The organism is Mycobacterium sp. IDUB_37 (assembly GCF_055419245.1).
Genome location: NZ_JBVAXG010000011.1, coordinates 77248 through 192590 on the forward strand (window position 1 = coordinate 77248; position 115343 = coordinate 192590).

The window sequence follows — 115343 nt, forward strand, 5'->3', positions numbered from 1 at the left end:
GATCGCAAGCGCGGCCGTGACGATCGCAAGCGCGGCGAAGCCGGGCGCAGCGGGTCGTCACACTAGGCGGAGCCGGGCGCTGCGGGTCGCGACCATTAGGTAGTCGCGATCGCAAGCGCGGCCGTGACGATCGCAAGCGCGGCGAAGCCGGGCGCAGCGGGTCGTCACACTAGGCGGAGCCGGGCGTAGCGGGTCGCGACCATGGGAATCATCCCAACGCGTTTTAGCTGGCGTCCCGAACGGGTGGCAACAGGTGCAGAGTGGCCGGCCAGCGGGCCGGTGGGGGGCCGAACGCCGACTGCGCATTGCGGACAATTTTCTTGCTGACCATGCGGTTGCCGACGGCGCCGATGATCGCGCCGACACCGACCGGCATCAGCTTGCCGAACATGAGCGCGCCGCGCTTGAGGGCGAACCGCTTCATGACGTACTTGAGCATCCGCGTGTTGAACTTCGACAGGGCCGGCAGCGGCAGTGTTGCCATGCTCTCCGACACCCAGCCACCTTTGGTCCGGCCCGAACCGATGAGTTCGGAGACCGCCCCGTCGCTGTTCTCGCCGGCCAGCACCGCCAGTATCAGGGCACGACGGCGTTCCCGTTCGTCAAGCGGAATGCCGTAGACCGAAGCGAGTGCGAGCACGAACAGCGCCGTGGTCTCGAGGAATACGACGGTTTCGCCGGCCGCCGCGGACAGCGCAGCTACCGTGCCGATCCCGGGAAACGTCGCGGCCCCGCCGACGGCTGCCCCGCTGCCCGTCACGACTGCTACGTAGCGTTTCTCGATCCTGGCGACGATCTCGGCCGGAGCGGCACCCGGCGCCGCGTTGCGCAGGCGGGCCACATATGCCTCGGCGACGGGCCCTTGGACATGCGAGCTACGCTCGATGACCTGCGCCAATGCGCGTGAGGACATCTTCGGTTTGCCGGCGGCCGCGTCGGCCTGCGGCTCTTGTGTCGACTTGCTTCGTCGAAAGCTCATAGTGCCTCTCTTCGGACGGCTCCTTCCCAGGCTAGCGGCGATCGCAAGCGCGGCGCTGAGCCGGGCGCTGCGGGTCGCCGCCAGCGGGGTTAGCGGCGATCGCAAGCGCGGCGCTGAGCCGGGCGCTGCTAGTCGCCGCCATCGGGGTTAGCGGCGATCGCAAGCACGGCGCTGAGCCGGGCGCTGTGGGTCGCCGCCATCGGAGCTAGCTGCCGTCCAGCAATATGCCGCGCGGGCGGGGAAGCTTCACATACTCAACTGGGCAATCAGGTGCCTGATGTCAACGCCACGGGTGCGAACCGGGAATAATGCGGACTTGATTCCTGCGCTACTGACGCACCGTCGGTAGCCGAAACGAGGTAAGTACATGACCGCGGCGACTACTCGGGTGGACGGGCAGAGCTACTCCGGAAACCCCTGGCACGCGCTGTGGGCGATGATGGTCGGCTTCTTCATGATCATGCTCGACTCGACGATCGTCGCCGTCGCAAACCCGACCATCATGGCCAGACTGCACATCGGCTACGCCACGGTGGTGTGGATGACCAGCGCCTACCTGCTCGGTTATGCGGTGGTGCTGCTGGTCGCCGGCCGACTGGGCGATCGGTTCGGCACCAAGTACCTCTATCTGATCGGTCTGGTGGTGTTCACCGCGTCGTCGATGTGGTGCGGGCTGTCCGGCAGCGCAGCCATGCTCATCACAGCCCGGGTCGTACAGGGGTTGGGTGCCGGGCTGCTCACCCCGCAGACGTTGTCGACGATCACCCGGATCTTTCCCGCCCAACGCCGCGGCGTCGCGATGAGTGTGTGGGGTGCCACCGCAGGCGTGGCCAGCCTGGTGGGACCGCTGGCCGGCGGGGTACTGGTCGACACCTTGGGTTGGGAGTGGATCTTCTTCGTCAATATCCCAGTCGGCATCATCGGCATCGCGTTGGCGGTGTGGCTCATTCCCGTTCTGCCGACCCAATTGCACCGCTTCGACTGGGCCGGCGTCGTGTTGTCTGGGGTCGGGATCTTCTTGATCGTCTTCGGGCTGCAGGAGGGCGAGTCCGAGCACTGGCAGCCGTGGATCTGGGCTGTCATTGTCGCCGGTATCGGGTTGATGTCGGTATTCATCTATTGGCAGGCGCTCAACAGGCACGAGCCGCTGGTGCCACTCAGCATCTTTCGCGACCGGAACTTCAGCCTGTGCAACGTCGGAGTCGCGGTGATCTCGTTCACCACGACGGCGGTGATGCTGCCGTTGACGTTCTACGCCCAGTCGGTGTGCGGGTTGTCAGCGACCCGATCGGCGCTGCTGATGGCTCCCATGGCGATCGCCAGCGGACTGCTGGCGCCGGTGGTTGGCATGATCGTGGACCGGGTCCATCCGCTGCATGTGCTCGGGTTCGGCTTCTCGGTGCTGGCGATCTCGTTGACCTGGTTGTCCATGGAGCTGGATCCGAGCACCCCGATCTGGCGCCTGGTGCTTCCGTTCACCACCGCAGGCGTCGGCATGGCGTTCATCTGGTCACCGCTGGCCGCCACCGCGACCCGGAATCTGTCGCCTGACCGAGCCGGTGCGGGCTCGGGCGTCTATAACGCCACCCGGCAAGTCGCGGCGGTGCTGGGCAGCGCGGGCATGGCCGCCTTTATGACCTGGCGCATCTCCGCGGAGATGCCGCCCGGCGTCGATGCCGCCACCGGCACCGCCGGCACAGTCCAGCTACCCGCGTTCGTGCGCGAGGCGTTCTCGGCTGCTATGGCGCAGTCGGCGCTGCTTCCCGCGTTCATCGCCCTGTTCGGCATCGTCGCGTCGCTCTTCTTGATCGGCTTCGTCGGACCAGTGGGCCCCGAGCTACCGATGTACGACGACGACGGCCACGACGATGACGAGTACGTCGAGGTCAACCTGGGCCGGCCCGATATGGCCGCAGGCCACCGATAATTCGCCTCCGACTTGCCTATTCGGACGGATTTTCCTTTAGTGTCATGGCGGCGAAATCCAGCAGCCACAGCGATTCGAACAGCCTGCGGCCGAACTCTTCGAGGTCGCCTACGCCTAGCGGCTCTCCGCTCTTCGCCAACTGATGAGCAATCTGCCGAATGGTGCGGCGGCCATCTATATGCTGTAAGAAGCGAATTTGAGCGGGTGTGACGCTCGTGCGCCAATTCGGCCGAAAGATCTCTTGACTCTCAATGCCGCAGCGCATTCGCAATTGCGGGACGTAATCGAGGCACTCAGGAGTGGAGAAACTGATTTCGTAGCTCTTCTTCGGCCGGTCGGAACGGCATGCCATGAAGAAATGGGAGGCGTTCATCACGTGGAGGCGCTCAACTACGGCCCAAAGCTCAGCCTCGGGCAGCGCGCCCACCGCCTGATGCAGTGAACTCCCGGGGCTGAACCAATCATGCGAGTAGTACGGGGCCTTGATGAACCAGCCCTGAAATACCAATCCGGCTGACGTCACGAGGTCGATGCACTCATCGACGCTGTAATTGCGCTCAGGGCCATGCAGGAAGGTGTCGGCCAGGGCGGCATCGGACTGGGCGGAAACCGGCGCCACCTTGAAGTAATTGTGGACGGGGTGTTCCGTCGGTAGAGCAGTGATCACTTCTTTGACCATTTGGACAGCTGCATCGTCCTGACCAATCCCCAAGGTCTGGAAGGCTGATTGCAGCATTTCGATGCCCATTCGACCGTACTTCGAATGGAGCATCACGCCCAGAACGCCATCTCGCCGAAGGCAACCCTTGAGTGCCTTCATGCCTGCTGCTGGGTCTGCTAAGAGGTGCAGGACGTCGGTTGAGACAATGAGGTCGAAGTTGCGCTCAAGCGTTGATAGCTCCTCTATCGGAAGCCGATGCAATTCCAGGTTCGACAGCCCGTACCTGTCCTTAAGATATTTCAGATGCTCCAGCGACGGTTGACTGATATCGATCGCCACCACCTTTGCGGAACGGTTGGTATACGCGAAAACTGCAGCTTGGTTGGTACCGGATCCTGCGATCAAAATATCGAGATCGGGCTTGTAGTCGCGGTCGGGCCATAAAGTTGAGTGAGCGTGGGCTGGGTCGAACCACTCCCAATTGCTGTCGATCCATGCCTCAAGGTCTTGGATGGGTTCCGGGTACCTGTCGTAACGGCGCGAGACGGTGTCTGTGTTCGGATCCTGATTCATTGCAAAGGAAGGCCCTTTCGTCGACTCTGATCGAGGGTCCCGGATCCGTAGTCAGCTGAGTGCAGCATCGCGGGTAGGGATTACGGGTTACCGCCTCTGCCGCAAGTGAGGCGTGTCACGGTCAGCTTGACCGCATCAGCGCAGCCTATTCGCACATGGAACACCTATGTTGGGATTCGAGCTTTGCGTACGGGTATCAATGAGTTGATGAACGTCGCCTCGTATCAGTTCGGTTATTTGGGCGGTGTTTTCGGCCGACGTGCCTTCTTCGCGACCTGTGTTCGGGCTTTCTGTTGTTGCCTGGGTCGGGCTGGGGCCTTCTTCGCGACCCGTGCCCGGCCTTTGGGTTGCTGGACGGGCTGGGCTGGGGCGATGCAGAGCACCTCGTCGAGGCTGGCGGTCTGTAGTCCGACAGCGGCCGCCCGCCAACCGAGTTCGGCGATGGGATCTGGGTCGCTCCCCCCTATGCCGCCAGCCCGATCTAGGCGCGCGGTGTCGAACATCGCCGGGCCGCTGGCCATCGCATCGGCTAGCACGTAGCGGCCGGCATAGGGTGCCCGGCGCACCGCCGCATCGGACGCGCAAACGCCGGTCAGCTCGACCGCATCGGTGAAGTTGATTCCCACCTGGAGTACCTGTGGTTCGGCTTGGAGCACCGCGATCAGGCGGGTGATCAGGTTCTCCGGCGCAAAAAACCGCCAGCAATGTCCCAGGTGCAGCCAGAACCGTCCCCGGATGTGAGCGCGGAGCCGAGCGAGCTGCGTTGCGGGCGCGTCGCCTGGGCTGCAATCGACAAATCGGAGGAACCGGTAGCGCTCACGCAGCAACGCGCGGTCGGGCGCTGATAGGCCGGCATCGACTACCAGAAAGCGACCGACCCACAGTGACACATCGAGGCAGCAGGTCAGAAACGAGTTGAGCATTTGCTCGGTGCTCTCGCGGTCCGGTCCGGCGACCAGGCTGACGACCACCTGGGCCTCGTCCAGACCGGCGGCCAGGCGCTGCACCAGCGCGTCGGGATACGATGACGCCGCCTCGAGCGCTGCCGGCACGCTGACGTCGCGGTTGGCCGCGATCCGTTGTCTGTCATCGGCGGGGATGTCGGAGAGCGCCAGCAGGCGCCGACACAGCTGAAACGCCTCCGCGTGCAAGCCGAGCTGGGAGGCGCACACCGCCTGTTCGTCTATCGCGCGCCAGGCATAGACGTCTGCGCCGATAAACAAATTGTCGGTTTCGGGAAGCGGGATCTGGGCGGCGCGCTGGGCAAACATGTGACCGGGCAGGAAGCGCTGATCTTCACGGTATCGCCGAGCGATGGCATACAGCGCTTCGGCGCGGGTCGGTCGAAACTCCCAGGCCTTCAGGTAGGTGTCCTGGACAACCTGCCACGGCGAGTCGAGTTTTGCCATCGACTCCGCGAGCCGAACCTTCGAGTAATAGATCTCCTCGTCCAGGCCGCCCATCTCGACCCGCCGCTCATACCACTTGCGCGCGTTATCGAAATCGCCCAAATCGAAGTAGCTTTGGGCTAGATAGAACACCGCCCGCGCATCCTCGGGGTTGCGTTCGACCGCGGCCAACAACAGATCGCGGTCATGCGCATACGTCTGGGGATCCTGGCTGCGGGCACCGAGGCGACGAGATACGACGTAGTAGTCGCCCTTGAGCCGCCCAACGGCGCAGTCGGACTCCCATACGGCCGTCTCGTGAACGACGCCTTCATAACGCACGCGCACACCGTCGCGAAACAACTGCGGGCGCCAATAGGTGAAGGAAGCGTTCCCGAGGCGCATGCGGTAGACGTCGGCGCTCAGTTGGCTGAAGTCGGTTGTGCCCACGACGATGTCGTCGGCGTCGATGACCCAGATGTAGTCGCCGTGACCTTGGGCGAGGTTCAGCGCTTCGGTGCGGTTGTGGCCGAAATTGCGCCATGGTCGTTCGTGCAGCTCACCTGAGATACCCAGGCGGGCCATGTGTTTGGCGATTACGTCCTGGGTCCCGTCGGTGGAGCCGGTGTCGACGATCACCCACGAACTGATGTACGGCGCGACCGAATCGAGCGTCTCCGCAACGACGTCGGCCTCGTTTTTCACGATCATGTTCAGGCAGATCGCAGGGCGTGCGGTTACTCCTTTGGACACCGATCAGAGTCTACATAGCAATCGTGTTTCGGGGATCGGGTTGTATGCGAAGTTTAGGTGGCTGAGGATGATTGGTCGTGCGCACTCAGCGAACCATGCGACCTACGCCGCAGCTGAGCGATCGCTAGGACTTTTCCATCATGTGCATCTCTGAGCGCAGGCCATGTGAGGCTGTCGCCGATGGCGTTGGGTACGAACGTAATTCTGCTCTGGGCCGCAGACTCTTGTTGCGTCCACTGGTGCTGGTGAGCTGTCGCTAGCAACCAGATCTGCTTGCTGTACAGCGGGTTTCGCCAGCTGCACTATCCGACCGCATGCCGCCAAATGAAGGCGGAGGCTGATTGCACATGACACTCAAGTCACGCGGCAATTGGCGAGTAGCTACCCGGTCGCTCCGAAAGCACCCTGCGCGCCTTGTGCCCCGTTGGCCCCCTGGGCACCCAAGAATCCGCCGGGACCTCCGGCGCCGCCTCCACCGCCGGGACCGCCGGTACCCCCGGGTGCGCCGAGGCCGCCCGCACCTCCGGTGCCGCCTTGCCCGCCTTGACCGCCGTCACCGCCTGCGCCGAAGAGGAACCCGCCTCGGCCACCGGCACCACCAACACCACCGGCACTACCGGTGCCGCCCGGAACAGCAGGGATAAGAGAGTTGGCACCTGGGGCGCCCACCCCGCCGGTACCCCCATGACCCCCTTGGCCGAAGAAGAACCCGCCGGCACCACCGGCGCCACCCGCACCACCAACCATGCCAAGGGCGTTGCCTGCTCCACCGTTACCGCCGGCACCACCGCTACCGAACAACCACCCGCCGGAGCCACCGGCGCCGCCGGCACCACCGGCACCACCCAAGCCGCCGCGCCCACCGCTACCGATCAAACCTGCAGCCCCGCCAGCGCCGCCGACCGCGCCTGTCGCTGTGCTGTTACCGCCAGCGCCGCCGCTGCCGAACAACCACCCGCCGGCGCCGCCGTTCGCCCCTTGCGCCCCAGAAATTCCAGCCTCGCCGTCACCGAACAATGGACGTCCCGTGAGAGCAATGAATGCCGCATTGAACGGGTCAGTCGACGCGCCTAGCGCCTGCGCCGCCGCCGCCTCGGTGCCTTGATACGCAGCCCCGGCGCCCAACAAGGTACGCGTGAACTGCTCATGGAACGCCGCTGCCTGCGCGGCAAGTGCTTGATACTCCGCCCCGGACTGGGACATCAGGGCTGCTATTGCCGCCGACACCTCATCGGCGGCCGCCGGCAACATCCCGGTCGTCGGCAGGGCCGCCGCCGCGGTGGCGTCGGCTACCCCGGCACGGATGCTGTCGAGATTCGCAGCCACCCATTGGAAGACGGCCGGAGAGACGTACAAAGGACCGGTCATGTCGTGGTACCCCCATTTTCTCGCAATGTGCCCGAGCAGGCTCGTAATTTGCACATGTACAACTGCATCGAGACGTTACCGCAGGCCACGCGGTTATCAGTACGCTTTTCAACTGACTGGACATGATCGGATTTATAGATTGGACGCCGTCGGGTTAATTGATTGGATCGCGTCCGGTTTGACATTCACAAAATGGAGTCGGTCCGGTTAGTAAATGGACTTTGTCGGTTTAATAAAATGGACTTTGTCCGGTTTTGCGTTCCCGGGGCGTCGGCAAGGTCGCGACGTGCGCCGTTGCGTGAGCCTCGGCTGTTCGTGACACGCCGGGCGTAGTCGAGCGGCGGGCAGGCGGGCAACACGCAACGTGGGCAGTGAATGCACCCCGCCAACATCGGTTGAACGGCTCGCAGGATCCTCTGAAGGGTCACCCACTGACTGGTGCCGCCGCGACCGATCCCGAGATCCAATGTTCGACCGGCCCCGGTTGTCCGAGCGGGTGGCACTCTTGGTCGGGCAGCCAGGAATTCATCCGCCAACAGTTTGCTGACGGCTGCGGGGCAGCGGGCTGCCCCTCCACCCCCACGCCACACCGCCGCCGATGGGGCTGCCGTGTGCATAAGGCCAGCGGTTCCGACTATCAGGGTCTTGGATCGACGCCCGTTGTCCGGTCAGCTCGAGTGTGAGGGCGTCAGCCGAGTGGTTGGCCTGATGGCATCGTCCACGGTGATACATCCCTAGGTCACCAGGGTGCGTGGCAAACTTTCCAGCGCACTAGCTAACTCGCGAAGACGCGCCGCTGCTAATTGAAGGAAGGGCTCGCAACTTCCGGTTCTCGAGGACGTTGTTCGGGTTCGCCCAATCTGGCAAGCGCGGATACTTCCAACGGCTTTCGTCAGCGCCGTGCGCGGTCCAGTATTTCTCTCACTAGCCCCCGACGGTTATATGAATCTCAGTCGCCTCGTCGATCAGTCATCGCAAACTCGTCACGAGGCTCGGGCGGACATTTCGTGGATTTCCCCAGCTATTCCTTACATCCTGACCTGATTAGACGTCAATTGATGCGAAGTTCGGAAAGCTGAGGCCACCTAGGAGTGAGCGCGGCAACTTCCGTGTCCGGTTTATTGCGCGTCATTGCGCAGCCGTCGCGGCCCCGTAAGGGGCTCGCTACGAGGCCTTCGTCGATCCCACGGAAGTGTCCAGAAGTGCCATCCTCAGCGGGAGAAAATAAAAGCTTGATTTTCGAAATTCTCGTTCCACTTGCCGCACCACTTCTTGTAACGGAGCTTGAATCCTAAACGGGCGGCGGTCGACTCGAGATCATCGTCAGTGATGCCCCATTGCCAAATAGAATGCACGTCACGCCACGGCCTGTCGGCATATGGATGCTTCTGATCAAGTTTCTTGAAGAGGCCTTTGTACGGCTCTTGCTTCGGGTCTCCCGGGACGTTCCGGAAATAGTCCTTTTCGCCTAGGTCCAGCAGCCTGACTGTGGTGTCTGAACCTGTCCACTGCTGATTGTAGATTACGAAGACACGCACATTCTTTGCGTACATCTCGAGGATGGCGTCCCAATCGGGCGCCACTTGGTGCAACAACACGTCAAACAGGAATATTGCATCGACGTTGCCGACTTGGTCGACGACGGACTGATCCCCAAAATTTCCATTGATGAGGCGAAACTGTGGATAGTTCTTTGCGCGCTCGATAACAGTTGGGGTCATGTTCGTATCGACCAATGCAGCGTCCTTTACCGCATGCTTGTCCAGTGCGTGGAACGAATACCCGCCTTCAACTCCCCAAACGGCGCCAAGATCCGCGAACGACTGGACACCGAAAGATGAGAAGGCCTGATCGATGATATCAAGTTTATCTCTAACGAGGCTCATGGTGTGGACTTTATCGCCTACAACCGGTCAGTGCAATCTAGACATTGACGTGTTCTCAGTCTTAATTGACTCGTGCTGTCGCCAGTTCGTCGAGTAACCCGTCAAACGCCTCGTCGCAGATTTTCTGCAGCCGTGGTTCAAGGTCCTGTTTCCAGCGGCCGATCGACGACGTGCCGCCAGCCGATGTTCGATGCGAATTTGCATCATCGGTCATTTCACTTCCGGCTCTTGCCATTGAGTCAACAATATTCGCCGACGAGTCCAGCTCCAGCGCGTCAAGCATCTCGCGTATTTGTTTGGTAGGCGACCGTACGAGGTCTTCATAATGGACAAGCGCGGCGTATTGCGATCTGCCTTTCCACAGTTGTGTAAGTGACAATATGCTCTCGCGGACGAGGCCGACGAGTTGTTCATCGGTCCCAACCGAGTGGACACCGAAGCCTTCTGCGACCCTGTGCCGAGCATGGAACGCCATTACGGAAGCTAGGGTGTCCCTGGGTTCCCGAACGAGGAATATTTCCCGCGCCTGCGGGTAGAGCTGCCGCATTATCCAGCGGCAGTGGCCTGCCGGGACGAGCTTTTCCGCGAAAAATGCAGGCGTTGTGCTGTTTCGCGCGCCGGCGTACTCGCGGTAAAACGACTCAACGGCCGCCTGCGCCACGCGGGCGAATTCCTCGACCTGATCGGTGCCGTACCAGCGGTCAATGGTTGCTTGCTCTGCTGGTATCGGCCCGGTGGTCGGGTCGATAAAGAAATAAGGGAACGGAGGGAGCCGGTTGGAATCCATCCAGAACTCGTGCGATTGCGGCGAGTTTTCCATAGGTGTGGCAAGCACTCGTATGAAATGCATCCAATAGCTGCAGACATACGTCTCGTAGGGATATCGCTCCTCGACAATGATGTCCGGATGCTCCGCAAGCATCCTCATCAGCAACGTGCTGCCCGATCGGCCGGGACTGCTGACCATGACTGGCTGCGTAGAGGGGATGAACGCCGAGGTCAGCTGCTGCGTGCCGTGTATCTCCGCTATCGCGTCCCGGCGTCCATCCGGGGAGACGGCCGTGATGAAGATCGTGAAGGTCGGTGCGAGACCTACGGTTCCGATCGCTTTCAGGAACCCCACTTGTGAAGAACCGCCATATACGTTGGCCACATCTGGCCGTGAAATAGTTAGCTCGCAGCGCGCAAATACGCTCCCCTCGTGCATGAACTCCAGCTCGGCTACCGGCGCCTTGCTTACGACCCAGCCGGATACCTCGAATGCATACCCGTCAACCGGACCTGTGTGCGGGTAGTCGAGGTAAGCGGCGGTGACCACGTCATTGCCAGGAAACAGGGTGACCCCGGATATCTCCACCGCCATGCGGCGATCCCATCCCTTCTCGCCGAAGGCGCCGCTTCATCCACGGCGAAACGCTTGTTGACGACCCCATCGGCCGCTATCAGCACACCTTCGCCCGCGTCCCTGCCGCTGCAGCGCGATCTGCAACATCCTTCAGTGTCCAAGGATGCCTGGCATGACACCATGTCAGGAATCCTGATGTCAAGGCAAGAATCCGGCGTGCCCCACCGAATTTGAGCGTGAGGTCGGGGATGTGCCTCAACAATCCTAGGTGGTTTAGCGGGCTTTCCCGATGTGGGAAGCAAGATGACTTGCGCATTAAGTTCGTTCGACTTCGAATACCAAATCTTCGATGGCGCAAGCTGCCCGATCCTTCTGCACTAAACGCATCAAGCGCAGTTCCCCTTGCGGTACTTTGCACGCATGCATTTCGCCGTCGCGGTTGTGTCACCTCCCGACCAGCACGACATCAGTGGCGGAGCTTTCAACGAGGTTGCCGAGGCATTGCACCATGGTCTTCTCGCGCTCGGCCATGACTCGGTGCTGACCAACCGTCTCGACCTCGACGATCGCCGCACCATCGTGCTCGGCGGAAACCTCCTCGTCCAGTACGCGATGGAGCCGCCCAAAAGCCCGATCTTCTACAACCTCGAGCAACTGGGTGACGACCTGCCCTGGATGACGATGCCGGAATTCGTCGACCTTTTCCGGCGATACCCGACGTGGGATTACAGCCAAGCCAACGTCGAGTACCTCGCCGCCCTAGGATTGCGGGCCACTTACGTGCCGATCGGATACGTCCCCGAGCTGACCCGGATCGCCCCTGCCCACGAGGACATCGACGTACTGTTCTACGGCGCGCTCAATGTGCGCCGATACGCAATTCTCCGGGAGCTGCACGACCGAGGCCTTCGCGTCAAATGGTTACCCGGCGCCTACGGCAAGAGCCGCGACGCCTGGATTGCACGCTCGAAGATCGTGCTCAACCTGCACTATTGGGAAGCGAAAATCTTTGCGATCGTGCGCGTTTCGTATCTGCTCGCCAACAGGCGGGCGGTGGTCTCCGAGCACAGCGCCAATCCGACATTGGAGCATGACCTGCAGTCGGGCATCGCGCTCGCGGACTACGACGAATTGGTCGACCGCTGTGTAGAACTCGTCGGCGACGAGCGCGCGCGACGCAAGCTCGCCGAACGCGGTTACCAAACCTTCGCCGCACGCGACCAGGCCGCCATTCTGCAGCGTGCGCTGTCGGAAGGCATCGAAAGTGTCACCGACGAGACCGCTGCACGGGACGATGCTGGCCTCGACATTCGCCTCGAAGGCGAAGACCACAGCGCAGATCTGCGCGACCGTCAACTGTTCACCCGAAACCTGTTCAAGCATAAGTCTTCTCAGGAGCGCGATTGGTTGCTGGCCAAGGTCAAACGCAACCCCAGTGATGCGCGGTCGGTCTTCTTCCTCGCCGAGACATACTTCCGCATGCAGGATTTCGGCAACGCGCGTAAGTGGTTTGCGCGGCGGGTCGAGATGGGCGGCTCCGAAGAGGAGGCCTACTGGGCGATGTACCGGTTCGCGGAGTCGACGCAGCATCTCGGTACAGCATGGCCAGACTGCGAAGACGCGTACTTGCGCGCCTGGCACTTTCGGCCGACCCGCGCCGAGCCGATGTATGCCGTCGCCGCTGCTTATCAGGCCATGCAGCGCAACCGGGTCGGATACCTGATTGCCCAGCGCGCCGCCGAAATCCCATTTCCCGAACACGACCTCTTTGTCCCAGGAGAGATCGAACAGGTTTACGCCTGGCGCGCAACCGATTTGCAAGCGACTTGTGCATCCCGGATCGACATGCACGCCGAAGCGTTCACGCTGTGCCGGGGACTGCTGGCCCGCCCCAACCTTCCCGACCCCGATCGGCAACGGATTGCGGCCAACCGCGACTTTTCGGTGCCGGCCATGCTCGAGGCGGCCGCACCGTACCCCGAAGCCCTGGTGCAGTCCCTCGCCGCCAACCCCACTGATACCGAGGTCACCGTCAGTCTCATCGCCGGGCCGGACCGCCAGACCACCGAGCAGACCATCAACTCGTTCCTGAACTGCTGCCTCGATGTGTCGCGGATCGGGCGCTTCCTGGTACTCGATGCCGACCTGTCCGCCGCGGACCGCGAGAAACTCCAGCAGCGCTACGAGTTCCTCGAGTTTGTTCAACGAGGACGCGGTGGGCGGCGTGGCGTTTCCAAGGACGAGCCTGCCGCCCAGCTGCGCGCGCAAATTGGCGGACGGTTCTGGCTGCACCTAGGGGCGGGCTGGCGGTTTTTCGCCCCCGAGAACTACATCACCCGCCTGACCGCGGTACTCGACGCCGAACCACAGGTGTTTCAGGTAGGCATCAACCTCGCCGACGCGGCCAAACTCACCGGCGCCAGCGCCGCCGAGACGGCGGTGCGCCGGGCACCCGACGCCGGCCGCTACCTGCTGACCGAGGCGATGGCCAGCGGCCCGGCGATGTTTGACACCGCACGCCTGGATCAGGCCCCCGGTAGGCAGAAAAGCGACCCCGATCCACCCGCCCGACGTGGCCGACCGGCTGCCGTCGCCGGGTGGCGCACCGCCAGCCTCGACGAAGTGCTGTGCATCTCAGGTCTGGCCCCCTGATGAAAATTGCCCGAAACCGTTTCGGTCGCTTGAGAGTCTCAGTGGCCGACGACGACGTCTTATTGATACGCGCCAGCGTGAGGGAAGGGGGCTTGCAGTGACACCGAAACGGATATCAAGGAACCCACCCAAGTTGAGCGTGGTGACTACCACCCACAACCAAGAAGCCTACGTCCGTGATGCTTTCGACAGCTTTGTCGCCCAGCAGATCGACTTCCCGATGGAGATCATCGTCGCTGACGACGCGTCGACCGATGCCACGCGGGCGATCATCGAAGAGTATGCCGACCGGTACCCGCACCTGTTCCGTCCGATCTTCAGGCCCAAGAATCTGGGCCTGAACAGAAACCTGGTCGGCGCCCTGTCGAAGGCCCGCGGCACGTACATCGCACTGTGCGAGGGAGACGACTACTGGATCGATCCGCTGAAGTTAAGCAAACAGGTGGCGTTCCTCGACCGCCATCCAAAGACAGCGGTGTGCTTTCACCCCATCCGCACGATCTGGGAAGACGGCCAGGTCGAGGACGAAGACTTCCCGCCGGTCAGCTGGCGTGACGACCTGAGCCTGGATACTTTGATCCGGCGGAACTTCATCCAGACCAACTCGGTCGTGTATCGCCGGCTCCCGCACTACCGCGGTATCCCGGCTGATGTCATGCCTCTGGACCACTACCTCATGGTGCGTCATGCGTTCAGCGGCAACATAGCCATGCTGCCGGAGACGATGGCCGTCTACCGTCGCCACTCGCAAGGTATGTGGAACAACCGGGTCGTAGATCCTCTGAAGTTCTGGCTGTTGCTAGGCGGCGGGCATGTCGCGCTGTACGACGCGATGATCGACCTGGCCACGGGCGACCCCGGGCGTGAGGAAATCATCGGCGGGATGGCTGACTGGGTTTTCAGTGAGATCGCGAATGTTCCTGGCCCTGAGGGCCGCGCGGCGCTGCTGGACTCCATCGCGCAGCACCCCCGATGCGCGATGCTGGCCCTGCAGCACCGATGGGCGAACGCGCCCGATCTGTTGTTGGCCAAGATCCAATCCAATCCCGACGATGCGCGTTCGGTCTTCCAGCTAGCCAAGCGCTATTTCGATATGGGCGATTTTTCTAACGCGCGCAAGTGGTACGCGCGGCGGGTCGAGATGGGCGGCAACGACGAAGAGGTCTACTGCGCGATGTACCGGATCGCGGAGTCTATGTCGAACCTCGGTGAGCCGTGGCCAGACGTTGAGGACGCCTGCCTGCGCGCGTGGCAGATCAGACCGACCCGCGCCGAGCCGCTGTACTCCATCGCCCGCCGATACCGCCTGGATCAGCGCTACAAGTTCGCATACCTGTTCGCCGAGCGCGCCGCCAAAATACCGCTCCCCGAAGGCGACAGATTGCTTGTCGAGGCGGACATCTACGCTTGGCGCGCAATCGATGAGCAGGCGGTGTGCGCATCCTGGATCGGCAGGCACGTTGAGGCGTTCGCGCTGTATCGAGGCCTGCTGGCGCGCACCGATCTCCCCGATCCTGATCGGCAGCGGATCGCGGCCAACCGCGACTTGTTGGTGCCGGCCATGCTCGTGGCGGCCTCGCCGTACCCCGAGGCTCTGGTGCAGTCTCTGGTTGCAGGTCCCGGTGAGGCCGAGGTCACCGTCAGCCTGGTCGCCGGGCCAGACCTGGAAACCACCGAGCAGACCGTTAACTCGTTCCTCAACTGCTGCTTGGATGTGTCGCGGGTCGGACGGTTTCTGGTGCTTGATACCGGCTTGTCCGCCCCCGACCGCGCGAAGCTGCGTAAGCGTTACGGGTTTCTCGAGTTCGTCCGTCGCCGACCCGGCGACAAGGCCGCCGCCCACCTGGCCCTGCTGCGCGCTGCGATCGACGGACGGTTCTGGCTGCATCTGGGCTCAGGCTGGCGGTTTTTCGCCTCCGAGAACTACATCGCCCGACTTACGGCGGTGCTCGACGCCGAACCAGAGGTGTTTCAAGTGGGCGTCAATTCCGGCGATGTGGTCAAGCTGACCGGCGCCGGCGCCGGCGCAGGGGAGCAGGCGGCGCGCTGGGCCCCCGACGCCGGCCGCTACCTCCTCACCGAGGCGCTTGCAACCGGCCCGGCGATGTTCGACACCGCACGCCTGGACCGGACCGGCGTCGAGCGACGCACCGCCAGCCTCGACGAAGTGCTCTGCATTTCCGGCCGGTACCGCTAGATGTAACCGGGGCTTCGCCTTGGCCCATGTGCTACGTGCGCAGAATGTCTGCGGACCGGGCTCGCAGCCAGATCGAACCACCGGGATTCTTCAGAAACATCGGGTTGGTCGCTTGGACCAACTCGCGTTGTCGGTGTGCAAACATGCCGTTCCAGAACACTACTTCGAACGCCGAGTTATACATTAGGAAAGCGCGCAGAGCGTAGCTTTCGTTCCACGATCTATTCTCATCGAACAGCCATTGCCGTGGATACTCGAATGGGTACTGTATGTCGTGAAAATGTATCAGTACGCCTTTGTTGAGGCTGGGCAAGATGGAAAACAGTTCGTAATGCACATCGCTGGCGGTCTTGAGGACGTGGGTTGAGTCGATGAACAGAATATCGTTCTCTTTGAGTGTGGAGAACGTCGAAACCGGCACATCCTGAACAAGTCCCTCGATGATATCGACCCGCGAGTGGTCTTCCTGGCGAAGTGTGCTGCGAAGGCGATTGGCGTCCGGATCGATGCAAGTCATAGCGAAGTCCGTTAGACCGAGGTGATCAACAGAGTCGAGCATGCAGGCCGACGAGAATCCTGATCCGACTTCGATGACGTTCTTTGGCGTGAAATGGGAAATCATCGCGCGCAGTGTAATGGCATCGCCGTACGGAAACATGCCGTTGGAGTAGTAGTAGCGGTTCTTGCCATCGTCATTCTCGCTGAACGGCGTGTTCTTTATGAATTCCGCATGTTCTTTCCACAACCGCACCATGGCGTCTTCGTCGAGATGGATGCCGGTGATGTCGCCAGGTTCTTGGAGGTACTGCTTTTCGACGTATCGGGCGATAGTCGACGGATCCACGACGGGTGAATAGTAATGACCGGCTGGAAAAAGGGTCGGCACCGATTGTTCCTGCTGGCGCTTGTACTCTGTTGATTTGACGAAGGCGAAATAGATTTGCTCGGGTGGCAGTGTGGCGGCAGCGTTCACCCAGTGAGCTAACTCTTCCGGTCCAGGAGCCCGCTTCAGGACAGTCGCGTAGAGGCTGGCGACATATTCCTCGGCGGCGGCGGGGTTCATGCGCTGTGCTGCTTCTGCGAAATGCCTGCAGACCGGGTTCGCAGCCAGATCGAGGCACCGGGATTCTTCAGGAATACCGGGTTGGTCTCGAGAATCAACTCACGTTGTCGGTGCGCGAACATGCCGTTCCAGAACACTACTTCGAACGCCGGGTTATACATTAAGAATGCGCGCAGGGCATAGCTTTCGTTCCATGATAGTTTCATATCGAACAGCCACTGCGGATACTCGAACAAGTAATGTATGTCGTGAAAATGTATCAGCACGCCTTCGTTCAGGCTGGGCAAGATGGAAAACAGCTCGTAGTGGACATCGCTGGCGGTCTTGAGGACGTGGGTGGAGTCGATGAACAGAATGTCGTTCTCGTTGAGTGTGGAAAACGTGGAAGCCGGCACATCCTGGACCATTCCCTCGATGATATTGACCCGGGAATGATCTTTCTCGCGAAGCGTGCCGCGAAGACGGCCCGCGTCTGGATCGATGCAAGTCATGGTGAAGTCGCCGAGGCCGGCGTGGTCAACGGAGTCGAGCATGCAGGCCGAGGAGAATCCTGATCCGACTTCGATGACATTTTTTGGCCTGAAATGGGCGATCATCGCGCGCAGAGTGATGGCGTCTCCATGCGGAAATAGGCCGTTGCGGTAGTAGTAGCGGTTCTTGCCGTCGTCGTGCTCGCTGAACGGCGTGTTCTTTATGAAATCCGCGTTTTCTTTCCACAACCGCACCATGGCGTCTTCGTCGAGATGGATGCCGGTGATGTCGCCAGGTTCTTGGAGGTATTGCTGTTCGACGTATCGGGCGATAGTCGACGGATCCACGACGGGTGAATAGTAGTGACCGGGTGGAAAAATAGTCGGCACCGACTTTTCGTGATGAAGCTTGTACTCTGTGGATTTGGCGAAGGCGAAATAGATTTGCTCCGGTGGCAGTGTGGCGGCAGCGTTCACCCAGTGAGCTAACTCATCTGGTCCCGGAGTTCGCTTCAGGACGGTGGCGTAGAGGCTGGCGACGTATTCCTCGGCGGCGGTGGGGTTCATGCGCGGTGCTGCTTCGGCGAAATGTCTGCAGACCGGGTTCGCAACCAGATCGAACCGCCGGGATTCTGCAGGAATGCCGGGTTGGTCTCGAGAATTAACTCACGCTGTCGGTGTGCGAACATACCGTTCCAGAACACTACCTCGAACGCCGAGTTATACATAAGGAAAGCGCGCAGAGCATAGATTTCGTTCCACGATCTGTTCTCCTCGAACAGCCATTGCTGCGGATACTCGAACGGGTACTGTATGCCCTGAAAACTTACCAACACGCCTTTGTTGAGGCTGGGCAAGATGGAAAACAGCTCGTAATGCACGTCGCTGCCGGTCTTGAGGACGTGGGTGGAGTCGATGAACAGGATGTCGTTCTCGTTGAGTGTAGAGAACGTCGAAACCGGCACATCCTGGACCATTCCCTCAATGATATTGACCCGGGAATGATCTTCCTCGCGCAGCCTGCTGCGGAGCCGGCCGGCGTCTGGATCGATGCAAGTCATGGTGAAGTCGCTGAGACCGGCGTGATCGACGGAGTCGAGCATGCACGCCGAGGAGAATCCTGATCCGACCTCGATGACGTTCTTTGGCTTGAAATGGGCGATCATCGCGCGCAGCGTAATGGCGTCGCCATACGGAAACATGCCGTTGCGGTAGTAGTAGCGGTGCTTGCCGTCATCATCATCGCTGAACGGCGTGCTTTTTATGACTTCTGCGCCTTCTTTCCACAAGCGGACCATGGCGTCTTCGTCGAGCTGGATACCTATGAGGTCGTCAGGCTCTTGACGGTACTGCTTCTCGACGTATCGGGCGATAGTCGATGGATCCACGACGGGTGAATAATAGTGACCACTCGGAAACATGGTCGGCACCGACTTTTCCTGAAGAAGCCTGTACTCATCCGATTTGGCGATGGCGAAATAAATTTCCTCGGGTGGCAAGTCGGCGGCAGCATTCACCCAGTAAGCGAACTCGTCGGGTCTGGGATCTCGCTCCAAGATGATGGCGTACAGGCTGACGATATATTCCTCGGCGGCGGCGCGACTCATTCGCGGTATTCGTTGCGTGTCCGGAGCAGCTCGCAACCGGTTTCTGTATTCCTCCGTCGATACGAAGTGTTCCACCAGGTCCAGCACCGTCAGTCCTTTGCGCGCATAAACAGACCAGGCCTTCAGTTCCTGTTCCGTGGGCGTCCGCCCCAACAGGTGTCGGTAAAGTCCACGAACGGTTGCTTCGGCGTCGACAATCTCAAGGCTCCGCGAGTCTGACGCACGCTTCTGCGGCAGTCGCTCGATCGACTCGGCCAATTGCTCCGCCAGTTTCAGGTACACGACGCGGTGGTAGTGGTTACCACCTTCCTGCACCTGCTCATCATCGTCCACAAAGTCGCTGAAACACACTGCCTGGGCGTATGGGTACTCGCGCACGATGCTTCTGACCAATTCGTTGTAATGCGCCGTCAGTGGCTCGGGCTGAACGACGCCCTGCACGCGCTGGCGATCATGATCGAGCAGCAAGATGAATTTAGCGCCGACCGGAACGTGCTCCAGCAACGCCCGTAGCGACGCCGCCCTCTTCTCGTCTGACATCGGCCCCGCGGTGCGATAGTTTCGCCGCACGTGCCGAGCGACCTCGGTGAGATGGAGGCGTGTTGTCTCGTCACACCCTTCTCGCTCTTCGATGAGGCGCTCGAATGCCCCCGCCGGCAAAGCCGTCACGTCCCAGCAGTTCGCCAGCTCAAATGCTAGTTCCCACCCGTGGTGCGCATGCTGGTAGTACGCGCCCGGATGACCCCGATAACGGCCACTATCCGCCCCGCCGCTGAAGACGATCGCGGTTCCCGGCGGCGCGTCGGCGAAGTAGTTACCGGCAAGGACATCCGCCGGGACGCCCAGGACCTCTGCTTCCTCGGAGAATTCCGATTCCGTTCGATCGAAGGCTGATACAGCGAGCGCACAGCTGTTGAGAAGAATGAATTTGTTGTTGGCGACGAAGCTTCCTCGCACCTTTACTTCCGGGACGTACCGCTTCAGGTAGAGACCGATCGGGTACATCTCGCAACCGCCGTACAACCGCAGTTCGGGAGCGATCGCTGCGACCTCGGCCGCCCGACCGGAAAACGATGAAACCGGGCGAATCCAATCCACCACAACCGGCGCCGACAGATCCGTCAGCACCTCGCCGACCACCGCCAGTTTCGGGCGCTCAAGGTAGTCGTAAACCCACCGCTCGACCAGCATTCCCAGGGTGCGGCACGAGAAGCAGAAATGAAGAAGCTCCCGATGTCGCGACGCGGCCGCCTCGATGTCGATATTGGCTCTCATCATGAAGAAGCCGACGTATCCGTAATCGCCGTACCTGTCGACCACCCGGATCAGGCCCGCCTGGACCGCCATGTGGGCCAAGTCTTGGCGCAGAACCTGGCGCGCCGACTCGAGATCCTCTGGCAGGCGGCGCTTCGTATAGTTCAACTGATTGGTCCGATTGATCAATTCGATCGCACGATCGAGATTGGCAACATCCTCCAGGTCGTGATCAAAGAACACGCGGATGTCCGAATCTCTGAGGAACTGGTAGCCCCCGCCGTCCGCTGACCGCTGAGCCTCGTGTCGCGCCTCCAGCAATTTGTATTGCTTCAACCTCGACAGGTACTTGTCGTCTTTGCCGACGAAACGAGGATCAGCGAGCAGCTTGGGAATGAACTTCTCGTTCTCGAGTTGAAGGTCCGGGATCAACGCCCTGGCTTCAGCGAGATTGCGAGGATTGTCGTCTATGAACATCACGCTGGCGGGCCTGAGCTGGACAGCCTCGATCAGCGCCACTAACCTCGGGCCCTTCGGGTCCCAGGAGATGTCGGGAAACACGAAGTAGTCCAGGATGTTCCGTTCCCTGAGGATTGTGACAACGCTCGGTTCGTCGTTCTTCGAGCAGATCGAGCTCAGGATGCCGCGACGGGCAAGCTCAACGACTATCTCGTGATGAGCCTCCACGTACTCGCGGATGCCCCCTTCGACCAGCGTCCCGCGCCAGAACGTCTCGTCGAGATCCCAAACGACCAGCCGTACCGGTTCCGCCATGTATATCCCCCCAACCTGCTGACTAGGGAACGCTTTCCATTGCGGATTCGCATGCCCCGAGTCGAGATGCTACCTCCCGCGATTTGAGGAGCGCCGGATTCAGACCCAGAGGGAAAGCTGAGATAATCTGCCGTCGCGCAAAGGATTTTTCACTGCGGGTATTTGTTCGGAAGGTGGCTATTTATTCGGACCGTGGCTACATGTCCGGGTGTGCGGTCAGTTTTGCCGCCGCCGCCGCCCACCGCGGCGCTTCGGTAGGCCGGCCCACCAGCGGTGTTCGCCAGTATCGAACGACTCAGTTACTGGCTGCCGACTTCGCCTTCCGAATTAGCGCGACGAGGTCACCGACGTTTTCCAGTTCATCGAGTTCCTTGGACTTCACCTTCAGTCCAAAATGGCTCTCGACCGCCAGAATTATTTCTATCATTTTGTACGAATCCCATCCCTCGACTTCCCCTGCGGTGAGATCGGGTCTTAGCACCAGATCAAAGTTCAGGAGCACGTCACGGATGATCTCCGTTAGCTGCTCGTAAATCTCCTCGTCCGTCATAGTTTGTGTCTTTCGATTGTGATGTGGGTCTTGCTCGGGACAAAGTCATTAAGTAATAGTTCGAATTTGCCATTTCCGGCTACGTCCTCGGCGAGGGAAGCGAAGCCTAATTTCGGGTAGAGATCCTTGACTATACTGTTCTTTGCAGTCGGGTGATACTCACCGACGATGCGCCGGACCCCGAGCCGTCGAGCCTCTTCGCTGACAACATTGAGCGTCGCATGTTCAACTTGGCGACCAAAGACGCGACAGCTCATTAGCCAGGTATCGAGCAGTACCGCCTCGGCAACACGCTTGCCGATCACGACGCTGATAATGCCATTGTCACCAAAGCGATCGAGTAAGCGTAGGTAGATCCCAAATGCATCCGGGTCTTCCATTACTGCGAGTATTTCGTCTTCGGAATACCGTCGGGTGGTGAGGTTGAACTGGTTTGTCTTATTGATCAACTGAACCGTCCGCTGCAGGTTGACTTTGTCGAATTTCCGCCACTGCAAGCGCATCTCGAGGCTCCGTAAATAGCCCTCCATGTCTGTGGCAGCGCTCTGCGCCTGGGCGCGTTCGCGGTTATCGAAGTACTGCTGGGTCCGTTCGCGGTCTTCCGGGGTGATGGCGAGAGATTCGAAATATCCGGCATCCGCAATGCACCGTGATACCAGCGCGGGATCCTCGGGAACCTCCGGGACAGCCACCATCGGCAGTTCCTGCCGGACCAAACTTCGCTCAAATGGGTTGTCGTCGACGAACACCAGTGAATCGAGACCAATGTTGAGGGCCGCGGCAATACGGCGCAGGTTGGTCGCCTTGTCGTCCCAATTGGCGACAAAAGTCGCTACCTGCTTGCGAGTCAAAATCATCTCAGGGTGGCGTTCGAAGGCATCCATTGCAACGTGTTCGTCGTTCTTGGAACACACTGCAAGTATCACTCCGCGGCCGGAGAGGTCCATCGCATAATTTTGCAGGCTGAGAAAGGCTTCCCCCAAGGCGCTTCCTTGGCCCAACACAATCCCTTCCAGTCCGTCGTCACCAACGACGCCACCCCAGATCGTATTGTCGAGATCGAGCACCAAGCACTTTGCGGAGAGTCCCAGCTGGGCGCCGAGGACACGCGCTACCGATTCTCCATATAGAGGAGCCGCGGACAATTTGATTTCCTGTTTGCTTCGGTGCCAAAGCGCCACATCATGCCAGGCATCAAGACCGTCCTGCCGGACGCGGCGGTCGATTGCGACAAGGTGTGCACCGCCGGCGTCCGCAGCGGCCTGCAAGTGGAGGTTCAATTGATCCAGAAACTGCGCTCGTGAACCTGGGAGTCGGTGCTCGTTGCTGCCCATGAGATCCTGCCAGACAGGGAGCGCTGTTTGCTGAAGAACGCCGCAGTTGAAGGCTTCTTTTGCCAAAGACCAGCATTCCCGGATGGACGCAAGGACCTGTTCTAACACGCCTGCGACCTGCGGTTCGTCAAGCCCGGGCCGCAGGCCCTGCGTGAGATGGTAAGCGTCTAGTGCGAAGAGAACGACCTGCGGGCGGAAGCGATGAAGACGCGAGTCGACGTCCAGCAGTTCTTGCCGGTATTGGCCGTACTCCGTCTCGTATGTGAGCACGTGCAGGCCGCGGCGGAGGGCGGCCACGCGAAGACCCGCGTGCAGTTGTGCAACGGTCGAAGAGCCGAGTATGGCCACCCGCAAGCTCTTAACCGTGGGAGGTGCGGCCCCCGCTCCATAATGCTTTGCGAGAATCTGATCCAGCGTATTGGTCTGGACGAAATCCAGATCATGGTTGGCGAGCGCTACCAAATCCCCCCAGGGGGGCGGTACTTCGGCAACTAGCAGTGACCGCGCCCGTGCTCGAAAGTCCGTACATTCAGGCAGCCAGTACAGCGTTGTTTCTCTCATTCAACGAAAAACTCCTGATGCTCTGAAAGTTGCGAGCATTCAGGCGGCGGAAGGGGACCAAGGGCCGTGACCGACGGTACGACATTGTTGTTCGGGTTGCCAGGTGTATGGCATGGCGTGTCGAGCGCTGGGTCGACGGACGCGGGTGGTCCACGCAGTGACCGCGAGCAACGTCGCGGCCGGCGTACCGTCGTGTGGCTGGAGTAGACCTCGGTGAGTGGTTAACGCATTTGGATTCCGGAACCGCGTGAACTCAGCCCGTCGGATACGATTCCACTGCGCCTGCAAATTGCGGGCCGCAACCCAGTTATCAAACTGATTGCCCGCGCCAAAATCGAAGAGCCGCAAACTGCCGACCTCCACTCCGGAAGGAATGAGCGCTGGATGGACGTTCTCTATATTGATCTCCTCAAAAAGGTTCTCACGAACACACTTTTTCAGGAAGAGCCCGACATAAACGAGGAAGAGCACAGGTTCGTCGCGGCCTTCCTTAAGCATTACATTCGTTCGCCAGCGATAACCATGCTGCCCATGGCGAGGTTGCAGAACATTGACGACTGCGTCACGCAGGTTGCCACAGACGGGGTCCCCGGCGACCTGATCGAGACCGGTGTTTGGCGCGGCGGGGCGACGATTCTTATGCGTGCACTCTTGAAAGTATTCGACGACACAGCCCGGAAAGTGTGGGTTGCCGACTCGTTCGAGGGGCTGCCAGAACCGTCCGCTGACGAATTCCCGATCGAGGCGAAGTCCTACGGCGGCGCGGTCATGAAGGCGTACGACCACTTCGCGGCACCGCTTGATCTGGTCAAGCGCAATTTTGAAGCGTTCGGTCTCCTTGACGATCAGGTCCATTTTCTGCCCGGCTGGTTCAACGAGACGTTGAGCACCGCCTCGATCGACCGCCTTGCCGTGATGCGGTTGGACGGGGATTATTATTCGTCGACAATGGATGCGCTGACAGCACTTTATGACAAGCTGTCGATCGGTGGATTCGTCATCATCGATGACTATGGCGAGGACAGATGGACATACTGCCGCAAGGCGGTTGATGAGTTCCGCGAAATTCGGGGCATCGCAGATCCGTTGGTCCAGGTCGATCTACGCTGCTCATTTTGGCGTCGGACAAGCTGAAACTTGGCGCCGGCCTGGTTGAGACGCTTATCGGAAAGTAGTTGAACAAGTCGACTCCGAACTCTTGTCGACGCACTGCTCAGTAGACCAGCTTGTGGGCGTCTAATGTGCTGAGCAATGCGGTCGCTTTCGTCGCCGAATAAACTTTCTGCCGATTCCGGCGAGATCGTCTGACCGGCGCGTGTCCTCGACGCCGCGCTCGACCTCGCTGATTTGCTCGTCAATCCGGCGCGCCGTGGGCGGAGTCCGGTCGTGGCGGAACTGTTCGTGGAAGGCGGAGTCGAGGACGACGCGGCCTTCTCGCTGTTGCTGGCCGGCCGCAGTGGGGCTCTGTGAGCCCGTCGGATATGACCTCGCTCGGCCGTTGGTCGCCGCACCAGCGCACGACTCCCGGCGAATACGGGTCGCGGGTGCCTAAGATGAACGACAGCCTGGTGGCTTGCAAATTGACCCGGTTGGCTTCGGGGATCATCCGACAGCAGCCAAGAAAAACGAAAGAAAGTGACTGAAGGCGGGAAGATGCAGATATTTGAAAATAATTCTGTTCTACCCAGACTTGGAAGGCGGATTTCTTTTGCCGCAACCGGCCACAGCGAGGAAGTAATCGGCCCGGGCTGGTCAGTCCAAGAAGCTGCTGCCCGCTGGATGACGGGCGGATTCAGCGTGCTCGCCTTACCGATGCCGGCGGAGAGCAGCGCTGCCGATTTCATTGTCATATTGCGGGTCACGCCGTACCTGGCAAATGGCGGGATCAGCTCCCAACGCTGCACTGTCGTGTGCGGAGCCGAGGTAGTCGCCGATGTCAAGATCGCACTGCCCAGCTGGATTGGCTTTCGTATCTCCGCGAAGGCGGTGGTCTCCGAGAAGCTAGCGATCTTATTCGTCCATCCGGATGCGGGGAGCCCGCAGGAATATGGGATTTCGCCAGATTCCCGCGAGCTGGCAATCGCGGTTTACGAGGCCGTTCTGTTGCCCGCGACGGAGGCCGACGAATCGATGGGCTGGCGTGGAAGCACTGGTCAGTTCGAGTCGAGCGATTGGCGTGCGCACGTCTCAGTCCCCGACTGGAAGAAGATTGCTTCCAAGTTCCAAAGCATGGGACAGGACTGCGAATTTGGATTGGTGCAAAGGCAGTGCGAGGCCGAGCCTTTAGGACTGTTCAGATTCTGTAACATTTGGTTGCATGATCTGATTCAATGTTTGTGCGGCGATTTCTCGGAACTTACCGATGAAGAAAAATTAATCATTGAACCATTCTGGACCGGGGAATATCACGGTAAGTACCTCGGTCTCGATTTAGCTTTCCATACCTTCGTTTTGACCGATCAGAATCCGGACGTCGACGCTGTACGTCGCAAGGAACTGGCCCGAGTAAAAATGCTGGTGCGACTCTTCAGAGAAGATCTCGAGGATGGAGAAAAAATCTTTGTTCTCCTGAGAAAGGCCGCTCCGCTGGACGAGTTCGAGGTGTTGCCCGTCATCAGCTTGATGCGTCGTTACAATCCAAAGGCGGCGCTGCTCTGGATTGCCGTCGCTGGACCGGATCAGGGACACCTGGTCGGGCAGTGCGAGGTGGTCGGGGAAAATCTGCTGAAGGGTTACATTGACAGATTTTCTGGGCAGAACTCGGATTGGAGCACCCTTTCGGTTGGATGCTGGAAAGATATTATGATTTCCGCTCTGCAGGCGCTCGGCAGGCCCATTCCAACTCGCGCTCAGGGATTGCCGCCCGAGCAGAAGCGGCTTGAGCCCCGAGTTGGCCTCATTTAGTGGTCAAGTTTTGCATCCCTTCAGCGCGGCTACGGCGCTCCTGGGCTCCGGTTCGGTCGGCGTTCACCAGATAATTTAGCTATCTGGTGTCGTTCATGACCTCTTCGCATTCGCGCTCCGCAAGTTGACGCGACAATTGCGCCAACGCACGGCTGCGGTCTTGAGCGCCGCCGCCGCCGGGTGCGGCAGGTTCGCTGCGGCTCAGAATTGCATCCACTACCGTCTTGACAGCGTCAACCGTCACCGTACGGCGGTCGTCGGCAAAGTGGGTCTCTGACCCGGGGCCGGTGACGATTTCATAGGCGGGAAAATAGTGGACATCCGGCCGTGCGACGACCGCCTCCCCGGCGGCGGCACGCAGTACGGACTTGCTGTACACGGTCGCGGTATAGACGTGGTCGCCGGTGGCGGTCGCCACCAGTGGCACAGGCGATACCGTCAGCACAATCCTCAACCTCGGTCGAATGGCCCGCATCCGGTCGACGAAGCCCAGGATGTCGGCCGCGACCTCGCTGACCGTGAAGTTGACGAACTGGTGTCTGTCGGGATCGAAGGTACCGGCGATTGTTCCGGGGCAGGAGGGAAAGACCGCGCCATCGAGGCTCGAGACCCAACTTTCCGTCAGCCCGAGAGTGAAGATGAAGAGGTTGCATTCCACGATCGCGGACAGCACCCGATCGAGGTGGGAGCGGGTCAGGAGATCGAATTCCTCGTCAGATTCGGCCGGAAAAGGCAAACCTGGTCGGAACGGATCGATGACGGCGTCTGCCGTCGTCCAGCGATCTTCGCGCGGTTGGAACCGCCCCTCGGCTCGGTCGAGGAGCTGAAGCCATTGCCTTGGCGTGTAAATGTTTCCGTAGGCTGCCGAATACAGTTCGTAACCGAATCGGTCGTTCGCCTCGGCCCTCTCAGTCCGGACGTAGCGATACCCGGCGGCTTCCAGATGCGGCACGATGTTCGCGGCAAAGCAACTTCCCGCTGACATAACCCGGCTGTCGGCCCTCAGGATCGGTTCTTTCGCCGTGATCAAATCCATCGGCGACCAGTTGCGCGCGACGGAGCGCGACCAGAAAGCCCGGTCTGGTTGGTCGTTGTAGGGGTGCTGCACCATTTGTCGCCTATCTGAAGGCCTGGGCGACGGTCTCGAAAATGATGTCGCCATAGGCTTCGTTTGCATGGGTCACATCGCTAAACCAGAACTCACGCTTCAGGAAGCCGTCGGCATCCTGAACGTCCTTGGGAACAGGGATGAACGTCACCCCCCGACTGCGGGCCTTCTCGGCCTGCATGTCCTGCAGCAGATACCAAAGCTTCAATCGCACATAGGGATCGGTGATAGGGAGGGTCGCCACGGACTGCCCGAAGCGCGCCGCTGCGCTCACGAAGAATTCTTCCCGCTGCGCAAAGTCGCGTAGCGCCTCATTGTCGCCCTTCGGTGGCGGCGTGCCGATAAGTGCAATGCGATTCAACTCAGCGGTCGTCAGCCGATCCAATACCTGGTCGAGGTCATTCAAACTCTGCTGGAAGCGGTGCCGGATGGCGGCCCTCGGCATGATCTGCGCCGATGGGTTCATCTTGCTTACCTGCGCCGAAAGGAAGTCGAACCGCGGTTCTGCCTCGAAGAAATAGCAAACATTGTGTTCGTTACCGCCCCAGATGATGCCGACATCCGCGCCCGTCCCGCGATCCGCGAGGGTATCCCAGTAGGTCATGTCAGGGGACGGGCCCGCCATGATAAATGTGTCTTCGCCGCGCGAGTCAGGTATCAGCTCCAACGGTCTGGCGAAGACGCGTTGTCCGGCTAAGGCCAGCAGATGTGAATGTCCCGCGAGAATGAGCGGGGGAGGATTGCGAATTGTTGCTGACGCGGAGGAAGTAAGCGGTGGCGCGACCTCCACGCGGGTCGTCACAACCGAAGCGCTTGGTCCTTGACAGAGGACGTCATCGAGGCTGGCGGTACGCAGACCTGCCGCGGCCGCCCGGCGTCCGAGTTCGGCGATCGGATCGGGGTCGGTGCCGTCGACACCGCCGGCTTGATCCAGCCGTGTGGCGTCGAACATTGCCGGGCCGGTTGCCACCTCATCGCTCAACACGTAGCGGCCCGCGTCGGGTGCGCGGCGCACTACCTCCGCGACGGCGCAGGTGCGGGTCGGCTCGATCGCATCGGCGAAGTTGATGCCCACCTGAAACACCTGCGGTTCGGCGTCAAGGACCGCACTCAGCCGGGTGAGGTAATCCTCGGGGGCAAAGAATCGCCAGCCTTGGCCCAGATGCAGCCAAAACCGTCCGTTGATGTGCTTGCGGAGCCGCCCAAGCGCCGCGTCGGGCCCGTCGACGGGGTCGCAATCGGCAAACTCGATAAACCCATAAAGCTCAGCCAGCCTCGTGCGGTCGGAGGCGGATAGGCCGGCATCAAGCACCAGGAAGCGCCCGCCGACCCGTGACAGATCGGTGCAGCAGTGCAGAAAGGAGTTGAGTGTCTGCTCGGTGGCTTCTTGATCCGGCCCGGCGAGCAGGGTGATGGTGACCTCGGCGTCGCTGGCACCCGCCACCATGCTGCCCATCAGCGAAGCAGGGTAAGACGACGCCGCCTCGATCATCGCCGGCACCGAGAGATCGCGGTGGCCGGCAACGGCGCGTCGACGTCCATCGGGGATATCAGGGCGCGCCAGCAAACCCTGACACAGCTTGAACGCTTCGGCATGCTTGCCGATCCAGGACGCGCACACCGCCTGCTCTGCGAGGGCGTCCCAAGCGTAGACGTCTGCGTCTACCATCAAATCGTCTACCGGGAAAGGGATTTGGGCGCTTTGCTGGGCGAACAGATAGCCGAGCAGCCATTTCTTCTCGGTTCGGTAGTGAACGGCGATTTGATACAGCGGCTCGGCACGGGTCGGTCGGAATACCCAAGCCCGCAGGAATGCGTCTTGAATATCCGGCCACGGCTCGCCGAGAAACGTCATCGCCAGCGCGACCCGGAACATCGCGATGAAGACTTCCTCGGTCGAGCTCAAGATGCCCATCTCGAGCCGCCGCCCGTACCACTTGCGCGCGTTGGCGAAGTCACCCCGAACGAAGTAGCTCTGGGCTAGCAAGATGACTGATTGGGGATCCTCAGGGTTGCGTTGCACCTCGTCAAGCAGCATCGCGGCGTCGCGCGCATACTTCTGCGAATCCTGGCTGGGGGTACCGAATCGACGGTATTCGATGTGGTATTCGCCTTGCACGCGTGCAGTGACGTACTGGTCATCGCACGTGGGGGTCTCGCATACGACACCCTCATAGCGCCAGCGCAACCCGTCGCGGAACAACTGTGTACGCCAGCTGATTGTGTCGGCCTGTCGGTAGCCGGCTTGTCGGTTGCGCAGCGCGTAGGCGTCGGCGCTCAGTTGGGTGAAGTCGGGTGTGCCGATGAGGACATCGTCGGCGTCGATGGCCAAGATGTAGTCGCCGTGACCGTGGGCGAGATTCAGTGCGTCGCTGCGGTTCTGGCCGAAGTTGCGCCATGGCCGTTCGTAAAGCTTCCCGGGGATGCCAAGACGGGCCATGTAATTTGTGATTAAGTCCTGGGTCCCGTCGTCGGAGCCAGTGTCTACGATCACCCACGAGCTGATATATGTCGCGACCGAGTCGAGTGTCCTCGCAACGATGTGTGCATCGTTGCGCACGATCATGTTTAGGCAGATCGCCGGGGGCGCGGTCTTCGGTCCGGGCACGGTGAATTGTATCTGGCGACAGCTTGTGGGTGGGCGTAATCGGCTCATGATGACGCGCCCGAGGTATCGGCAAAGCATAATTTCGCCTTACCAGCTAACCGTCGCGCGGCCAGACGTGGCGGTCGAGGCAGCACTCAGAGGTGGATTTCTCAAAGGCGATCGAAACGATCGGGCTCGCGCCTGCTCTCACCGATGCGGCGGTGTTGGCGGGTCACCCGACGAACTTCACGCCAGCGAATCTTGACCTAAATTTTCAACCAACTCCGCCGGTGTCCTGGGTTGACATCGCGCCGTGGGCATCGGCGACGCGGGCATATACAGATTTCAGCGCCGCTATATAGCGGGTGACTGAGTCGCGGGCGACCGGGTTGTCCGGGAACCGCACCATCACGTGAGTCGCGTTTTCAAGCCGAAGAACACGAATGTTGAATTCGGCCGCAACCGCGCTGAAGTACATCTTGACATTCAACCCGTCCGATTGACGACCGAAGAGCGCGGAAAGGGGCGGAACGCTGGCATCGAAATAAAACAGCATCGGAAGGTGGTGCCGTCGAGGCCAACTCAGCCAGGGCGCCAACTCCAGTGCGACGCGGAACGGCACATTGGCCAGGTCTTTGCATGAATCAAAAGATGTCTGCGCGGCATTGACGGTATCGGCGAAAGACGACGCGATGACCGGGACGGTGAGCGGAACGTGGCCGGTGAACCAACCAGTCGCCATGAAGTCCGCGGGGGTGCGGCGAGTTTCGGCGGAAGTAAGTCCGTAATAGGTTTCGGCCCCCGTCAATTCATATTCCGCTAGAGCTTCGCAGGCGAAGACGCCACCGCTGAACCTGGCACCCGCTGCGATGCAAGCGGATTCGAACTCGGCCGTCTGTCGCTCGTTCATCAACTGGGCGCTCATCTGATCAGCGGGCGCCAACTCGTCGCCGAGTGGCAGCGGGAAGCCCGGAAGGGTTCCGCTGTTGTTCTCAGCAAACTCGACCCACTGTCGTATCTGCGGGGACTCCATCGTCAATGCAGCGATGGATGCCTGCTGCCGGACGCAGTAGTCGTCGTAGCTGCCAGCCTCCGCCAGTCGGACAGGTCGTTGGCCATCCACCAGGTCGGCATACATCGTGTGAATTTCGGTGAATGCCACGCACAGCGACATCATGTCGCTGTGAAGATGATCGAAACACACGAAGAATGTGAAGTGGTCTGAGCGCTGAATAAGCATGAAGCGGAAACAATCCCACTGCAGCGGATCCGGGGTGGCCAGGATATGGTCGCGCCATTGCGCCGGTGTCATTGTGCCGTGAACTGTCGGGACCAGCTCGATATCGATGGGGTCGGAGATGGTGTGCCGGATAGTCTGGCCGGCATCCGTGTATTCGAACCAGCTGTGATACGTGTCGTGGCGTCGAAGGTGCGCGTTGATGGCGAACGCCATGGCACGGATATCACATTGACCGGCTATGTCCCAGGAGACGATGAGTAGTCGTGGTATCTCGCGGCCTTGGGACGCATTTCCGCGAAAGGCTTGCAGGAGTTCGGCTTGCATGTCGCTGGCCGGCACCGCACTTATTGGCGCTTGCCTAGCTTTAGCGAGCGATGCGGGGGACGGGGCCCACGAGACGACAGAGCCAGGGGAGGCCGCCGGATCGTAGATCGACCCGAATGCCACTGTCCCTACGGCAAACACTTTCGTTCCTATATTTCCGGTCGGATCTGTGCCGTCAGCGCGTCGCACAGGTGCTCAGCCAAACCTCGCACGGTGGTGATGCCCGTGGGGTTGATGCGTATTCCCGTTTCGCTCTCGATGCGGGTGCGCAGTTCGAGATTGCCCAGCGAGTCGAGGCCGTACTCGAAGAGCAGACGATCCAGATCGACCGTGCGACGCAGAATCAGGCCGACTTGCTCGGAAATCAGACGCCGAAGTCGGGGTGGCCACTCGTCCTGCGGGAGCTCATCGAGCTCTCTGCGGAATTCGGTTGTGCCTGAACGGTTTTGCTCTCCGGGCTGGAACCTCTCAGCAAAGCGACTGCGTTGCGCGAGCGCAGTCAACCAGGGGGAACCAATGACCGGCACATAGCCGGTGTACCCGCGGTCGTGGCGCAGCAAGACGTCGAACGCGTAGGCGCCGTCTTCGGGAGTGATCATTGTGGTGTCACCACTTTCCGCCAGTGCTGCGGCACGGCCGATGTCGGCCCACGCGCCCCATGCAATCGCGGTGGCCGGCAGACCTTGAGCACGTCGCCAGTAGGTAAAGGCGTCTAGCCAGCTGTTGGCTGCCGCGTAGGCGCCCTGACCCGGCGAGCCCAGCAGGGCCGCCGACGAGGAGAACAAGCAGAACCAGTCAAGTGCCGGTCCGGCTTCCATCTTCTGCAAGGCCTGGTGCAGGTGCCAGGCACCGTAGACCTTGGGCGCCCAGTCGCGGTCGATCAGCTCGTCGGTGATGTTGCTCAGGATGGCGTCCTCGACTACGGCCGCCGCGTGCAGCACACCGCGCAGCGGAAGCCCGGTGGCAGTGGCCACAGAAACCAACTGATCGGCCAGCCCCGATTGGGCGATGTCGCCGCATTCGACCACGATCTCGGATCCGGTCGCCCGAATGAGCTCGATTGTCGCCAGCGCCTTCTGGTCGGGAGCGGAGCGCGAGGTGAGCACGATCCGCCCGCAGCCGGCTTCAGCCATCTTCTCGGCAAGGTACAGCCCGAGGCCACCCAGGCCGCCGGTGACGATGTAGGAACCGTCGCCACGGAAGACCTCAGCTTGTTCCGGGGTAAGCACCACGCTGCTGGACCCCGTGTGCGGGATGTCGAGGACGAGTTTGCCGGTGTGTTCAGCCGCGCTCATTACCCGAATCGCGTCGGCCGCCTCGGCAAACGGGTAGTGGGTGCTTTGCGGCATCGGCAGCGAGCCGTCGGCGGTCAACAGGTACACGGTTTTCAACAACTCGCGGACTTGAGCGGGGTGGGTGACCGATAGCAATGCCAAGTCGACAGCGTGAAACGACAGGTTGCGACGGAACGGGAAGAGCCCCAGCTTGCTGTCGCCGTAGATGTCACGCTTCCCGATCTCGACGAACTGTCCGCCCATCGCGAGCAGTTTGACCCCGGCAAGCTGCGCTGCGCCGGTCGCGGAATTAAGCACGATATCCACGCCGTAGCCGTCGGTGTCTCGCCGGATCTGCTCGGCAAACTCGACGCTGCGCGAATCGTAGACGTGCTCAATGCCCATGCTGTGCAACACCATTCGTCGTTGTGCGCTGCCGGCTGTGGCGAAGATCGTCGCTCCTGCGGCACGCGCGATAGCGATCGCCGCCTGTCCCACGCCGCCTGTCGCGGAGTGGATCAGCACCTTGTCGCCGGCCCTGATTCTGGCCAAATCCTGCAGGCCGTACCAGGCGGTCGCGTAGGCGGTGGTAACGGCAGCGGCCTGGGCATCGGTTAGGCCCGGCGGCAACGTCGCGGCCAGGCGGGCGTCACAGGTGACGAATGTGCCCCAGCAGCCGTCGGAGGACATGCCCCCGACGCGGTCGCCGACTCGGTGATCGGTGACGTCTGGCCCGACCGCGGTCACGACGCCCGCGAAATCGATGCCCAGCTGAGGCAGGTGTCCCTCGAAGCTGGGGTACCTGCCGAACGCGACCAGCACATCGGCGAAGTTGATGCTGGATGCGCTGACTGCGACCTCGAGCTGGCCCGGCCCTGGCGGGACCCGGTCGAACGCGACAAACTCCATCGTCTGCGGATCACCAGGGGTGCGAATCCGCAGGCGCACACCATCGTGCTCGTGGTCAACGACGGTGGTTCGCCGTTCCTCGGGGCGCAGCGCAGTGGGGAGCAGGCGCGCGGTGAACCACACCCCGTGTCGCCAGGCGGTGTCGTCGTCGTCTGAGCCGGCCAGGAGTTGGCGCGCGACCCGCTCGGCGTCGGTCTGCTCGTCAATGTCGATCTGGGTGGTGCGCAGGTGCGGATGCTCGGCGCCGATCACCCGCAGCAGCCCGCGGAGCCCGCCCTGCTCGAGATCGATGAGATCATCGGCCAGCACGGCATGCGCGTTCGTGGTCACGACACACAGCCGCGGCGATTCCCCCGCGATCTCGGGCAGCTCGCGGGCGATGCGCACCATATGCCGGACGCACTCAGCGCCGCGCAGCGCGCACTTTTCATCCGAGTTGCCGTCACGCGGACCGATGAGCACAACCACGCCGGTGCACCCGCTGGAACCGAGCCGATCACGCAGCCGCTCGGCATTCGCATCCTGGTCGGCATGCTGCGGCCAGCTCATGGCCGTGCATTGCGCACCTTGGAGCTTCAACGCGTCGGCAAGGTCGGCAGCTACCGCATCGGCATTGGCGGAAGCGCTTATCAGCAGCCATGTTCCGGCGTCGGCACGATCCCCCTCGGGCAACTCTTGCTGCTGCCATTCGATGGTCAGCAGCCGCTCGCTAAGCAGACGATCGCGGCTTGTGTGCTCGGTGACCCCGGTTCCCAGTCGCAACCCCCGCACAGCAAGCAGCACAGTGCCGTGCTCATCGAGTACATCCAGATCGGCTTCGACCCCGGCAGCGTCGGCATTGGTGACCGTCGTGTGGCAGTAGCGAGCGTTGCGGGCAGGCGAGTAGGCCCGTAGGCGTCGTACGCCCAACGGCAGCAGCAGATCGCGGCTGCCCTGGACGGCGGGGTGGGCGTACACGGTCTGGATACAGGCATCCAGCAGGGCGGGGTGAATCCCATCGCCGGTCTGTTCTGAGCGAATCGAACCAGACAGCGCGACGTCCGCCAGTATTGTGCTGACCATGCTGTCGGCAGCGTGCGCGGCCGTCGCACCGGTGAAAGCAGGCCCATGGTGCACACCGTGGTCGTCGAACCACTGCCTGAGTTCGGGCCAGTCCAAGTCGAACGAATACGCTGCCAGCAGAGCGGCGATGTCGTACGCCGGTGGTTGGTCCTGACGGTCTACCGCGTGCAGCACCGCCACGGCCCGCCGAACCCGCTCACCTTCTCCGAAGGTCTCCACCACGAAGTCGACGACGCCCGGCGATGTCACCGATGCGAGGGCGAATACCGGGTTCTTGTCTTCGAGCAGCAGCATCTGCTCGAAGCGGATATCGCGGACCTCTGACCCTTCGCCGAGCACCATGCGCGCTGCGGCCCGTGCCATCTCGCAGTAGGCGGCCCCTGGAAGCGCGGCCACATCATGGATCCGGTGATCGTTCAACCAGGGCAGCGCCGCGGTGCCTACATCGGCATGCCAGGCGTGGCGCTGCGGCTCCTCCGGCAGCGGCACATGCGCGCCCAGCAGCGGATGCACCGAAACGGTATTCGCCTCGTGCGCACGGCGATCCGGCGCGAGAAGCAGGCGGCGGTGCGTCCACGCCGGCAGCGGTGCATCTACCAGCAGCCCACCGGGATAGGGCACCGAGAAGTCCACGGCGGCGCCTGCGCTGTGCAAATCCGCCAGCAGGCTACGCAGCCCGTGCGGCAGCGGTTGCTCGCGCCGCATTGCCGCCATGACGGCAACCGTCATGTCGAGGCTTGCGGCGGTCTGCTGGACGGCGTGGGTCAGCAGCGGATGTGGCGCCAGCTCCGCGAATACCCGGTACCCGTCCTCCATCGCAGCCTGCGCCGCAGCGCCGAACCGCACCGTCTGACGCAGATTGTCCACCCAGTAGCCGGCATCACACACCGGCCGATCACATTGGTCGAGCAGGGTTGCGGAGTAGAACGGAACCTGCGGTGCCATCGGGGCTACCTCGGCCAACGCCTCGGAAAGCTCGTCGAGGATCGGATCGACCTGCGGAGAGTGCGACGCCACATCTACGGCGACCTCCCGGGCCATCACCTCCCGCTGCTCCCATGCTGCGACGAGATCGCGAACCGGCTGGGTGGCGCCGCCGATCACCGTGGCCTGCGGAGAGGCCACCACCGAGACCACGACGTCGGTGACGCCGCGAGCCACCAGTTCCGCACGCACCTGCCGAGCCGGCAGTTCCACCGACGCCATCGCGCCGGTGCCGGCGAGTCTGGCGCACAGCCGGGAACGGCGACAAATGACGCGCACCCCGTCCTCCAGCGACAACGCTCCCGTGACGACGGCGGCCGACACCTCCCCCATGGAGTGGCCGATCACGGCGCCCGGGGTGACCCCGTAGGACTTCATCGTGGCCGCTAGCGCCACTTGCATGGCGAACAAGGTCGGCTGCACCTGGTCGATGCCGGTCGCGGTCTGCGGCGCCTTCATCGCATCGGTGACCGAGAACCCGGACTCGACGGCAATCAGCGGTTCGACCGCCGCGACGGTGGCGGCGAACACCGGTTCATTGGCGAGCAGGTCGGCACCCATCGCCGCCCACTGGGAACCATGCCCCGAGAACACCCAAACCGGACCCCGGTCGTCGTGGCCCACCGCGCTCTGATGCGGAAGTTCCCCCTGCGCGACCTGACGCAACCCCTCGATCAGTTCCTCCAGGTCAGCGGCGATGACCCCAGTGCGCACCGGCCGATGGGCCCGGCGGCGCGCCAACGTATAGGCCAGATCCCGCAACACAATTGAGTCTCGGCGTTCATCCACCCAGTCGCCGATCCGGCGCGCGGTTTGCCGCAACCCGTCGGCGGAGGTCGACGACAGCGCAAACATCAGTGGGGAGGCCATACCGGATCTGGCTGTCCCGCTCTCCCGGGCAACGGTCTCCGGAGCTTGCTCGACAATGGCGTGCACATTCGTTCCCGACATTCCGAACGACGACACCGCCGCCCGCCGGGGTGCTTGGTTACCGGTGCTGGGCCACGGCGTAATTTCTTGCGGTACAAAGAGTTTCGTCTCGATTTGGGTAAGTTGATCAGGCAGGTGGGTGAAATGCACCATCGGCGGTACCGCACCGTGCCGCAGCGCGAGGATCGCCTTCATCAACCCCACTGCGCCAGCCGCGGACTCGGTATGTCCCAAATTGCTCTTGACCGATCCGAGCGCACAGGCGTTCCCGCTCATGCCGTAAACCCTTGCCAGGCTGTTGAATTCGACAGGGTCACCGACCGGGGTACCGGTGCCGTGCGCCTCAACCATGCCGACGGTGCCGGCATCCACCCTTGCGGTCGCCAACGCCGCCCGATACACCACCTCGTGCGCGTCCGACGACGGCGTCAAGATGTTGCCGCTGCGACCGTCTTGGTTGGCCGCTGTGCCGCGCAATACCGCGAGGATCCGGTCACCATCGGCCAGCGCGGGCAGCAACCGTTTGAGTACCATCACGGCGCAACCCTCGGAACGTACGAACCCGTCGGCGGCGACGTCGAAGGTCCGGCACCGTCCTGTCGGGGAGAGCATGCCGAGCCCGGAAGCGGACGCGGACGTGCGCGGTTCCAGCATCACCGAGCAACCGCCCGCCAAGGCAAGGTTGCTCTCGCCGTCCTGCAGACTGCGGCAAGCCATGTGTACGGCCAGCAGGCCTGACGAGCACGCGGTGTCCACGGTGACGGCAGGACCATGCAGCCCCATCGCGTAGGCGACCCGCCCAGATGCCATGCTGAACGCGGTGCCGGTGAACGCGTATGCATCGCCCAGCGCCCCCGCGTCGCCAGTGACGGGTACGTAGTCATCGTGGGCCAATCCGACGAACACACCTGTCAGGGAGCCGGCCAACGATTTCGGCGCCAGACCGGCGTGCTCCACCGCCTCCCAGGAGGTTTCGAGCAGCAAGCGGTGCTGTGGGTCGATCGCGGTTGCCTCCCGCTCGCTGATCCCGAAGAACTCGGAATCGAAGCCCGCTATGTCGTCGAGGAACCCGCCCCACCGCGACACCGATCGACCCCGCACACCGGGCTCGGGGTCGTAGTATGCGTCAGCGTCCCAGCGGTCGGCGGGAATCTCGGTGACCAGGTCGTCGCCGCGAAGTAGCGCCTCCCACAACAGCTCCGGCGAATCGATGCCTCCAGGAAGCCGGCACGCCATGCCGATGACAGCGATCGGATTCATACGTGCGTTGCTCACGGCCGCATTCCTGCCACTCCCTTGCAGTGCCCAGGCAGGGAACTCCGCACCGTCGCAGCTAGCAACCGTTGACCTACCAACCGAAGTCCAAGCCAATCACCACTTCTCGTGAAGCGACCTTCTTTATATCTGACTTCCCGGTTCTGGAACCGGTTTTGCTCGCCCCCTGAAAACGCAACACGTGCACTAGCCTTCACCATTGGGGTGAGGGTTGTCTTAAGTATCCTCACCTAACCTCAAGACATGCCGCGACGGGCTGGGACGAAGCCCAGGTAGATCTACAGGTACAGACAAGAGATGCACAGCACTTCGTCGAGACTGGCGGTGCGCCGCCCGGCAACGGCGAGCGCACTGCGGGACCGATCCAGGCGTTCGGTGTCGAACATCGCTGGGCCGGTGGCCATTACGTCGGTGAGCAGGTAGCGGCCGGTGTGGGGTGCGCGGAGCACCTCCGGCTCAGCGGCGCTGGAACCGTTGAGTTTGGCCGCGTCAGCGAAGTTGATGCCCACCTGAAAGACCTGCGGTTCGCCGTCGAGCACCGCGGTCAGGCGGGTGATGTAGTGCTCGGGAGCGAAGAACCGCCAGCCCGCGCCCAGATGCAGCCAGAACCGTGCATCGATCTGCGCGCGTAGTTGGGCCAGCACGGGGGCGGGCTTGTCGCCGGATCTGCGACGCGCGAACTCGAGAAACTTATAGCGTTGGCGCAGCTTGGTGCGGTCGGAGGTGGATAGACCGGTATCGAGCACCAAGAAGCGACCGACCCGCGATACATCGAGGCAGCAGTTCAGAAACGAGTTGAGTGTTTGCTCGGTGGTGTCGCGGTCTGGTCCGGCGACCAGGCTGACGGTGACTTCGGGCTCACCGGTGGACGCCAGCGTTTTCACTACAGTTTGGGGGTACGGTGCGGCCGCCTCGAGCATGGTCGGTACCGAGAAGTCGCGGTTGGCCGCGATCCGTTGTCGATCAGGGCCAGGAAGGTCGGGGCGGGCCAGCAGGCGGCGGCACAGCGTGAACGCCTCGGCGTGCTCACCGATCTGGGATGCGCACACCGCCTGCTCATCGGTTGCGCGCCAAGCGTAGATGTCCGCGTGTCTGGGGACAAAGAGATCCTCGTCGGGAAAGGGGATTTCGGCGGCACGCCGGGCAAACCGGTACGCGATCTTGTAGCGCTGCTCGTTGCGGCACCGAACGGCGACGGCGTGCAAGGCCTCGGCGCGGGTCGGTCGAAACTTCCATGCATCGAGGTAAACCTCTTGAACATCTGGCCACGGCTCACCAAGGTTCGACATCGACTCCGCGAGCCGGTACATCGCCCAGTAGACCTCCTCGTCGCAGCCGCCCATCTCGACCCGCCGTGCACACCAACGGCGTCCATTGACGAAATCCTCCATGCGGCAGTAGGTCTCGGCGAGGAAAAAGACCGATCGCGCATCGTCGGGGTTGCGATTGATGTTGGCCAGCAACCAATCTCGCTCCTGCGCGGCCTTATGCTTGAACAGGTTGTAGGTGAAGAGCTGACGGTCGCTGAGCTCTGCGCTGTGGGTTTTGCTTTCTAGGCGGACATCGAGGCCAAGGTCCTCCCGCGCAACGATCTTGAGGCTTTCCGACAGCGCCCCCTCCAGGATGGCGGCCTGGTCGCGCGCGGCGAAAGCCTGGTAGCCGCGCTCGGCGATCTCGGTTCGCGCGCGCTCGTCGCCGACGAGTTCTACACAGCGATCGACAAGTTCGTCGTAGTCCGCGAACGCGATGCCAGACGTCAGGTCGCGCTCCAATGTCGGATCGGCACTGTCTTCGGAGACCACCGCGCGCCTGTTGGCGAGCAAGTAGGAAACACGCACGATCGCAAAGATCTTCGCTTCCCAGTAGTGCAGGTTGAGTACGATCTTCGAGCGTGCGATCCAGGCATCGCGGCTCGCGCCGTAGGCGCCCGATAGCCATTTGACCCGAAGACCGCGTTCGTGCAGTTCCCTGAGAACGGCGTAGCGGCGCCCGTTGAGCGCGCCGTAGAACAGTACGTCGATGTCCTCTTGGGTTGGGTCGATCCGCGTTAGCTCGGGGACGTATCCGATCGGAACGTAGGTGGGCCGGGGCAAGCCCAGGGCAGCGAGGTACTCGATGTTGGCTTGGCTGTAGTCCCAGGTCGGGTAGCGCCGGAAAAGGTCGACGAATTCGGGCATCGTCATCCACGGCAGGTCATCACCCAGTTGCTCGAGGTTGTAGAAGATCGGGTTCTTCGGCGGCTTCAAGGCGTACTGGACGAGCAGATTTCCACCGAGCACGATGGTGCGGCGATCGTCGAGGTCGAGACGATTCGTCTGCACCGAGTCATGGCCGAGCGCCAGAAGGCCATGATGCAGTGCCTCGGCAACCTCATTAAAAGCTCCGCCGCTGATGTCGTAGTGGGAGGTAGGTGACACGATCGCGACGGCGAAACGCATGGGTGCAAAAGTACAGCAAGAGGCTTCGGCCTGACCCCGTTTGGGTGAGAAGTAGGCGGCTTGGCAACTGGTGCAGACAGTTTCGGCCCGAGACGCCACATTTCGCTGATGAAGGACGGGTCAAAGGCTGTGCGGCATCTTCAGGCGCGGTGAAGGGTTTTGCGCTCGAATCCCATTGTGTTGGAGTGGGATCCGTTGTTGAGTCACCTCAGAGTTCGGGGTGGACAGCTCATCTCATGTCCGTGTTGACCCAGCGCGCGACGGAAAGTTTGTTCTGACCCCTCCACCTCCGAATGTTGCATCAGCAACATCATGGCGGGCCCACCCGGCGCTAGCCCCCAAGCCGCCTGACCCTATTCTCGCTGCCTTCACCACGGTTACTGGTGTGAGTAGCGCCGGGGCAAGCCATTCCTCCGGAGTCGGCGCTGGCGTCGAAACTGGGCGGTCGTTGCTTGGTGACAGGAGGCTGGTCTCACTCGGGCAAAGCATGTCGTCGGAAAGTTCGTCCATGGTGGGGCTGTGATCGCCGTCGATTTGCGACGCGCCTGATGTCGCGCAGTCTGGACATCGGCCCCAGTAGAAGACCTCAGCCTCTTCGAGTTGAAAGCCGTTGACGTCGGAAGCGGTCAAGCAGGGTGTCTGGCCGACGGCACAGTCGACATCGGCAATCGCCCCGCAGGACCGGCAGACCACATGATGGTGGTTGTCGCCCACCCGAGTCTCGTAGCGCCCGACTGAACCCGAGGGCTGAATCCGTCGCAGCAAGCCCACGTCGGTCAGTGCATGCAGTATGTCGTACACGGTCTGTCGGGACCCATACGGTAGGCAGTCGCGTACCGCTCGGATGATCGTTTCGGTGTCGGAATGCGGATTCGTCTGTACGGCGTGGAGGACCGCGATACGCGGGCGGGTCACGCGCAGGCCGACCGCACGGAGCCGCTGGGCGTAATCGGCCATCGACCCATTCCCGATGTGACCAGCCATTGCCGAATTGGTCATGCCTTTGACCCCTTCCCCCGGAGGCACGAATTGCATGGATGGATGGCGCGACCCGACACGCGCCACCTGAACATAATCGGAGCCTAGTGTCCTTGGGCTGAAAAGCGACGCGTTTTCAGCACAAATCGCCCCAGCCCTGTTACGGCAAAATTAAGCGACCAAACCTGGTTCGCCTATTGCGTTCAAAACGAGGCGAAAGGTATGTAAAATCGCTGCTCAGGATGACTCTGGTTAGCTTGGACCGGTCACTGTAGATTTGTCAGCCGCGTCAATTTGACGCTATTGTAGGAAGGTGGCTCCGCCTCTTTCGAGGCTTTTCAGCGAGCTGACGACACCTGATCCGGATCGCAAGACTTGAAGACCCTATCCCCATTGCGCAAATGGTGTCCACAAAACGAATGATTTCGCCTCATAAATGGTGGCAGAATCGCGCCCGATAAGCTGTGCCGTAGCCGGTTAGTTCGGCACGGGGGGAATCGGCGATCGCCGGTTGGGGTCTGGCTATCGCGGGGGACGATCCTGAGAAGTAAGGCTCAGGAACGCGCCCAGGTCCACCAACCCGGTCGGTGTCGCCGGCAGGTACTGGGTCAGTAACTCCGATCGCACGATCACCGCCGCATACTGCGCTCGGCTGATCGCGACGTTGAGCCGGTTCCGGTTGAGCAGGAACGAGATTCCACGCGGGACCTCGTCGACCGAAGACGCCGTCATCGAGATGAAGACGACGGGTGCCTGCCCGCCCTGGAACTTATCGACGGTGCCGACCCGCACCTTGTCGAGGCGGGCCGCCGACAATTCTTGCCGGAGCAGCGCCACCTGCGCGTTGTACGGCGCCAGCACCAACACATCGTTGGCGGTCAGCGCCCTGGTGCCATGCTCGTCGGTCCAGGACCGGCCGATCATCCCCTGGATCTCGGCCACGATCGCCGCGGCCTCCTCGGGGCTCTCAATCGAGTTGCCTTGGTGCCGGACGGAAAGCACCTGTAGGCCCGGCTGATACCCGGCCAGTCGACGGGCGGCGGTGCACTCGGTGACCGAATGCAGGCGGCCCTCGTAGGACAGCGCCGAGACTGCGGCGCACACGTCCGGATGCATGCGGTAGGAGCGGTCCAGAAAGTAGCCCCGCTCGTCGGGCAGCGTGCGCTGACCATCGACGAGCCATTCCAGCGCGGAGATGTCGACGGGTTCGGGGTGGGTGCCCTGACTGACCTGCGGCAACTGCTGCGGGTCCCCGAGCAGCAGCAGGTTGCCGGCCGCCTGCGCCACCGCAATGGTGTTGGCCAGGCAGAACTGGCCGGCCTCATCGATCACCAGCAGATCGAGGCTGCCCGGTGACACCCGATTGCTGTTGGCGAAATCCCAGGCCGTGCCACCGATCACGCATCCCGGGGTGTCGGCGATGAATGCCGGATAGCCGTCCGATTCGATCTCCTGCCAGCGCGGCGAGGCATGATCGTTGCGCTTCTTAGCCACTCGGGCCGGATCCAGTCCGGCATCGATCACACAGTCCAACACGTTCTCCACCGCGGCGTGCGACTGCGCGACAACACCGATGCGCCAGGCGTGGTCGGTGATCAATCGCCCAATCACCCGGGCGGCGGTGTGCGTCTTGCCGGTCCCGGGCGGCCCGTGCACCGCCAGGTAGGACGAGTCCAGGCTCAGCGTCGCCGCCGTGATGTCGGCAACGGCGTCGCCGCTGCGCGGCAGCGTGACCGCGCCTCGAGTGCGGGGTGCATTGCGCAACAGCACATCGATGAGAGCCGTGCGGGGCAGTTCCGGCAACCCTCCAGCCACCGCCTGCGCGGTCGATGCGATCGACTCGCGCAACGCCTTCGTCGCCACCGGTGGTCCCGGTGTCAGCGCAAACGGCAACTGGTGAAAGGTGTTGCCGTCAGCGCCGGTTCGTTCGACGACGACGACCTCGGCGGGCAGGCTGGGATCGTCGACTTCGGCCACGTCGACCTGTGCCGCCGCCCGTCGGTCGGGGTCGTCGGTCATGCCTGCCGGAGCGGGCGGTTCGTAGAGGGCGTACATCCTGCCGTGCAGCTCTCCGCGCGCCAGTTCACCGGTCAGCCGGATGCGCCGCTGCAACTTGCGTGCGCGCGGCGGCCTGTGCCAATCGACGGTGACCTCGGCGCCGCCGATGAAGACATCGGAATTGTCCGACCATTCCTCGACGGGATAATTCAGTCGGTCGAAGTGCGACCACCAGAACGGTTTGTCCTCGCGTTGGTGGTATCCGCGGGCCGAGGCGACCATGGCGACGGCCACCTGTTGCGGGGTGCGATCCCCGGCAGCGGCGTCGCCGGCGAACTTCCCCAGGGTCGCCGCGAGCTGATCGTGGTCTTTGATGGTGTCGCTCTTGGGAACCGGTTGAACGCCAACCGGTGTGACGCCGGATTCCCACGCCAGAATCATCAACCAGTCCCGCAGCTTGCGGGTCGACAGGCAGTCGTAGTGGTTGTAGTCGGCGATCTCCTTCAGCACCGCGTCGGCCTCGTCGTTGCGGCCTTCGGCTAGCAGCTCGCAGTAGCGCGCATACGAGGTGATCGACGCGGTGGCGGTGGTCACGTCGCCGGAGCGCAGCTGGTTACCCATGTACAACGGTTCCAGCGCTTTCAGGCTGAACGACTCCGCGCCCACCCGAAGGCTCTTGCGTACCAACGGATACAGATCGACCAGGACCCCGTTGCGCAGTAGGTCATCGACGTCGTCCTCGCCGACGCCGTAGCGCCCGGCCAGCCGCAGCAACGCGGTCTTCTCGTAGGGCGCGTAGTGATAGATGTGCATATTGGGGTAGCGCCGGCGCCGCTTGGCCACCATCGCCAGGAACTGCTGCAGCGCCTTGCGCTCGCCGAGGCGGTCGTGCGCCCACAACGGACGGAAGGCTCCCGCAGGACCGGTCTCCAACACGCCGAACAGGTATTCCAGGCCCCAGTCTTTGCCGTCCGTAGTCCACAGCGGGTCGCCTTCGAAGTCGAAGAACAAGTCGCCCGCGTCCGGCTCCGGCAGCAGTGCCAGCGGCTGCGGGTCGGCGACCTCGAACTGTGGTGTGCCGGTATCCCGTTGCCGCAGTTGCAGTGTGGCCTGTGCTGTCAGCTTGCTCAGCACGCTGGGGCTCATGTTGGCCACCGGCCCGCTGTGTGCGGCCAGCTCGCCGATAGTGGTGATGCCGGCGGCGACCAGCTTCTCGCGCTGGGTGACACGCAGACCGGCGATCAGCAGCAGGTCGTCGGCCGCCCGCAACTGCTCTGCGCACAGCGGGCAGCGGAAGCAGGCCTGCACGCCTTCGTCCTCCCAGCGCACCGCCACGCCGGCGGCGTGGTGCTCGTCGAGCAGATGCTGCAGGTGAGCACGCTGAGACCGGTAGACCGGGATCAGGTCGGCGACGCGGTAGCGCACGATCTTTCCGTCGCCGAGTTCAAGCTCGGCCTCCGGCGCCACCGGCACTCCCGCGCCCGCCAAGGTGTCGGCGTAGGCGGCCAGTTGCAGCAGCGCGGTGACCTTGGCCGAACGAGCCAGCTTGGTATCGGTGACTCGATAGGACTCGCCGTCGCGGATCAGGAAGTCGGCGAACCCGAGAAACCGGCCGTCGAACATGGCGGCCTGATATACCACCGGAGCCCGGTTGGCGATGGCGCGCCGGGTGGCTTCGGCGGCGGCTGTCAGGCCTGCGTGGGTGTAAGCGGGGCGACCGATGACCGCGACTTGGTCGCCGAACTCGTCGCGTAGTCGGGCGAGCCGGCGAGCTTCATGCTCATCGCCCAGAACCGAAGTCCGAGCGAGCAACTCGTCGTCGACGGTGACGTTGGGACCACGACCCAGCCGGGCGTCGAACCCCCTGAGCAGCGCGTACTCGCACCGGGCCGCTGACGCGAGATCCGAAGCGCTGTAGACGATGCTGCCGTCAATGACAAACACAGCCGCCACTGTAAGTGCGAGGTGCGACATCCGGGCGTTTCGTGCGTGGATGTAGCTCGTCGCAATGAGGCCAAGGGATTCAACCGCGGCGACCATGTGACCCGCGTACAGTCTCCCATCGGCCGGATTTTTGAGGCCGTCAATTCCGATGGGAGCCGCGGATGTCGTCCTACTTGATTGCTATACCCGATGCCTTCGCGGCAGCGTCCGCGGACTTGACTGGGCTCGGCGCGGCCATCAGGCAGGCAAATGCGGCGGCGTCAGCCTCGACCTCACAGTTGTTGCCCGCAGCGGCCGACGAGGTGTCGGCGTCGATCGCGCAGTTGTTCGGTGGCTTCGCACAGGACTATCAACTGATCAGCGCACAGGTGTCGGCATTTCACGAAAACTTCGTGCTGTCCTTGACCGGTGCCGGCGGTGCGTATGCGGCGGCCGAGGCAGCCAGCGCCAACCCGTTGCAGCTCGTGCTCGACGAAGTGCTGGGCGTGATCAATCTCCCCACCGAGTTGCTGCTGAATCGTCCGCTGATCGGCGACGGCTACAACGGGCTGGCCGGCACCGGTCAGGCCGGCGGTGCGGGCGGAATTCTGTTCGGCAACGGGGGTAACGGCGGCTCTGGGGCGGCCGGGCAAGCCGGGGGCGCCGGTGGAGCCGCCGGAATCTTCTTCGGAATCGGTGGCACCGGGGGCACGGGTGGTGCCGGGGCGTCTGGCGGTGATGGCGGTGCATCCGCGCTCCTGTTCGGTGCCGGTGGTACCGGTGGCGTCGGTGGTGCGGGGGCAGTCGGCGGTCGGGGCGGGGCCGGCGCATTCTTCTTCGGCAACGGTGGCACCGGTGGTGTTGGTGGTGCGGGCGGGGCAGGCGGTATTGGCGGGACCGCGGGCTTCTTCGGCGACGGTGGCCATGGCGGCGCCGGCGGGGCTGGCGTGACGGGTGCTGGTGGTGCGGGCGGTGCCGGCGGCAACAGCGGTTTGTTGCTCGGCGGCAGTGGATCGGGCGGCGCGGGTGGCGCTGGGGCGGCCGGCGGTTTCGCGGGTGGGGCCGGTGGAGCCGGCGGTGTGGTTTCTGCAGTGATCGGTGGTAACGCGGGTGACGGCGGAGCCGGCGGAGCGGGCGGAATAGGCGCCACGGGTGCGGCCGGCGCAAACGGAAGTCAGGGCGGTACCGGCGGTGCCGGCGGAGCCGCGGGTGCGGTTCATTCGGTGATCGGCGGTGCCGGCGGCTTCGGTGGTGCCGGCGGCGCGGGTGGCCAAGGCGGAACCGGCGGTGTCGGCGTCGGCACAGGCAATGGTGGAGTGGGTGGCACCGGCGGTGATGGAGGACTGGCCGGCGCTGGTAGCGCCGGTGGACTGTTTGGAGTCGCGGGCTCGAGTGGCGCCAGCGGCCAGGGCGGTCAGGGTGGTACCGGCGGTGTGGGCGGGCAGGGTTTGACGAGCACGACGGCAGGTACTGACGGCGGCCTGGGTGGTGCCGGCGGTGCGGGCGGTCAGGGTGGTGTCGGGGGCGCCTCGGTTGCGGGCGGCGCTGCCGGCGTTGGCGGCGTGGGCGGTACCGGCGGCCAAGGTGGTCAGGGCGGCACGGGGTTTGCTGACACCGGGGCGAACGCCGCGACAAAGGGAGGCGTCGGCGGCGCTGGCGGTGCCGCGGGCGCTGGCGGCGCGTCAGGCAATGGCGTGGTCGCCGGGTACGGGACGGGTGGTCAGGGTGGCGTCGGTGGCACCGGTGGTGCCGGGCTCCTGGGTCAGACCAGCACGACCGCTGGGGTTGACGGCGGGACCGGTGGTGTCGGAGGCGGAGGCGGCCAGGGTGGTGTGGGTGGCGCCTCGGGAACCGGTGGCACGGCCGGCGGTGGTGGAGTGGGCGGTACTGGCGGTGTCGGTGGCCAGGGCGGTACGGGGTTTGCTGACACCGGGGTCAACGCCGCCACCAACGGTGGCAATGGCGGTGCTGGCGGTGCCGCGGGCGCAGGCGGTGCGGCCGGGACCGGTGGTGCGGCGGGGGTTGCCGGCGGATTCGGCATCGGCGGGCAGGGTGGTGCCGGTGGTACCGGCGGTGCGGGTCTGCAGGGTCAGACGAGCACCACCGCTGGGGTGGATGGCGGCATCGGTGGTGCTGGTGGCGGCGGCGGTCAGGGTGGTCTCGGCGGCGGCTCGGGTGCGGGTGGCACGGCAGGCGGTGGTGGTGTCGGCGGTAATGGCGGTGCCGGCGGCAAGGGCGGCACTGGGTTTGCTGACACTGGGGTGAACGCCGCTACCAACGGCGGCAATGGCGGTGCTGGCGGTGCTGCGGGTGCCGGCGGTGCGGCCGGTAACGGTGGTGCGGCGGGCGTTGCCGGCGGGTTCGGCACCGGTGGGCAGGGTGGTGCGGGCGGTACGGGCGGTGCGGGTCTACAGGGTCAGACCAGCACTACTGCTGGTGTTGACGGCGGCACCGGTGGCGCTGGTGGCGGCGGCGGCCAGGGAGGTCTCGGCGGCGGCTCGGGTGCGGGTGGCACGGCTGGCGGTGGTGGTGTCGGCGGCAATGGCGGCGCTGGGGGCCAGGGCGGTACCGGGTTTGCTGATACCGGAGCAAACGCTGCAACGAAGGGCGGCAACGGTGGCGCAGGCGGTACGGCGGGGGCAGGCGGCGCGGCTGGTAACGGCGGTGCGGCCGGGGTCGCCGGCGGATTCGGTACCGGTGGGCAGGGTGGCGCCGGTGGTACCGGCGGTGCGGGCCTGCAAGGTCAGACGAGCACAACCGCCAACGTCAACGGCGGCACCGGTGGTGCCGGTGGCGGTGGCGGCCAAGGTGGTGCGGGTGGTGGCTCGGGTACGGGTGGAACATCCGGCGCCGGCGGTGTGGGCGGCAGCGGCGGTGCCGGCGGCCAGGGTGGCACCGGGTTTGCTGACGACGGGGTGAACGCCGCGACCGCGGGCGGCAACGGCGGTGCTGGTGGCACTGCGGGCGCCGGCGGTGCGGCAGGAAACGGTGGTGCTGCTGGCGTTAACGGCGTATTCGGCACCGGCGGGCAGGGCGGCACCGGTGGCACCGGTGGTGCGGGTCTGCAAGGACAGGCGAGCGTCACGCCGGGAACGGCGGGTGGCACCGGCGGTGTCGGCGCCGCGGGCGGCCAGGGTGGTGCCGGTGGCGGGTCGGGCAGCGGTGGCACGAACGGAATCGGCGGTTCAGGCGGCACCGGCGGGGCGGGTGGCGCCGGTGGTGCCGGGCTTGCTGACGACGGCAGTAACAATGCGAGCGCCGGAGGAATCGGCGGCGTCGGTGGCGTCGGCGGTAACGGCGGCGCAGTGGGCAGCGGTGGCGCCGGAGGCAGTTCCGGTCTAGGTGGCAACGGTGGCGCCGGTGGCCAGGGCGGCATCGGCGGCGCGGCGACTAAAGCAGGCGATACGGCGGGCGCTGGTGGCGCCGGCGGCGTGGGTGGTGCCGGCGGTACCGGTGTCGGTGGCGCGGCCAACAACGCGGCGTCTGGTGGTGGAATCGGCGGTCAGGGCGGCGCCGGCGGTGCTGGTGGCACCGCGATAGCCGGTGCCACTAACGGCACAGGGGGTGCAGGCGCTGTTGGCGGTCAGGGCGGCACGGGTGGTGTTGGATTTGTCGACAGTGGCACCAACAATGCGGGCGCCGGCGGTACCGGTGGCACCGGCGGCGGGGGTGGCACCGGCGGCGTCGTGGGCAGCGGTGGCACCGGCGGTGGTGCGGGTGCGGCAGGTGCCGGCGGTAAGGGTGGCGTTGGTGGCGCAGGTGGGGCCACCGCTACCGCAGGCGACACAGCGGGTGCCGGTGGCGCCGGCGGCGCCGGCGGCCAGGGCGGTACCGGCGCCATTGGCGTGGCCAGTGGCGTGGCGTCCGTCGGGGGTGTCGGCGGCCAGGGTGGTACCGGCGGCGCCGGCGGTGGCGCGGTTGCCGGTGCGACGAACGGCACGGGCGGCGCCGCAGGTGCAGGCGGCCAGGGCGGTACCGGTGGCGCTGGGTTTGCCGACGGCGGCACGAACAATGCGGGCACCGGCGGAACCGGTGGCGCCGGCGGCGTCGGCGGTAACGGAGGCGCGGTGGGTACTGGCGGCACCGGCGGTGGCGCGGGCGCCGCAGGGGCTGGCGGTAAGGGCGGCGTTGGTGGCGTGGGTGGAGCCACCACAACGGTGGGTGACACGGCCGGTGCTGGTGGCGCCGGCGGCGTCGGCGGCCAAGGCGGCACCGGGACCGCGGGCACGGCCAGCGGCGCCGGATCCGTCGGGGGTGTCGGCGGCCAGGGTGGTACCGGCGGCGCCGGCGGCGGCGCGGTAGTCGGTGCCACGAATGGCACTGGCGGCGCCGCAGGTGCTGGCGGCCAAGGCGGCACCGGAGGTGCAGGATTCGCCGACGACGGCACCAACGATGCGGGTGCCGGCGGCATAGGCGGTGCCGGTGGCGTGGGCGGCACCGGCGGCGCGTCCGGCAGCGGTGGTTCCGGCGGCGGCGTCGGTACGACAGGTGCCGGTGGCAAGGGCGGCGTAGGCGGTATAGGCGGGAAAGCGGCCGCAGCCAGCGACACGGCCGGCGCCGGTGGCGCCGGTGGTGCCGGCGGTCAAGGCGGTACGGGAGTCACCGGCACGGCCGGCGTCGTCGGGTCTACAGGTGGCGTCGGCGGCCAGGGTGGCCAGGGCGGTGCCGGCGGCGCGGCGATCAGCGGCGCAGTCAACGGCAGTGGCGGTGCGGGCGGTGTCGGCGGCCAGGGCGGCACCGGCGGCACCGGGTTTGCTGAAGCAGGTGCGAACGCAGCAACCGCGGGAGGCAACGCCGGTAACGGCGGTCTGGGCGGCAGCGGGGGAGCGGTCGGCAGCGGCGGCTCCGGAGGTGCGGCCGGCGCGGCAGGTGCGGGTGGCAAGGGCGGCGTCGGTGGCGTGGGTGGTGCGACTACCAGCGCGGCCAGCACGGCCGGTGCCGGCGGCGCCGGCGGCAATGGTGGACAGGGTGGTACCGGTGCCACCAGTGGGGCCGGAGCCGCTGCACCGGTCGGTGGTGCCGGTGGCGGCGGAGGCGCCGGCGGGGCTGGCGGCAATGCGGCGGCTGGTGCGACGAACGGCAAGGGCGGTGCGGGCGGTAACGGCGGCCAGGGCGGTACCGGTGGAGCAGGAATTGCTGACAGTGGCGCCAACGACGCCGGCGCGGGCGGTGGCGGTGGCGCCGGCGGTGCGGGTGGTGCCGGCGGCGCGATTGGCAGTGGCGGCTCCGGCGGCATTGCGGGCGAGGGCGGCGATGGCGGCAAGGGCGGTGTAGGCGGCGTAGGTGGAGCGACAACCAAGGCGGGTGACGCCGCCGGTGCCGGCGGCGCTGGCGGCATCGGCGGTATCGGGGGCGCCGGGGTCATCAGCGGGGCCGGTGTCGCGGGATCCCTCGGTGGTGACGGAGGCGCCGGCGGAACCGGCGGTGCCGGCGGCAATGCGGTGGCAGGTGCCACTAACGGCAACAGCGGTGCCGGGGGTGCCGGCGGCCAGGGAGGCACTGGCGGTAACGGGGCCGCTGATACCGGCAGCAACAATGCGGGTGCCGGTGGTGGCGGTGGTGCCGGCGGTGCGGGTGGCGCCGCGGGCGCGGTGGGCATTAACGGTACTGGTGGCACTGCAGCCGTCGGCGGCGTCGGCGGCCAGGGCGGCAGCGGTGGCGTCGGCGGAGCGACCGCGGGCAACACCGCCGGTGTCGGTGGTGTCGGTGGCAATGGTGGTGCCGGCGGTGCTGGGGCCAGCGGCACGGCCAGTGCACCTGGCGGAGCCGGCGCCAACGCAGGTCTGGGCGGCAAGGGTGGGACCGGCGGCACCGGCGGAGCCAACTCGGCCGGCACCGGCGGGCTCGGCGGCGCGGGAGGCACCGGCGGCGGCGGCGGAACCGGCGGCAACGGCACAGGTGCAAACAACGGCGGCAGCGGCGGCAATGGCGGCACCGGCGGCACCGGCGGCACGGGCGGCGTCGGTAAGACCGGGAACCCTGGCACCGGCGGTGCGGGCGGCAATCCTGGAAACACCGGCAACGCCTCTACCGGCGCCACAGGGGGCACCGGTGGTGGAGGCGGCACAGGCGGCGCGGGCGGCACCGGCTCTGCCTAAGGCCGCCTAGGTGCGCGTCAGCGCCCTGGCATGTTGCCGATCAACTCGACGCTGCTGCCGTTCCACCGGAACTTCACCACGCTGCCGAGTCCAGTAAGTCCGCTGGCGTACGTCAGCGCCACGGTGTCACCAGTGCACTGTGCCGTGTCGATGCCGTTGAACCCGTAGGTGTCGGGCACTCCTTGCGGAATGAACTTGCCGAGGTGAAACATCACCGCACGCGTGGTCGGATTGTCGCCGTTGGTGTTGGCCTTGATGATCACCGCGGACAACTGAGCGCATTCGTTGTAGTTGCCGGCCACCGGTTCGGGGCTCCAGGGCTGCTGACTGCGCGGGTCGCGGGGCAATTCCGAGACGACCTTCGCGATGGTGGACGATGCGAGGTTCACCGCGCACGGGTCGGCCGGGGCGCTGCTGGTCGCCGGATCTGCGGTATTGGGCGGCTGGGCCGACGCGCCCGGCGTGCCGGCGGTGCCCGTCCCGGAGGGCTTTGTGGCCTGCGGCGTCTTGGCCACCGTCGAGTCCCCGGAACCGCATCCGGTCAGCATTGTCGCCACCGTCAGGGCAACTGTGGCCGTCAGTGGTGCGGCACGACAGGGGAGCGATAACACATCGGGCACCGTACCGTCAGGCGGTGCGGGGTTGAAGCAGGCATGGCCGGATAGGTGCCGAGTTGTCGGGTAGGCGGGGGACCGCCCTAGAATTCTTCTCCTGATGTCAAACCCGGATACTCCCCCTGAGACCTTCGCCGACCTGCAGATTCATCCCGATGTCGTGCGGGCCCTCGCCGACGTCGGTTACGAGTCCCCGACGGCCATCCAAGCTGCAACGATTCCGGCGCTGATGGCGGGGTCCGACGTGGTCGGTCTCGCGCAGACCGGCACCGGCAAGACGGCGGCCTTCGCGCTGCCGATCCTGTCCAAGATCGACACCGCAAGCAAAGCCACCCAGGCGTTGGTGCTGGCGCCTACCAGGGAACTGGCCCTGCAGGTGGCCGAGGCGTTCAGCCGGTACGGCGCCCATCTGCCGATCTCCGTCCTGCCCATCTACGGCGGCGCGTCCTACGGGGTGCAACTGGCCGGCTTGCGGCGCGGTGCACAGGTGGTTGTCGGCACGCCTGGCCGGGTCATCGACCACCTGGAACGCGGGACCTTGGACCTTTCCAGCGTTGATTACCTGGTGCTCGACGAGGCCGACGAGATGCTCGCCATGGGTTTCTCCGACGAAGTCGACCGCATCCTGTCCGACACTCCGGAATACAAACAGGTGGCGCTCTTTTCGGCGACCATGCCGCCGGGGATCCGAAAGATCACCACCAAGTATCTGCACGATCCGTTCGAAGTGGCGTCCAAGGCGAAAACCGCTACCGCCGAGAACATTTCACAGCGCTACATCCAGGTTGCCGGTCCCCGCAAGATGGACGCGCTCACCCGCATCCTCGAGGTCGAGCAGTTCGAGGCGATGATCATTTTCGTCCGAACCAAACAGGCCACCGAGGAGGTTGCCGAAAAGCTGCGTGCCAGAGGGTTTTCCGCGGCGGCCATCAACGGCGACATTCCGCAGGCGGTGCGGGAGCGGACCATCGCAAGTCTCAAGGACGGCCGCATCGACATCCTGGTCGCCACCGATGTGGCCGCCCGCGGTCTTGACGTGGAGCGGATATCACACGTCCTCAACTACGACATCCCGCACGACACGGAGTCCTACGTGCACCGCATCGGGCGAACCGGTCGAGCGGGGCGGTCCGGGATCGCACTGCTATTCGTTTCCCCGCGGGAACGGCACCTGCTCAAAGCGATTGAGAAGGCCACCCGGCAGACTCTGATCGAAGCCGCGCTGCCCACCGTCGAGGACGTTAACGCGCAACGGGTGGCGAAGTTCGGTGACTCGATCACCAGCGCGCTCGGCGGCCAGGGAATCGAGTTGTTCCGCAGGCTGGTCGAGGACTACGAGCGTGAGCACGACGTCCCGATGGCCGACATCGCCGCGGCGCTGGCATTGCAGTCGCGCGACGGTGAGGCGTTTCTGTTGTCGCCCGACCCACCGCCGGAACGGCGGGAGCGCAGGGATCGCGACGAAGGCCGGGAACGCTCTGATAAGCCAAGACAGACAAGGCCTTTCACCACCTACCGAATCGACGTGGGCAAGCGGCACAAGATCGGCCCGGGCGCGATCGTCGGCGCCATCGCCAACGAGGGCGGTTTGCATCGCAGCGATTTCGGTCACATCGCCATCGGCCCGGATTTCTCACTGGTGGAGCTTCCGGTGAAGATGCCCGGTGCGACGCTGAAAAAACTTGAACAGACTCGTATTTCGGGCGTGTTGATCAACCTCCGACCTGAGAGGACATCGGACAAGCCCCGCGCTCGCGGGGCACGGCAGGACGGCGGTAAACCGCGCCGCAAATACGAGAGATGACTCTGTCCGAGGAGCGGGACGCCCAGGGGGGTCTCGAGCAGACCTCCCACGTCGACCGGGTCGCGTCACTGACCGGTGTCCGCGCGGTCGCCGCGCTGCTGGTCATCGGCACCCACGCCGCCTACACCACCGGCAAGTACACCCACGGCTATTGGGGTTTGGTCGGCGCCCGGATGGAGATCGGCGTGCCGATTTTCTTCGTGCTGTCCGGGTTCCTGTTGTTCCGCCCGTGGGTGAAATCCGCTGCCACTGGCGGCCCGCCTCCGTCGGTGAGTCGGTATGCGTGGCACCGGGTTCGGCGAATCATGCCGGCCTACGTCATCACCGTGCTGCTGGCCTACCTGCTGTACCACTTTCGCGAAGCCGGGCCCAACCCCGGGCACAGCTGGCTGGGTCTGGTCCGCAACCTCACTTTGACGCAGATCTACACCGACGGCTACCTCGGCAAGTATCTGCACCAGGGCCTGACCCAGATGTGGAGCCTGGCGGTAGAGGGCTCCTTCTACGTGGTGCTGCCGCTGCTCTCGTATGTGCTGTTGGTGCTGATCTGCCGGCGGAAGTGGCAACCAAGGCTGACTCTGAGCGCAATCGCCGCGCTGATGCTGATCAGCCCAGGTTGGTTGTACCTGGTGCATACCGTCCACGTGATTCCCGACGGTGCCCGACTCTGGCTGCCGACCTATCTCGCCTGGTTCCTGGGCGGCATGTCGCTGTCCGTGCTGCAGGCGATGGGTGCCCGCTGCTATGCGGCGGTGGCCATTCCCCTGGCGGTCATCTGCTACTTCATCGTCTCGACGCCGATCGCGGGTGCCCCCACCACATCCCCGGCCTCGCTGCCCGAAGCGCTCTGGAAGACCGGCTTCTATACGGTCATCGCCACGCTGGCGGTGGCGCCGCTGGCGCTGGGTGATCAGGGCTGGTACTCACGACTGCTGGCCAGTCGGCCGATGGTCTGGCTGGGCGAGATCTCCTACGAGATCTTCCTGATCCATTTAGTGACCATGGAGTTCGCGATGGATTACATCGTTCAGGCGCACGTCTACACCGGGTCGATGCTGAACCTTTTCCTTGCCACCGTGGCGGTGACCGTCCCGCTCGCGTGGCTGTTGCATCGATTCACCAAGGTCAAGACCTAGGCGCCAGGTCTGGCTGTCGATCGGACGGCTGACGCCGGCGGGACGGACCCTATGGTGGTGACCCGCTGCGCCCGGCTGGCGCCGCGCTTGCGATCACCACGACCGGCACCAGGAACTCCTCGATCATCGACCGCTCGTCGTTGTTGTCCCTGCCCGGAAACATCAGCAGCGAGATGATCTGCCGCACCACCCAACGGGCGCGCCTTTCGATGGCGGCAGGGTCGTCAGGTCCGAGCGAGCTCAGGAACCCGGAAGCCAGCGCCGCGATCACCTCCGATTGCCCGGCCAACTCGCCGCCGATCGGCAGGCGTGTCGACCCGAACCACGATGACAGTGCGGGACTCTCGCGAACCATTCGTAACGTGGCAATGACGCTGGCGACCAGTCGTTCCCGCGGATCGGAGATGCTCTCGATCTGCTGCAGCAGCTCGCGTCCCAGTCGATGTGTCTCGCGGTGCACGTAGGCGGTGTGCAGCGCCTCCCGGCTGTCGAAGTATCGATACAGTGTTGCGCGGGAACACCCTGCGAGCCTTGCGATTTCGTTCATTCCGACGGAAGCCGGATCATTCTCGGTGAACAGCCGCTCGGCGGCATCGAGGATCCGGTCCGCCGCGACCTCGGTACGGCGCTCGGCCAGCCAGTCTTTTCCGGTGGGCATCAGGCCTTGACCTGGATCGGAACCGACAGCGGACGTCGGACATAACTGCCGCCGGACCAGACGATGTTGGGCACGTCGACGCCGAAGTCTGGGCAACGGCTCAGCAGTTCGCTCAGCGCGACCCGCGATTGCATCCGCGCCGCGGCAGCGCCGAGGCAGTGGTGTGCGCCGTGGCTGAAGGTCAAGATGTTGCGCGGACGACGCTTCACGTCGAGTTCGCCTGCGTCGTCGCCATATTGGCGTTCGTCGCGGTTGGCCGACCCGTACAGCAGCAGCACACGCCGACCGGCCGGGATGGTGGTGTCTTCGATCGTCACGTCGCTGGTCACGGTGCGGGCCAGGTTCTGCGCCGGCGCGGTGAGCCGCAGCAGTTCGTCGACGGAGTCAGGGATGAGGTCGGGTTCTTCGGCCAGCAGTTGACGCTGGTCGGGCCGCTCGTGCAGCAAAGGCATTGAGCCACCAAGCATTCCGGTGACGGTGTCGTTGCCGCCGGTGACCATTGTGAAGGTGAAGCCCAGTATCGACAGGATGCCGGCGATATCGCCGTCGACACCGACCCCCGCGGCGACCAGGTGCGAGATCGTGTCGTCTTCGGGCTCGGTTCGGCGCCTTTCGATCAGCGCGGTGAAGTAAGCCATCATCGACCCGACGGCATCGCCGACCGATTCGAGTGCGCTGACGATGCCGCCCTCGGCGGTATTGGCCGCGACGATGGCCTGTGTCCAGCCGTCGAACTGGGCCCAATCCTCCTCGGGCACACCGAGATAGTGTGCGACGACCATCGAAGGGAGCGGTTTGAACAGCTCGGTGACAATGTCGCCGCCGCCGTTGGCGCGCAGCCTCTCGATGCGTTCGACGACGAAATCGCGCACCTTGGGTTCCACCGCCTCGACCTGTCGCGGGGTGAAGCCGCGCGACACCAGCTTGCGAAACTGGGTGTGCACGGGTGGATCCTGCATCACCATCGGCGGATTATCCTGCAGCCCAATCATTTCCAGATCGCCGTAGTTGACGGTCAGACCCTGCGCCGAGGAGAACGTGCCATGGTCTCGAGCGGCGGCCCAGACGTCGGCGTGCCGCGAGAGTACGTAGTAGTCGTTCTCGGGATGGCCCGGCGGAATGACGTGGTGCACCGGGTCGTGGTCGCGCAATGCCCGGTACATCGGCCACGGGTTCGGCCAGGTTTCGGGCGTGGCCAGTACGAACTTCGCGGGGACCTCGTGAGACATAACAGCGATCATGTCGTATTCGTACGACAGGAGGCGGAATATGTCAACCACTCCGGGCGCGAAGTGCGCCCGCGAAAGGTTGCAGTAGCCGAGTTTGTCGGTTGCCATTTTCGGTGGCGGTGTGCCAAAACCAAATGGCGGAAGATGGCGCTTCCGCCATAAAGTTGGCATTTCCATACGCGGGGACGAACTCAGTGGCCCTGCCGACTGATGGTTGACGCGGTTCATCTGAGGTTGGTGACCCCCGGTGGCTGCAGCCCCGACGGGATGCGCATGCCAATACGGTCGGAACACCCGCCGAATCGGACTGTCGGTCATGCGTTGGCTGATCCCGTCAGCAACGTAATTGAGGTCGACCTTTTGAACGCAGGTATTGGCGGCAACGCTTAACGGGTGTTGATTCGAGCCCGCACGCATAAAATTCGGAGGTTTTCATGAGGGGTGTCTGCATGCCGGTCGCCGTGCTGCGTTGGTCGGCTTCAAGGTAGTCCGGGCCGCGACACTTTCCGCGATCGTGTGGTGCCCCGCGTTTGTGAAGCCCATTGTTGTCACGCCGCTCGCTGCGCCGCCGGCCCCGCCGCCACCGCCCAGAGTCGCAACCGCTCGACCTGCGGCGAGGTGCTCATCAAAGGGGCGCTAAAGTTTCCGGCTCCGTGTGCGGGCACGTGAGGGTCTAATCCATTGGCGCGCCATTAATTTTCGTCGCGCTTAAGTCGTCGCCGGCTCCCGGCGATCTCATGAACGACGCAGGCGAAATGCCAGCCGAGAACTCAGCCTGATCGGCTCGTCGCGAACGTGATTGTACATTTCCCGATTCATGAGTTCGTCGTCCATGTACGAGTAAGAGCGAGGGGGATAGTGACGTGGACGAACGCGGCCCTGCCCGACTGTCGGCGCTGGGTGCATGCGCTTGGCAGTACCGCGACTGGCGAGCCTGACAACCCGACGCGCACGCCTCCACGTTTGGGTTCTAGTCAGCGAGATCTGCACATTCATAATGGGTTTCACGTTTCCTTCCCGCGCGATCGCCCGCCGAGGGGCCGACGATGGATGATTAGGTGGCGACGCGGCCACCCGGGTTGCCGGCACCGCGGAGTCTCTGAGTGCGTAACCGCTTGACTGGTTGCCTGATCACCACTCCTTCGGCACGCGGCTTTCCATGGCTAAGTGTACTGATGGTATCGCTCCGATACTAGCAGTATCGTTTGTTGTTGAATGTTTTGCTAGGTGCGGTTCGCTGCAGCCAGGTGCTGAGGGGGATTACGGTGATCACGTGCAGCGTGACGCTGAAATCCTGGTAGATGAGGACGACGATGTCGATCCACGACGCCTTCGGTCACGGACGCGGTTGTTGGATGCGGCCACCAAACTCCTCAATGCCGGTGGCATCGAAGCCGTTACTATCGACGCGGTCACCAAAGCCTCTAAGGTGGCGCGCACCACGCTTTATCGGCACTTCAGTAGCTCTACCCAACTGCTGGCCGCGACATTTGAACGGCTGCTACCGCAAGCCACCTCACCGCCCGCGACGGGATCGTTACGCGACCAGCTGATCGAGCTGTTGAGCCGACAGGCGACCCTTTTTCAGGAAGCGCCGCTCCACGTCACCACGCTGGCCTGGGTCGCGCTCGGGCCGACATCGGACGGCACAGAAGAGACCCACGATCGCAACGCACTGCGGATGCGGATCGTCGACCACTACCGCCAGCCGTTCGATAGCCTTCTGGAAGGGCCTGAAGCCCGGGCCGACCTCGACGACTTCGATCTGGACCTGATCCTGTGCCAGCTGGTCGGTCCGGTGGCGTTCGCTCGACTCACTGGACTGCGCGCAGTTGATCGTCAAGACTGTGAACGCATAGTCGATGATTTTCTCGCCGCACACCGTCGCCCCGCAGACGAACCACCGCCGCGGCGCTCAGTCCGAAAAGCCCCAACCGGCGCAAGCGGTTCTCGTAAGAACGCCAGTTAGCCTTTGCAGCCAAAAGACGGCGCGATACCTGCCCCCGGCGAAAATGCCCGGCTTCCTAGACCAACACGTCCGAGGGAACCGATGACCTCGGCCTCCCGTCGAGCACTTACTGGTTTCTGCCCGGCAAGCATTTGAATGGCTTGCGCTGTAGAGGAATTCGGTTCTGCGGTGTAACTGACCATCGACCGGCCTGGGACGGCTGTCACGGACAGAACGTGATAGGTCAGAGTCAGTTCGCCGAATCGAGTGTGATGGAACTGCTTGGTGCCGTGCTTGTGGGCGGTGACGTTGTAAGCGGCCCCATCGGGTGCCGAATGATTCGCTGCGTGTAGCTATCTCCCTGACGACATCCCAACACTGATTCGTCGTGCGCACGGCTGACCTGCCATCGCGACGCTGCTAGGCGAGGCAAGCTGGTGGCCGAAACACCGCCTGTAAGTCGCCGAGCGCGTCGCCTTAGAAGTCTCCGTCGTTCCGCATGGCCGCGCAGTGTCATATCCGTGCATAGAAGTCACGGGGCCGCACAGCAGCGAATTGCCTACGAATGCAGCGTGATCGCGCCTGGGCTCAGCGAAGGGGGTGATCCCGGGGACGCGCGGTTTAGGTGCCGGCCGGGTGCCCAACGTGCCGAATCTGCCGACGATACCGCCAGTCAGACGGCCTTGCACTATCTCGCCTACGTCACGGAACGGAGCTCACTTTCGAGAGTCGGGTAATCCGTGCTTGTCGCCGGCATGTCGTCGGCTCATCCGGCATTGCTGGAAATGGCCCTCGCGACTGGAACACAACATGCACGAAGGTAAACGCCGTGTGGAACGCCCACTGGCAACCCGGGACGTTTGCCGGTCTGAGCTAAGGGTACGCGGCTTGGATGCCCGGCGAGCATTCCGCGATCCTGCTGATCGCCGATCCCGGTGCTCCAGGCGTGATTGCCGATCATCTGTCTGTTTCGCTACCGGATGCTCTATCGGATTGGCCTCGCGCATACGACACGTGGGACGTGACTGTGCGGCGTCAGGCCTACCCCCTCGACGAGTATGCCGATGTGTCAGAGGTAGTCGGCACCATTGACCCGGCTGGCGAGACGGAAGACATCGTCATCTATTTGACGGATCTGCCCCGACGTCAGGGGACCACGCCGGTGATAGCGGACATCAGCGTGTCTGACCGGTTCGGAGTGATTTCCATTCCCGGGTTGGGTGGTGTGTTTGTCGATCGTCGGGTGAGGTATTTGGCGCAGACCGTCGTGGCCGAGGTGGCACACCAGTCAATGAAGCAGAACCAGTCGGTGAAACGGCTGACGCGGATACAGGACGACGACTTTGTCCGCTATGTGGCGCCGTCAGCACTGTCGCGGCTGCGGCTGCTGGCCGGCATGATATACGCCAACAGACCGTGGCGACTGGTCACAGGTATGTCGAAAGTGATGATGGCGGCGTTCGCCACCGGGGCTGTAAGCCTTTCACAGGCGACGATTTGGCAGTTGTCCGACACTATGGGCCCGTGGCGTTTAAGCGTGACAACGATATTGGCGACCGCGGCGATGATTGCGTGGCTGATCGTTGAACACAAGTTGTGGGAACGGCCGGAGTCGGCTGGCGAGCGCGACCGCGCCGTTATGTACAACGCATCAACTTTGGTCACTCTGACGATCGGCGTGGTCATTTTTCACGCAGGGGTCTTTGTCTTGCTGCTGGTGACCGCGTGGTGGACGCTACCGCCGGAATTGGTCGCCAAAGATATCGGTCATCCTTCCGGACTCACATCCTTGGTGACGATGGCCTGGTTGGTGGCGGCAGTTGCCACATTGGGCGGTGCCCTGGGATCGGGTATGGAGGACGACGAGGTCGTGAAGGCGGCGACATATGGGGTTCGACAACGCCAGCGATCGGATTCGGCTGACTGATGTGGGCCCTCAGTTCCCAGGGGTCGAGCGCACTTTCATTTCACCGGTGATGGCGTCCGCCGCCTATTAGGTCCCGAAGTACTCGTGGATCTGCCGGATTGCCATGGATCCCTCGCCGACCGCGGAGGCCACCCGTTTGACCGAGCCGCTGCGCACGTCTCCCACCGCGAACACACCGGGTCGGCTGGTCTCCAGCATCATCGGCCGACGTTGCGTTCGCTCCTGATTGCCGTCGATGTCCGAGTAGAGCGCGGCCGGGCCGGTCGGGACGAAGCCGTGGTCGTCGAGTTGGATGGCGCCGACGAGCCACGAGGTGTGGGGATCCGCGCCGATGAAGACGAACAGCGCGCGGGTCTGGATCGAGCGCCGCTCGCCCGTTCGTTTGTCCTCGGTCACGACCTCGGTGAGTTTGTCGTCTCCATGAACCTCCCGGATCTCCGTGCACGACCGGACGGTCACCCGGGGGTGCCGGTCGATCTGGTCGATGAGGTACCGGGACATGGTCTTGCTCAGGTCCTCGCCACGGATCACCACGTACACCCGGGACGCCTGACCGGCGAGGAAGACCGCCGCTTGCCCGGCAGAGTTACCACCCCCGACAATCACCACCGGCCCGGTGCCGCACAGCAGCGCTTCCTGAACGGTGGCGGCGTAATACACGCCATTACCCTCGAACGATTCGAGACCGGGGACGCCGAGCTTGCGATACCTGGCTCCCGTCGCCAGCACGACGGCCCTGGCCACCATCGTCCCACCGTCGGCAAGTGTCAGCTGGTGCTGGCCGTGGCCGGATTCCAGCCGGGTGATCTCGGCGGACACCGAGATCCTCGCTCCGAATTTCGCGGCCTGCAGGGCGGCACGTTCAGCCAGGTCGCCTCCGGAGATACCGCCGGGAAACCCGAGATAGTTCTCGATCCGCGACGACGTCCCGGCCTGGCCGCCGGTCGCGATCCGCTCCATTGCCGCGGTGGTCAGACCGTCCGACGCGGCATACACCGCGGCGCCCAGTCCCGCAGGACCAGCGCCAACCACGATGACGTCGGTTTCGTCCGACGCCGTGCCTGGCACCGGCAGTCCCACCCGCCGGGCCAACTCCGTGTTGGTTGGGTTGCGCAGCACCGCACCGCCCCAGACCACCACCGGTGTGTCCTGGGCGGTCACCCCGAATCGCTGCAACAGTCGTTCGGCCTGCGGATCGCGTTCGAGGTCGAACCAGCGGTGCGGCAACCGATTTCGTGCGGCGAACTCACGTAGCCGAACAGTGTCCGGCGAGTAGCACGAGCCGATGATCCGGAATCCGGATCCCTCCTGAATGAGCAGGCAGCGCCGCCACAGGTATGCGCGCAGGATCAGATCACTGAGCCCCGGATCGTGGACCACTAGGGCCCGCACCCGTTCGGTCGGAACCACAAGCATTTCACCGGGTTTCACCACCTCCGCGGTGTAGAACGCTGCCTGGCCCTCGAGATCACCCAACTCGCCAAGGAACCGCCCGGGGCCGTGCACCCGGGTCACACGCTGGTCGCCCGCGTCGTCCGCGATGCCGACGGCCACCTTGCCGGACAGGATGACGAAGAAGTAATCGGCGCGCTCACCTTCGCGAACGAGCATCTCGCCCGCGCCGACGGTGCGCCGGGCACCGCCGGACTCAAGGGTGGCAATCTGATCATCGGACAGTCGCGGGTACGCGCCGTGCACGTCGGGGGTCTCGACCAACGGAGACGATTCGCGCTGGTCGACGACGGTCTCAGACATAGTCTTCGTGGACGTAGCACCAGCGCCAATTCTCGCCGGGCTCGAAGGACTGCACGATAGGGTGTCCTATCGAGTGAGCATGTGCGCGGGCATGCCGCATGGGTGATGAATCGCAACAGCCCACGTGTCCGCAAGTCAGGCACAGCCGCAGGTGCAGCCATGGTGTGCCAAGCCGCAGGCATTCCTCGCAGCCCTTCGACCGCGGGCGCACCGGGCGTATCTCCGCCACGTGCGGATCCACATACACAGACGTCATGATCGTGCCTCCTTCGAGCTATCTGTTGACAGAGCGTCATCCAGCCAATTGCGCAGCGCCGCAACGGGAGCGGCGCCTGCTTGCCGCGCCAGTATCTGCCCGTGGTCAAGGAGCAGCAGTGTCGGCACCGCCTGCACCGTGAACCGCTGCGAAATCGCCGGTGCCTTATCCACGTCGACCTTGACCAGTTTGAGTTGTCCGGCGCGTTCGGTGGCGAGCTGCTCCAGCGCCGGACTCACCATGCGGCACGGTCCACACCAGGGCGCCCACAGGTCGACAAGTACTGGAATAGAGGGCTTTTCGGCAATGTCGGTGAAGTCCCCGTCGCCGGCCGCAGCGATCCACGGCAGCCACTGGTGACAGTTGGCGCACCGGGGCTTCCCCTCGGCTGCCGCGGGTACGCGGTTGCGTTTTCCGCAGTGCGGGCATGTCACGATGTCGGTTTCCATTGCGTTTCCTCCCTCAGGCCGCCAAGGCAGGATCCGAATAGTCCACGGCGAGTTCGCCGTTATCAACGGTGACGCGGATCTTGCCACCGCCTGCGATGTCGCCGCGTAACAACGCCCGACCGATCTTCGTTTCCACCTCGTGGGCGATGTAGCGGCGCAGCGGCCGCGCGCCGTACACCGGGTCGTAGCCGTGTTCGGCGATCATCCGGCGAGCGTCCGCGGTGATGTCGAGCTCGATTTGCCTTTCCACCAACCGATCCCGCAGTTCAGCCAGCTGTAGCTCGACGATCCGTTCGAGCTGCGCCATCGACAGCGGAGTGAACAACACGATATCGTCGACGCGGTTGAGGAACTCGGGCCGAAAGTGGCCGCGCAACTCGGCCATCACGCGATCGCGCGCGTCGGGCTTGATCTCGCCGTCCGCGGTAACGCCGTCGAGCAGGAAATGCGATCCGATGTTGGAGGTCATGATGACGACGGTGTTGCGGAAGTCGACCTGACGTCCCTGTGCATCGGTGAGCCGACCGTCGTCGAGCACTTGCAACAAGGTGTTGAACACGTCGGCGTGCGCCTTTTCGATCTCGTCGAGCAGCACCACCGAGTAGGGCTTGCGACGCACCGCTTCGGTGAGCTGACCGCCCTCCTCGTAGCCGACGTATCCCGGTGGCGCGCCGACCAACCGGCTCACTGTGTGCCGCTCCTGGTACTCGCTCATGTCAAGCCGGACCGTGTTGTCCTCGCTGTCGAACAATGCGGCGGCCAGCGTCTTCGCGAGCTCGGTTTTACCGACCCCGGTCGGTCCGAGGAAGATGAACGAGCCGATCGGACGGCGCGGATCCCGGATTCCGGAGCGGGCCCGAATCACCGCGTCGGCGACCAGCTGGACCGCCTCGTCCTGGCCGATCACGCGCTCGTGCAGTATTTCGTCGAGCCGTAGCAGCTTTTCCCGTTCGCCCTCCTGCAGTCGCGCGACCGGTATGCCGGTCCATGCGGCCACGATTTCGGCGATCTCGTCCTCGGTGACGACCTCGCGAAGCAGCCGCTTTTCGCCCTGCTTGGACGTCAGCTGTTCCTCGGCCGCTTGCAGTTTGCGTTCGAGTTCGGTGATCTGGCCGTAGCGCAACTCGGCTGCCCGGTTCAGGTCATAGTTGCGTTCGGCTTCCTCGGCCTCGTGCCGGAGTTGCTCGAGTTGCGCGCGAAGTTCCTGTACCCGCCGGATCGCCTGCCGTTCGGCATCCCATTGCGCGTGCCGGGCGTCGGCGTCGGCTCGCAGATCGGCCAACTCTTTGCGAAGTTCCGCCAGCCGGGACTTGCTGGCCGCGTCGGTCTCCTTGGCCAGCGCCGCGTCCTCGATCTCGAGCCGGGTGACCCGACGGGTGATCTCATCCAACTCCGCTGGCATCGAGTCGATTTCGGTGCGCAACCGCGCACACGCCTCGTCCACCAGGTCGATCGCCTTGTCGGGCAGGAAGCGGTCGGTGATGTAGCGGTGCGACAGGGTTGCCGCCGCCACCAGTGCGGCATCCTGAATCTTCACCCCGTGGAACACCTCGAGGCGTTCGCGCAGACCGCGCAGGATCGAGATGGTGTCCTCCACGTCGGGTTCGTCGACGAGCACGGTCTGGAACCGGCGCTCCAACGCGGCGTCTTTTTCGATGTGCTTGCGGTATTCGTCGAGGGTGGTGGCACCGATCATGTGCAGCTCACCGCGGGCAAGCATCGGCTTGAGCATGTTGCCGGCGTCCAGCGACCCCTCCGCTGCGCCTGCGCCGACCACGGTGTGCAACTCGTCGACGAACAGCAATATTCGACCTTCGGCCGCCTTCACCTCTGACAGCACCGCCTGCAGTCGTTCCTCGAACTCACCCCGATACTTCGCACCTGCCACCAGCGAACCCATGTCGAGGGAGAAAATTGTCTTGTCCCGCAGGCCTTCCGGGACATCGGCGCGAACGATCCGCTGGGCCAGACCCTCCACGATCGCCGTCTTGCCGACTCCGGGGTCGCCGATCAGAACCGGATTGTTCTTCGTCTTGCGGCTGAGGATCTGAATCACCCGGCGGATCTCGGCGTCACGGCCGATCACCGGGTCCAGCTTGCCGGCGCGGCCCTCGGCGACCAGGTCGCGGCCGTACTTCTCCAGCGCCTCGTAAGCCCCCTCCGGCGATGCTGAAGTGACCCGCTGGTTGCCGCGGACCTTGGTCAGCGCGCCCAGGAACGATTCCCGGGTAACGCCATGGGAGGCCAGCGTCCGTCCGGCGGCACTCGCCGAACCCTCTTCGGCGAGTGCGATGACGAGGTGCTCCACCGACACGTAGTCGTCCTTGAGCCGCTTGGCTTCCCGCTCGGCGGCCTCCAGCAGGTTCGCCAGCCGCCTGGTGACAGAGACCTGGCCCGGCGCGTCGTAGGCCAGCATGTCGTGGCCGATCAGCAGACCGGCGCCGCCGTTGCACATGCCGCGACGCCTGCCCGCCCCAGAACGGTCCCATCCCGGCGAACCCGTAGGCGGCACCTGCCATCTTCGGGTCGGGATGCACGGTCTGGCAGTACGCCGTCAGACCCTCTTCACAGTTACGGCAGAAACCGCAACCGATGTTGAAGGGCACACACACCCGATCCCCCGAAGATACCTTGACAACCGCTTTGCCGACCTCGGCAACGATGCCCAGATTCTCGTGCCCGAGCACCATGCCCGGCTCCAGGTCGGTGCGGCCCTCGTACATATGCAGGTCCGATCCACAGATATTGGTGGTGGTGATCTTCACCAGCACGTCGGTCGGGTGCTCGATCTTGGCGTCCTGAACCTCCTTGACGACGACCTCACGCGGTCCGTCGTACACAAGTGCTCTCATGCTTGATCCCCCTAATTAGCTGGTGCCGTTCTGGTCCGTGCCTTCTTCCTCGTAGTGTGCGATGCCGAAGGGGGCGCGGGGACTGGACCAGCAAGCCGAATGTTCGGGGCCGAGTTCGCCCTATCAGTACAAGCCGCGGACAACTTCCGGAGTCTGGTGACACTTGTGGCTGTGCGGACCACCGCTCGCACTGGACAGCAGACTCGAGTCGTGGGCAACCATGATGACGACCCGACCCCCGCGAGGTTGGCGACGTCGATCGACGCCGGAGAGAGCACATTTGTGCAGTGCCGTTCCGCAACGCCATCGTCGATGCGTTCGCCCAGTCCCGGCGGGCGCAACGGGACGGTGACGTTGATGTCCGTCTCGTTGGCTCCCTAAGCCAAATGCGAATCGGTCTACGGCATCGTTCCCTCAGGTCGATTCGAAGAGGAATTTTGGTCCGCCGGGACCGACGCTGTGACTCCGGCCAGTGGGCAGAGTGGTTCCGAGAAGTGGTTTGACCCCTCGCCACTGCGGCTGGGTCTTCTGGTTCTCCAATCATCCACCACCTATTAAGGAAGATCGCCATGGCTACGAAGGCATTGCTCGTACGGCTCGAGGCCAAGCCCGGCAAAGAAAGCGCAGTCGAGGAATTTCTTGTCTCGGCGTTGCCGCTTGTCGAGCAGGAACCCGACACGAAACCATGGTTTGCGGTTCGGTTCGGCCCGTCGACGTTCGGCATCTTCGACGCGTTCCCAGACGACGCGGCACGCGAGACGCATCTTGGCGGTCCAGTCGGAAAAGCCCTCGCGGAGAAAGCCGACGAGCTCTTCGCCTTGCCACCGGACATCAGCAATCTCGACGTCCTCGCCAACAAGCTCTGACGCCGCGGTTGCTAGCGTGCCCGGGCCGGATGACGCCGAGCAGCATGAGCGCGTTGATAGATAGGCGAGCACCGAGTCGGGTGTGCGACCCTGTCGATAGAGTCGGGCACCGCGCGCCCGGATGGCCGTCTTGCTTGTCGTCGGCGCGATTTTGGCGGTCCTGGGATCCGCGGGACGTGCTGTCGGCGGCCGCCGTCACTACTACTGAGCCTGCTGGGGGCGACTAACTCGTCCCCCAGACGCAGAATCGCCCATTTCATCAGTGGCGGGTTCACGCGGTCGTCGCAACACTGTCGATTTGCGAGGTTGCGGCGACCATGTCGTTCTCGGAGGACTGTGTTCGGTTTGGTGATCAGCTAGCAGTTAGTGGATGCGGGTGTGCCGGTGAGGCAGGCCGCTGAAGGGTTAGTTATCTCGCGACAGCGGGGTTAAGCGACCTTGCGGACGACTGGCCGGGCGAGGGGTTTCTCGCTGCCTGATGTCAATGGTGTCGATCCTGCGCCTGCACTGAGCCAGAAAACCGGAACGAGCCGTCTGGTTGCAGGATTCGTCATCAAGTTGGCAAAAACGAGTCCGCCAAGATGCGTGGCAATCCCGGAGAACCGCAGGTAGGAGAGTTGGTTGATGACACAAAGAATGGCAACCGACAGAGTTGTTGTTGTCGGTTGTCATTTTCGATGGCAATTTGTCAAAACCAAATGTCGGATGCGACATGAATATGGCAATTCAGTGGCGTTGCGGAGCTCTGCGGCCGTTGACTGATGATCGACGCGGCTCATCTGAATGGGTGACCGTCATCTGAGATGGGTGACCGCCGTGCCTCACGGACTCGGTCGCCGTGGTGCTTCAACTTCATTTGTCGCGGTTGACGGAACTGAGGATTAGCGGCGGCGACGACGTTGTTGCGGCGCTGCTGCTGCGCCGCGGCGACCGCTTGTTGTGGTGGCTTCTCAAGCTTTCTGTGCTCATCCCTTTTGTCAAATGTCCACTGGATGCCCAAAAGCACACTGAAAAGCGAATTTTCGTGGTGCGGCGTCAACCGGCGCGGCCGGTGGCAGGGATGGGGGCAAATCGTCGGACTGAGCGGCCTAGGTGACGGCGGCGGATCTCCGGTGGGCGCTGGGCGACTCCGCAGATCCCACCGACGATTTCCGCGCGACGTGCCCTCATGACGGCAAGTTCGTCATTGACCGAATGTCTTGGCGGTCGATCGAGCTAGGTGCCATATCGTTGCGTGACGGAGTCGCCGCGGCAGCTAGTGGGTACTGCCGGTTGGAGAGCTCTGACTATTGGGAATCGCGGGTGCTCTGGCTTTGTTGGTGCTGGATGGAGCAATAAAATCGAAACCTCTGGCATTCGAAACATTCCGAAAGTCGCACTGCCGCCCTATAGCCGAGACTCAACGGGTCTGACCGTGGCGTCCGCGCCCACGAACTGTCGCAACCAGTCGAACCAACGCGACATGCCCTGGCCGGTGCGTGCGCTTACTGGCAGGATCGTTGCGCTCGGGTTCACCTGCCGGATGTGTTCGATGTAGCTTTCGAGGTCCACGTCGAGGTGCGGAATTAAGTCGATCTTGTTCAGCAGCACGATGTCGACCGATCGGAACATCACCGGGTATTTCTGGGGCTTGTCCTCGCCTTCGGTGACGGAGTACACCATCGCCTTGGCGTGCTCGCCGACGTCGAACTCAGCGGGGCACACCAGGTTGCCGACGTTCTCGATGATCACCAGGTCCAACGGCGCCAGGTCGAGCCCTTGCATGGCCCGGTTCACCATCGGGGCGTCCAGATGACACTCGCCACCAAATCCGTTGCTGGTGTTCAACAACGACACCTGCGCGCCGCGACCGCCGAGTTTGGCGGCATCCAGGTCGGTGGCAATATCACCTTCGATCACCCCGACCGACAATTCGCCGGCGAGTTCGTCGAGGGTGGCGGCCAGCACGGTGGTCTTACCGGAACCCGGTGAGCTCATCAGGTTCAATGTGCGAACACCGTTGCTCTCGAACGCTTTGCGGTTGATGTCGGCGCGGGTGTCGTTCTCGGCGAAGATCGATTCCAGTACCTCTATCCGTTGCGAAGCGGTTGCGTAGCCGGTGTGATCGCCGTGATCGGCATGCGCATGATCATGGTCACGATGCTCGTGGCTGTGCACGGTGCCGTCGTCGTGCCGGTGAAACCTACCCATTTGCAATCCCTTTCATGACACCAGCACGGACGTGACCAGAAATTCGTTGCCCCGAACGATCTCGACGTCGGCGACTCCGCAAACTGGACAGCACACCGACCATCGAGACTCGATCTGTGAACGTTCATCGCAGGCACGGCATAGCACTTCGGCGGGGACGAACTCGAGCTCCAGTTCGGTGTCGGCCATGCCGGCGTCGAGATGCTGGCAGACCAAGGACCAACAGAACTCCAGCGATTCGCGGACCACCTGGCGCAGCGCGCCGACCTGAACGTGAACGACGTCGACGCGGCGGCCTGCCGCGTGTGGTTTCACCACACCGGCGATTGCATGACATAGCGACAACTCGTGCACTACACCATGCTGCCCCGTGGGAGACATCGCTGTCGCGAAGATCGGGTGCGGAAAAACGCAGACATTGTGTGCGAAATTGTGATTGTCGCCCACATTTGCCGGGTCTAGCCTGGGGCTTGACCGCCCATGCTGACAGCCCATCAGGCATGGTGGCCCATTGCTGCTCAGGAGGGTGTTGTGGGCAGTCTGCGACTCCAACTCGACATAAGCGGCGTGGTCCAAGGAGTTGGATTCCGCCCTGCTGTCGCGCGGATCGCCGCGCGTCACAACCTGGCCGGCCACGTTTTCAACGATTCGCGTTCGGTGCATTGCGAATTGGAGGGCGCACCCGAAGCGGTGGCGGCGGCCATGCGTGCGATCAGTGCCGACCATCCGCCCATGGCCCGCATCGACTCCCTGCGGGCCACAGAGATTCGTCCCACCGGCGAACTCGGGTTCCGAATCGTCGACAGCCGCACTGCCGATGGCGGTCGCACCCTGGTGCCCCCCGACATCGCCATCTGCAACGACTGCCTACGTGAACTGTTCGATCCCACCGACCGCCGCTATCGGCACCCGTTCATCACCTGCACCAACTGCGGTCCGCGCTACACGGTGATCACCGACCTGCCGTATGACCGACCTTCGACCACTATGGCGCAATTTCCGATGTGTCCACAGTGTTCGGCCGAGTACGCAGACCCCGGCGACCGCCGGTTTCACGCGCAGACCGTGGCCTGCCCCGACTGTGGACCGAGGCTTGCCTGGCGCGGTCCCGGCGATAGCAGCGACCCCATTGCCGCCGCTGCCCGCGCACTGGACGACGGACTCATCGTTGCGGTCAAAGGCATCGGCGGTTTCCATCTTGCCTGCCGCGCCGACAATGCGGCGGCAGTAGCCAACCTGAGGCGCCGAAAGGATCGTCCCGCCAAGCCGTTTGCCGTAATGGTGCCTGATGTCTCTGCGGCGCAACGCATTTGCCGTGTCGAGTCGGCTGCCGCGGAACTTCTCACCTCGTCAGCCGCGCCGATCGTTCTGCTTTCTGCCCGCGACGAAATACTGAGTTCGGTGGCACCGGGTCTGTCCGAGATCGGCGTGCTAGTCGCATATTCGCCCCTGCACCACCTGCTGTTCGACCGGTTAGGCCCGGCCCCATTGGTGATGACCTCGGCCAACAACGGCGGATCGCCGATCGTCTTTCGCGATTCCGATCTGGAATGGATCGACGGACTGGCTGACGCGGTGCTCAGCCACGACCGGCCCATCCATGTCCCGTGCGAAGATTCGGTTCTCGCTGTGGCCGGGGATGGTCGAGTGGTGCCGATTCGCCGGTCGCGCGGTTATGCGCCGCTGCCGGTGCTGGTCGGTGCGGGCGGCGACGAGGTGATCCTGGCCGCCGGCGGTGATCTCAAGACGACGTTCTGCCTGATGGATACCGATGGACATGCGCACATGTCATCGCACCTGGGCGACATGGCTGATCCCCGAACGCAGTCCTGCTTCGAGTCTGCACTGGATCACCTGGATTTCATCACCGACCGCCGCCCGGCAGTCATCGCCTGCGACCTGCACCCCTCTTACGCGACCACCGCCTGGGCGCGTCGCCGCGGCCGCCCTGTCGTGCATGTGCAGCATCATCACGCCCACGCCGTATCACTTCTGGCCGAACACGGGCGGCTCGGCACCCCGATGCTCGCGGTGGCCTTCGACGGCACCGGTTACGGAACCGATGCCACGATCTGGGGCGGCGAGCTACTGCTGATCACCGACCCGGATGCCTTCACTCGGGTCGGACATCTGAAACCGTTTGCATTGCCTGGCGGCGACGGCGCCGTGCGTCACCCCGGCCGGATCGCGCTGGATCTGCTGTATCGGGCCGGGGTTGAATGGACACCAGACATCCCGGCCGTCAGCATGCTGGGTGAGCAGGCAAAACGTGTGCTTGCCCAGCAGATACCTCGTGGTATCGGATGCTTCGAGACCACCAGCATGGGCCGATTGTTCGACGGCGTCGCCAGCCTGCTCGGCGTCTGCCACGACGTGACCTACGAGGGCCAGGCCGCCATCGAACTCGAGCATCTCGCCCGCCGGGGTCGCCCGCTGCCGCTGAACATCGAGGTGACTGCGGGCGTTCTGGACCCGGCGCCATTGATCACCGAGCTGGTGCGGCACTTGCTAGCCGGAGCTGCGGAACCAGATCTGGCGGCCGGCTTCCACGCCGCCGTAGTCCGAGCCACCTCAGACGCCGTGTGCACAGCAGCCGCCAGCATGAACGGAGTGGAGGTCGTCGGCCTGACTGGCGGCGTATTCGTCAATCGGCTGTTGCTTGATGGCCTTCGTAACGATCTGAGCAGTAAGGGTTTCGAGGTTCTGACCCATGCGGTGTTGCCCTGCAACGACGGTGGCCTCGCGTTGGGTCAGGCCGTGATCGCTGCGCGACGACAATGCAAATTGGAAGAAAGGGGGTCGAGCGAATGTGTCTCGGAATTCCCGGCAAGGTGATTGCCACCTGGGACGAGGCGGGAACACGCATGTGCACCGTCGACTTCGGCGGCACCACCAAGACGGTCTGCCTGGCGTACCTGCCGGATATGGAGATCGGTGAGTACACCATCGTGCACGCCGGATTCGCCATCACTCGACTTGACGAGGCGTCTGCGCAGGAGACCCTGCGGATGTTCGATGAACTCGGTGTGCTCGACGAGGAACTAGCCGGTGACGACGGTCAGGGCAGGAGGGAACCGGCATGAAATACCTGGACGAATTCCGCGACCCGGTGGCCGCCCACACGTTGGTGGATCACATCAAGAAACGGGCTACCAGATCCTGGACCATCATGGAAGTCTGCGGCGGGCAGACACATTCGATCATCCGCAATGGAATCGACCAGTTACTGGACGGTGCAGTGGAATTCATCCACGGCCCCGGATGCCCGGTCTGCGTGACACCGCTGGAGATGATCGACCGCGCCCTGGAGATCGCCGCACGCGACGACGTCATCTTCTGCTCTTTCGGTGACATGCTGCGGGTGCCCGGAAGTCATCAAGACCTGTTCGGTGTGCGTGCCCGCGGCGGTGACGTCCGAATCGTCTATTCGCCGCTGGACGCCACCCGGATTGCGGCTGACAACCCCGACAAGCAGGTGGTGTTCTTCGGGGTGGGTTTCGAAACGACCGCACCTGCCAACGCAATGGCGGTGGTCCACGCGCAACGGCTCGGGCTCACCAACTTCTCGATGCTGGTCTCACACGTGCTGGTGCCGCCGGCCATGACGGCGATCCTCAGTTCGCCGACCAACCGGGTCGAGGGTTTCCTGGCCGCCGGTCATGTCTGCACCGTGATGGGTACCAGCGAGTACGGCCCGCTGGTGGACAAATACCGGGTCCCCATCGTGGTCACCGGCTTTGAACCGCTCGACCTGCTCGAGGGCGTCCGGCAGGTGGTGGACCTGCTCGAGGCCGGAACGCCGCAGTTGCGCAACGCATATCCGCGGGCGGTCACCGCCGAGGGCAACGCCGTCGCCCAGCAGACGCTCGCGGACGTGTTCGCGGTGACCGACCGGCAATGGCGAGGAATCGGCATGATTCCCAAGTCCGGATGGACCCTGTCGCCGCGCTACGCCCAGTTCGACGCCGAGCTGAAGTTCGGGGTCGGTCACCTGCGGGTGTCCGAGTCGGCGCAATGCCGCAGCGGCGAGGTGCTACAGGGCTTATTGAAACCCAACGAGTGCCCGGCATTCGGAAAGTCCTGCACACCACGCACGCCGCTGGGCGCGACCATGGTCTCCAGTGAAGGTGCCTGCGCGGCCTACTACCAGTTCCGTCGGTTGGCAGCCGCGGCTCATGGCTGAGTCACCGGTCGCTGTCGACCCGGCCGACTGGGTGTGCCCGTTGCCGTTGCGCGAGACGAAGCGAATCCTGCTCGGCCACGGCGGCGGCGGGGTGCTGTCCGAGGAGTTGATCGAGAATCTGTTCCTGCCGGCGTTCGGTGGCAGGGCCGGGCCTGCGCGCGATTCCGCGTTGCTTGAAGTAGACGGCGGACGCATCGCGCTGACCACCGATTCCTATGTCGTGCAACCGTTGTTCTTCCCCGGCGGCAATATCGGCGACCTGGCGGTCAACGGCACGATCAACGATTTGGCTTGCAGCGGGGCGCAACCGATCGCGCTGACGGCAGGGTTCATCCTCGAGGAGGGACTCGAACTCGATGTTCTCGGCGCGGTCGCCGAGACCATGGGCAAGGCCGCCGGCAACGCTGGTGTCGGGATCGTCACCGGCGATACCAAGGTCGTCGCAAAGGGTGGCGCAGACCAGCTTTTCGTCAATACCGCCGGTGTCGGTGTGGTCCCCGCAGGCGTGCATCTCGGACCCGAACGAGCGCGCCCGGGCGACCACATTTTGATTTCGGGCAATCTCGGCGAACACGGCGTCGCGATCATGAGTGTGCGCGAGGGCATCGACTTCGGCACGGTGGTGACCACTGACAGTGCCCCACTTCATCTGCTGGTTGTTGCCATGCTGGATGCCGGAGGCGCTGGCGTGCATGCGCTCCGCGATCCCACCCGGGGCGGGTTGGTGGCCTCGGTCGTTGAGATCGCCCGCGCGGCCTCCGTCGGCATCGAGCTGGACCTAGCGAAAATGCCGGTCCCCGATACGGTTTCGTCAGCATGCTCGTTTCTCGGGCTCGATCCGCTGCAGGTGGCCAACGAGGGAAAAATGGTGGCGTTCGTCGACCCCGAGCGCAGCGATGAGGTGCTGGACGCGATGCGAGCGCGGCCGGAAGGCGCCAATGCCGCGCTCATCGGCCGGGTGGTCGCCGAACATCCGGGCCTAGTGGTAGGCAAGACGCCGTTCGGTACGACTCAAGTCATCGAACGTCAACTAGGGGAACAGCTTCCGCGGATCTGTTGAGCGAAGCATGCTGCGCTGGCACAGTTGCCCGCGATGAGCACCGACGTTGACTCATGCACGCTCATCCGTGTACCAGCGGTTGAAGCCTCTAGGGCCCAGCTGAGGGCGACTGTCAAGGAGTCAACTGAACCGGGGGCAGTCCCAAACCGTGCGGTATGGCACAAAGTCACTTCATTTAGAGACGCCATGCTCTCGATTTCGAGGGTTGATCGCGCCAATCTGAGAGAAGGCTCTAGCGCCGGAGAGGAGCGCAAGTCATGAATACACACTTCCCAGATCGCGGCACCATCCGCACCGCGCTGGCGCTAGCTTCTCGTGCACCATCCGTGCACAACACGCAACCGTGGCGTTGGCAAGTAGGTATGTCGAGCCTTCATCTGTACGCCGATGCTAGCTTGCAACTGCCTCACACCGACCCGGACGGGCGTGATCTCCTCTTGAGTTGCGGCGCTGCGCTGAATCACTGCGTGGTCGCGCTGGCGGCGGTGGGTTGGCGTGCAAAGGTGGTGCGGCTACCCAATCCTGCTGATCTCAGTCACCTGGCCTCAATCGAGGTAACTCCTCAACAACCCGACACCCTTGACATCACACTCGCGGCCGCGATCCCGCGGCGGCGAACTGACCGGCGACCTTACAGTTTCTGGCAGGTCCCAGTGTCTGACATCGCCTTGATGGCCGCGCGCGCGGCTCGAAACGGCGTGATGCTCCATGTAGTGGACGCGCTCGATGATTTGAATGTCATTGTCTCTCAATCAGTTTTGCAGCACGCCGCCGATGCGGAATACCTTGTGGAACTTGCCTCGTGGAGCGGGCGGCACCTTTCCGAAGCCGGCGTACCTGCTCGCAACATCCCAGTCTCAGATCCGGCCTCGCCGATTCCGAGCAGGCTCTATGCGGGTTCCGCGCTGGCTTTGCCACCGGACGTTGCACCCGCCGAGGACAGCGCGGTCGTTTTGGCCCTCGGGACTCGCACTGACGACGAATTGGCCAGACTCCGCGCTGGCGAAGCCACCAGCCTTCTGCTTCTCACCGCAACGGCGACGGGCCTAGCTTCTTGTCCGATTACCGAGCCGCTTGAGGTCTCAGAGACACGAGAGATGCTACGCGCCAGCGTGTTCGGTGACGGCGGCTATCCGCAGATGTTGCTGAGGGTCGGCTGGCCGGCGGCTAATGCGGATCCGCTGCCCGCCACTCCGCGTCGTCCGCAGCGCGACGTCGTTGAATGGCTTTCCGATCGGTGATCCCAAGGCGTTTTCACCTTATTGACCGATGTTGGCGGTGAGCGAACGCAGCGTGTGCCGCGGCCCCCAGCTATTTGGATTGGCTGTGCAGCCTAATTGTGCGCGATTTTCGGCGCCGTTACGACTTGGATTCGGTGCAGATCTGTAGCACTTCTGCCAACGGACGCCGAGGTGTTGGTGCCGGTCGGGCTTCCATCGGCGGTGCCAGTCCGACGCGGATCAGTACCTGGGGTTCGCCCTGCTCTTTAATGAGTCCGCGCACGATGTCACGGCTTTCGTCCACCTCGACCAGATGGGTCAGTGTGCAGGTCGCCATTCCCGCCGTTGTGCACTCCAGTAGCACAGTGGAGAGCGCTTCGCCGCATCTCAATGCGTTCGCCGTTGTGTCTTCGGGCGTCGATAGCACAACGATTTTGGACCAATCCACCTTGATCTCGGGTCGGCGATCCTCGTCCGATCGGATCGGGAATTCACGTCCGACATCAACCCGGCGATGTTCTGTAGCAGAGGCTAGCGTGATCGGCGGCACGCCATCGTGCATCATGAATGGCGAAGTCCACCAGTCTAGTTCGGCGTGATAGTGCCAATCATCGCGACGGACAGTTTCGGTAAGCCGCGAGGCCTCGGCCAGCTGCGGTCGCGCGCTGTCGGCAAGCACGTGCAGCGTAACCAGGCTGTCGTCGAACAAGCTTCGCAGGACCGGTTCGAAGGAATCCCAGTATGAGGGCCATCCCATCGGAAGCCGATCTGTCCTGCGCTGAGGTATTGCTTCTGCGCGGTTGTGCTGGGCTGCGGTCACGCGATCTGCCCTGCTGAATTGGATGGATGCTAGCTGTTCGGGGTGTGTCGAGTCAGGAAGCCGGCTGATTTCGGCATGCCAACCTGCAGCCCGCACCGCAACTCGAAGGTGATCGAGCACCGCCCCACAGCTCACGACCGCGTCACGCCCCGCATCGTCAGTGCCCAAGACTGTGCGGCTCCGATCGAGGAACAGTCGCAAGCCGTAGCCGTCGGCCACCCATCGCCATGGTTGGCTGTTGTGCACGGACGGGGCCCGACAAGCCAGCAGCACAGCGTTCTTGAGGCTTTCAGCGTCGAGCGTCGTTCGCATTTAAAGGCCACCACCTCAGAGTTAAGGTTCCTGGTCCGCTTTCCCTTTCATCGCCAACCGTACGAAGCTAAAAGGTCTGGTGAATAGGGACTTACGTCCTCGATGGGTTCCGGTCAACCGTCCGGCGACACTACGCATTCCCGCCCGATTCTTCCCACGAGGCGTCCTTGCCCGCAGGCTTTCGCAGCCGGCGGCACCTTGATGTGCGATGAGTTTGCGGCACGCCGACGACGATGGCCGACGTCAAAAACGCAAACGGGTGACAGCTTGGTACCGAAACGGGGACATAAGTCCCTAGCCGGCTAGTCGAGTGACTTGCTGCAATAGGAGTACAAGTAATGCGATTTCGGTTCCAGGAGGCAGTAATGATGTCAGTATCCAATGGGCCTGAATGGAGTGGGCGGTGACAGCGCCAACGACTGCGACGACGGTCGTCGCTTTTCAAGCGCATCCATCGTGGGTTGCGGCTCAGAAATATGCCGTTGAGCGTCGGGAAGCAATGCGCCGTCATCCGTCTTCGCGGGCCCGGAAGGTCGTTGCATCTGGCGACAGCGATGTGTCTGCAAAGTTATTGTCATCGACGAAGCCCGAAGGCAACTGATCAACCCATGACCCCTCTTGCATCTTCGCCATTCTTCGCTCTATCCACACTTTTGTCGTCGGCGTCGAACGAAACACTCGCCGTCGATGCGGAATTGGGGGCGCTCCTAGTCGAGTATTGTTGCTATGAAATCGATTTCGACGACTGGTATTCGCGTCAGCCTCCAAGACGTCACGCGGAATTCGGTGGTTGGGTCAGGGAAGGGAGGGCACTGTTCGAAAGGCTTGATGATCTGAAAGAGCTTGCTCACAGCTATTTGCGGTGTGATTAATTTGTCGTCGGCGTTGCCGACTGACGACCCTGCCGCAGGAGGCTTACGGCGGTGAGCAGCAGTCACGAGCCCACAGCCAGAACCCGGCGACAACGGCGGAGTCTTCCCACGGGCCAGAGAGTTAGTTGCTAACCGGTTCCCCATCGCGATGCTGGGGACCATCCTCAGCCAGTTGACCGTCGAGGGTGTGTAGTTCGGGCCCCGCGGCGGCTTGGTTGATGTTCTCCAATTGGCGGAGAGGGTCGGTTCGAGGCGACTTTGCCGCCGAGTGCGGTGGTTAGACAAGATCCGTGGCTTCGTAATCCATTGTTTCGCAGCCGACATGCGTATCTGCGGTCCGGATTGGCTGCCGCGGTCGGAAATACGATCGTGCAGGCGGTGCGAACCGTTAGCGGTTTGGGTGGGAGCCAACGAGAAACCTTTGCTCCGCCATGGCCAAATCGCGCAGCGCGGCGATCAATGCGGTGTGTACGTCCGCGGCTTCGGTGCGCGCCCGGCCTGCTATCTGGTTTGGAATAAAACCAGGTCTTGGTCACCTCCACCAAAACGAGATACGCCATCGTCAGCCCGACCATCGCGGCGAAGAAGGTCCAGGGGAGTGGCATGAACCCAAGACCATGCGCGGCCGGCGAGATCGTCAGGACCACCCCTGTCGCGATGACTGCCAGCGTCGCTGCGGTGAGTAAGGGACTCGCTTTGCTTCGCAGGAACGGTACGTGTCTGGTGCGAATGGCGAATATTATAAGTGTCTGCGTTGCAAGGGATTCCACAAACCAGCCGGTGCGAAATTCAACGGGCCCGGCGCGCAGGACACCAAGCATCAGGCCGAAGGTCAAGAAGTCGAACAGGGAACTGATTGGGCCGAACGACAGCATGAACCGTCGGACGAATTCAATGTCCCAGTGTGCGGGCGCGCGCAGTTGGTCGTCGTCAACTCGGTCAGACGGTATAGCGAGTTGCGAGGTGTCGTATAGCAAGTTGTTCAACAGGATCTGGCTGGGCAGCATCGGCAGGAAGGTGAGCACCGCGGATGCTGCTGCAGCGCTGAACATGTTGCCGAAATTGCTTGACGTTCCCATTAATACGTACTTGATGGTATTGGCAAAAATGCGACGCCCTTCAGCGACTCCCTCAGCCAGGACACCGAGGTCCTTTTTCAGCAGCACCACGTCTGCCGCGTCCTTCGCGACGTCCGTTGCGGTGTCAACGGAAATGCCCACATCGGCGGCATGCATCGCTAGCGTGTCGTTTACGCCATCTCCGAGAAATGCGACACTTCGCCGGGATTGACGAAGCGACGAGATGACACGGGCCTTCTGCTCAGGTGACATACGAGCGAAGATGGTGTGGTTGTCGACCGCTGAGTCGAATTCGCCGTCGCTCATCGCTTCGAGCTCCGTGCCGGTGACGGTACCCCTGGAATCCAAACCAATTTCAGTGCATACCTTCTCCGCCACGACGGGATTGTCGCCGGTGGCCAGCTTGACCTCGATACCTAGTCGCGAGAGCCGTTCCAAAGAGCGACGCACATCGGGTTTCGGGTTGTCCGCGAACACGAGAAACCCCTCGAGATCTAACTCCATTTCATCGGAGGCGGACAGAGTCACTTGGTCGGGAGCGGATTTGCTGGCCACTGCGACGACGCGGCGGCCGTCGGCGAATAGTGCTGCCAGCGTCCCGCGGGCGGTACCAGGAATGTCGACGCAGTGCGCCATGACCTGCTCAGGAGCGCCTTTCACCACGATGCGCCTGCCTTCGGGAAGATCGAGAAGCGCCGAGGTGGTGCGCCGTACGTGATCGAAGGGTAGCGTGCTCAAACGGTTTGCGCCGACGACGACAGTCTGGCCACGCCACAGCGCTGAATCAAGTTCGTTCCCGCTCACTCCACCCTTTGCTGGGTCAACATCGGTGGCGAGCATTCCGCTTCGGACGAGCGAGGCAGACTCCTTACCGTCTGGGCCGATCGCGGCCACGAGATTGATGTGCCCATCGGTGAGGGTGCCTGTCTTGTCCGTTATCAGAATGTCGATGTCGCCCAGATCTTCAATGCACACCAAACGTTTGACGAGTACTTGGAGCCGAGCTAAGCGTCGCGAACCGGAGGCAAGGCTTGTGCTGACGATAGCGGGCAGCAGTTGGGGGGTAATGCCGACCGCGATGGCCAAGCCGAACAGTGCAGAGTCGATGAGCGGTCGTTGGAGCAAGAGATTGATGCAGATGATGGCCGCGGTCAGAACCATCGCGACCTTCAGCAGTAGGTACGAAAAGTGCCGCAGGCCGCGCTGGAAGTCCGTTTCTGGCTGCCGCTCGCCCAAACCAAGTGTGAGGCGGCCGAATTCAGCGTTGCATCCGGTCGCGTAGATTACGCCCGTCGCTTCGCCCGCACTGACGACAGTACCCATGAATGCGAGATTCGAGGAGTCGCAGATGGCGCTGTCGTCTGGAACCGGTTCGGGCGCCTTCTCCGACGGTGTGGACTCGCCGGTGAGGATGCTCTCGTTGCACTCGAACTTCGACGCCGTGATCAGTCGGACATCAGCTGGAACTACGTCACCGAGCTGCATTCGAATCACATCGCCGGGAACCAATGAGGAGACGTCAACGCGAGTTAGCTCCCCGTCGCGGCGGACCGTCGCCAGATGGCGGACTCGATTGTGCAGAGCTGCCGAAGTCCGCTCGGCGCGATACTCGTTGAGAAAGGATAGTCCGATGCTGATGACCAGAATAGTGCCGATGACGACGGCTTGCGTACTGTCGCCGAGGAATAGGGACAACAACGCGGTACCGGCCAGTAGGCCCAAAACCGCGTTGTTGAGCTGCCGCATCAGCACAGATATGGCGCTGAATCGATGACTGCGAACAGAATTGGGGCCCACCGCGGCCAATCTTGCGTCTGCCTCGTCGGTGGACAATCCTTCAGGCGATGTGTCGAACCATCGCATGACGTCCGCAGTCGGTGCGGTAACAACGCGCTCTCGTGAGAGGGAGGAGCAGGTATGTGGACGCCAGCTGACTCTGAAATCAGTTTCCTCGTAGTGGTTTTCGGCGCGGCGTCTATCCATAAATCGACGATCACGCCAGGCCGACGGATCTGGCTAGCGCCAAATGCCCATCGTTTCGTGCCGAATGACACTCGCTGCGAGAGCATTTAGTCCCTGCTCGCCCACCTGGACATCAGATTCCAACTTGTCCACTTAGCGGGGATACGCCAAGGCAGGCCCCACGGTAGCGGACAACGGACCGCAGGAATGCGGTTGACTTACCGATACCTACCAATAATTACTTTCGGCCCTACCTAGAAACTGCGTTAGCAGAGTGTGATAGCCAGCAGATCTCGCATAGGAGGCCATGATGAGTCGCATTGGTTACGGGAAGTCCAATGATGCTCGGGGCGGCCAGCGCGGTTCGATGCCAACGGGGACCGATTGCCAAGGCTATGCTGACAGTGCGGACCGTAGGTTCCTGCCTGATACCGAATTCCTCAGCAGCAGTGATGCTTTCATATGGTCGATCGAGGGCGACCCGCGTCTTCGTTCGACGATTGTGGTGTTGATCCTGTTCGATCGGCTGCCGGACTGGCAGGAGGTCAAGAATCGATTCGAGCTGATATGCCGCACCGTTCCGGTGTTCAGCGAGCGGGTAGTGACTTCTGTCGGGTTGACCCCGCCACGCTGGGAGCGGGATAGCGAGTTTGACCTTACTTTCCACGTGCGAAAAGTTGCGGCGCCTGCACCCGGCGACATGCAAGTCCTGTTGGAGATGGCCCGCATCGCAGCGATGGCTGACTTCGATCGGGCCAGGCCGCTCTGGGAAGCGACTTTGATCGAAGGTTTAGCAGACGGAGCGGCGGCGTTGTTGTGCAAGCTGAATCATGCACTCACCGACGGCGTGGGTGCCGTCGCCATAGCAGCAGCGCTGTACGACCGCACGGAGAAGTACGAACCACGCCTGGCGCCCAACCGTGCCGTGGGGCCCGTGCCGCGGCCCTTGCCGGATCACCCAAAATTCCTCGCAAATGAAATTGCCTACGCGACAGACGCGCTCGTGGCGTCGATGAAGGCTGTGCCGCGACTTGCAAACGGATTGCGGAACCCACTCAAAGCATTGACAAAGGCCTACTCGACAACCGCGTCGCTTTGGCGAACGGTGCGACCTGTGAGTCGGGTCGGCTCCCCACTCATGCTCAAACGTCAGCAGGGTCGGCGGCTCGCAACGTATCAAGTGCCCACCGACCGCCTGCACGAAGCGGGCGCCGTAGCCGGCGGATCGCTGAACGACGCGTTCATTGCCGCGGTCGTTGGCGGAGTGCAGCGGTATCACGAGAAGCACGGGACTGCGGCCGATCGGTTGGTGATCACCATGCCCATCAGCGTCCGGACGCCGGATGATCCGCTTGGTGGCAACCACGCGACCCTGATGCGGTTGGAGGTGCCGGCGCGATCCGCGGATGCCTCGCAGCGCATCCGCTTCGTCCACGGGCTAACCTGCAAAGCCCGTAAGGAAGAGTCATTGGGCTTGACCCAACTGGTTGCCGGTGCTCTTCGTCTCGCGCCGAGTCGGTACGTGAGTTCCGTTCTGCGGAAAGTTGATTTCATCGCGAGCGACGTTCCTGGTTTTGCCGAACAGACCTATCTCGCCGGCGCCGCGGTGCGGATGCAATACGCATTCTCGCCGACACTCGGCGCTGCCTTCAACGTCACACTGCTGACGCACGTAGACATGTGCGCCGTGGGAATAAACATTGACACCGCTGCGATCCCGGATTTCGATGTTTTCAATCGTTGCCTTGTCGCAGGCTTCGACGAAGTGCTCGACATTGCAACCAGATCAGACGCTCACCAGCTCTCTACGAACACGAAGGGGCGTTGCTAACTTGAGGACGACCGATGAACTTGTCTGAACGCTCAACGCCAGCGAAAGCTCTGTAGTACAACATGAGTCCGACTTTTAGTGATGCAAGAGCGGATCGCAGTCATGATGTCCCGATACTCAGTGGCGTTGACCGAACTCCCCGAGATCACCGGGGCGCAGGATCCCATCGACCCAGAAGGAGTAATCGATGATCGAAGTACTGGCGGACATGCCAGAAGGCGTGACCGGTATCCGCGTGTCGGGCCGACTGATTGGTAAGGACCTGCGCGAGTTCAAACCCACCATGGAGGAGCGGTTGAAAACCGGCGAAATCAGGATCGTCGAGATCATCGCATCCGACTACGAGGGCTTCGGTCCAGGCGGGTTGGTCGAGGACCTGAAGGTAGGCTTTGGTGCACTCTTCCAGCATCATTCGGCGTTCAAGCGAATCGCTGTGGTGACGGACAAGGACTGGGTCGCCCACACTCTGCACGCTCTCGCGTGGATGGTCCCCGGCGAGATCGCACTGTTCGGCCTGGACGAGCTTGCGCGCGCGAAGGAGTGGGCCGCGGGCTGAGGGAACTGATGAGGTAGACGTTGCAGTAAAGAGCGCCATGAGGCCCCGAAGGACTGCCATCGCCCTCGTCGCAACGACGGGCGTCATCATGTCGTTCATAGCGGCTGCGCCGCCCGCTGCTTACGACGGCCAGCCGGGGTTCGTCGCGAATCCGGTCGATTACGTCGACACGCTTAACGGCACCGGGACGGGCGGTGAGACGGTCGGGGAGATCAACAATTTCCCGGGCGCCTCGTTGCCGTTCGGCATGGTGCAATACTCGCCGGACACCGTCGGCACCTACGCCGGCTACAACTACCACAACCCGCACTCCAGTGGGTTCAGCTTGACCCACGCCTCGGTGGGCTGCGCGGCTTTCGGCGACGTCTCAATGTTGCCGACCACCAACGCGATCGGTTCCCAGCCCTGGAACGCATGGGAGAGAATCGCGCACGACGACACCGAGGTGGGTGTGCCCGGTTACTACACCGTTCGGTTCCCCGTCACCGGAGTGACCACTGAACTCACCGCCACCACCCGCACGGGCTTCGGTAGGTTCACCTACCCGAACGATTCTCGACCGGCGCTGTTCCACGTTCGCTCAGGGGCGTCGCTCGCTGGAAATTCCCGCTCGGCCATCCGACTCGGTGAGGACAACACCACGATCACCGGATGGGCGACCAGCGGCGGATTCTGCGACAAGAGAAACACTTACACCATCTACTACGCCATGAAGTTCAGCCAGCCGTTCACCCACTACGGCACCTGGGACGGCAAGTGGGTGTACGCAGGAGCACGCAGAGCGAATGCGCAATACAGCGGGGGCTATGTGGCTTTCCCGGCCGGTTCAGTGCTCGAGGTGCGAACCGCGATCTCCTACGTGAGCATCGACGGGGCGATGGCGAACCTCGCCGCCGAAGGCACTGCGAGCTTCGACCAGGTCCGTGCCGCCGCATCGTCGGAATGGAACGCCGCGCTGTCACACATCTCGGTGGCCGGAAGAAACGTCGACCACGTGGAGACGTTTTATACATCGCTGTACCGGACGCTGTTGCACCCCAACACCTTCAACGACGTCGACGGGCGTTACATCGGATTCGATGGGTTCACTCACATGGCGGCCGAGGGGCGCACCCAGTATGCCAACTTCTCCGACTGGGATACCTACCGAGGCGTTGCGGCCCTGCACGGGCTGCTCTTTCCGAAAATCGCCAACGACATGGCGCAGTCCCTCGTCAACGACGCGGAGCAGAGCGGATCGTATCCGCGCTGGGCGCTCGCAAACGCGGCAACAGGAGAGATGACCGGCGACAACGTGGTCCCGCTCATCGTGAACCTCTATGTCTTTGGCGCAAAAGATTTCGACACCAAAACGGCGCTGCGTTACATGGTGAAGGCAGCGACCGACGGCGGGACCGGGCTCAACGGCTACGTGGAACGGCCCGGAATCGCTACCTATCTGCAGTTCGGCTACGCACCGCAGATACGGGAGTTCAGCACCGATGGCAGAGTTGCCGGCGCCTCGATCACTCTTGAGTGGTCGGTCGACGATTTCACCATCTCCCGGTTCGCTCACTCGCTGGGCGACAGCGCGACCGCGGCCGAGTTCCAGAACCGCGCGCAGTATTGGCAGAACCTGTTCAATCCCACGACCGGGTACATCTCGCCGCGCAGCCCAACCGGGTTCTTCCGCGACGGCCCCGGATTCGTGGAATCCCCCTCGGGCTTCGGGCAGGACGGCTACGACGAGGGCAACGCCGAGCAATACGTCTGGTGGGTGCCCCAGAACGTCGCCGGCCTGATCACTGCACTCGGCGGCCGCAAGTCAACGGCCGCCCGGCTCGACCGCTTCGTCAAAGAGCTCAACGCCGGCCCAAACGAGCCCTACCTGTGGGCCGGTAACGAGCCCGGCTTTGGCGTCCCTTGGTTGTACAACTATGTCGGACAACCTTGGAAGACCCAGCGAACGGTCGACCGGGTGCGGGGTCTGTTCCGTCCGACACCCGACGGTGAGCCAGGCAACGATGACCTCGGCGCAATGTCCAGCTGGTACGTCTGGGCCGCCCTCGGCATGTACCCGTGCACCCCGGGCACCCCGATCCTGACACTGAACACACCACTGTTCGATCGCGTTGTGATCGGGCTCCCCGGCGGCAAGTCCATCCGCATCTCGGCCCCGGGCGCGTCCGCGCCGAGCTATCTGAAATACATCAACGGCCTTGTCATCGACGGCAAGTCCAGCGTGCAAACATTTCTTCCAGAGTCGATCATCCAAACCGGCGCAGACCTGGCGTTCACTCTCTCGGCGCACCCGAACAAGGTATGGGGCACGTCCGAATCCTCCGCGCCACCGTCGTTCGGCGCGGGTGGCTCGGCCGTAACCGTCAACATCTCCCGCCCCATCGTCACGATCGCACCGGGAAGCACCGGAACTGTGACAGTCGATGCCCAGCGGATGAGCAACTACGCGAGCGAGTACACGATCACCGGTACATCCGTCAGTGGAATCACAGTGGAACCCGTATCTGGGCGGTTCGCCGACAACGGATCAGCCAAGGCGACCGTCAAGATCACCGTCGCGCAGTCAGTGCGCGAGGAGGACTACCTGGCCTATCTCACGACCGCAGTCGGCGAGCACACCAGAGGCTCGACTGTGCTCGTGGTCGCCCAGCCCGACTCCGACGAGTAAATTGCCAGATCATCTCGTCATTGGTGCCAGCAGGCATGACGGTGCAGGAGATGCCAGTCTGGCGACCGAGCTAGTTGGGCACTTTGGCTTCCTCGCGCGGGACCAACGACTCTCGCAGCTGGGGTAAGCGCCCCAGCAGACTGACACAGTGGCCAAGATCAAGTGGATTGTGCAGGTTTCTGTGCCCATCGCTGCGCTTTATTGCGCGCGTCGGTACTACCGCAACTGGGGCACCACGAAAGCGGAATGTCAGATGCGGCTGCCTGGCGACGCGGTGGTGAAGGAGCCAACTGTCGAGGTGACCGAGGCGGTCTTCGTTGATTCGCCCGCATCTGTGGTCTGGCCGCTGTTGGAGCAATTGGTTGAGCGACAGAAGGATTCATTTGCCTGCGCCGAGATCGGTAGCGATCGGCTCCGAGTGGGTGACGTGTGCACCCCGGCGGCCGCAAGCTCGATGGGACTACCCAATGACGTCGTTTTGACGGTTACTGCAATCGTCCCTGAGGAGTACCTCGTGTTCCATGCCACTCGGCCCGGCAGAGCCTGGGATGCAGCATGGTCACTACACCTTCAGCCGCACTGGGAGGACCGCGTCCGACTCCTCACCCGGACCAGAATCGCGCTGCACCATCCTGGCGACGTCGTCGCTGTGGAAATGCTCAGGCCCATGGTCGCACTTGGCGCACGACGACTACTACTTGCAATCAAACACCGTGCAGAACATTGCGCATCGACAACGATCAGCACGCCAAGTCTGGATCGTCGTAGTCGGTGAATCCGGGTGTGATGCCCTTGATCTGCGAAACAGCCTCAAGAACGAGCACTTTCGTGCTCACGGTTGTCTGGTCGACCGGCGTTCGTAGGTGGGATTCGCGGGTAAAAGGAGACGGGCATGAAACCGGTCGTGGTAGGCATCGATGGCTCGCAAGCAGGCATTGTGCGCAGCGTAGATGTTGCGGGACAACAGCTCTCACTCATCAGTGTATTGGCGCCTCGGCTGGTCTTGGTCCGAAGTCAAATCGTCGACCTGTGACCAATTCCGGTATGACACGCACGTAGTGTGACTTCTCGGACCCCGTCCACGACAGCACTTGGGCGCGTTCGGCGTTCGTGATCTCCTCATCGGTACGCAGGGAGCGGGCCGTGCCCTTGACGATGACGCTCCAGCCTTCCGCGACATTGTGGTCATCGACCTCGAACACCACGTGTCTGTTTATCGCCGTGCTGACCAGCTTGGTGCCCTCCGTGCGAAACAAGATCGTCCGGCGCTGAACAACATAGTTCACGGGAAAGATCTCGGGGCGCCCGTCAACACTGGTCACGAGCCGGCCCAATGACCCACCGGCAAGTAGGTCCCAGCATTCATGCTCCGGCAGTATGGTGACGCCGGCGGTGTTTGATGCTTTCATGCAACTATTTAATCGTTGGGCAACAGGACAGCGCATCGGCCAGAAGTCCTGCAAGTGTGGGACCAAAGTCGTTTCTTGGCAACAAAATTGCGTGACCAGACCTAGTCCAGGGCTCTGGGTATGGGGCGTGCGGAGCACATGCGTCAGCCTCGGCAATTGCTCACTAGTGCAAAGCAGAGGCCAACTTCTCAATGGCGTACTACCAGCACTGAGCAATAGTCAACGATCGAGGCAGCGGATGACGGGGTGAAACGCATCAGCGGCGCGATCTGGCCGGCACCTATCACCGCAAGTTGGACGGGTTCTGTTGTGCCCGCGATGAATTCCGCGACACCGCCCAGCGCCGGCGCGGCTTCTACATAAGCAGATGGGTAGCGTTCCTGCCAAGGATCCAAGCGGCGGCCGATATGTTCGGACATATTGGCGTCCGAACCGATCCCGAGTGCGCACAGGGGTGCGTTGCGCAGACTTGCCTCGGCGAATCCGTGCTTGATGATCAGATCGCTGTCGGACGACGTATCAACGCTGACCACAATCCATGCGCCCTCGGACTTCATGGCGGGTTCGTCGGGACGGATGATGGCAACGGGACAGAATGCTGCGTTACCCAGCGCGGCAGCCGTTGATCCCGGAAGGTGTTGCGTGTGACCGAGTCCGAGAGATCCGACACAAATCATCTGGGCTGCGCGTGACTCGGCTATCAGGCCTGCCCGCGGTCCGGCTCCGACGACTGCTGTCTCGACCTTGGCGACTTTTCCGGTTGCTGCGATCGCCGCCTCGGCAGCTCGGAACAATGGTTCAGCCAAAGACACCTGGAGCCGGAAATCACAGTCAGGTTGTGCCGGTGCGACATTGGCGCCATGCACGAGTAGAAGTGGTGCATCACGGGCGATTGCCTCGTCGACAGCCCACAAGGCAGCGGCGATCGCGGCATCTGAGCCGTCTATGCCGGCTATGACAGTTGGCAGCGTGTTCGACTGATTCATCTCGGCCTCCGAGTTGCAATTGGTGGATGAGCTGACTCTGAATCTAGTTGTGGGAGTGCCTGATTCAGGCATGAACGGTCAACGTCGTCGGCCGCAGCGATCAGCGTGGCAGCTAGCTCGCGCGCCGCTCGCGCGTCCAAGCCGTCTAGCTGGGGACCTGGCAGGGCAATCCATCTTCGCGTGGTCCCGTCGGCAAATTGGCGACCATAAACGCGGACGTGGACTGGTCCGCCGAGGTACGAGCGTGCCACGAAATCACGAAACCACAAGCTGTCGAGCTGCCAACCGAAAATACACACCGCATCGGCTGGTGGTGGAACTTCGTCGATCGATGTGCTCATGACCGCGTACCCTCCTGATGTCTGCAGTTGGTCCCCCCGCTATCTGTCAGGCTGCGCGCGGTAGTTCCGCAGCCGTCTTTACCCGCGTCTCCTGCAATGTCGGTGTGGTCACCCAACCAACAAGAGTGAGGTAGAGGCCGACCACCCCGAAGAGAATTTCGACTCCGGCCCATAGTGGGGTCAGAGCGATCGACGCTTTGGCAGCCGCCATGAAAGCGTGCGGGAAGGCCATCAACCAAACCGCGCGCAATACCAACAGCCAGCCCAGCGCGGATATAATCACGGCTGCCGCGCCGCGCCAGTACTGATGCACCGCAACAATACTGAGGGCGGCCAAGAGCAAGAAGCTCCCCGTCACCCAAGGCAATGCGGCGCTGGCCCCGAACTCCGCGAGCATGGTTCGCATGTCTGGGCGGGTCGCCGCTGTAATGGTCACGACTACGATGAAGGGGCCTAGTATGCGGGCGAGCATTCGAGTCGGGGTCCGGTAATCCAGTGGTGCTTTCATTTCGACCTCCGTTCCATAGTGCGCGGGCTCCAAGCCCGCCCGCGAACCGGCATCTACCCGGTCGGCGCTCATTCGGCCCCTCAAGCTTGGGCGTTCGGCTGTCACCCCTGCGAGGGACTGAAGTCACCTATCGCAAATGACATTCGTCAGTCGCACCGGACGTAGGCCACGCTGCATCCATTCACGCCGACCGACGGCCGCACTTTTCCGCCGCGGTTGCAATTCGCTGAAGGCATAGGTGCCGGCATTGGGACCAAAGACCCACTAAGACCGGCCCAACGACTCTGCCCACTCGGGGTCATCAATGCATACGTTCACTTGCGGCGGGTGAAATCGGCCCGAGCGCTCGGGTGAATCCGAGTGTCAAGGAATTCAAGAGAGTCAACAAGATGATGACGAGTATCGACCTGCGAATGAGCCTTGGCACTCAGTTCTGTATTGATGGCGTCGGTGCCGCGGAGAGCAGGCTGCCGCATTCGGGCCGCGTCGAGGCCAACCCACTGAAAAGTTGGTGGCTGCTAGCTAGCGAGGAATTCACCGCGGTGCAGCACCCGTCAGCAGACGTTGCGCGGGCCCCAGAGCGCACCGGGCAACTTCGCGCGACCACCGAAGACTGTCATGCCGCAACGCACATGTGCCTATTGGGCGGCGGCGGGTTCGAAATCGATCACCGCAGTGAATCTGTCACCTACCTGTACTTAGCCGACCGTCAGACGACGGTCGCGCAAGATCGCACCAATAAAACTCTGGTGCGAAACGTCTGATCCCCGGAGTGGAGCAACATATGTCAAAGTCAGCGAAACCTTCAGCCATCGTCGTCGGCATTGACGGCTCTCGAGCGGCGAATGATGTGGCGTTATGGGCTGTCGATGAGGCGATCGACCGCAATATTCCATTGCGCTTGCTATATGCGATCGAGCCGGAAGAGACGGGGTGCGTGTCGGCCGACCGGGCGGCTCGCAAGCTTGCCGTGGCTGAAAGTGCGGTCCGCTACGCGGCCATGTCCGTAGAGGCGGAGGACAAGCCGGTCAGAATCGAGATCGAAATTGTCCAGGAACCGCCGGTTAGTGCCTTGGTTCGGGCGTCGGCGTCGGCAGTGATGGTTTGTGTCGGCGCTGCCGGTATCAACCATTTCGCCCCTGAGCGAACCGGTTCCACAGCCGCGGCCCTAGCGGTATCGGCGCGCTGCCCCGTGGCGGTAATTCGCAGCTACAACGGCCGAGACGGCCGCGATGCACACTGGATTTTTGCGATCGGCCCTGAGTCTGACGATGCCGATGCCGTAATAGGGCCCGCGATGGAGGAAGCGCGGCTCCGCAATTTGCCGTTGCATGCAATTAGCTGTCAATCAAGTGGAGGAAGCGAGCACACCAACCGGCGTGCGGCCGAGAATGCAGACCACCAGTCGCTCGCCAGGGCGGAGCGACGTCTTGAGCGGTGGCGACGGCGATACCCGGACCTAGAGTTAGACGCAGGGGTCACCCATCGAAATCCCATCGACTATGTGGCGATAAATGACCGCAGCGTCCGAATGGTGGTGGTGAGTGTGCACAACCACGCCGCGGTGGAGCAACTACTGGGCCCGACCGGAAATGCAGTTATGCACAAGGAAAATTGCTCGTTACTGATTGTCGGGCAGCGAAATTTGTGATCGAGACCATCAAAACAGTGGTTTGGCCCCCGAAGGACCGGGTTGTCGGCGGGCATAAAGCACAAAGGTGGAGTCAGCATTGATAGAGAGGGGTCAGGGAAATGACTCAAACGTTAGTGGACGCGGGAACGATCAACAGGGCAATAGGATTGGCATGCCGCGCACCCTCCCTGCATAACAGCCAACCCTGGCGTTGGGTTGCTGCGCGCACGAGCGTGGACTTATTCGCTGATCGCCTCAGATTCGTGCCGGCAACGGACACCTCTGGCCGCGAAGCCATCATTAGCTGCGGCGCTGCGTTAGACCACTTTGTGGTGGCAATGGCAGCGGTCGGATGGGATTGTCAGATCGACCTATTCCCCAACCCGAATAATCTTGACCATCTCGCCACGGTTGGTTTTTCGCGGGTGGGCACTGTCGCCACGGCCCGCAGGGATCGGGCGAAGGCGATATCGCAGCGTCACACCGATCGACGTCCGTTCCGCGCACCATCGGATTGGGAATCGTTTGAACCGATACTGCTCAGTGCTTACGACCACAACCTGGCTACCGTTCAGACGCTGGGCGAGGATCTGCGGCCGCGGCTTACGCAAGTGTCAGAATTCGCCGAGTCTATGCGTCGCTATGACGACGACTACCACCATGAATTAACTTGGTGGACTGAACCTTCGAGAGAATCGGATGGTATTCCGCAAGGTGCCTTGGTGTCAGAATCCCAAAGCCGGAAGGTCGACGTGCAGCGGCGCTTTCCCGCCCGCTGGTACACCCAGCGAAAATCTGCCACAGTCGCGGATCAAGCCAAGGTGCTGCTTCTTTGCACTCGCGGCGACACCCGGTTGGACGCCCTGAACTGCGGCCGGATCATGTCGTCGATTCTCCTTGAGTGCACCGTTGCGGGACTGGCAACGTGCCCGGTGACGCACATTATGGAGGTGCAGGCGAGTCGGAGTTTGCTGCGGGAGTTGGCGGGTGGCAAAGACGCTGTACCGCAGGCGCTGGTCCGGGTTGGACTCGAGCCGGCAGGCGAAGAGCCGGAACCGACGCCACGGCTGCCGTTGAGCGAAGTGTTGACGACAACGGAATAGGTTTTGAAGGCAGAAGCGAGCCCGATTGTAGGGTGGCTGCGGGAACCGACGGGCCATTCGGGTGGCTGCAGGAGGCTCACAAGGTAGAAGCCACAAGGCCGGTCAGGTCGGCGAGGCGATGGGAGTAACCCCACTCGTTGTCATACCACCCGACAATCTTCACCAGGTTTCCAGTGACCTTCGTGAGCCCAGAGTCGAAGATGCACGACGACGGATCGGTCACTATGTCGGAGGACACGATGGGATCCGAAGTGTAAGAGAGATAGCCCCTGAGCTCATCGCGTGCCGCGTTCGCAAATGCTGCGTTGACTGCCGCGATGGTCGCGGGTTCCCGGACGGTGGCGGTGAGATCGGTCGCTGAACCGGTAGGTACCGGCACCCGCAGCGCGTAGCCGTCGAGGCGGCCCTCGAGCTGGGGCAGCACCACGCCGATCGCGCGGGCGGCACCTGTGGACGTGGGCACCACATTGACTGCTGCTGCCCGGGCGCGGCGAAGATCGCGATGCGGGCCGTCCTGCAGGTTCTGGGCCGGGGTGTAGGCGTGAATGGTGGTCATCAGTCCGTACTCGATTCCGAATGCATCATCGAGCACCTTCGCCATCGGAGCCAGACAGTTCGTGGTGCACGAGGCATTGGAAACAACCGTCTGGCTGCCGTCGTAGTCGCGGTGATTGACACCCATCACAACCGTGAGGTCCGCACCCTTCGAAGTCGCGGACACCACCACCTTCTTGGCCCCGCCGTGGAGGTGGCCGCGGGCCAGCTCCGCCGGCGTAAAGCGACCGGTCGACTCGATGACGACGTCCACACCGATGTCTCCCCACGGCAACGCCGTCGGCCCGTCGGCGATGGACCACGCCTTGATCCGCTGCTCGCCGACCACGAGGTCCTCGCCATCTGCTGATACGTCGTGCGGCAGGCGTCCCAGGACAGAGTCGTACTTGAGCAGGTGCGCCAGCGTTGCGTTATCCGTGAGGTCATTGACAGCGACAATCTCTATGTCACTGGTACCAGCCGCGCGTTGAACTTCCACGGCACGAAAGAAGTTTCGGCCGACACGGCCAAAGCCGTTCACGCCCACTCGGACTGCCATCGTGATCTCCTCAATTACGGCCGTGCCGGCAATGGCCACGTACGACCACCCTGTTGGTCAATGTTGCTAGCTTTTGTCACCGATTCGTTGGGCAGAAGGGCACTAAGTCACCGCTCGATCTGCCGTATGTCACCACCCGGCCTCGGTCATCCAGTTCATCGAAAAGTGCTGAATTCAAATCAATTACGGCTCATTAGGGTCCAAATGCCCTGTTGGAAGGACGCGTTCACAACCCATGCTGTGAAAGCACAGGGAGAGGGGCGAATGTCCAAACACTGGTTGGTGATGGAGGGTGACGGACCCGCCGCGCCGTTTCGCGCCCGACTGGCCGGGGCCGGCCGACATCTGCCAGCCAGCGTGCTCACGACGGATCAGTTGATGGCGACCACGCGTCATCACACGCACATCGACCTGGAACGTCTGACAGGCATCCACGAACGTCACGTCTCGGTTGGGGACGAGGACTCCTTCAGCCTGGCGATCGCTGCAGCGCGGGATTGTCTGGACAGAGCACAACAAGACGCCGCGTCTCTCGATGTGGTGATCAACTGCAGCATCACGAAGTTTCGCGGCGGCCTCACCCAGTGGCTGGAACCGACGATGAGCATTGCTGTGGCCCGGGCCATCGGGGCCGATAAGGCAATGACTTTCGACATCTCCAACGCGTGCGCAGGAATGCTGACCGGAGTCACCGTACTCAACAATTGGATCCGGCAGGGCACCGTGCAGCGCGGGTTGGTGGTCAGCGGCGAATACATCTCGCAACTCGGCCAGAACGCGGCCAAGCATGTCCGCAACATCATGAGCAAAGAGCTCGCATGCCTGACCCTGGGGGACGCTGGAGCGGCCCTGCTGTTAGAACGCGCCACCCCTGGGTCCGCCGGAATAGATATCGCCGGATTCACCACCATTGCCGACTACAGCAGGCTGTGCCTTGCCTTCCCCAAGGGACATGATCCCGGCGCCCGGATGTTCACCAATTCGCGTGGGATCCAGCGGGCAGCCATCGCCAACACCCCGCTCTTACTGCACGAAGTACTCGAGGCCGCTGGCATAGCGATGCATGACATCGATCATGTGATTACGCATCAGACCTCTGCTCGCGCAATACGTAAAGGCATGGTGGCGATGTCTGCTGAATTCGGCGACAGTCCACAGCACGACGCGGTGATCACCGTCGATCGGTACGGAAATACCGCATCGACGACCCACACGGTCGCGCTGGTGGAAGAACTCGAAGCCGGCCGCGTCCTGCCGGGCGAGACCATCGCTTTGATCGCGCTGGCTTCAGGGCTGGAGATCGGAGTCGTTCTCCTTCGCGTCGATGAGGATTTGGTGGGTCGCTATGGGCACTGTCATTGATCGCCTCCACGTCACTCATGGCGGTTGGCGTAACCGGCACAGCGCACTGCGTCTGGCGGTCGCGGCGGCGACGACGTGTTTGCAGCGGGCAGGCCGAGCGCCCTCCGAGGTGGATCTGCTGATCAATACCGGCATCTATCGCGACAAGAATCTGGCGGAGCCGGCCCTCGCGGCGCTCATCCAGGACGACATCGGGGCCAATTCCGAGGACCCACACGAAGACGCCCACGGGACGTTCTCCTTCGATATTTCGAACGGAACATGCGGAGTCCTGACAGCACTACAGATCGCCGATGGATTCCTGAGGTCTCACGCCATCGACTGCGCCCTGATCGTCGCGAGCGACGCCGACCCAGGGCACGGCATGAGCGAGCGATTTCCGTACGCCCCGGTAGGAGCGGCGATGCTATGTGACTGGCGCGACGACGAATTCGGACTGGGTCGGGTGCACTGGGCCAATACCCCAGACGACGGTGAAAATCTTCGTGCGACAGTCGGGCTCGACGGCACCCGCAATGTCCTTCAATTCAGCGAATCAGCCTCGCTCGATGAGCAATTCGCCGCGGCCGGGGCCGAGGTGGTCCGCGATTGCCTCGCGGCGGCGTCTCTTGACCTCGCCGACATCGACACCATTGTCGTCGCGCCCGCACGGCACGGCTTTCGGGTGGCACTGGCCGCCCAGCTCGCGATTCCGGTGAAACGGATCGTGAGCACCGATGACCACGCCACACATACCGCTGCGCTGATAGCAGCAATCCGAAGCGCCACAGCAGAACTCGTGCCAGGCGGCCGCTTTCTGCTGGTCGCCGCCGGCGCAGGAGTTACCGCCGGCGCCGCCGTCTACCGCACCCCACCCCAATCGGCATAGCAAAGTAATCAGGACGGTGCCATGTCGAAGTTCAATACTCTCTCCGGGGTCGTCGTCGGCGTCGATGGTTCACCAGGCTCGCTGTCCGCGGTCCGGTGGGCCGCCCGCGACGCCGAGTTGCGTAAAGCTGCGCTGACATTGGTGCATGTTGTGCCGGCGACCGCGGGGGATTGGCTCGAATCGTCCTTGGTGCCGGAGTGGATGCGTGCGCAGCGCGAACACGGACGAAAAGTACTCGCCGAGGCCCGCCAGCTCGCCCTCGATAGTTACCAGCGCGGATCGGCGCGGATTGAATGCGAAATGCCCGCTGCTGTAACAGTTCCTGCACTAGTTGAGCTATCGCGGGACGCCGATCTGGTGGTGGTGGGTTGCCTCGGTACCGGGACGTTGCGGGGACGTCACCTGGGTTCGGTGAGCTTTGGCATGGTCTATCACGCGCATTGCCCGGTCGCCGTGATCCATGACGGCGTCGAGGTGACTGCCGATGCCGCGCAGGCCCCGGTGCTGCTGGGGATCGACGGCTCACCGGAATCAGAGTTGGCGACCGTGATCGCGTTCGATGAAGCCTCGCGCCGGAAGGTTGGGCTGGTGGCGTTACACGCCTGGAGCCCAGTTGGCATGTGGGACGACATCTTCAGTTTCCCGGGTCCGCGCTGGGCAGAGTTGAGGGCGGTGGAGGACGAAGTGCTCGCGGAGCGACTGGCCGGCTGGGCTGAACGTTACCCCGACGTATCCGTGCAACGGCACATCGTGCGCGATGAGCCGGCTCGTCAACTCGTAGAGACATCCGAGTGGGCGCAGCTGGTCGTTGTAGGTAGCCACGGCCGGGGTGGATTCGCCGGAATGTTGTTGGGCTCGGTAAGCGCCGCAGTTGTCCTGTTGGCCCGTGTGCCGGTCATCGTTGCTCGAGAAACGCGCAACTGAGGGTTCCGACATTGCCGGGTCACACGGACTAGCTGCCTTAATGCAGCCCAACGGAGCGGAACAGGTGCAAATGACAACGCCGGTCAGATCGCAAAACACTATCGTCACCCTGACGATGAATCCGGCGCTCGACATCACCACGCATACCGATCAGGTCATTCCCACCAATAAGATGCGTTGCGCGCTGCCCCGTTACGATCCCGGCGGCGGCGGAATCAATGTCGCGCGAATCGCCCATGTGCTCGGAGCGCCGGTGCTAGCGCTCTTTCCGGCAGGCGGCAACACCGGCGACAAGGTGACGGATCTGCTAGCCGAATCAGGCGTTCCGGCGCAGCGGATCAACGTGACAGGTGCCACCAGGGAAAGCTTCACGGTCGACGAGTCGAGCACCGGCGGGCAGTACCGGTTCGTGCTCCCGGGACCGTCGCTCACCGACGCCGAGCAGGCAGAGTGCCTCGAAAGGCTCAGTGCCGCAGCAGTATCTGCGGCCTTCGTTGTTGCCAGTGGCAGTCTGCCGCCCGGTGTGCCCGCCGACTTCTATCAGCGGGTCGCCGGCATCTGCGCAGAGCGTGGTGCGCGGCTGATTCTCGACGCCTCTGGGGCTGGACTGCGACACGTCACCTCCGGTGTCTTTCTGCTCAAACCGAGCCTGCGGGAACTTCGTGAATGTGTCGGACGGGCGCTCATCACCGATACAGACCAACTCGCCGCTGCGCGCGAACTCGTCGACCGCGGCTGCGCTCATTTCGTCGTCGTGTCACTCGGCTCCGAGGGAGCGCTGCTTGCGACATCGACTGGCTGCAAGCGCTACTCGCCGGTCAAGGTGCCCAGCGGCAGTGGCGTGGGGGCCGGCGATGCCATGACCGCCGGCATCACCGTGGGCCTCAGCCGCGGTTGGCAACTCGAAAAGGCGGTGCGACTAGGCATCGCAGCCGGTGCCGCCATGCTCTTGACTCCCGGCACCGCGTGCTGCACTCGCGACGACGCTGAGCGGCTATTCGAGATGGCCGCCGATCCCGAAGACATCGGCCCACCAAAGTACAGCAGTGTAGAAAAGCAGCCCGCAAGGACATCGCGATGACGCCACCCGTCACGATCGACCCTCGCCACCACGACGCTGTGATCTTCAACCTCGACGCTGTGTTAAGCGACATTGACGGTGTTCAGGTTTCAGAGTCGACTATCAAGCTGGTCCAAACACTGCTCGACGCGGGGGTCGCCACAGCTGTCTACTCGATGACAGGCGGTCAACGGCGCTTGAAAGCCGCTGGCGTTGAGAACCTTTTCGGTATGTGCGTCGATGGCGGCCCTGCCTCGGCTCTGTCCGAAATAACCGGCCGGCTCGGTGTGCGCTCGGGGCGGTGTGTCGTTGTCGACCACGCCCAGGCAGGGGTTGCGTCGGCCCATAGTGGCGGTTTCGCACTCGTCATCGGACTCGACTGCGCCGGTCCTGCCGTCAACTTGCTGAGCTGCGGCGCCGACGTTGTTGTCGCGCGGCTCGACGACGTCGCTGTTCGCACGGGTGACAGACAAATGTCGAAGCTCCCCGACGCGGTCCGGTCATACGGCCAGATGATCGGCATGCTCGGCACCCGGAAACCCATGCTATTTCTCGACTATGACGGCACGTTGTCCCCTATCGTCAACGATCCGGACTCCGCCACCCTGGTGGACGGAGCGGCCGAGGCACTGGAAACCCTTGCTGCGCAATGTCCCGTCGCCATCTTGACCGGTCGCGACCTGGCCGACATCCGTAGCCGGGTGCAGATACCCGGTATCTGGTATGCAGGCAGTCACGGTTTTGAGTTGACGGAACCTGACGGCACCTATCACCAAAACGAATCGGCTGCCGCCGCCGTCGAAGTCCTCCAGCGTGCGGCTGCCGAGTTGCGCGAAAGCCTGAAACAGATTCCCGGAGTTCGGGTAGAGCACAAACGCTTCGCCGTCGCGGTCCATTACCGCGAGGTCGCACCCGAACGCGTCAGCGAAATCGTCTCCGCCATACATAAACTCGGACGACGCGATGGCCTAAGACTGACGAATGGGCGGATGCTTGTCGAGTTGCGTCCGGACATCGACTGGGACAAAGGAACCACACTGGCCTGGATCCGTGCTCGCATCGACCCTTCAGGTTCTCTGCTACCGATCTACATCGGAGATGATCTCACCGACGAAGACGCCTTTGACGCAGTCCAATTGGGTGGCATCGGGATTGTGGTGCGACACGACGAGGACGGCGAACGCAAGACGGCCGCCCGTTTCAGTCTGCAGAGTCCCGATCAGGTGCGGGAGTTCGTCCGGCGCGGAGCGAACTGGCTGGCGCACAACCACAAGAACTCAACGCAGGCTTGGGATTTCACCTACGAAGGGTACGATCCGGCGAGCGAGAAGCTCCGCGAGGCATTGTGTACGTTGGGAAATGGTTATTTCGCCACCCGCGGTGCTGCGCCCGAATCGATGGCCGACCAGGTCCATTATCCAGGTACCTATGCCGCTGGGATTTACAACCGCCTTATCGACGACGTTTCAGGTACGGCCATCGACAACGAGAGTCTGGTCAACCTGCCCAACTGGCTGCCCTTGACGTTCCGAGTCAACGGCGGTAGCTGGTTCGACATCGACGCGGTCACGGTGCTGACCTACCGACAGACCCTGGATCTGCGCGGTGCGGTATTGACCAGGGAAGTGCGGTTCTGCGACGACGCCGGACGCACTAGTTTGTTGAAACAGCAACGATTCGTCGCCATGCACATGCCCCACGTCGCTGCCCTGAAGACGACGATCCTCGCCGAGGACTGGTCAGGGACAATCGAAATTCGCTCGACACTAGACGGCAATGTCACCAATTCGCTGGTCGAGCGCTACCGCGACTTGGCCAACGAGCATCTTGATTTGGTGGGAAAGCGGGAGATCTGTGCCGACTCCGTCCTCCTAGCGGTCCAGACCAATCAATCCCGCGTTCCGATTGCCATGGCGGCACGAAACAGTGTGTGGCGGGACGGCATTCCCATCCCGGCGATCTACCGTCTGGTCGACGAGGCAGCCGAAATTGGGCACGGTATCTGCGTCGAGATCTCGGTTGGTGAAGCCGTGACGGTGGAAAAGACCGTCACACTCTTTACCGGGCGCGATGTCGCGACGTCGGAGCCTGCTGCCGAGGCCGAGCGATGGTTGAGGCGACTTGGCAGGTTCGCCGAGTTGCGCGACGGGCACGTGCAGGAGTGGGCGCATCTGTGGGAGCGCCTGTCCATCGACTTCGAAGACCTCACCGACGAATTGCGCATCCTGCGACTACATCTCCTGCATCTGGTGCAGACCGTTTCACCCAACAGTTGCGACCTTGACGTCGGGGTGCCTGCACGCGGACTGCACGGCGAGGCATATCGCGGGCACATCTTCTGGGACGAACTATTCATTTACCCGGTCCTCAACCTGCGGCTGCCCATGGTGACCAGGGCGTTGCTGAGATACCGCTACCGGCGCCTGCCCGAAGCACGTCAGGCCGCGAAGGCGGCCGGATACTGCGGTGCGATGTTCCCGTGGCAATCCGGCAGCGATGGACGCGAGGAAAGCCAACAGCTCCACCTCAATCCGCGCAGCGGCCGATGGAATCCCGACTCGAGCGCCCGCGCCCAACATATCGGCATCGCTGTCGCCTATAGCGCATGGAAGTTCTACCAGGTCACCGGCGATCTCGCGTACCTGATCGACTACGGCGCGGAGATGTTGGCCGAGATCGCACGCTTCTGGGTGAGCAGGGCCACCTACGACGAGGATCGCGAACGCTACAGCATCCGAGGGGTAATCGGACCCGACGAGTTCCACTCTGGCTACCCCGACGCGCCGTATGACGGCGTCGACAACAACGCTTACACCAACGTGATGGCGGTGTGGGTGATCATGCGCGCCTTCGACGCACTGAAACTGCTACCGCTGCCGAACCGACTCGATCTCCTGGAAACCCTTGGACTGACCGGGGCGGAACTGGCGCGCTGGGATGACGTGAGCCGAAGGATGTATGTCCCCTTCCACGACGGCGTCATCAGCCAGTTCGAGGGATATGGCGAACTGGAGGAACTGGATTGGGACCGTCTCCGGCGCCAGTACGGCAACATCCAACGTCTGGACCGCATCCTCGAGGCGGAGAACGACGACGCAAACCGGTACAAAGCCTCCAAGCAGGCCGACGCCCTGATGCTGCTCTACCTGATGTCGGTCACGGAATTGTGTGAGCTTCTCGAGCGGCTCGGCTACCGCTACCCGCCGGACAACGTCCCCGACATGGTTGATTACTATCTGGGCCGTACGTCGCACGGGTCGACGCTCAGCGGTGTGGTGCATACCTGGGTACTCGCCAGGGCCAACCGTGATCGTGCAATGGAATTCTTTCAGCAGGCGCTGAAATCCGATGTGTCCGATATCCAGGGCGGTACAACGTCAGAAGGCGTCCACCTGGCGGCGATGGCCGGCAGCGTGGATCTCCTGCAGCGGTGCTTTACCGGGATGGAGACTCGGTCCAACCGCATCATCCTCTCCCCGCACTGGCCGGAAAACCTTGGTGTGCTGGCATTCCCGATTCGTTACCGAGGTCTGCACCTACACCTGCGGGTCAGCGGTAAGGGCGTGATCATCAGCGTGGATCCGCGCGATGCTGCCGGAGTCGAAGTGGAGTGCCATGGTCGGGTCGTTGTGCTGATGCCTGGGACCACAGTCCGGTTTCCGGGCTGACCGGGCATCGGCCGCCCGCTCGATCGGTGCCTGCAAAACCCACCAAATTCCATGTGTTTCAAACGGACTGACGCGATATCGAAGGAGTGACCTTCGGCCCTGGCAACGGTCCTTGCCGCTGTGGGAGGTTGGCACCCGTGGAGCTGTGGCAGGTAGAGCTGACCACCTGAGAGGACAAGTCATGAGTGCATCCGGGTATGTCCGCTTTTTCGAGGAGTTCGGCATCGATGACGTGCCACTCGTCGGCGGAAAGAACGCGTCGCTGGGCGAGATGTTCCAGCATCTGTCCGGGCAGGGCGTGCGTGTTCCGTACGGATTCGCCGTCACCGCCCAGGCCTATCGGCATGTGTTGGACGAGGCCGACGCGTGGGGCCGGCTGCATGCCGAGCTCGATGGGCTCGACCCCACCGACGTCGCCGCGTTGGCGCGTAGGGGCAAGCGCGCCCGTGAGATCGTTTATGGCGCTGGGCTTCCCGACGACCTGGCCGCAGAGATTCTGGCCGGCTACCGAAAGCTGCAGCAGGAGTACGGCGAGGAAGTAAGTCTCGCGGTGCGGAGTTCGGCTACCGCTGAGGATCTGCCGACGGCGAGCTTTGCCGGCCAACAGGATTCATACCTGAACGTCAAGGGTGAGCAGAGTCTGCTGGACACGTGCCGCCGGTGCTTCGCCAGCCTGTTCACCGATCGCGCCATTCACTACCGAATCGACCGGGGCTTCGACCACTTCAAGGTCTCCCTGTCGATCGGTGTGATGAAGATGGTGCGCTCCGATATCTCGTCGTCGGGAGTGATGTTCTCAATCGACACCGAGTCGGGGTTTCGCGACGCTGTCTTGGTGACAGGCGATTACGGCCTTGGTGAGAATGTGGTTCAGGGCGCCGTCGACCCCGACGAGTTTTACGTCCACAAGCCGACTTATCTCGCGGGCCACCGCGCGGTGCTGCGTCGCCGCATCGGCGACAAGGCGGTGAAGATGATCCTCGTCGAGGGTGACACGAAGAGCACGACGCGCAACGTCCCGACGCCGAAGTATGACCGCGCCCGGTTCTGCCTCACCGATGAGGACGTCCTTGAGTTGGCCGGCTACGCGTGCACCATCGAGGCGCACTACGGGCGGCCGATGGACATGGAGTGGGCCAAGGACGGTCTGGACGGGAAGCTCTACATCGTCCAGGCCCGCCCCGAGACGGTGGCCTCGCAGCAAAGCGCAACGGCGGTGGAAAACTACGTGCTGGAAGGCCGTGGGGAGATTATCGCCGAGGGCCGCGCAGTCGGAGACCGGATCGCCTCGGGCGTGACGAGAAGAATCGAGAATCCCGAGCATCTCTGCGAATTCAACCCCGGCGAGGTATTAGTCGCCGACACCACCACGCCGGACTGGGAGCCGATCATGAAGTCCGCCGCCGCGATCATCACCAACCGCGGCGGTCGCACCTGCCATGCGTCGATCGTCGCTCGTGAACTCGGCATCCCAGCAGTGGTCGGCGCGGGCGACGTGACCACGTCCGTGCCCGACGGCGCCGCTGTGACGGTGTCGTGCGCCGAAGGCGACACGGGCCGTGTCTACCGGGGTGAGATCGGTTTCCGTGTCGACCGGACCGAGGTGGCCGATCTCGCGCGGCCGCGAACCCAGATCATGGTCAACCTCGGGAACCCCGACCTCGCCTTCAAGACGGCGGCGCTGCCCAACGACGGCGTGGGACTCGCCCGGATGGAATTCATCGTCAGTGAGTACATCCGGGTGCACCCGCTGGCTCTGCTGCATCCCGAGAAGGTCGAGGACTCCGAGGCGCGTCGTACGATCGATCGGCTCACCAGCGGCTATCCCGATGGACGCACCTTTTTCGTGGAGCGCTTGTCCGAAGGGATCGGCACCATCGCCGCCGCCTTCTGGCCCAAGCCCGTTGTGGTGCGGATGTCGGACTTCAAGACCAACGAGTACGCCAGCCTGATCGGCGGTGCAACCTTCGAGCCATCGGAGAGCAACCCGATGATCGGATTCCGCGGGGCTTCGCGCTACGCGCATCCCGCCTATGCCGAGGGTTTCGCACTCGAGTGTCGTGCGATGCGACGTGTACGTGACGAGATGGGTCTGACGAACGTGATTCTGATGGTCCCGTTCGTGCGTCGAATCGCCGAAGCTGATCTCGTCCTTCAGACGATGGCAGACCTAGGTCTACGTCGGGGCGAGAACGGGCTCAAGATTTACGCCATGTGCGAGATCCCGAACAACGTGCTGTTGATCGACGAATTCGCCAAGCGTTTCGACGGTTTCTCCATCGGCTCCAACGACCTGACTCAGCTCACCCTCGGTGTCGACAGGGACAGCGAGATCGTGGCCTTCGACTACGACGAACGCGACGAAGGTGTCAAGAAAATGATTCGCCTGGCCGTTGAGGGCTGTCGGCGCAACGGGATTCACTCGGGACTGTGCGGACAAGCACCCTCAGATCACCCCGACATGGCCGAGTTCCTGATTCAAATCGGCATCGATTCGATGAGCCTGAACCCCGACACAGTCATTAAGACCACCCGCCGCGTCCTCGAGGTGGAAAACCAACTCGTGCCGGCTAATTGAGCAGCGTTGGGTTCGATCGACCGGCGGCCGGACTATTGGTGCGGTCAGTCGGCCGCAGACGGCGCGGGCACAGCATGAACTTGCAGTGACATGCGGGCCGCTCGAGGAAGGGACGTGGAAATCTGATTCGATATTCCTCATATTCGCAATCACCCCATTTCATTCTTGTCAGCGATTGACGATGAGCAGCGAACAGTCGGCGTCCTGCAGTACGGCACCGCCGACTGGCCCGAGAAGTTCCTTGAGATGCTCACGGTTGTGGGTGCCCATGATCACCAGCTGCACCGATCGGCAGTTGTAAGCCAGAAACTCCATGAAGGTGCTGTGGACCGCCACCGACTCCGCCCCGAGATCCGGATAGCAGCGTTTCCAGCGGGCCAGCCGACGATCGAGGTCTGCGAGTGTCTGGCGATACCTTTCGCCCGCTGCCGCCGCATCGTCCGACACGACTCGCCGGCAGATGATCGCCTCCACGGTGGCGTTGCGCAGCCGGGCCTCTTGCATAGCGACGTCCAGCAGCACACCGTTGTCAGAAGACGTGTCCGTTTCGACCACGATCCGATGCAGTCGCGGTCCGGTTCGGTCGTGGGGCTCACGAATGATGGCCACCGGGCACTTCGCCGATAGGGCCAGAGCCACCGCGGTGGAGCCCACCCGAACCGGTCGAAAGTTGTGTGATCCGACCGCACCAACACACACCATGGTCGCGAGTGCCGACGCGTCGATCAACGACCTGGTCGGCGGCCCCTGGACAATCTCCGTCTCGATTTTTACCGGCTGGCCCGTGGCTTCGATTGCGGTCGATGCGCGGCAAACTGCGGCTTCTGCGGTGGCGAGCTCGTGTGCCGCGGCCTCCGAATCCGCAGCCACGGTGTCCTTTTGCTCAATCGCATACAGCAGACGCACCGGGACGTTGCGGTTCACCGCCTCGTCAACCGCCCACATCGCAGCGCGTATTGCCGCCTCTGAGCCGTCGATACCGACAAAAATTGGGCGAGGTGTGGGTGACTCATTCATCGCTAGGCCTTTCGGATCAATCACGGCTAACCAGCATGGAGTGGCCGGGAGCCCGCAATCGGATGGCATTTGGCACCGGCAAGCTCGGCGATCTGATCGGCCTCGGCTCTGCCTGCAACGGCCAATTCAAGTGAACTGCTACGGGTTTCGGGATTAACTGAGGGGATCTTCCTGCTCACTGTTTGTTCGATCGCCCACTTGGCGGCATTGATGGACCCTGTAATCGTCGGTGCCCAACGTCCGCCGTCGTCGAATGCAGCTGGTCCATGTGCACTCCTGCCTTGATGGCCAACGGCCGAAATCTGAACTGACTCAACGTCAGGCTATAGAGCCGACTGTCTTTATGGAGGGGCCGTTAGGCCCCATTTCGATGCCGTTCGTCCCCAAGAAGTGACACCTGCACTACGTGCCGTGCTTCCAACGAGTGCTTGCTTGCAGAAGCGCGGCAGCACCTCAACACCAATGCGCCGGTCATTGCAGGAATCCGATGCGGCGGCAATCGAATTGAACATCTCCCACCCTCTCAGGGAACGGCAGAGCTCGGCCCGTACTTCAGCGAACCGTGAAATGGCTCGGCGCCTGGACGGGGCGGCGTAGACGGCTTGTGATGTTCAACCGATTACTGCAACCCGATACCGACCCCAAACCCGTGGGCCGTGGTGTGCACGGGTAGGTGCGTGAGGCCGTAATGATTCGGTTGCCGCTCAACTGGATTGCGTTGTTGCGCGGACGAATCGGCGCATCCTTGCCGGGGCGGCCAACGTGGAACTGATCGAATACTTGTTGGCAGGTCCTTCCCGCCGAGATCTTCATCGGACTAGGCTCGATCATGTCCGCGACAGACGATCCAGTGATTGTGCTCAAACGTCCCGGACAGCGCGGGGCGCAAGGCTGCTCAGCGCCGTGGTGAGCGGCGGGTCGCTCTCGAGACCAAGGTCTGCCACCGAGAGGAGGAGCGTCATCGTCAAAGCCAAGGCGGATGTGACCTCCGCTATCGCGCGAATTCTCAATGGGCGGCAGCCAGACCGCACTTCGCTCATCGACATCTTGTGGCATGTGCAACGTGAGTCGGGCTACATTTCCGCCGAAGCCGCCGCGGTGATAGCCGACTGGCTGTGTTTATCCGCAAAGGATGTTTTGGAGACCGCGAGTTTTTACCACTTCTTACACACCACGCCCTCGGGTCGTCATCGGATCTATCTCAGCAACACTGTCATCGCCAAAATGCACGGCTACCGCCAAGTGTTCGAGGCACTAGAACTCGAGACCGGAACGCGATTCGGCGGCCCCGGCTCAGCCGATTTCGGGCTTTTTGAAACCGCGTGCATCGGGATGGGCGATCACGAACCAGCGATGCTCATCGACGACGTCGTATTCACAGATCTGACGCCGGCTTCGGTCCGCGAGATCGTCAGAAGACTGAAAATGGGTGATTCGCCGGCGCAAATCGCCAATCCGGCTGGCCTGCCCCGCGATGACTTGGCGTACGTCGATGCACTTACGCGCACCGCCGTGCGTACGTCCGGGCCGGTGTTCTTTTGCGGTGACACCGACTACCGCGCGCTTTTGCGCCGCTGCAAGGCGATGACTGCTGAGGCTGTGGTCTCCACCATTTCTGAATCTGGCTTGCGGGGACGTGGCGGTGCTGGGTTTTCCACCGGCAAGAAGTGGACGTTCTGCCGCGCTGCGACCGGCGACGAAAAGTACATCATCTGTAACGCCGATGAAGGTGAGCCGGGGACCTTCAAGGACCGTGCTTTGCTGACGTACTCGCCCAAGCAGGTACTTGTGGGCATGGCGATCGCCGCCCACAGCGTCGGCGCCCGGCAAGGGATTCTCTACCTGCGCGCGGAGTACGCGTACCTGCAGGCCTACCTCGGGCGACAGTTGGCAGAGCTACGCGAGGATGGAGTACTCGGGCAAGCGTTCGACGTCCGGATCCAGTTGGGTGCCGGCGCTTATATCTGCGGCGACGAGTCCGCCCTCATCGAGTCCTGTGAGGGCAAGCGAGGTACGCCGCGACTCAAGCCGCCGTTTCCGGTCGAGCACGGGTTCCGGGGCAAGCCAACGGTGGTGAACAACGTCGAGACCTTCGCCGCGGTGACCAGGATCATGCAGGAGGGTGCCGAGTGGTTCGCGGCCATGGGTGTCCCGGGATCAACCGGCACCCGGCTGCTCAGCGTCGCCGGCGACTGCGCCGCTCCCGGGATCTATGAGACGGAGTGGGGGGTGACGTTGCGTCAGGTGCTCGACATGGTCGGCGCCGACAACCCGCGGGCCGTACAGATCAGCGGTCCGTCTGGCGAAATGCTCTCGGTGGCCGCCGACGCCGACCGCGGGCTTGCCTACGACGATCTGTCCTGCAACGGCTCTTTCATGGTGTTCAATCACGACCGCGATCTGATCGACATCGTCGGGGACTTCATGCAGTTCTTCGTCGACGAATCCTGCGGCATCTGTGTGCCCTGCCGCGTAGGCAACGTGATGCTGCGGCAGAAGGTGAGTCTGGTAGCCGCGGGGCGGGCAGCCCGATCCGATATCGACGACATGGTTTCCTGGGGTGGGATCGTCTCTCGCACCAGCCGATGCGGGCTGGGCGTTACTTCTCCGAATCCGATCCTGACCACGCTGAACAAGTTCCCGGATATCTACTCGTCCCGACTTCGTGAGCGCAACGGCGAGCTGCTGCCGTCCTTCGATCCAGAGGATGAGCTGACCGGCTATGCCCAAGCCGTTGCCGCGCTGGCACCCCAGGAGTCGCCGTGACCATCAGGATCGAGATCGACGGCAAAACCGTCACCTGTGAGGAGGGCAGGACACTCGTCGACGTCGCCGCGGAGGCGGGCGTCTACATCCCGACCTTGTGCTATCTGCCCCAACATCCTGTCCTGGGCACCTGCCGGGTGTGCTCGGTCAAGGTCAACGGCGAGGTCGCCCCCGCCTGTGCGGTCGAGGTCAGCGGTGGGATGAGGGTGGAGGTCAACGACCCCGAGACCACCGACACGCGTAAAGCGTTGGTGGAGTTGCTGTTCGCTGAGGGCAACCACAACTGCCCCAGCTGTGAAAAGGCTGGCCGGTGCACGCTGCAGGGGGTCGGCTACGAGGTGGACATGATGGTGTCGCGCTTCCCCTACCAGTTCCCCGAGCGGGTTGCCGACCATGCGGCGGACACGATCTGGCTGGAGCGCGACCGCTGCATCTTCTGCCAACGTTGTGTGGAGTTCGTCCGCGATCACGAGACCGGCAAGAAGATCTTCAGCATCAACGGCCGCGGCCCGCATGCCCGCATCGAGATCGACCTCGAACTCGCCAACAAGATGCCCCGCGAGCAGGTCCGCGCGGCCGTCGACATCTGCCCGGTGGGAACGATTCTCGAAAAAGGGGTGGGATACGACGAGCCTATCGGCGCGCGGCGCTACGACGTCGAATCGGTGAAAGACCGGGCGCTGGAAGCATCGCGGAGGCAACAAAGGTGACGACGTCGAGCCCTAATGAGTTTGCTTCGCACGAACTTCCGGCCACCCCGTTCGACCCTGAGCTAGCGGCCAAGCGCGCGGGGAAGATCAAGGTCTCGATGATCAGCCTATGCGGCTGTTGGGGATGTAGCTTGTCGTTGCTCGACATCGACGAGCGGATGATCGCCCTGTTGGACAAGATCACCATCCTGCGGTCGTCGTTCACCGACATCAAGCGCATTCCGGAGCGGTGCGCGATCGGATTCATCGAGGGCGGTGTCGCCAACGAGGACAATATCGAGACGCTGCGGCATTTCAGGGGCAATTGCGACGTTCTGATCTCGGTCGGCGCCTGCGCGATCTGGGGTGGTGTCCCGGCGCTGCGTAACCTGGTGGGGCTCAAAGATTGTGTGGCGGAGGCATACACGAACTCCCCGACGGCGCCGCCTGACGCCGGCCCGGTGGTGCCTTACCACAATCGGATCCCGATCCTCACCAACAACGTGTACCCGTGCCACGAGGTCGTGCACATGGACTACTTCATCCCGGGCTGCCCGCCGGGAGCAGACGCGATCCTCGACGTCCTGGAGGACCTCGTCGACGGACGTCCGGTGAATCTGCCCCGGTCTCTCAACCACTTCGACTGATCGGGGAATGACCTCTGTGGCAACAACACTCGTGATCGATCCGGTCACCCGAATCGAGGGACACGGAAAGGTGGTCATCGAACTCGATGACGACCGCAACGTCGTCGACGCCAAGCTGCACGTGGTGGAGTTCCGCGGCTACGAAAAGTTCATCCAGGGCCACCCGTACTGGGAAGCACCAGTTCTCATGCAGCGGATCTGCGGGATCTGCTTCGTCAGCCACCATCTGGGCGGGGCGAAGGCCCTCGACGAGATGATCGGGATCGGGCCGACGTCAGGCACTTATCTCACCCCGACCGCGATCAAGATGCGCCGACTGGGTCACTACGCACAGATGCTGCAATCCCACGTCACCGCCTACTTCTACCTGGTGGTGCCGGAGATGTTGTTCGGGATCGACGCCGCCCCCGAACAGCGCAACTTCATCGGTCTGATCGAGGCCAACCCTGCTCTCGTCAAACGCGTTGTCCGGCTGCGTAAGTGGGGCCAAGAGGTCATCGCCGCCGTCTTCGGAAAACGCATGCATGGCCTCTCCGCGGTGCCCGGCGGCGTAAACAATAGCCTCACGGCGGCCGACGTCGACCGATTCCTGCGCGGCGATGACGGATTGTCCTCCATCGACGAGGTCATCGACGACGCCCAGTTGGGTCTGCAGATGTTCTACGACTTCCACGACGAGTACCGTGCCCAGGTCGACGGCTTCGCCAACGTGTCCGCGCTGAACATGTGTCTGGTGAACCATGACGGCAACGTCGATTACTACGACGGACGGCTCAGGATCGTCGACGAGCAGAAGAAGCTCGTCCGCGAGTTCGATTACCGCGACTATCTCGATCACTTCTCCGAGGGTGTCGAGAAGTGGACCTACATGAAGTTCCCGTTCCTCACCGACCTCGGCCGGGACGCGGGGTCCGTGCGGGTGGGCCCACTGGCCCGGCTCAACGTCACACGGACCCTCTCAACCCCAATCGCCGCCGAAGCGCTGGAGAAGTTTCACGCCTACACCGGCGGGCGCGCCAATAACATGACGCTGCACACCAACTGGGCTCGCACCATCGAAATCATCCACGCCGCCGAGGTTGTCAAGGACCTGCTCAACGATCCCGACCTGCAACAGGATGACCTGGTGGTGTCACCCGGCGCCGATGCCTGGACCGGGAACGGGGTCGGTGTCGTGGAAGCCCCCCGGGGGACCCTCTTGCACCACTATCGCGCCGATCGCGAAGGCAATATCACCTTCGCCAACCTGATCGTGGCAACCACCCAGAACAACCAGGTACTCAACCGGACGGTCCGCAGCGTCGCCGAGGACTACCTCGGCGGCCAGGCTAAGATCACCGAGGGCATGATGAACGCCATCGAGGTAGGGATCCGCGCCTATGATCCCTGCCTGAGCTGCGCCACCCACGCGCTCGGCCAGATGCCGTTGACAGTCACCGTGGTGGACGCGCAGGGGCGGGTGCTAAATGAGCGTGCACGCTGAACCGCACCGCGTCACGCTTGGGCTCTTCGACAGCCCCACGTCGCTGATCTACGGCATCGGCAACGACGGACGTCAGGACGACGGATTGGGCTGGGCATTTATAGACCGGCTCGAGCAGATCCGTCCTCGGCCGCACGCACGCCTGCGCCGTACTTACCAGCTGAACCTCGAAGACGCTGATCTGATCAGCCGGTACAGGCGAGTGTTGTTTGTGGATGCTACGAAAGACGCTGCAGTCCAATCGTTTGTCATGAGCCGCCCGCAGCCGAAGCTGGACTTCAGCTTCACCTCGCACGCGATCTCCATACCGTCCATCCTGGCAACCAGCCAGCAGTGCTTCGACTACGTACCCGACGCTTACTTGCTGGCCATCCGCGGGTACGAGTGGGAACTTCAGGAGGGTCTGACTGACCCCGCGCAAGACAATCTCAACCACTCACTGGACTTCTTGTCAGCGTCGCGGTAGCCCAGCCGGCGAAGCGATGGCGATAGGTGACAAAAGTCGCGTGGAGCAGAGTCCAAGGGCTCTAACGGCTGCTACGACTCACGCATATCGTTATAGCTGCCAACATCTCCCAGGCCGACTGTCTTTATCTATTTGCCAAAACCCATTGGCGATAACGACGTCGATGCGTTAAACAGCCGGGCTGGTTGCCGAGCAATGACAACGCGAGGATGCCGACAAATGTCCACGACCGAAACAAAATACGGAGTGCTGGTTTGCGTCGATGGATCGGAAGCCTCTGACGCCGCGGTAGCCTGGGCGACCCGGGAGGCAATGATGCGAAAGATGCCGCTGACGATTATGCATGCCGCCGAACCCGTGGTAGTCGGTTGGCCGGCGGGCCAGTTGCGCACCAGCATGCCGGAGTGGCAACGAGAACACGTCGATGTGGTCATCGCCGAAGCCCGTGAGGCACTAGATGCTGCAATCGGCGGTTCGACTCCGCCCAAGTCGGAAATCCAAGTGCTCTACGCACGGACTGTCCCGACGTTGATTGAGGCCTCGCGCGATGCATCGATGATCGTCGTTGGAAATCAGGGAATCGGCGCGTTGGCGCGCTTGCTGTTGGGATCAGTCACTGCTGCACTCCTGCATCATGCGCATTGCCCTGTGGTGGTGATTCATGGCGATCAAAGCACCGATCCCGCTGACGGCGGCCCTGTGTTGCTGGGAATTGATGGCTCGCCGGCGTCGGAAGCTGCTACCGCCTGGGCTTTCGAAGAGGCCTCGCACCGAGGTACGGATCTGTTGGCACTGCACGCATGGAGTGATGTCGGGGTCTTTTCGATCCTCGGGATGGACTGGCGCCAAAGGGAAGACGAAGGCCAAGAGGTCCTGGCCGAGCGCCTTGCGGGTTGGCGTGACCAGTATCCGGATGTGAATGTGAAACAGAAACTTGTGTGCGATCAGCCCGCCCGCTGGCTCATCGAGGAATCAGCGCAGGCACAACTCGTCATCCTGGGAAGTCATGGGCGCGGCGGTTTCTCCGGCCTGCTCCTGGGCTCGGTGAGTTCTGCGGTGGCCCAGGCCGTAACGACACCGGTAATAGTCGTGCGTAATCGCTGAGCCGAGAGATTCAGGTCTCGACCACTGCTCGCAGCTGTCACGACGGTGACTTCAGACCCTATTTCGTGATCGGGGACGGTCGAATAATTGCTCTGAATCAGAAGTGGATAGAGCCTGTCGTACCGTGAAGACGAAAAGAGTGAGATGACATCCACCCTGAGCGATCGATCGCTGTTGGCCGACTCGAACGTCGATACCCTTGCGAGCGGCTTCTTGGCGTCGGCGTACGCCGATAACAGCACATACCTCGATTGGACGTTAGACCGCCGCCTGGAGGGTTTCCTGCGGCGTCAGAGCCTTGATCGTGTGGTCGACGACGGCGATGCGTTCGACTTAGTTCTGGACCGAGTTATGACCCGCATCGGTAACCTATGTTGCGCAGCCGACGAAACTGCGAATCGCTGAAATGTCTCCTCACCTACGACTTATACCGGCGGGCTCGTCATATCTTTGTCGCCAATGGGACCGATCTGAAGTCATCAGCCAACCATCGGTATTGGGTGGAATCACTGCTGGCAGCACTTCCCGTGCGCGAACCAGCGGGTGGCCGCTGAAGCCTGAACCGTGTTGTGACTCCGGGACGAATGGCCCACTAGATGAGGTCTTAGGACCCCTTCCCGGTTGGCGACACCGCAATAGTCTGATTTAGAAGCCGATCTCATGACTATTTGGGAGCCGATATGTTCCAGGTGGACCACAAGTGGGTGCTGGTGGGTGTCAACGGCTCGCCGGCGGCACTCAACGCGGCCAGATGGGCGATCGACGAGGCGATTAGTCGTCAGGTGCCCCTTCGGCTTGTCTATGTGATCAAGCGTCCCGCGGCGTCCGCATCATCCGCACCGGTTTCCGACTGGGAGTGGGAGCGTGGCGAAATCGCGCTGTCTGAGGCGAGTTACGCGGTGCAAGGCGAGAAACTGCCGGTAGAAGTCGAGACGGCGATCCTGGTCGGTGATCCCGCTGCAGTTCTGCTCGGCGAATCACACGAAGCGGCCATGGTCTGTGTCGGGCGTGCTCGGCGGGGGTGGGCGTCCGACGAATTGCTGGGTCCAACTGCTGCCAGTTTGGTTGCGAACGCGCGATGCTCGGTGGCGATCATCCGCACCACGGCCGACGGCTCGCCGACCGAACACGGCGTGATCGCCGTCGTTCTGAATGATGACCCGGACAACGACGAGGTCGTGCATCAGGCGATGGAAGAAGGGCGCCGCCGCCGCGCGGTGGTGCGCCAGATTGATCGTCGAGTGGACAGCTGGATTCGCCGGTATCCGGACGTACCCGTCCAAGTGGTGGCCGCGGGTACCGGGCCCCGGGGGAGTGAAATTCACAGCCACGCAATCGGCTTAGCCGTGGTAGGAGAGGCCGATGCTGATGAGCTTCCAGACCTGGTCACCCCGAACTGCCATCCGATCGTGGGCTACCCAGACTGCTCGGTCCTATTGGTACGTCACTAACTACGCGGTGTGCACAACTTCGAGGACCGCGCAACGTGAAACATTCAAATTAGCTGCCCGCGAATGCTTCTTCCTACACCATTATAGAAATGTCAGAAGTTGGCCCGCCGCCTCTACGTTGCCCTTAGAGGTCATCTGGAAGGACGCGCGATGATAACGGTGTTCTTGGTCGACGACCATGAAGTTGTTCGACGAGGATTGATTGATCTGCTCAGTGGTGACGCCGAGCTCGACGTGATCGGCGAGGCAGGCTCTGTCGCAGAGGCAATGGCGAGAATTCCGGCTCTGCGACCGGACGTGGCGGTGCTCGATGTCCGGCTTCCCGATGGCAATGGGATAGAACTGTGTCGCGACCTGCTCTCCGCAGTGCCCGACCTGCGATGCCTGATGCTGACATCCTTCACCTCCGACGAGGCGATGTTGGAGGCCATTTTGGCCGGCGCCAGCGGCTACGTCGTGAAAGACATCAAAGGCATGGAGCTGGCCAGAGCCATCAAAGAGGTGGGTGCGGGTAGGTCGTTGCTAGACACCCGTGCCGCAACGGCGCTGATGACAAAACTTCGCAGGGACACGGAGAAGCAGGATCCGTTGGCAGGTCTGACTGAGCGCGAGCGAACGTTGTTGGGGCTATTGAGCGAAGGGTTGACCAACAGGCAGATTGCGGCTCGGATGTTTCTCGCCGAGAAGACAGTGAAAAACTACGTGTCGCGTCTGCTGACCAAGCTCGGTATGGAGCGGCGGACGCAAGCAGCGGTGTTTGCGTCGAAGCTGGGCGAATCCGGTGGCTCGCGACGGTTCAGTAGCTGACATTTGTGTCCCGCAGATGAGGATTCCGTCGGAATCGTTGCCCTGGGGCACCCGTGCCACCGTTGACCTGCCTGTGTGACCATAGCCGTCCACGAAACCTGCGAGTACGCTAATTGAGGCAATCTGGCACTGCTCTGCAGTGCTAATTGCCCTGGGCTCAATGCCGTCGTGGAGGTGCCGGGTCGGGTGGCAAACGACGATAGTGGTTCAGTTTTTGCTGGATTGGGACAACCTGCCCTGTTGAACAGGATGCACCAGCAACTGGATGAGCTCTTGGCTGCGCGCGACCAGACGGAACGACTGCTGCGCGTCATCGTCGAAATCGGGTCGGACCTGGACCTCGACGCAACCTTGCGCCGAATCATCCTCGCAGCCAGGGAGTTGACGTCGGCGCCCTATGGGGCACTTGCCGTTCGGGATCCCGAGGGAACTCTGCTGTCATTTGTCCACTCCGGGATAGACGACGAGACTGCACTGCAGATCGGACACTTGCCGGTGGGCAAGGGAGTTCTCGGCATATCCCTCGTCGAGACGCCCGCGCTTTGCTTGCAAGATTTGACGACGCACCCTGCCGCAGTCGGGTTTCCTGAACATCACCCGCCCATGCGCGCTTTCCTCGGGGTGCCGATAACTATCCGCGGGACGGTCTTCGGCAGCCTCTACCTGACCCATGCCGACCCCGTGCGGGTGTTCTCCCAATCTGATGAATTCGCCGCTCGGGCATTGGCTTTCGCCGCGGCAGTCGCCATCGACAACGCGCAAGTATTCGCCCGCGAACGCACTTCGGTGAAGTGGATGAATGCCAGCAGGGAAATCACCACCGCCCTCCTGTCCAGCGGCGAGTCGCAGCAACGCCCGCTGCAATTGATCGCTGAACGCGCGTGTGCGCTCACCGGTTCCGAGCAGGCGATTGTGTTGGTCCCACTCGAGCCAGACTTGCCGGCTGACGAAGTCGAGGCGCTGGTTGTGTCGGCGGCCGTCGGGAAACACGCTGCAGAGGTGATAGGACAGCGGGTGCCAGTTGACGGCTCGACCACGGGGTCCGTCTTTCGCTCTGGCACAGCAGTGATCACTGAATCTTTGAGTTATCCGATTCAGGCATTTACCGACGTTGGACAGCGCTCCGCCATTGTCATGCCATTGAGCGCTCACGACGAAACGGCCGGGGTCATCGCGCTCGCGCGTGACGCGCACCAGCAGCCGTTTGAGACGAGTGATTTGGATCTGGTGAGTCAGTTCGCCACCCATGCCGCGATAGCTCTAATTCTCGCGTCGGGCCGCGAGAATACGCGACAGCTGACTATCCTCGCGGAGCGAGAGCGCATCGCACACGACCTCCATGACCACGTCATTCAAAGGCTGTTTGCCGCAGGAATGGATTTGCAGGGAACCTTGGCCAGAGCTCGATCTCCCGAGGTTGCCGACCGATTGACGCGCACGCTGGATGATCTGCAGACCATCATCGAGGAGATCCGCACGACAATTTTTCAACTGAAGCTGCCGGTGGGCTCCGACGGCGGTTTCCGTTACCGCATTCAACGAATCATTGCCGATCTCACCGAGGATCGTGGCATCGTCACCACTGTCCATATGGATGGGCCGATGGGCGCGATCGACGGTGAGTTAGCCGAGAACGCTGAAGCAGTCGCTATCGAGGCAATCAGTAATGCCGTAAGACATTCGGGTGCATCGAGATTAACTGTGCACGTCAGCGCAGCTGACATGTTGACGTTGGTCATCAATGACAACGGCTGCGGTC

General features: G+C 62.8%; 70 protein-coding genes and 7 pseudogenes (1 of these 77 running past the window's edge). 41 read left to right on the forward strand and 36 right to left on the reverse strand.

The window, feature by feature from the left end; genetic code table 11:
- Nucleotides 1-223: 223 nt before the first annotated feature.
- On the reverse strand, nt 224-979 hold the full coding sequence (locus tag ACZY1I_RS27720) for a hypothetical protein (RefSeq protein ID WP_463760102.1): 756 nt from the start codon (nt 977-979) through the stop codon (nt 224-226).
- A 367-nt stretch (nt 980-1346) separates the two neighbouring features.
- Here ACZY1I_RS27720 and ACZY1I_RS27725 point away from each other — a divergent pair, with 367 nt between their 5' ends.
- Entirely contained in the window at nt 1347-2906 is a 1560-nt protein-coding gene (locus ACZY1I_RS27725) for a DHA2 family efflux MFS transporter permease subunit (protein ID WP_463760105.1), read from the forward strand.
- A gap of 16 nt (nt 2907-2922) precedes the next feature.
- Here the strand turns inward: ACZY1I_RS27725 and ACZY1I_RS27730 are convergent, their stop codons facing one another.
- The 5 genes and pseudogenes from ACZY1I_RS27730 to ACZY1I_RS27750 form a co-directional block, all read right to left on the reverse strand.
- On the reverse strand, nt 2923-4140 hold the full coding sequence (locus tag ACZY1I_RS27730; RefSeq protein WP_463760109.1) for a class I SAM-dependent methyltransferase: 1218 nt from the start codon (nt 4138-4140) through the stop codon (nt 2923-2925).
- Between the two features lie 233 nt (nt 4141-4373).
- Nucleotides 4374-6281, reverse strand: coding sequence for a tetratricopeptide repeat-containing glycosyltransferase (locus tag ACZY1I_RS27735; RefSeq protein WP_463760112.1), 1908 nt, complete (start codon nt 6279-6281; stop codon nt 4374-4376).
- Between the two features lie 384 nt (nt 6282-6665).
- Nucleotides 6666-7649 (reverse strand): annotated as a pseudogene (locus ACZY1I_RS27740) (PE family protein); the annotation flags it as partial.
- A gap of 1211 nt (nt 7650-8860) precedes the next feature.
- Complete coding sequence (locus ACZY1I_RS27745) at nt 8861-9535, reverse strand: hypothetical protein (protein ID WP_463760116.1); 675 nt, start codon at nt 9533-9535, stop codon at nt 8861-8863.
- 61 nt (nt 9536-9596) lie between these two features.
- Nucleotides 9597-10898, reverse strand: coding sequence for a sulfotransferase family protein (locus ACZY1I_RS27750; protein WP_463760119.1), 1302 nt, complete (start codon nt 10896-10898; stop codon nt 9597-9599).
- Nucleotides 10899-11300: 402 nt separating this feature from the next.
- Between ACZY1I_RS27750 and ACZY1I_RS27755 the strand changes: the two genes are divergently transcribed.
- Nucleotides 11301-13532, forward strand: coding sequence for a CgeB family protein (locus tag ACZY1I_RS27755; protein ID WP_463760121.1), 2232 nt, complete (start codon nt 11301-11303; stop codon nt 13530-13532).
- A gap of 133 nt (nt 13533-13665) precedes the next feature.
- Nucleotides 13666-14538: pseudogene (locus tag ACZY1I_RS27760) on the forward strand (glycosyltransferase); the annotation flags it as partial.
- A gap of 1222 nt (nt 14539-15760) precedes the next feature.
- Here the strand turns inward: ACZY1I_RS27760 and ACZY1I_RS27765 are convergent.
- From ACZY1I_RS27765 to ACZY1I_RS27785, 5 genes are all read right to left on the reverse strand, one after another.
- On the reverse strand, nt 15761-16792 hold the full coding sequence (locus ACZY1I_RS27765) for a class I SAM-dependent methyltransferase (protein WP_463760126.1): 1032 nt from the start codon (nt 16790-16792) through the stop codon (nt 15761-15763).
- Nucleotides 16789-17829, reverse strand: a complete 1041-nt coding sequence (locus ACZY1I_RS27770; RefSeq protein WP_463760128.1) for a class I SAM-dependent methyltransferase — start codon at nt 17827-17829, stop codon at nt 16789-16791. The genes ACZY1I_RS27765 and ACZY1I_RS27770 overlap by 4 nt, the downstream gene beginning before the upstream one ends.
- Nucleotides 17826-20897, reverse strand: a complete 3072-nt coding sequence (locus tag ACZY1I_RS27775) for an HAD-IIIC family phosphatase (RefSeq protein ID WP_463760131.1) — start codon at nt 20895-20897, stop codon at nt 17826-17828. Before ACZY1I_RS27775 ends, ACZY1I_RS27770 begins: the two co-directional genes overlap by 4 nt.
- Before the next feature lie 295 nt (nt 20898-21192).
- On the reverse strand, nt 21193-21447 hold the full coding sequence (locus ACZY1I_RS27780) for an acyl carrier protein (RefSeq protein ID WP_463760133.1): 255 nt from the start codon (nt 21445-21447) through the stop codon (nt 21193-21195).
- Nucleotides 21444-23342, reverse strand: a complete 1899-nt coding sequence (locus tag ACZY1I_RS27785; protein WP_463760135.1) for an HAD-IIIC family phosphatase — start codon at nt 23340-23342, stop codon at nt 21444-21446. The genes ACZY1I_RS27780 and ACZY1I_RS27785 overlap by 4 nt, the downstream gene beginning before the upstream one ends.
- Nucleotides 23343-23726: 384 nt before the next feature.
- Between ACZY1I_RS27785 and ACZY1I_RS27790 the strand changes: the two genes are divergently transcribed.
- The 3 genes from ACZY1I_RS27790 to ACZY1I_RS27800 all read left to right on the forward strand — a co-directional run bounded on the left by ACZY1I_RS27790 (nt 23727) and on the right by ACZY1I_RS27800 (nt 26246).
- Nucleotides 23727-24476, forward strand: coding sequence for a TylF/MycF/NovP-related O-methyltransferase (locus ACZY1I_RS27790; RefSeq protein ID WP_463760137.1), 750 nt, complete (start codon nt 23727-23729; stop codon nt 24474-24476).
- Between the two features lie 213 nt (nt 24477-24689).
- A complete protein-coding gene (locus ACZY1I_RS27795) occupies nt 24690-24812 on the forward strand; it encodes a hypothetical protein (RefSeq protein WP_463760139.1) in 123 nt (40 codons plus the stop codon).
- Nucleotides 24813-24977: 165 nt separating this feature from the next.
- Nucleotides 24978-26246 (forward strand): hypothetical protein, encoded by a 1269-nt coding sequence (locus ACZY1I_RS27800; RefSeq protein WP_463760141.1) that lies wholly within the window; start codon nt 24978-24980, stop codon nt 26244-26246.
- Between the two features lie 79 nt (nt 26247-26325).
- Here ACZY1I_RS27800 and ACZY1I_RS27805 read toward each other — a convergent pair whose 3' ends face one another.
- The 7 genes and pseudogenes from ACZY1I_RS27805 to ACZY1I_RS27835 form a co-directional block, all read right to left on the reverse strand.
- The gene (locus ACZY1I_RS27805; protein ID WP_463760144.1) at nt 26326-27357 is read right to left on the reverse strand and encodes a GSCFA domain-containing protein; all 1032 of its coding nucleotides are present in this window, start codon (nt 27355-27357) and stop codon (nt 26326-26328) included.
- Between the two features lie 7 nt (nt 27358-27364).
- Nucleotides 27365-29920 (reverse strand): glycosyltransferase, encoded by a 2556-nt coding sequence (locus ACZY1I_RS27810; RefSeq protein ID WP_463760146.1) that lies wholly within the window; start codon nt 29918-29920, stop codon nt 27365-27367.
- Between the two features lie 295 nt (nt 29921-30215).
- Nucleotides 30216-31520 (reverse strand): condensation domain-containing protein, encoded by a 1305-nt coding sequence (locus tag ACZY1I_RS27815; protein WP_463760148.1) that lies wholly within the window; start codon nt 31518-31520, stop codon nt 30216-30218.
- A gap of 134 nt (nt 31521-31654) precedes the next feature.
- Entirely contained in the window at nt 31655-37924 is a 6270-nt protein-coding gene (gene pks2, locus ACZY1I_RS27820; RefSeq protein ID WP_463760394.1) for a sulfolipid-1 biosynthesis phthioceranic/hydroxyphthioceranic acid synthase, read from the reverse strand.
- Between the two features lie 293 nt (nt 37925-38217).
- Nucleotides 38218-40377, reverse strand: a complete 2160-nt coding sequence (locus tag ACZY1I_RS27825; RefSeq protein ID WP_463760151.1) for a hypothetical protein — start codon at nt 40375-40377, stop codon at nt 38218-38220.
- Nucleotides 40378-40893: 516 nt separating this feature from the next.
- Nucleotides 40894-41334 (reverse strand): annotated as a pseudogene (locus tag ACZY1I_RS27830) (Fur family transcriptional regulator); the annotation flags it as partial.
- A 543-nt stretch (nt 41335-41877) separates the two neighbouring features.
- A complete protein-coding gene (locus tag ACZY1I_RS27835) occupies nt 41878-45297 on the reverse strand; it encodes a TM0106 family RecB-like putative nuclease (RefSeq protein WP_463760154.1) in 3420 nt (1139 codons plus the stop codon).
- Between the two features lie 161 nt (nt 45298-45458).
- Between ACZY1I_RS27835 and ACZY1I_RS27840 the strand changes: the two genes are divergently transcribed.
- Entirely contained in the window at nt 45459-51374 is a 5916-nt protein-coding gene (locus tag ACZY1I_RS27840) for a PE family protein (protein WP_463760156.1), read from the forward strand.
- A gap of 17 nt (nt 51375-51391) precedes the next feature.
- On the opposite strand, the gene ACZY1I_RS27845 is transcribed toward ACZY1I_RS27840, so the two are convergent.
- The gene (locus ACZY1I_RS27845) at nt 51392-51994 is read right to left on the reverse strand and encodes an LppP/LprE family lipoprotein (RefSeq protein ID WP_463760158.1); all 603 of its coding nucleotides are present in this window, start codon (nt 51992-51994) and stop codon (nt 51392-51394) included.
- A 94-nt stretch (nt 51995-52088) separates the two neighbouring features.
- Here ACZY1I_RS27845 and ACZY1I_RS27850 point away from each other — a divergent pair, with 94 nt between their 5' ends.
- Together ACZY1I_RS27850 and ACZY1I_RS27855 are read left to right on the forward strand one after the other, a co-directional pair.
- Nucleotides 52089-53792, forward strand: a complete 1704-nt coding sequence (locus ACZY1I_RS27850; RefSeq protein WP_463760160.1) for a DEAD/DEAH box helicase — start codon at nt 52089-52091, stop codon at nt 53790-53792.
- Nucleotides 53789-54928 carry an acyltransferase family protein gene (locus tag ACZY1I_RS27855; RefSeq protein ID WP_463760162.1) on the forward strand — a complete coding sequence of 380 codons (1140 nt, stop codon included), beginning with the start codon at nt 53789-53791 and terminating at the stop codon, nt 54926-54928. The genes ACZY1I_RS27850 and ACZY1I_RS27855 overlap by 4 nt, the downstream gene beginning before the upstream one ends.
- Before the next feature lie 49 nt (nt 54929-54977).
- On the opposite strand, the gene ACZY1I_RS27860 is transcribed toward ACZY1I_RS27855, so the two are convergent.
- Together ACZY1I_RS27860 and ACZY1I_RS27865 are read right to left on the reverse strand one after the other, a co-directional pair.
- Nucleotides 54978-55586: a TetR/AcrR family transcriptional regulator gene (locus ACZY1I_RS27860; RefSeq protein WP_463760164.1), complete on the reverse strand. Its 609-nt coding sequence runs from the start codon at nt 55584-55586 to the stop codon at nt 54978-54980.
- The gene (locus tag ACZY1I_RS27865) at nt 55586-56827 is read right to left on the reverse strand and encodes a cytochrome P450 (protein ID WP_463760168.1); all 1242 of its coding nucleotides are present in this window, start codon (nt 56825-56827) and stop codon (nt 55586-55588) included. Before ACZY1I_RS27865 ends, ACZY1I_RS27860 begins: the two co-directional genes overlap by 1 nt.
- Before the next feature lie 1261 nt (nt 56828-58088).
- Between ACZY1I_RS27865 and ACZY1I_RS27870 the strand changes: the two genes are divergently transcribed.
- Nucleotides 58089-58784: a TetR/AcrR family transcriptional regulator gene (locus ACZY1I_RS27870; protein ID WP_463760171.1), complete on the forward strand. Its 696-nt coding sequence runs from the start codon at nt 58089-58091 to the stop codon at nt 58782-58784.
- Here ACZY1I_RS27870 and ACZY1I_RS27875 read toward each other — a convergent pair.
- A pseudogene (locus ACZY1I_RS27875) lies at nt 58781-59023 on the reverse strand (hypothetical protein); the annotation flags it as partial. The gene ACZY1I_RS27870 and the pseudogene ACZY1I_RS27875 overlap by 4 nt on opposite strands.
- Before the next feature lie 632 nt (nt 59024-59655).
- On the opposite strand from ACZY1I_RS27875, the gene ACZY1I_RS27880 reads away from it, so the two are divergent.
- A complete protein-coding gene (locus tag ACZY1I_RS27880) occupies nt 59656-60690 on the forward strand; it encodes a hypothetical protein (RefSeq protein WP_463760174.1) in 1035 nt (344 codons plus the stop codon).
- Between the two features lie 66 nt (nt 60691-60756).
- Here the strand turns inward: ACZY1I_RS27880 and ACZY1I_RS27885 are convergent, their stop codons facing one another.
- The 5 genes and pseudogenes from ACZY1I_RS27885 to ACZY1I_RS27905 all read right to left on the reverse strand — a co-directional run.
- The gene (locus ACZY1I_RS27885) at nt 60757-62445 is read right to left on the reverse strand and encodes an FAD-dependent oxidoreductase (RefSeq protein WP_463760178.1); all 1689 of its coding nucleotides are present in this window, start codon (nt 62443-62445) and stop codon (nt 60757-60759) included.
- Nucleotides 62438-62701 carry a UBP-type zinc finger domain-containing protein gene (locus ACZY1I_RS27890; protein ID WP_463760180.1) on the reverse strand — a complete coding sequence of 88 codons (264 nt, stop codon included), beginning with the start codon at nt 62699-62701 and terminating at the stop codon, nt 62438-62440. The genes ACZY1I_RS27885 and ACZY1I_RS27890 overlap by 8 nt, the downstream gene beginning before the upstream one ends.
- Nucleotides 62698-63150 (reverse strand): thioredoxin, encoded by a 453-nt coding sequence (trxA, locus tag ACZY1I_RS27895; RefSeq protein ID WP_463760183.1) that lies wholly within the window; start codon nt 63148-63150, stop codon nt 62698-62700. The genes ACZY1I_RS27890 and trxA overlap by 4 nt, the downstream gene beginning before the upstream one ends.
- 13 nt (nt 63151-63163) lie before the next feature.
- The gene (clpB, locus tag ACZY1I_RS27900; protein ID WP_463760187.1) at nt 63164-65662 is read right to left on the reverse strand and encodes an ATP-dependent chaperone ClpB; all 2499 of its coding nucleotides are present in this window, start codon (nt 65660-65662) and stop codon (nt 63164-63166) included.
- Between the two features lie 19 nt (nt 65663-65681).
- A pseudogene (locus ACZY1I_RS27905) lies at nt 65682-66002 on the reverse strand (alcohol dehydrogenase catalytic domain-containing protein); the annotation flags it as partial.
- Nucleotides 66003-66212: 210 nt separating this feature from the next.
- Here ACZY1I_RS27905 and ACZY1I_RS27910 point away from each other — a divergent pair.
- The 3 genes and pseudogenes from ACZY1I_RS27910 to ACZY1I_RS27920 form a co-directional block, all read left to right on the forward strand.
- Nucleotides 66213-66383 carry a hypothetical protein gene (locus tag ACZY1I_RS27910; RefSeq protein ID WP_463760190.1) on the forward strand — a complete coding sequence of 57 codons (171 nt, stop codon included), beginning with the start codon at nt 66213-66215 and terminating at the stop codon, nt 66381-66383.
- A 188-nt stretch (nt 66384-66571) separates the two neighbouring features.
- Nucleotides 66572-66868, forward strand: coding sequence for a putative quinol monooxygenase (locus tag ACZY1I_RS27915; RefSeq protein WP_463760194.1), 297 nt, complete (start codon nt 66572-66574; stop codon nt 66866-66868).
- A 127-nt stretch (nt 66869-66995) separates the two neighbouring features.
- A pseudogene (locus ACZY1I_RS27920) lies at nt 66996-67076 on the forward strand (DUF6131 family protein); the annotation flags it as partial.
- Nucleotides 67077-68254: 1178 nt separating this feature from the next.
- On the opposite strand, the gene hypB reads toward ACZY1I_RS27920, so the two are convergent.
- Both hypB and ACZY1I_RS27930 read right to left on the reverse strand, forming a co-directional pair.
- Complete coding sequence (gene hypB / locus ACZY1I_RS27925) at nt 68255-69058, reverse strand: hydrogenase nickel incorporation protein HypB (RefSeq protein ID WP_463760196.1); 804 nt, start codon at nt 69056-69058, stop codon at nt 68255-68257.
- A gap of 12 nt (nt 69059-69070) precedes the next feature.
- Nucleotides 69071-69412, reverse strand: a complete 342-nt coding sequence (locus ACZY1I_RS27930; protein ID WP_463760199.1) for a hydrogenase maturation nickel metallochaperone HypA — start codon at nt 69410-69412, stop codon at nt 69071-69073.
- A gap of 177 nt (nt 69413-69589) precedes the next feature.
- Between ACZY1I_RS27930 and hypF the strand changes: the two genes are divergently transcribed.
- The 5 genes from hypF to ACZY1I_RS27955 all read left to right on the forward strand — a co-directional run bounded on the left by hypF (nt 69590) and on the right by ACZY1I_RS27955 (nt 75542).
- Nucleotides 69590-71893 (forward strand): carbamoyltransferase HypF, encoded by a 2304-nt coding sequence (gene hypF, locus ACZY1I_RS27935; RefSeq protein ID WP_463760202.1) that lies wholly within the window; start codon nt 69590-69592, stop codon nt 71891-71893.
- Nucleotides 71866-72141, forward strand: coding sequence for a HypC/HybG/HupF family hydrogenase formation chaperone (locus ACZY1I_RS27940; protein WP_463760205.1), 276 nt, complete (start codon nt 71866-71868; stop codon nt 72139-72141). Before hypF ends, ACZY1I_RS27940 begins: the two co-directional genes overlap by 28 nt.
- Nucleotides 72138-73241 (forward strand): hydrogenase formation protein HypD, encoded by a 1104-nt coding sequence (hypD, locus tag ACZY1I_RS27945; protein ID WP_463760207.1) that lies wholly within the window; start codon nt 72138-72140, stop codon nt 73239-73241. Before ACZY1I_RS27940 ends, hypD begins: the two co-directional genes overlap by 4 nt.
- Nucleotides 73234-74301, forward strand: a complete 1068-nt coding sequence (gene hypE / locus ACZY1I_RS27950; protein ID WP_463760209.1) for a hydrogenase expression/formation protein HypE — start codon at nt 73234-73236, stop codon at nt 74299-74301. The genes hypD and hypE overlap by 8 nt, the downstream gene beginning before the upstream one ends.
- A gap of 257 nt (nt 74302-74558) precedes the next feature.
- Complete coding sequence (locus ACZY1I_RS27955; RefSeq protein WP_463760211.1) at nt 74559-75542, forward strand: Acg family FMN-binding oxidoreductase; 984 nt, start codon at nt 74559-74561, stop codon at nt 75540-75542.
- A gap of 118 nt (nt 75543-75660) precedes the next feature.
- On the opposite strand, the gene ACZY1I_RS27960 is transcribed toward ACZY1I_RS27955, so the two are convergent.
- Both ACZY1I_RS27960 and mgtA read right to left on the reverse strand, forming a co-directional pair.
- Nucleotides 75661-76653 (reverse strand): Acg family FMN-binding oxidoreductase, encoded by a 993-nt coding sequence (locus ACZY1I_RS27960; protein WP_463760216.1) that lies wholly within the window; start codon nt 76651-76653, stop codon nt 75661-75663.
- Nucleotides 76654-77956: 1303 nt separating this feature from the next.
- A pseudogene (mgtA, locus tag ACZY1I_RS27965) lies at nt 77957-80587 on the reverse strand (magnesium-translocating P-type ATPase); the annotation flags it as partial.
- Nucleotides 80588-80933: 346 nt separating this feature from the next.
- Between mgtA and ACZY1I_RS27970 the strand changes: the two are divergent.
- From ACZY1I_RS27970 to ACZY1I_RS27985, 4 genes are all read left to right on the forward strand, one after another.
- Complete coding sequence (locus ACZY1I_RS27970) at nt 80934-82397, forward strand: wax ester/triacylglycerol synthase domain-containing protein (protein ID WP_463760397.1); 1464 nt, start codon at nt 80934-80936, stop codon at nt 82395-82397.
- Between the two features lie 187 nt (nt 82398-82584).
- Entirely contained in the window at nt 82585-82953 is a 369-nt protein-coding gene (locus tag ACZY1I_RS27975; protein ID WP_463760219.1) for a SpoIIAA family protein, read from the forward strand.
- 37 nt (nt 82954-82990) lie between these two features.
- Nucleotides 82991-85621: a GH92 family glycosyl hydrolase gene (locus ACZY1I_RS27980; RefSeq protein WP_463760223.1), complete on the forward strand. Its 2631-nt coding sequence runs from the start codon at nt 82991-82993 to the stop codon at nt 85619-85621.
- A 148-nt stretch (nt 85622-85769) separates the two neighbouring features.
- Entirely contained in the window at nt 85770-86396 is a 627-nt protein-coding gene (locus tag ACZY1I_RS27985) for an SRPBCC family protein (protein WP_463760225.1), read from the forward strand.
- 202 nt (nt 86397-86598) lie between these two features.
- Here the strand turns inward: ACZY1I_RS27985 and ACZY1I_RS27990 are convergent, their stop codons facing one another.
- The 3 genes from ACZY1I_RS27990 to ACZY1I_RS28000 all read right to left on the reverse strand — a co-directional run bounded on the left by ACZY1I_RS27990 (nt 86599) and on the right by ACZY1I_RS28000 (nt 88937).
- Complete coding sequence (locus ACZY1I_RS27990; protein WP_463760228.1) at nt 86599-87030, reverse strand: pyridoxamine 5'-phosphate oxidase family protein; 432 nt, start codon at nt 87028-87030, stop codon at nt 86599-86601.
- Nucleotides 87031-87218: 188 nt separating this feature from the next.
- A complete protein-coding gene (locus ACZY1I_RS27995; RefSeq protein ID WP_463760230.1) occupies nt 87219-88016 on the reverse strand; it encodes a universal stress protein in 798 nt (265 codons plus the stop codon).
- A 387-nt stretch (nt 88017-88403) separates the two neighbouring features.
- Entirely contained in the window at nt 88404-88937 is a 534-nt protein-coding gene (locus ACZY1I_RS28000; RefSeq protein ID WP_463760233.1) for a hypothetical protein, read from the reverse strand.
- A 341-nt stretch (nt 88938-89278) separates the two neighbouring features.
- Here ACZY1I_RS28000 and ACZY1I_RS28005 point away from each other — a divergent pair, with 341 nt between their 5' ends.
- The 3 genes from ACZY1I_RS28005 (at nt 89279) to ACZY1I_RS28015 (ending at nt 91601) form a co-directional block, all read left to right on the forward strand.
- Nucleotides 89279-89629 (forward strand): hypothetical protein, encoded by a 351-nt coding sequence (locus ACZY1I_RS28005; protein ID WP_463760236.1) that lies wholly within the window; start codon nt 89279-89281, stop codon nt 89627-89629.
- A gap of 20 nt (nt 89630-89649) precedes the next feature.
- Nucleotides 89650-90516, forward strand: coding sequence for a universal stress protein (locus tag ACZY1I_RS28010; protein ID WP_463760239.1), 867 nt, complete (start codon nt 89650-89652; stop codon nt 90514-90516).
- A gap of 101 nt (nt 90517-90617) precedes the next feature.
- Complete coding sequence (locus ACZY1I_RS28015; RefSeq protein ID WP_463760241.1) at nt 90618-91601, forward strand: Acg family FMN-binding oxidoreductase; 984 nt, start codon at nt 90618-90620, stop codon at nt 91599-91601.
- A 76-nt stretch (nt 91602-91677) separates the two neighbouring features.
- Here ACZY1I_RS28015 and gap read toward each other — a convergent pair whose 3' ends face one another.
- Nucleotides 91678-92694, reverse strand: coding sequence for a type I glyceraldehyde-3-phosphate dehydrogenase (gap, locus tag ACZY1I_RS28020; RefSeq protein WP_463760243.1), 1017 nt, complete (start codon nt 92692-92694; stop codon nt 91678-91680).
- A 264-nt stretch (nt 92695-92958) separates the two neighbouring features.
- Here gap and ACZY1I_RS28025 point away from each other — a divergent pair, with 264 nt between their 5' ends.
- From ACZY1I_RS28025 to ppsA, 6 genes are all read left to right on the forward strand, one after another.
- A complete protein-coding gene (locus ACZY1I_RS28025) occupies nt 92959-94056 on the forward strand; it encodes a 3-oxoacyl-ACP synthase III family protein (protein WP_463760245.1) in 1098 nt (365 codons plus the stop codon).
- A complete protein-coding gene (locus ACZY1I_RS28030; protein ID WP_463760247.1) occupies nt 94040-94924 on the forward strand; it encodes a 3-oxoacyl-[acyl-carrier-protein] synthase III C-terminal domain-containing protein in 885 nt (294 codons plus the stop codon). The genes ACZY1I_RS28025 and ACZY1I_RS28030 overlap by 17 nt, the downstream gene beginning before the upstream one ends.
- 21 nt (nt 94925-94945) lie before the next feature.
- Entirely contained in the window at nt 94946-95848 is a 903-nt protein-coding gene (locus ACZY1I_RS28035; protein WP_463760249.1) for a universal stress protein, read from the forward strand.
- A gap of 70 nt (nt 95849-95918) precedes the next feature.
- Complete coding sequence (locus ACZY1I_RS28040) at nt 95919-96929, forward strand: 1-phosphofructokinase family hexose kinase (RefSeq protein ID WP_463760251.1); 1011 nt, start codon at nt 95919-95921, stop codon at nt 96927-96929.
- Complete coding sequence (gene otsB, locus ACZY1I_RS28045) at nt 96926-100576, forward strand: trehalose-phosphatase (RefSeq protein WP_463760253.1); 3651 nt, start codon at nt 96926-96928, stop codon at nt 100574-100576. The genes ACZY1I_RS28040 and otsB overlap by 4 nt, the downstream gene beginning before the upstream one ends.
- Nucleotides 100577-100757: 181 nt before the next feature.
- Complete coding sequence (gene ppsA, locus ACZY1I_RS28050) at nt 100758-103154, forward strand: phosphoenolpyruvate synthase (protein WP_463760255.1); 2397 nt, start codon at nt 100758-100760, stop codon at nt 103152-103154.
- A 168-nt stretch (nt 103155-103322) separates the two neighbouring features.
- Here ppsA and ACZY1I_RS28055 read toward each other — a convergent pair whose 3' ends face one another.
- On the reverse strand, nt 103323-104171 hold the full coding sequence (locus tag ACZY1I_RS28055) for a universal stress protein (RefSeq protein ID WP_463760258.1): 849 nt from the start codon (nt 104169-104171) through the stop codon (nt 103323-103325).
- Between the two features lie 981 nt (nt 104172-105152).
- Here ACZY1I_RS28055 and ACZY1I_RS28060 point away from each other — a divergent pair.
- From ACZY1I_RS28060 to ACZY1I_RS28100, 9 genes are all read left to right on the forward strand, one after another.
- Nucleotides 105153-106937: an NAD(P)H-dependent oxidoreductase subunit E gene (locus ACZY1I_RS28060; protein ID WP_463760261.1), complete on the forward strand. Its 1785-nt coding sequence runs from the start codon at nt 105153-105155 to the stop codon at nt 106935-106937.
- Nucleotides 106934-107647, forward strand: a complete 714-nt coding sequence (locus ACZY1I_RS28065) for a 2Fe-2S iron-sulfur cluster-binding protein (protein WP_463760263.1) — start codon at nt 106934-106936, stop codon at nt 107645-107647. The genes ACZY1I_RS28060 and ACZY1I_RS28065 overlap by 4 nt, the downstream gene beginning before the upstream one ends.
- Nucleotides 107644-108273 carry an NADH-quinone oxidoreductase subunit B family protein gene (locus ACZY1I_RS28070; RefSeq protein WP_463760267.1) on the forward strand — a complete coding sequence of 210 codons (630 nt, stop codon included), beginning with the start codon at nt 107644-107646 and terminating at the stop codon, nt 108271-108273. Before ACZY1I_RS28065 ends, ACZY1I_RS28070 begins: the two co-directional genes overlap by 4 nt.
- A 7-nt stretch (nt 108274-108280) precedes the next feature.
- On the forward strand, nt 108281-109756 hold the full coding sequence (locus ACZY1I_RS28075; RefSeq protein WP_463760271.1) for a Ni/Fe hydrogenase subunit alpha: 1476 nt from the start codon (nt 108281-108283) through the stop codon (nt 109754-109756).
- A complete protein-coding gene (locus tag ACZY1I_RS28080; RefSeq protein WP_463760274.1) occupies nt 109740-110222 on the forward strand; it encodes a hydrogenase maturation protease in 483 nt (160 codons plus the stop codon). Before ACZY1I_RS28075 ends, ACZY1I_RS28080 begins: the two co-directional genes overlap by 17 nt.
- 219 nt (nt 110223-110441) lie before the next feature.
- Nucleotides 110442-111326 carry a universal stress protein gene (locus tag ACZY1I_RS28085; RefSeq protein WP_463760276.1) on the forward strand — a complete coding sequence of 295 codons (885 nt, stop codon included), beginning with the start codon at nt 110442-110444 and terminating at the stop codon, nt 111324-111326.
- A gap of 680 nt (nt 111327-112006) precedes the next feature.
- On the forward strand, nt 112007-112777 hold the full coding sequence (locus ACZY1I_RS28090) for a universal stress protein (RefSeq protein WP_463760280.1): 771 nt from the start codon (nt 112007-112009) through the stop codon (nt 112775-112777).
- Nucleotides 112778-112927: 150 nt separating this feature from the next.
- A complete protein-coding gene (gene dosR, locus ACZY1I_RS28095; protein WP_463760283.1) occupies nt 112928-113584 on the forward strand; it encodes a hypoxia response regulator transcription factor DosR/DevR in 657 nt (218 codons plus the stop codon).
- Between the two features lie 249 nt (nt 113585-113833).
- Nucleotides 113834-115343 carry the 5' portion of a sensor histidine kinase gene (locus tag ACZY1I_RS28100; protein WP_463760400.1) on the forward strand. The gene runs 140 nt beyond the window's last position, so the window shows 1510 of its 1650 coding nt (coding positions 1-1510); it begins with the start codon at nt 113834-113836; its stop codon lies off the right edge, out of view.

What these genes read in the sequence shown, in the direction of transcription:
- ACZY1I_RS27720 (WP_463760102.1), bottom strand. Translation starts at nt 979, where the DNA reads ATGAGCTTTCGACGAAGCAAGTCGACACAAGAGCCGCAGGCCGACGCG.
- ACZY1I_RS27725 (WP_463760105.1), top strand. Translation starts at nt 1,347, where the DNA reads ATGACCGCGGCGACTACTCGGGTGGACGGGCAGAGCTACTCCGGAAAC.
- ACZY1I_RS27730 (WP_463760109.1), bottom strand. Translation starts at nt 4,140, where the DNA reads ATGAATCAGGATCCGAACACAGACACCGTCTCGCGCCGTTACGACAGG.
- ACZY1I_RS27745 (WP_463760116.1), bottom strand. Translation starts at nt 9,535, where the DNA reads ATGAGCCTCGTTAGAGATAAACTTGATATCATCGATCAGGCCTTCTCA.
- ACZY1I_RS27750 (WP_463760119.1), bottom strand. Translation starts at nt 10,898, where the DNA reads ATGGCGGTGGAGATATCCGGGGTCACCCTGTTTCCTGGCAATGACGTG.
- ACZY1I_RS27755 (WP_463760121.1), top strand. Translation starts at nt 11,301, where the DNA reads ATGCATTTCGCCGTCGCGGTTGTGTCACCTCCCGACCAGCACGACATC.
- ACZY1I_RS27765 (WP_463760126.1), bottom strand. Translation starts at nt 16,792, where the DNA reads ATGAACCCCGCCGCCGCCGAGGAATATGTCGCCAGCCTCTACGCGACT.
- ACZY1I_RS27770 (WP_463760128.1), bottom strand. Translation starts at nt 17,829, where the DNA reads ATGAACCCCACCGCCGCCGAGGAATACGTCGCCAGCCTCTACGCCACC.
- ACZY1I_RS27775 (WP_463760131.1), bottom strand. Translation starts at nt 20,897, where the DNA reads ATGGCGGAACCGGTACGGCTGGTCGTTTGGGATCTCGACGAGACGTTC.
- ACZY1I_RS27780 (WP_463760133.1), bottom strand. Translation starts at nt 21,447, where the DNA reads ATGACGGACGAGGAGATTTACGAGCAGCTAACGGAGATCATCCGTGAC.
- ACZY1I_RS27785 (WP_463760135.1), bottom strand. Translation starts at nt 23,342, where the DNA reads ATGAGAGAAACAACGCTGTACTGGCTGCCTGAATGTACGGACTTTCGA.
- ACZY1I_RS27790 (WP_463760137.1), top strand. Translation starts at nt 23,727, where the DNA reads ATGGACGTTCTCTATATTGATCTCCTCAAAAAGGTTCTCACGAACACA.
- ACZY1I_RS27805 (WP_463760144.1), bottom strand. Translation starts at nt 27,357, where the DNA reads ATGGTGCAGCACCCCTACAACGACCAACCAGACCGGGCTTTCTGGTCG.
- ACZY1I_RS27810 (WP_463760146.1), bottom strand. Translation starts at nt 29,920, where the DNA reads ATGATCGTGCGCAACGATGCACACATCGTTGCGAGGACACTCGACTCG.
- pks2 (WP_463760394.1), bottom strand. Translation starts at nt 37,924, where the DNA reads ATGAATCCGATCGCTGTCATCGGCATGGCGTGCCGGCTTCCTGGAGGC.
- ACZY1I_RS27825 (WP_463760151.1), bottom strand. Translation starts at nt 40,377, where the DNA reads ATGCGTTTCGCCGTCGCGATCGTGTCACCTACCTCCCACTACGACATC.
- ACZY1I_RS27840 (WP_463760156.1), top strand. Translation starts at nt 45,459, where the DNA reads ATGTCGTCCTACTTGATTGCTATACCCGATGCCTTCGCGGCAGCGTCC.
- ACZY1I_RS27850 (WP_463760160.1), top strand. Translation starts at nt 52,089, where the DNA reads ATGTCAAACCCGGATACTCCCCCTGAGACCTTCGCCGACCTGCAGATT.
- ACZY1I_RS27855 (WP_463760162.1), top strand. Translation starts at nt 53,789, where the DNA reads ATGACTCTGTCCGAGGAGCGGGACGCCCAGGGGGGTCTCGAGCAGACC.
- ACZY1I_RS27860 (WP_463760164.1), bottom strand. Translation starts at nt 55,586, where the DNA reads ATGCCCACCGGAAAAGACTGGCTGGCCGAGCGCCGTACCGAGGTCGCG.
- ACZY1I_RS27865 (WP_463760168.1), bottom strand. Translation starts at nt 56,827, where the DNA reads ATGATCGCTGTTATGTCTCACGAGGTCCCCGCGAAGTTCGTACTGGCC.
- ACZY1I_RS27880 (WP_463760174.1), top strand. Translation starts at nt 59,656, where the DNA reads ATGCCCGGCGAGCATTCCGCGATCCTGCTGATCGCCGATCCCGGTGCT.
- ACZY1I_RS27885 (WP_463760178.1), bottom strand. Translation starts at nt 62,445, where the DNA reads ATGTCTGAGACCGTCGTCGACCAGCGCGAATCGTCTCCGTTGGTCGAG.
- ACZY1I_RS27890 (WP_463760180.1), bottom strand. Translation starts at nt 62,701, where the DNA reads ATGACGTCTGTGTATGTGGATCCGCACGTGGCGGAGATACGCCCGGTG.
- trxA (WP_463760183.1), bottom strand. Translation starts at nt 63,150, where the DNA reads ATGGAAACCGACATCGTGACATGCCCGCACTGCGGAAAACGCAACCGC.
- ACZY1I_RS27915 (WP_463760194.1), top strand. Translation starts at nt 66,572, where the DNA reads ATGGCTACGAAGGCATTGCTCGTACGGCTCGAGGCCAAGCCCGGCAAA.
- hypB (WP_463760196.1), bottom strand. Translation starts at nt 69,058, where the DNA reads ATGGGTAGGTTTCACCGGCACGACGACGGCACCGTGCACAGCCACGAG.
- ACZY1I_RS27940 (WP_463760205.1), top strand. Translation starts at nt 71,866, where the DNA reads ATGTGTCTCGGAATTCCCGGCAAGGTGATTGCCACCTGGGACGAGGCG.
- hypD (WP_463760207.1), top strand. Translation starts at nt 72,138, where the DNA reads ATGAAATACCTGGACGAATTCCGCGACCCGGTGGCCGCCCACACGTTG.
- hypE (WP_463760209.1), top strand. Translation starts at nt 73,234, where the DNA reads ATGGCTGAGTCACCGGTCGCTGTCGACCCGGCCGACTGGGTGTGCCCG.
- ACZY1I_RS27955 (WP_463760211.1), top strand. Translation starts at nt 74,559, where the DNA reads ATGAATACACACTTCCCAGATCGCGGCACCATCCGCACCGCGCTGGCG.
- ACZY1I_RS27960 (WP_463760216.1), bottom strand. Translation starts at nt 76,653, where the DNA reads ATGCGAACGACGCTCGACGCTGAAAGCCTCAAGAACGCTGTGCTGCTG.
- ACZY1I_RS27970 (WP_463760397.1), top strand. Translation starts at nt 80,934, where the DNA reads ATGCCAACGGGGACCGATTGCCAAGGCTATGCTGACAGTGCGGACCGT.
- ACZY1I_RS27975 (WP_463760219.1), top strand. Translation starts at nt 82,585, where the DNA reads ATGATCGAAGTACTGGCGGACATGCCAGAAGGCGTGACCGGTATCCGC.
- ACZY1I_RS27980 (WP_463760223.1), top strand. Translation starts at nt 82,991, where the DNA reads ATGAGGCCCCGAAGGACTGCCATCGCCCTCGTCGCAACGACGGGCGTC.
- ACZY1I_RS27990 (WP_463760228.1), bottom strand. Translation starts at nt 87,030, where the DNA reads ATGAAAGCATCAAACACCGCCGGCGTCACCATACTGCCGGAGCATGAA.
- ACZY1I_RS27995 (WP_463760230.1), bottom strand. Translation starts at nt 88,016, where the DNA reads ATGAATCAGTCGAACACGCTGCCAACTGTCATAGCCGGCATAGACGGC.
- ACZY1I_RS28000 (WP_463760233.1), bottom strand. Translation starts at nt 88,937, where the DNA reads ATGAGCGCCGACCGGGTAGATGCCGGTTCGCGGGCGGGCTTGGAGCCC.
- ACZY1I_RS28005 (WP_463760236.1), top strand. Translation starts at nt 89,279, where the DNA reads ATGAGCCTTGGCACTCAGTTCTGTATTGATGGCGTCGGTGCCGCGGAG.
- ACZY1I_RS28010 (WP_463760239.1), top strand. Translation starts at nt 89,650, where the DNA reads ATGTCAAAGTCAGCGAAACCTTCAGCCATCGTCGTCGGCATTGACGGC.
- ACZY1I_RS28015 (WP_463760241.1), top strand. Translation starts at nt 90,618, where the DNA reads ATGACTCAAACGTTAGTGGACGCGGGAACGATCAACAGGGCAATAGGA.
- gap (WP_463760243.1), bottom strand. Translation starts at nt 92,694, where the DNA reads ATGGCAGTCCGAGTGGGCGTGAACGGCTTTGGCCGTGTCGGCCGAAAC.
- ACZY1I_RS28025 (WP_463760245.1), top strand. Translation starts at nt 92,959, where the DNA reads ATGTCCAAACACTGGTTGGTGATGGAGGGTGACGGACCCGCCGCGCCG.
- ACZY1I_RS28030 (WP_463760247.1), top strand. Translation starts at nt 94,040, where the DNA reads ATGGGCACTGTCATTGATCGCCTCCACGTCACTCATGGCGGTTGGCGT.
- ACZY1I_RS28035 (WP_463760249.1), top strand. Translation starts at nt 94,946, where the DNA reads ATGTCGAAGTTCAATACTCTCTCCGGGGTCGTCGTCGGCGTCGATGGT.
- ACZY1I_RS28040 (WP_463760251.1), top strand. Translation starts at nt 95,919, where the DNA reads ATGACAACGCCGGTCAGATCGCAAAACACTATCGTCACCCTGACGATG.
- otsB (WP_463760253.1), top strand. Translation starts at nt 96,926, where the DNA reads ATGACGCCACCCGTCACGATCGACCCTCGCCACCACGACGCTGTGATC.
- ppsA (WP_463760255.1), top strand. Translation starts at nt 100,758, where the DNA reads ATGAGTGCATCCGGGTATGTCCGCTTTTTCGAGGAGTTCGGCATCGAT.
- ACZY1I_RS28055 (WP_463760258.1), bottom strand. Translation starts at nt 104,171, where the DNA reads ATGAATGAGTCACCCACACCTCGCCCAATTTTTGTCGGTATCGACGGC.
- ACZY1I_RS28075 (WP_463760271.1), top strand. Translation starts at nt 108,281, where the DNA reads ATGACCTCTGTGGCAACAACACTCGTGATCGATCCGGTCACCCGAATC.
- ACZY1I_RS28080 (WP_463760274.1), top strand. Translation starts at nt 109,740, where the DNA reads ATGAGCGTGCACGCTGAACCGCACCGCGTCACGCTTGGGCTCTTCGAC.
- ACZY1I_RS28085 (WP_463760276.1), top strand. Translation starts at nt 110,442, where the DNA reads ATGTCCACGACCGAAACAAAATACGGAGTGCTGGTTTGCGTCGATGGA.
- ACZY1I_RS28090 (WP_463760280.1), top strand. Translation starts at nt 112,007, where the DNA reads ATGTTCCAGGTGGACCACAAGTGGGTGCTGGTGGGTGTCAACGGCTCG.
- dosR (WP_463760283.1), top strand. Translation starts at nt 112,928, where the DNA reads ATGATAACGGTGTTCTTGGTCGACGACCATGAAGTTGTTCGACGAGGA.